Genomic DNA, 114177 nt, shown 5'->3' on the forward strand with positions numbered 1-114177 from the left:
CGAGAAACGCGTGCCAGCGTTTCGAGGCAGCGCGACGCGACCCGCTCTGCTGTACGCGCCCCGTCGCGAAGCCGACTGCGCTGAGCCGCGCGGGGAGCGGCTCAGAGATGAGCACAGCCGGAGCGCGTGAGCGAGAAGCGCGTGTCAGCGTTTCGAGGCAGCGCGACGCGACCCGCTCTGCGGAACGCACCACGTGAACGGGCCGACTGCGCTGAGCCGCGCAGGGAGCGGCTCAGAGATGAGCACAGCCGGAGCGCGTGAGCGAGAAACGCGTGCCAGCGTTTCGAGGCAGCGCGACGCGACCCGCTCTGCTGTACGCGCCCCGTCGCGAAGCCGACTGCGCTGAGCCGCGCGGGGAGCGGCTCAGGAGATCGACAGCAGCACGTGGCCCGAGGAGACCGTGGTGCCCGCCTCCGCGTTCAGGGAGCGGACGACGCCGTCCTTGTGGGCGGTGAGGGGCTGCTCCATCTTCATGGCCTCGAGGACGACGACGAGGTCGCCGGTGACGACGGTGTCGCCCTCGGCGACGGCGACCTTGACGATGGTGGCCTGCATCGGGGCGGTGACGGAGTCGCCGGTGACGGTGCTGACGGAGGCGGAGCCGCGGCGCTTGGGGGCGGCGGCAGCGGGACCGCGGGACGGGCCGGAGCCGACGAGGTCGCTGGGCAGGGTGACCTCGACGCGGCGGCCGTCGACCTCGACCACGACACTCTGGCGGGCGGCCGGTCCGTCGATCGCGCCGGGCTCGCCGCTCCACGCCTCGATGGTGTTGTCGAACTCGGTCTCGATCCAGCGGGTGTAGATCGAGAACGGCTCGTCGCCGGCGGGGGCGAAGGCCGGGTCCTCGACGATCGCGCGGTGGAACGGCAGCACGGTGGGCAGGCCGGTGACCTCGAACTCGGCGAGGGCGCGGCGCGAGCGCTCGAGCGCCTCGGCGCGGGTCGCGCCGGTGACGATCAGCTTGGCCAGCAGCGAGTCGAACGAGCCGGAGATCACGTCGCCGGCGACGACGCCGGAGTCGACGCGCACGCCCGGTCCGCCGGGCGCCTTGAAGACGTGCACCGGGCCGGGGGCGGGCAGGAAGCCGCGGCCGGCGTCCTCGCCGTTGATGCGGAACTCGAAGGAGTGGCCGCGGGGCTGCGGGTCGTCGTAGTCGAGCAGGCCGCCCTCGGCGAGGCGGAACTGCTCGCGGACGAGGTCGATGCCGGTGACCTCCTCGGAGACGGGGTGCTCGACCTGCAGGCGGGTGTTCACCTCGAGGAAGGAGACGGTGCCGTCCTTGCCGATCAGGAACTCGCAGGTGCCGGCGCCGACGTAGCCGACCTCGCGCAGGATCGCCTTCGAGGCGCGGTAGAGCTCGGTGTTCTGCTCGTCGGTGAGGAACGGCGCGGGCGCCTCCTCGACCAGCTTCTGGTGCCGGCGCTGCAGCGAGCAGTCGCGGGTGGAGACGACGACGACGTTCCCGTCGGCGTCGGCGAGGCACTGGGTCTCGACGTGCCGGGGCTGGTCGAGGTACTTCTCGACGAAGCACTCGCCGCGCCCGAAGGCGGCGATCGCCTCGCGGGTGGCGGAGGCGAACATCTCCTCGACCTCGTCGCGCTCGCGGGCGACCTTCAGGCCGCGGCCGCCGCCGCCGAAGGCCGCCTTGATGGCGACCGGGAGGCCGTGCTGGTCGACGAACTCGAGCACCTCGGCGGCGCCCGAGACGGGGTTCAGGGTGCCGGGCGCGAGCGGAGCGCCGACCTTCTCGGCGACGTGGCGGGCCGAGACCTTGTCGCCGAGGCGCTCGATGGCCTCCGGCGACGGGCCGATCCAGATCAGTCCGGCGTCGATGACGGCGCGGGCGAAGTCGGCGTTCTCGGCGAGGAAGCCGTAGCCGGGGTGCACGGCGTCGGCGCCGGAGCGGCGGGCGACCGAGAGCAGCTTCTCGATGACGAGGTACGTCTCGGCGCTGGTCGTGCCGCCGAGCGCGTACGCCTCGTCGGCGAGGCGGCTGTGCACGGCGTCGCGGTCCTGGTCGGCGTAGACGGCGACGGAGGCGATGCCGCTGTCGCGGGCGGCCCGGACGACGCGGACGGCGATCTCGCCTCGGTTGGCGATGAGCACCTTCGTGATACCTGGCATGGTCCCCAACCCTAGAGGGCGGCCCGCGGATGCCCGGCGCGGCTCACCACAAAGAAGGGCGAGCGCTTCGTCGGTTCCCGACAAGGGCGGCCGGGAGCGGGCGGTGTCAGCGATTGCCGGGCGTCAGCGGTTCCAGAGCGACGGCCAGGACACCCCGAGCTCGCGCACGAGCGAGCGCAGCGTCGGCACGGACATCCCGATCACCGTCGACGGGTCGCCCTCGATCGCCGTGATGAAGCCGGCGCCGCGCCCGTCGATCGTGAACGCGCCGGCCACCTCGAGCGGCTCCCCGGTCGCGACGTAGGCGTCGATCTCGTCGTCCTCGATGTCCGCGGCGAAGGTGACGGCGGCGGAGGTGACCGCTCCGGTCTCGGCGACGATCCGCCCGCCGCGGTGGTCGATCAGCCAGTGGCCGGAGTGCAGGCGGCCGGTGCGCCCGCGCTGCGCCCGCCAGCGCTCGCGGGCGCGCTCGGGCTCGTGCGGCTTGCCGTGCACGACGCCGTCGAGCACGAAGGCGGAGTCGCCGCCGAGGACCAGGCCGTCGATCTCCGGCCCGAGGACGGCTGTCGCCTTGGCGCGGGCGAGCAGCGCCACGGTCGCGTCGGCGTCCAGCGCGGCTCCGCGCTCCCGCTCGGCCCGGGCGACGGCGGCCGGCTCGTCGACCTCCGAGGGGACGACCACGGGCTCGATCCCGGCGGCGCGCAGCAGTGCCAGTCGGGCGGGGGAGGTGGAGGCGAGGTGGAGGCGCACGAGGGCTCCCTGCGATCGGGCCCACGCTGTGGGATGCTCGACGGATGGCACAGACCCCGCCCCGCGCGTCCGACCGAGCCGCGGGGACCGGCGAGGCACTCGGGACCGAGATCGAGCTCGACATTAGCAACGTCGCCCACGGCGGCGTCTTCGTCGCCCGGCACGAGGGCCGGGTCGTCTTCGTCCCCGATGTGCTGCCCGGCGAGCGGGTCCGCGTGCGGGTCAGCGAGATCCGCCACGACAGCTTCTGGCGCGGTGAGGCGCTCGAGGTGCTCGAGGCGTCGCCGCACCGCGTCGAGCACGTCTGGGCCCAGGCGGGCATCGACCGCCGCCCCGAGGAGCGCGTCGGCGGCGCCGAGTTCGGCCACGCCGCGCTCGAGTACCAGCGCGAGCTCAAGCGCGCCGTGCTGGTCGACTCCTTCTCCCGCTTCGCCCGGCGCGAGGTCGACGTCGTCGTCGCACCGGTCGCGGGCGACGACGAGACCGGCGGCCTCGGCTGGCGCACCCGCAACCGCCTGCACGTGGACGACTCCGGCCGTGTCGGGCCGTACGCCGCGCGCAGTCACCACGTCGTCGACGTCGAGGGCCTGCCGCTCGCGACCGCCGCCTCCTCGGCCGCGGCCCCGCTCGACCAGCGTCTGGCTCCGGGTTCCGTCGTCGACCTCGTCGACGCCGCCGGCTCGGACGGCGCGGCCGTGCTCGTGCACGACCCGTCCGACAAGCGCGCCAGGAGGGACCGGACGGTCGTCTCCGAGTTCGTCGCCGACCGCACCTTCCGCGTCGACCGCTCCGGCTTCTGGCAGGTGCACCGCGGCGCCGCGGCGACCCTCTTCGACGCGGTGCAGGCCGCCGTCGACGCCGGCGTCGCCGACGTCCGGGCCGCGAACCACGACCTCTACGGCGGAGTCGGGCTGCTCGCCGCCGCGCTGGCCGACCACCTCGGTGCCGGCGTCCGCGTCACGAGCGTCGAGAGCGACGCGCGGGCCACGGAGCACGCCCTGGAGAACCTCGCGGACCAGGTCGGTGCCCGCGCGGTGACCGCCCGGGTCGACCGCTACCTCCGCGACGCGCTCGCCCAGGCCGACGCCCGCGAGCGCGGGCGCTGGCGGGCCGCGACGGTCGTCCTCGATCCGCCCCGGGCCGGTGCCGGCCGCGCGGTGACCGACGCGCTGATCGAGCTGGCGCCCGCGCAGCTGGTCTACGTCGCCTGCGATCCGGTGGCGCTCGCCCGCGACGTCGGCGCGCTCTCCGCGGGCGGCTACGAGCTCGAGCGGCTCGACGGCTTCGACCTCTTCCCGCACACCTCGCACGTGGAGGCCGTCGCCCGCCTCGTGCGCCGAGACGCCTGAGCGCGGCGTCGCCAGCATGAGCCCGAGGGAGACCACCGATGACAGCTGAGTCCGCTGCCGCGCCGAGGGTGCGGGTCGCCATCGTGGACGACCACGAGTCCGTCCGCCTGGGTGTCGCCGCCGCCGTCGAGGCCGCGGGGATGCAGGTGGTGGCCGCGGCCGAGACGGTGCGCGCGCTCGAGGAGGTCCTCGACGGCTCGGAGATCGAGGTGCTCGTCCTCGACCTCTCCCTGAACGACGGATCGAGCATCACGGCGAACGTCAAGTGGGGTCAGGTGCGCGGCTCGGCCGTCCTGGTCCACAGCATCGCCGACCGCGTGGTCGCCGTTCGCGAGGCGCTCGCGGCGGGCGCCGCCGGAGTGATCCCGAAGTCCTCTCCGATGTCGACCGTGGTCGCCGCGATCCGCACCGTCGCGCGCGGCGAGGTCCTGAACAACCTCGAGTGGGCGTCGGCGATCGACGCGGACGACGACTTCGCCCGCGCGGTGCTCGGGCGCCGCGAGCGCGACGTGCTGCACCTCTACGCCTCCGGCCTGCCGCTCAAGCTCGTCGCCGACCGCCTGCAGATCTCGGTGTCGACGGCCAAGGAGTACCTCGACCGGATCCGCGACAAGTACGTCGAGATCGGGCGGCCGGCCCCGACGAAGGTCGATCTGCTGCGCCGCGCCGTCGAGGACGGCATCCTGCCGGGCATCGATCCGGACGACGGCGATGCCGGGCGCTGAGGTCGTCCCCGCGCGCGCTCCGGCGAACCGCGAGCGCATCGACCGGATCATCAGCACGGTCGTCTCGTTCTTCGGCTTCGGCTTCGCGCTGCAGACCGTGCCGCCCATCCTCGGTCAGCTCCCGGTCCTGCGGCCCGAGGTCGCCTGGCCCGTGCTGGTCGTCGTCTTCGGCGCGCTCGGCGCCTCGGTGGTCACCGCGGTCGCGCGGCGCGGGACGCAGGTCAGCGGCGCCGTCGTCGCCGCGTCGCTCCTGCTCGCGCTGCTCACCTGGCCGCTGACGATCCGCCCTGACGCCGTCCCCCAGGAGACGCCGTGGATCTGGTACCTGCTGACGATCGGCACGGCCTTCTGCACGATCGTCGCGCCGCTGCGGCTGGCGATCGTGTACGCCTCCGTCACCACGATCCTGTTCGGCGTCCTGCGCGTCCTCCCCTCGGGCGGCGGAGCGTCGCCCACCCGTGCCGCCCTCGACGCCGTCTACGTGGGCATCGTCGGCTTCGTCATGCTGGTGCTGATCACCGTGCTCCGGCAGTCGGCGGACCGGGTCGACCGTGCGCAGCGCACCGCGATGGAGCAGTACGAGGGGGCGATGCGCCAGCACGCCGGCGAGGTCGAGCGGGTCGAGGTCGACGCCCTCGTGCACGACAACGTGCTCGCGACCCTGCTCGCCGCGGCGACGGCCGAGTCGGGCGCCGAGCGCGCCCTCGTCTCCTCGATGGCGCGGAAGACGCTCTCGGTGCTGCTCCCGGACGAGGAGTCCGACCTCGACGCAGGAGAGGTGCCGCTGGAGCTGCTCGAGCGGCAGCTGTCTCACGCGGCTTCGACCTTCGTCGCGGAGTTCGGGGTCGTCCTCGACGGCGACGTCGACCCGCGGATGACGACGATGCCGCGGCCGGTCGCGGAGGCCGTCCTCGGCGCGGTCTGGCAGGCCCTGACCAACAGCGTCCAGCACGCCGGCCCGAGCGACGCCGTCCGGCGATCGGTGCGCGGGCAGCTCTCGGCGTGCTCCGTCGAGGTCGTCGTCGAGGACGACGGCCGCGGTTTCCTCCTCGCCGACGTCCCGCGCGAGCGGCTCGGCATCCGGCTCTCGATCCTCGACCGGGTGCACCAGGTGCAGGGCTCGGCGCGCGTCGACACCGTTCCCGGCGAGGGCACCCGGGTCGTCGTCCTCTGGCCCGCCGCGAAGGGCCGATCGTGATCGCCTACCCGCGCCCGCTGCTCTACGCGCTGGGCGGGGGCTTCTCGCTCTACCACGTCGTCCTCGCCTTCTTCTCCTACCGGCTGACACCCGCCACTCCCGCCGATCTGACGGCCGTCGCCGTCTACATCGCCGCCACCGTGATCGCCCTCCTGCCGAGCTCGACCACGCGGATGAACGCGGTGACCGCCTGGGCGATGGCGGGAGTGGCGGTGGGGCTGCCGCTGCTCGTCTCGCCGTCGCTGGACCCCGGTGCCTCCAACGGCTACTCCACCTGGTACATCGCGGCGGTCGGCACGCTCATGACGATCGTCTGCGCCCGTCGGCGCCCCCTGGCGGCGTGGACCGGGATGGCGTTCCTGATCGTGCACACGACGGTCTGGGCGGGTCCCGTCGCTCTGGCGACCCTCGGCGTCGTCGGCGGCATCGCCTGGGTCGGCATCGCGCAGCTCCTGATCATCGAGCTCGGCCGCGCCGGCTCCGAGGCGCGCGTGCTCGAGGCCGCCGAGCGGGCCGCCGCGTCGTGGCGCGCGGCGGAGGAGGCGCACCTCTCCGAGCGGGAGGTGCGGCTGGAGCAGACCCGCACCATCGCCTCCGAGATGCTGCTGCGCATCGCCACCAGCCCGGTGGGCCTCACCGATGAGGAGCGCCGCGAGTGCGCCCTGCTGGAGGCGTCCGTCCGGGACGAGATCCGGGGGAGGCGGCTGCTGGACGACGACGTCCGCCGCCTGGTGCTCGACGCGCGACGTCGGGGCGTCACGGTATCGGTGCTGGACGACGGCGGGCTGGACCGGACCACGGAGGAGGAGAGCCGGCGGGTGCTGCGCGAACTCGCCCGGGCGCTCGGCGGCATCGGCGAGGGGGTCGACCGCGTCGTCGTCCGCACGGCGTCGGCGGACTCGCCGTCGGCGGTGACGGTCGTGGGCCTGCGGACCGCGGGCGACGGCAGCGCGGGCGCCCTCGGCTCGGACGACGCGGGCGACGAGGTGGACGCCTGGGTCGAGATCCGGCGCGACGAGCAGGGCGTCCTCGAGGACTGAACCGAGCCGTCCGTGCCGCCCGGTGCGCTGCGGACCTCCGGTGCGCCGGGCGGCCGAGAAGACGTTGAACCGCAGGAGACGTTAAAAGAGTGCGGCGGGCTGTCCACTCCTCCGAAGAGGGGGCCCAGCCCGCCGTCAAACCCCGAGTGAGGGTGACAACCCGAATGTCACCCTCACTCGCCCCCAAAACACCCGCCTGCTTACCCTGGTCGGCGAGTGATTGGCGATGCCCCCTCCGTGGAGTGAGCACCTAACACGCATAACTATGCCGAGGACTGCGAGGGGCGGGTAGTCGGCACTTTAGGGGACTAATCGGGGTACAAAACCCGCGTACCGCGTCGTTCCGACCCGAGCAGGCCTCCCGCAGCGCTCAGCCGGAGAACGAGCGCCAGGCTCCGGGAGCCGGCTGCAGCGGTGCCCGGACGGCGGCGGCGCGGTCGCTCCAGCCGCCGCTGGGGACGACCGGCACCTCGGCGACCGGGTGCGACTGCGCGGCGAGCGCGGTCACGACCGCGGTCACGGCGGCGATCTCGCGCGCATCGAGGCCGGGAGTGGTGATGACGACGGTGGGGGCGGAGTCGGCTGCGCTCATCCCGCGACGGTACCGCATGCCGTTCACGGTCCCGCGTGCGGGCCGGTGACTATGCTGACGCCGGACGCCGCCGGAGCGACGCCCCTTCCGTCCGAACAGGAGTGTCACCGCATGCCGTCGTGGTCCCTGAAGCGCGGCCGCGCCTCCGCCCGTCGCGTCGCCGCGGTCCTCCGGTCCTCGCCCGCGGCCTTCGCGACGACGGCGGCGGTCCTGCTCGCCAGCGCGGCGGCCGGCACCCTTGTCGCCCCGGCGAGCGACGAGACCGGCGCCTGGTGGGCGGCCGGCGCCGGCACGATCCTCGGCGGCCGGCCCTGGGCCGCGGTGACCGGCCTGCTGATCGCGTCGGGCCCGCCCGCGCTGCTCCTCGTCGTCCTCCTGCTCCTGCCGCTGCTGATCGCGGCCGAGCGCCGTCTCGGAGCGCGCCGGCTGGTCCTCGCCTTCCTGCTCACCGGGGCGCTCGGAACGACGGTCGGAGCGGCCCTGCAGAGCGTCGGCGCCTCCGTCGGCGAGTGGTGGGCCGGGGACACGGTCGGCGACCACACCTTCGACCCGCTGATCGGCGGCGTCGGCGCGCTGCTGGCCGCGACGGCCTTCATGGGCGGCCTCTGGCGCCGGCGCCTGCGCGTCACCGTCTTCGCGGTGGTCCTGATGTTCGTGCTCTACGCCGGCGACTCCGCCGACGTGTACCGACTCCTCGCGGGCATCGCCGGCCTGGCGATCGGGGCCGTGATGGCGCACGGGGTGAGCGGACTGCGCCCGCAGCGCCCCGCGCCGAGCTCGCACCGGGAGTCGCGCGCCCTGCTCGCCGCGGTGGTCGCGGTCACCGCCCTCGGTCCGCTCGTCGCCGTGCTCTCCGACTCGGGCTACGGGCCGTTCTCGTTCCTCGGCCGGCTGCTGCAGAGCGCGTTCACCGGCGCCGCCGATCTCGAGGACCCCTGCGGCGCCACGGTCCGGCACTGCGCGCACCACGTGCGGCTGAACCTGATCTCGCCCGGGCCGATCCTGCTCACCTTCGTCCCGATGATCCTGCTGCTCGTCGCGGCGTACGGGATGCGCTCCGGGCGCCGTCTCGGTCTGCTGCTCGCGATCGGCGTCAACGCCGCCATCGCGATCCTCGACATCGTCCTTCTGCAGCGCGCGGCGCGGCACCCCGACTTCCAGTACTACGCCGAGTACCTGCTCTGGGTGGCCACCACCGTGGTCGTCCCGGTCGCGGTCATCGTCCTCCTGGCGGTCGGCAGCAGGCACTTCCGGATCCGGGCTCCGCGGGAGTCGGAGCGCCGCTGGTCACTGGTGGTCGGCATCGGCTTCGTCGTCTCGCTCGGCGGCTACCTCGCGCTCTCGGCCTCGACCCGGACCAGCTTCGAGCCGGTGCTCGGGATCGGCCGGCTCCTCCTCGACGGGCTGCTGCGCTTCGTGCCGTCGAGCTTCCTCGGTGGGCACGGCCTGCTGGCGGTGCCGCGGGAGCCGCTCGCCCGCCTCGGCTTCGAGTGGGTCGGGCCGGTCTTCTGGCTCCTCGTCGTCGTCGCGGTGATCGCGCTCCTGCGGGCCACCGACGTGCAGGGCGTGCGCGGCGACGAAGCGGTCTACCGCCGGCTGCTCGTGCGCCACGGCGCCGGCAGCCTCGGCCACCAGGGCACCTGGCAGGGCAACGAGCACTGGATCGCCCCCGACGGCGAGGGCGGAGTCGCCTACCGCGTCGTGGGCGGGGTCGCGATCACGCTCTCCGATCCGGCCTGCGCGCCCGAGCGGCGCGCGGAGGTGGTCGCCGGCTTCGTCGCCTTCTGCGACGAGCGGAGCTGGACGCCGGTCTTCTACAGCGTCCACGACGAGCTGCTGCCGGTCTTCGACGGCCTCGGCTGGTCGCGGATCTCGGTGGGCGAGGAGACGATCATCGAGCTCGGTGGCTTCGAGCTGACCGGGAAGCGCTGGCAGAAGGTGCGCTACCCGCTCACCCGCGCGATCAAGCTCGGCATCGAGCCGGTCTGGACGAGCTGGCCGGAGCTGTCGCTGGGGATGGCCAGCCAGATCGTCGACCTGTCCGAGAAGTGGGTGTCCGAGAAGGCGCTGCCGGAGATGGGGTTCACGCTCGGCGGGATCGACGAGGCGCGCGACCCGGACGTCGCGCTGCTGCTCGCCGTCGGCCCGGACGGGGTGCTGCAGGGGATCACCAGCTGGCTGCCCGTGCACCGCGACGGCCGGATCGTCGGCTGGACGCTCGACTTCATGCGCCGCTCGGACGAGGCGATGCCCGGGATCATGGAGTTCCTGATCGCGTCCGCCGCCCTCCGTGCGCAGGAGCAGGGCGCGGAGTTCGTCTCGCTGTCCGGCGCACCGCTCGCGACGGCGCCCGTGCCGGAGGGGGAGCAGCCGCCGGAGCCGACCGCGCTCTCGGGTCTGCTAGAGTTCCTGGCGCGGACCCTGGAGCCGGCCTACGGCTTCACCTCGCTGTTCCGCTTCAAGGCCAAGTTCCACCCGCGCTACGAGGGACTGTGGATGGCCTACCCCGACGCGCTGCAGCTGCCGCGGATCGGCGCGGCGATCGGGCGCGCCTACCTGCCGGACGTCTCCCCGCGCGAGGCGCTCGCCTTCGCCCGGGCGCTGGGAGCGCGCCCGGAGGAGAAGACGCCGCCCGCGGAGAAGCCGGGTGCGGAGAAGCCGGGTGCGGAGAAGCCCGGTGCCGAGAAGCCCGGTGCCGAGAAGCCCGCTGCCGAGAAGTCCGGCGGCGACACCCCGGCGCAGGGGAAGCCGACGGCGCCGGCGCCCGAGAAGGCGCCGACGGCCGGCTGACCGGGGCTCAGAGCGGGATGTTGCCGTGCTTCTTGGCCGGCAGGTTCGCGCGCTTGGTCCGGAGCGCGCGCAGCGCCTTGATCACCGACACCCGGGTCGCCGACGGCTCGATGACCCCGTCCAGCTCGCCGCGCTCGGCCGCGAGGAACGGGCTCGCCACGTTGTAGGTGTACTCGTTCGCCAGCCGGGTGCGGACGGCCGCGACGTCCTCGCCGGCCTCCTCGGCCTTGCGGATCTCGTTGCGGTAGAGGATGTTGACGGCGCCCTGGCCGCCCATCACCGCGATCTCGGCCGTCGGCCAGGCGAGGTTGATGTCGGCGCCGAGCTGCTTGGAGCCCATCACGATGTACGCGCCGCCGTAGGCCTTGCGCAGGATGACGGTGACCAGCGGCACGGTCGCCTCCGCGTAGGCGTAGAGCAGCTTCGCGCCGCGGCGGATGACGCCGGTCCACTCCTGGTCGGTGCCGGGCAAGTAGCCGGGGACGTCGACGAGCGTGAGGATCGGCAGCGAGAACGCGTCGCAGAACCGGACGAAGCGCGAGGCCTTCTCGCCGGCCTCGATGTTCAGGGTGCCGGCCATCGCGCTGGGCTGGTTGGCGATGATGCCGACCGAGCGGCCCTCGACCCGGCCGAAGCCGATCACGATGTTCGGCGCGAAGAGCGGCTGCACCTCGAGGAAGTCGCCCTCGTCGACGATGTGCTCGATCACGGCGCGCATGTCGTACGGCTGGTTCGGGCTGTCGGGGATGACGGTGTCGAGGAAGCGGTCGGAGTCCGTGGTCTCGAGGTCGACCTCGTTGTCGAACACCGGCGCGGGCGAGAGGTTGTTGTCGGGGAGGAAGGAGAGCAGGGTGCGCGCGTAGTCGAGCGCGTCGTTCTCGTCGCTGGCGAGGTAGTGCGAGACGCCCGAGATCTTGTTGTGGGTGAGCGCGCCGCCGAGCTCCTCCATGCCGACGTCCTCGCCGGTGACGGTCTTGATCACGTCAGGGCCGGTGACGAACATCTGGCTGGTCTTGTCGACCATGATCACGAAGTCGGTGAGGGCGGGGGAGTACACCGCGCCACCGGCCGCCGGGCCGCAGATGATCGAGATCTGCGGGATGACGCCGCTCGCCGCGGTGTTGCGGCGGAAGATCTCGCCGTACTTGCCCAGGGCGACGACGCCCTCCTGGATCCGCGCTCCGCCGGAGTCGAGGATGCCGATGATCGGGACGCCGGTCTTCAGCGCCAGATCCATCACCTTGATGATCTTCTCGCCGGCCACCTCGCCGAGCGAGCCGCCGAAGATCGTGAAGTCCTGCGAGTAGACGGCGACCTGGCGGCCGTGGATGGTGCCGGTGCCGGTCACGACGGCGTCGCCGTAGGGCCGCTTCTTCTCCATGCCGAACGCGTGGGTGCGGTGGCGGACGAACTCGTCGAGCTCGACGAACGAGCCGGGGTCGAGGAGGGTGTCGATCCGCTCGCGGGCGGTCATCTTGCCCTTGGCGTGCTGCTTCTCGATCGCGGCCTCACCGCTGGCGGTGACCGCCTCGTGGTAGCGGGCCTTCAGGTCCGCGATCTTCCCCGCGGTCGTGAAGAGATCGGGCGCGGGACGTTCGATGTTCGCGGTCACTCGCCCACCTTATCGGCGCGGATGGACCCCTCCGTTGTCGCACCCGCACAGGGAGCGGCGGGTCCGATGGGAGGGTCCGCACAAGCCACGGCGCCGGCGACCGGCTCCGGGGCTTCTCGCGGGGCCCGCCGGTAGCGTGGCCGCATGCAGCTCCCGCTCTCCCTCTCCGTGTCGCCGCAGGTCCTCTGGCTCGAGAGCGCGGGCTCGACCAACGACGAGCTCCGCGAGCGCGCGACGGCCGAGCCCGCGGCCTGGCCGCACCTCTCCGTCGTGGCGACCGACGACCAGCGCGCGGGCCGCGGACGCCTGGGCCGGGTCTGGCAGGCGCCCGCCGGGCGGACCCTCGCGGCTTCCACGCTGGTGGACGCGGCGGCCCTCCCCGCCGCGGCGGTCGGCTGGCTGCCGCTGCTGGCCGGCGCGGCCCTCGCGCGGGCGCTCGCCCCGCTGGTCGGCGGCGCGGTCGAGGTCAAGTGGCCCAACGACGTGCTGATCGACGGGCGGAAGACGGCGGGCGTCCTCGCCGAGCGCCTCGCCGACGGCCGCGTGATCGTCGGCACCGGGATCAACCTGCTGCTGAGCGAGGAGGAGCTGCCGGTGCCGACCGCGACCTCGCTCGCCCTGGCCGGTGCCGCGACCACCGGCGCCGACGCCGTGCTCGCCGCCTTCCTCACCGAGTTCTCGGCGCTGCTCGCGCCGCTCCTCGCGCTCGGCGACGCCGACGCCGCGGGCACGGCCGCCGTCGTGCGCGCGCACCTCGGCACCCTCGGCCGCTCCGTGAGGGTCGAGCTGCCGGACGGCTCCGTCGAGGAGGGCACCGCGGTCACGCTCGACGCCGACGGCTCGCTCGTGCTCGAGCAGGACGGCGCCCGGCGCTCGTTCTCCGCGGGCGACGTCACCCACCTGCGCCAGTGAGCGCCGGCGGCCGGGACCGGCTCACGGAGGGGGACCGGGAGCTCGCCCGGCTCACGCCGCGCGCCCGTCGCGCCGTCGCTCCCGTCGCCGGCTTCCTCCTGCTCACGTGGACCGGCTTCTACTTCGCCGCGCAGTTCGAGCTGGAGCTGCAGCGCTGGATCATCGCCCTCGGCGCGGCCGTGCTCGTGCTGCTGCTCTGCGTGCCCGGCATCGCCGGCTGGGCGAGCATCCGCTACCGGATCACGCAGCGCGGGCTGCACGCCCGCCGAGGCGTCCTGTCGGTGCGCCGCGCCGACCTCGACTTCGACCCGCGGATGGCGGTCGGCGTCTCGCGGAGCCTGAGCCAGCGCATCGCCCGCTGCGGTGACGTGCGGATCACCCGGGACGGCGCCGAGGCGTTCGTGCTGCGCGACGTGGAGGACCCCGAGCTCGTCGCCGAGCTGCTGCGGGACGCGATCGCGGCGGTCCCGATGCCGCTGCCCGACTGGCCCGCGCCCGACCCGCTCTGACCGCCGCGTCCGCGACGGAGCCCTCGCCGCGTCCGCGCCCCTCGCTACCATGGAGCCGCCCCGCGCCCGCGGGCGGAACCAGGAGGATCGTCATGCGCGTCGGTGTGATCGGAGGCGGCCAGCTCGCCCGGATGATGATCCCCGCGGCGGTCGAGCTCGGCCTCGAGATCGCGGTGCTCGCCGAGGCCGAGGGCGCTCCCGCGGGCCTCGCCGCGTCCCGCGTCGGCGACTACCGCGACGAGGAGACGGTGCTCGGATTCGCCCGCACCGTCGACGTCGTCACCTTCGACCACGAGCACGTGCCGCAGGCGATCCTGCGCCGGCTCGTCGCCGAGGGCGTGGCCGTGCACCCCGGCCCGGACGCCCTCCTCTACGCCCAGGACAAGCTGATGATGCGGCAGCGCCTCACCGAGCTCGGCGTCCCCGTGCCCGACTGGGCGGCGGTCTCCTCCGCCGACGAGCTGGCCGCGTTCCTCGACGAGCACGGCGGACGCGGTGTGGTGAAGACCGCGCGCGGCGGCTACGACGGCAAGGGCGTCCGCGTCGTCCGCGGCGCGCACGAGGCCGACGACTGGTTCGCGGCGCTCGCCGAGGACGGCCGCGGCGGCGCGCTGCTCGTCGAGGAGCTGGTCGGCTTCCGCCGAGAGCTCGCGCAGCTCGTCGCCCGGCGCCCCTCGGGCGAGAGCGTCCTCTGGCCGGTGGTGGAGTCGATCCAGCGCGACGGCGTCTGCGCCGAGGTCCTCGCTCCCGCGCCCGCCTCGGCCGGCCGCCTCGCGGACGCCGCCGCCGACATCGCCGAGACGATCGCCGAGAGCCTCGGCGTCACCGGCGTGCTGGCGGTCGAGCTGTTCGAGACGACGGACGACCGCCTGCTCGTCAACGAGCTGGCGATGCGCCCGCACAACAGCGGGCACTGGACGATGGACGGCTCGACCACCTCGCAGTTCGAGCAGCACCTGCGCGCGGTGCTCGACCTGCCGCTCGGCGCGACCGGCTGCCGCGATCCGTGGACCGTGATGGTGAACGTCCTCGGCGGTCCGGTGGGCGAGTCGCTGACCGACCGCTACCCGCTCGTGCTCGCCGCGCACCCTGCGGTCAAGGTGCACAACTACGGCAAGGAGCCGCGTCCGGGACGCAAGGTCGGGCACGTGAACGCCACCGGCGACGAGCTCGAGCTCGTCGTCTACGAGGCGCGTGCCGCGGCGGCCGTTCTCACCGACTGAGACGTACCATGGTGGCCGTGACCCGCCCCACGCCCTCCGCCACCCCCGCCGGTACCGCCCCGTGAGCGCCGACGCGCTCGTCAACGGTCCCTCTCCGCTCGTCGGCGTCGTGATGGGCTCGGACTCCGACTGGTCGGTCATGCAGGCCGCGTCGACGACCCTCTCGGAGTTCGGCGTGGCGCACGAGGTCCGCGTGGTCTCGGCCCACCGCACCCCGCAGGCGATGATCGACTACGGCCGCGGGGCGCGTGCACGGGGTCTGCGCGTCGTGATCGCGGGCGCCGGCGGAGCCGCCCACCTGCCCGGGATGCTGGCCGCGGTCACCTCCCTCCCCGTCGTCGGCGTCCCCGTGCCACTCGCGCGCCTCGACGGCCTCGACTCGCTGCTCTCGATCGTGCAGATGCCGGCCGGCGTCCCCGTCGCCACCGTGTCGATCGGCGGCGCCCGCAACGCGGGGCTGCTCGCGGTGAAGATGCTCGCGATCGGCGACGACGCGCTGTCCGAGCGCCTCGACGCCTTCGCGGCGGACCTGGAGGCGCAGGTCGCCGCCAAGAACGACGCTCTGGTGGCCGGCCTGTGACGGCGATGACGCTGCCGCTGCGGCATCCGGACGTCCGCTCGAGCTCGTTCATGACCCGGCGCGCCTGGTGGCTGCTGATCGGCAACCTGCTCGTTCCCGGCTCCGCGCAGGTGCTCGCGGGCAACCGGCGCCTCGGGCGGCTCGGCCTCGGCTTCACCCTGGCGCTCTGGACGGCGCTGCTGGTCGCCGTCCTCCTCTACTTCGTCTTCCCGACGGGCCTCTACACGCTCGCGACCTTCGATCTGTCGATGCTCGCTCTGCAGGCGGCCCTGGTCGTCTACGGCGTGGTCTGGCTCGTGCTCACCCTGGACACCCTCCGGCTGATCCGGCTGGTGCGGGCGCGGCCGCGGATGCGGGCCGTGCTCGCCTTCGCGACGATCGCTCTGATGGCCGTCTCGGTCGGCTCGACCGCCTACGGCACCTACCTGATCGGGATCACCCGCGGCACGCTGTCCTCGATCTTCGGCGGCGGGGCGATGGAGGCGCCGATCGACGGCCGCTACAACATCATGCTGCTGGGCGGCGACGCCGGCGAGGACCGCGACGGCCTGCGCCCGGACAGCATCTCGGTCGTCAGCATCGACGCGTCGACCGGCGCCGCGACCACGATCGGCGTCTCGCGCGAGTTCGTGAACATCCCGTTCCCCGAGGACAGCCCGATGCACGAGCTGTATCAGGACGGCTACACGACCGACAACTGCGCCGTCGACGTCTGCAAGCTCAACTCGATCTACACCGAGGTCGAGCTGAAGCACCCCGAGCTCTACCCGGATGCGGTCGCGGAGGGCAGCGAGCCCGGCATCGAGGCGACCCGCGACGCGGTCGAGGGCATGCTCGGCATCCCGATCCAGTACTACGCGCTGATCGACATGGAGGGCTTCGCCCAGCTGATCGACTCGCTCGGCGGCATCGACGTCGACTACCAGGGCACCGAGCCCCTGCCGCTCGGCGGGCTCCCCGACTCCGACGGCGTGATGCAGGGCGTGAACCAGTGGATCGACCCCGGTCCCTGGCACTTCAACGGCGAGCAGGCGCTCGCCTACGCCCGCTCGCGCTACACGACGAGCGACTACGACCGGATGGCACGGCAGCGCCAGGTGCAGACCGCGCTGCTCGAGCAGTTCGAGCCGGCCAATGTGCTCTCGAAGTTCCAGGACGTCGCCGCCGCCGGCTCCCAGGTGATCAAGACCGACGTCCCGCAGGGGATGCTCGGCTACTTCGTGCAGCTGGGCCTGAAGACGAAGTCCCAGCCGGTCGGCGTCGTCGAGCTCGTCCCGCCCGCGGTCGACGTCGACGGCGACCCCGACTACGACGTCGTCCGCTCCCTCGTGCACGAGGGCCTCTTCCCGGACGCCACGGCGCAGTAGCGTCGAAAGCCGCCCTGGTAGCGGGCGCGGTCTCGAGACGCCCCTGCGGGGCTACTCGACCAGCATGAGGGCGGCCCCCGCGGGGCAGCTCGATCGACCGAGGTGGCCGATCGCGTTCATGAGGAGGCTGATCGCATACATGCTGATCGAGTAGGCCGCGGAGCGGCCGTATCGAGATCCATCGGCACCAGGAGTCGGGTCTGCAGACCCCGCGTCTCAGAGGTCGGCGTGCAGGGCCCAGACGCGCTCGGCGGAGTCGCGCCAGCTGAAGGCGCGGGAGCGGTCGCGGCCGGCGACCGAGAGGCGCTCGCGGAGGCCGGTGTCGGAGAGCACGCTGCTCATCGCGAGCGCGAGCCGCTCCGGGTAGTGCTTGGCGTCGGCGCGCTCGACGGCGACACCCGCGTCGGCCGCGACCTCGAGCAGCGCCGGGTCGTCCGAGTGCACGACCGGCACGCCGAAGTGCATGGCCTCGAGCACCGGCAAGCCGAATCCCTCGGCGATGCTCGGGTAGACGAACAGGGTGGCCCGGCTGAGCACGAGCGCGAGGTCGGTGTCGCTGAGGACGCCGAGCGCCCGCACCCTCTCCTCGCCGAGGCCCTGCTCGTCCGCGACGGAGGCGATGTCGAGCTCGCCCCAGCCGGTCGGTCCGACGATCAGGAGCGGGAGCTCCGGGGCCGACGCCTCGCCGAACGCCGCGATCAGCGAGACCAGGCCCTTGCGCGGCTCGAGCGTGCCGACGCTGAGGACGTACTCGGCCGGCAGCCCGAGGGCCTCCGCGCGCTCGTCGGCGTCGTCAGGAAGGACGAGCCCGGAGCCGACGGCCCCGCCGATCACGCGGATCCGGTCGCCGAAGTCGAGGACCTGGGAGAGCTGCTGAGCGACCGCGTGCGTCGGGACGACGACGGCATCGGCGAACTTCTGCGCGCGCTTCGCCATCGCGCGGTGCCACTTGGCGCCGTGGGGGGTGAGCGTCTCGGGGTGCGTCCACGGCACCGTGTCGTGGATCGTGACGGCGATCTGCTCGCCCTCGCGGCCCTCGTGGCTGCGCAGCGGGGCGAACAGGCTCGGAGCGTGCATCATGCCGCCGCCCGAGGGGATGCCGATGCCGTACTGCCAGGCGCGGGACAGCTCGCGGCGGCCCAGGTGCAGGCGGTGCAGTCGGGCGAGGCCGGGCAGGCGCAGCCGCAGCTCCTCCTCCTTCTCCGGCGGATGCGCGGAGAAGACCGCCTCGACCTCGCAGTCGCGCGGGGCGGTGCGGATCAGCTCGCGGGTGAGCTCTTCGGTGTAGCGGCCGATGCCGCCGGGGACGCGGGCGAGCATCTGGTCGACGACCACCCGCAGCGTGGTCGTCACGGCGTGACCGCCTCGAGCGGAGCGGCGGCCAGCGCGTCCTGCCAGGAGCGCATCGGCTCGAGGCCGGCGTCGGCCCAGGCGTCGTGGCCGAGGACGGAGTAGGCGGGCCGCGGGGCCGGGCGGACGAAGCTGCCGCTGTCGGTCGGCCGGATCCGCTCCGGGTCGAGCCCGGCCTTCTCGAACACGGCGCGCGCGAAGCCGAACCAGGTCGTCTCGCCGGCGTTGGTGCCGTGGTAGATCCCGGCCGGAGCCGCGGCGTCGACGAGGGCGATCAGGCGGTCGGCGAGATCCCCGGTCCAGGTGGGCTGACCGCGCTGGTCGTCGACGACGGTGAGGGTGGGGTGCGCGCCGGCGAGGCGGACCATCGTCTTGGCGAAGTTGCCGCCGTGCGCGCCGTAGAGCCAGGCCGTCCGGACGACGTAGCCCCGTTCGGGGTTCGCGGCGAGCACGAGCTCCTCACCCTCGGCCTTCGTGCGGCCGTACGCCGAGATCGGGCCGCGGGGGTGGGACTCGGCGTAGGGGCTGGTGGCCGAGCCGTCGAAGACGTAGTCGGTCGAGACCTGGACGATCGCGGCGCCGATCTCGGCGGTGGCGATCGCGAGGTTCTGCGCGCCGAGGGCGTTGACGCGGCGGGCCTCCTCCTCGTCGCTCTCCGCGTCGTCGACCCGCGTGTACGCCGCGCAGTTCAGCACCGCGTCGTGGCCGGCGACCGCGGCGCGGACCGCGTCGAGGTCGGTCACGTCGAGGTCGGCGCGGCCGAGCGCCGTGACGGCGCGATCGCCGAGGGAGGAGCGGAGGTCGGTGCCGAGCATGCCGGAGGCGCCCGTGAGGAGGAAGGTCACCCGCTCATCATGCCGGAGGCCTCCGACGTGCGGACCCCCGGCGCACCGGCGACGACGGCCGACCGGGGCGTCGGCGGGCCGCCGAGCGCTCAGTACACTCGTGACCGTGCAGATCAGAGAGCTCGAGATCCCCGACGCCTACGAGGTCACACCGCGGCAGTTCCCCGACGACCGGGGGGTGTTCTACGAGTTCTACCGCTTCGACCGCCTCGCGGAGAAGGTCGGGCACCCGCTGTCGCTGCAGCAGGGCAACACCTCGGTCTCCAAGCGCGGCACCGTCCGCGGCATCCACTTCGCGCAGATCCCGCCGTCGCAGGCCAAGTACGTCTCCTGCTTCTCCGGGGCGGTGCTCGACTACATCATCGACGTGCGCGTCGGCTCGCCGACCTTCGGGCAGTGGGACTCGGTCCTGCTCGACGACGTCGACCGCCGCTCGGTCTATCTCGGCGAGGGCCTCGCCCACGCGTTCGTCGCGCTGACGGAGGGTGCGGTCGTCTCCTACCTCGTCTCCTCGACCTACGACCCGGTCCGCGAGAAGGGCATCGACCCGCTCGACGAGCGGATCGCCCTGCGCTTCCCCGAGGAGGCGGGCGAGCCGCTGCTCTCGCCGAAGGACACCGACGCGCCGACTCTGGCCGAGGCGGAGGCGCAGGGCATCCTGCCGACCTGGGCCGAGGCGAAGGCGCTCTACGCCCAGCTGGACGGAGCGCAGTCGTGAAGGGCATCATCCTCGCCGGCGGCTCCGGCTCGCGGCTCTGGCCGATCACCAAGGGCATCTCGAAGCAGCTGATGCCGATCTACGACAAGCCGATGGTCTACTACCCGCTGTCGACGCTGATGATGGCCGGGATCGACGAGGTCCTGATCATCACCACCCCGGAGTACAACGACCAGTTCCGCGCGCTGCTCGGCGACGGCTCGAGCCTGGGCATGACCCTCTCCTACGCGGTGCAGGAGTCGCCCGACGGGCTCGCGCAGGCGTTCCTGATCGGCGAGGACTTCATCGGCGACGACTCCGTCGCGCTGGTGCTCGGCGACAACATCTTCCACGGCACGGCGCTCGGCACGGCACTCGCGGCGAACACCGACATCGAGGGCGCGGTGATCTTCGCCTATCAGGTGGCGGATCCGCGGGCCTACGGCGTCGTCGAGTTCGACGACGCGTTCCACGCGCTCTCCATCGAGGAAAAGCCGGCGAAGCCCAAGAGCAACTACGCCGTGCCGGGTCTGTACTTCTACGACAACTCCGTCGTCGGCATCGCCAAGACGATCGAGCCCTCCGCCCGCGGCGAGCTCGAGATCTCGACGGTCAACGAGCGCTACCTCGAGGCCGGCACCCTGAACGTGCAGGTGCTGGACCGCGGCACCGCCTGGCTCGACACCGGGACGTTCGACTCGATGATCGAGGCCACGGAGTTCGTCCGGGTGATCGAGCAGCGCCAGGGCTTCAAGATCGGCTGCATCGAGGAGATCGCCTGGCGTCACGGCTGGATCGACGACGCGGCGCTGGCCGACCTCGCCGCCCCGCTGGTGAAGAGCGGCTACGGCGCGTACCTGCAGCGCCTGCTCGAGCTCGGTCGCTGACGCGGCGGGTCTCGATGCGCCGCTGCGCGGCTGCTCGACCAGCATGTGCTTCTTGCTGATCGAGTAGCCCGCGGAGCGGGCGTATCGAGATCCCGCCGTCAGCGGCTGGGCCGCAGGCGCATCAGCGCGACGCGCACGCCGAGGCCGAGGCGGACCGCCAGGCGGACGGGCGCCTGGTACCAGGCGTCGTACTTCTGCGCGAGGTAGAGGTAGGCGCTGCGGTGGTGCACCGCGAGCATCCGCGCCGAGGCCAGTCGCGTCGAGTGCCCGCCCAGATGCGACACGACCGCGTCGGCGAGGTAGACGTTCGACCAGCCGCGCTGCCCGAGCGAGTCGCCGAGCTGCACGTCCTCGAAGTACATGAAGTAGCGCTCGTCGAAGCCGCCGATCTGCTCGAACGCGGTGCGCCGCACCATCACGCAGGCGCCCGACAGCCAGCCGGCCGTCATGCTGCCGTGCTGCATCGTCTCGACCGCGCGCGAGCGGCGGTACCGGCGCGACCAGGGGTTGCCCGGCCAGACGTGCGCGAGCAGCGCATGGCCGACGCCCGTGCCGAGCGAGGGCAGTGCGCGGGCCGAGGGGTAGATCGTGCCGTCAGAGTCCAGGATGCGCGGGCCGATCGAGCCGATCCCGGGGTCGGCGGTCGCCGCCGCGTAGAGGGCGTCGATCGAGCCGGGGAGGAAGACCGTGTCCGGGTTCGTGACCAGGATCCACTCGATCTCCGGGCCGAGCCGGTCGACCGCGTAGTTGATCGCCCTGCCGTAGCCGAGGTTCTCGCCGGTCTCGTGGAAGAGCACCTCGGGGCGGCGCTCGACGACGCGGCGGACGGAGTCGTCGGTGGTCGCGTTGTCGACGACGACGACGCGCACGTCGTGTGCGGTCGCCTCCGGGATCGACTCCAGGCAGGCGCGGAGGACCTCACCCGAGAAGTGGGTGACGACGACGACCGCGATGGGCAACGTCGAGCGGGCGATGAGAGCCTCCGGGGGAGCGGCGTCGACGGGCGGGGGCACCGTCGGAAGAACTCGACGAGGCTAGCACGGGCCCCGAGCGGGCCTCCGGCGCTCAGCGCGCGGCGGACTCCACCTCGTCGACGACCTCGCCCAGCTCGGGGGCGACGGCCGCGGACGGCGCGCGGAACACGACGAACTTGTAGAGGCAGAAGTTCCAGACCAGGCCGACCATCACGGCGACGGCCTTCGCGACGTTGATCGCGAGGAAGGCCTTCTCGCCCGCGCTGGGAAGGAAGAGGAGCGAGGTGCCGAACCGGGTGTCGAAGAAGACCTCGAAGCCGTAGATGATCAGCGACTGGAGCACGAGCGAGCTGAAGCCGGTGACCAGGAAGAACTGGGCGAAGGTGCGCACGGTCGGCCGGTCGGGGTGCCGGAAGACGAAGAAGTGGTTGAGGAAGTACGAGATCGAGATGCCGACGGTCACCGAGGCGACGTTCGCGACCAGGGTCGGCAGGCCGACGAGCAGCGCGAGCGCGTTGAGGATGAGGAAGTCGAGGGCGGTGTTGAGCGAGCCGGCGACGAGGAATCGCACCTTCTGCGATTCCAGCAGGCGCGCCGCTCTCCCCGCAGACGGACTCGACTGACGCGACACGGTGCTCCTCGGGGTCCTCGCGACCCGGGCGGGAGCGATGAGGGCGAGAGTACGCGGCCGATCTGTACTGGAACCCTCCGTAGGGGGAACTGAACCTGAGAACCGCGACGCGACGTCCTGCTTCCTCTCACACAGGACGGCATGGTGCACGCTGATACTGTTCCACCGCCTCCGCCCCGGCGGACCGTCCACGTCCCCGCCCGAATCGGAACCAGATGCTCTCGCTCACCATCGTCACCCCCACGTACAACGAAGCGGACAACATCGCCGAGCTGCTGCGCCGGGTCGCCGCCGCTGTGGCCCGCGAGACCGACGTCGTCGTCCGCTCGGTCGTCGTCGACGACTCCTCGCCGGACGGGACGGCGGAGAAGGCGCGTGCCCTGGCGGCCGAGCTCGAGACCCCGTCGTACTCGGTGCAGGTGCTCGAGCGCGCGACCAAGGAGGGGCTCGGCGCGGCCTACCTCTGGGCGTTCGAGCGGATCCTCGAGGCCGACGACGCCCCGGACTGCATCCTGCAGATGGACGCCGACCTCTCGCACGACCCGAAGTACCTCGCCGACTTCCTCCGCGAGGTGCGCGCGGGCGCCGACCTCGTCGTCGCGTCCCGCTACATCCCCGGCGGCGGCACCCCGGACTGGACGCTCGACCGCAAGATCCTCAGCCGCGGCGGCAACATCTACGCCCGCGCGATCCTGGGCTCCCGCCTCACCGACTGGACCGGCGGCTTCAACCTCTTCAGCCGCGAGCTGCTCGAGCGGATCCACTTCGAGACCGTCGACGCCACCGGCTACGGCTTCCAGATCGCGCTCAAGCACCGCGCTCTCACCGCCGCGCGGCGGGTGCGCGAGATCCCCATCGTCTTCCTCGATCGCACGGAGGGGACCTCGAAGATCCCCGGCAACACCCTGCTCCGCAGCCTCCTGCTCGTCCTGCGCATCCGCCTCGGACGCGACGGGTCGCGATGACGGCGGTCGCCACCGCTCCCTCCCGTCGCTGGGCCGTCGTCCTCGAGGCGGCCGGCCTGCTCCTCGTCCTCGCGGCGACGCTGCTCGTGCTCGGCCGCCTGTCGTCGACTCCGTGGTGGGAGTACCTGCTGTCGGACGGCGACTCGCTGGCGCTCCCGCTCCTGGTGCGCTCGGTCGCCGAGGGCGAGCCGTTCCAGTGGGTGATGACGAGTCAGCTCCTGCTGTTCCCGGAGCTCCCGCTCTACCTGGTGAGCCTCGCGCTCTCCGGCGGATCGGTCGTCGGCGCGCTCGTGGTGAACGCCTTCGTCAACGCCGCCGCGCTCTACGGCTGCGTGCGCTGGCTGGCCGCGCGGGTGCTGGCCGGGCGCACCCGGCCGTGGCGGGTGAGCGCCGCCGCGCTGGCGACCGGGACCGTCGTCGTGCTCGCCGCCACCGAGGGCCGGGGGCTGATCAACTCGGGCGCCTTCGCGAGCGGGATCCTGCTGACCACCTACTACTCCGGGGTGGCGCTGGCCGCCGTGCTCGCCCTCGCCCTGATGGCCGAGGCGAGCGGCGGCTTCGATCCCGCGCGGCCGCCGTCGCGGGTCCGCACGGCGTGGGCGCTCGTCGGGGCGGTCCTGGTGTCCGCGGCGACGACGCTCTCCAATCCGCTCTTCGCCCTCCAGTTCACCGCGCCGGCCGTCGTCTCGCTGCTGGCGGTGCTCGTGCTCCGGCGGATGTCGTGGCGGCGCGCGCTGCTGATCTCCGCCGCGCTGGTCGCGGGCGCGGGGATCGGCTACGCGGCCCGGGACGCGGTCGCCCGGTTCGTCGCCGTCGACGCCGGGACCTACGTGCACCTCGAGCGCGCGGGTGCCGCGGTCGACGGGTTCCTCCTGCAGCTGCGCGACGTGGGGTCGGCTCCCACCGGGAAGCTCGAGATCCTGATCGTCGGCGTGCTGCTGCTGGCCGCGCTGGTCACCCTGGTCCTCGCCGTCGCGACCCAGGTGCGGCCCGAGACGCCGTGGGCGGTCGCGGACTCGAGCGTGGTCCTGGCGACCTTCGTGCTCGTCGCCTCCGCCTCCCTCGTCCTCGGGCAGATCGTCACCGGCAGCCTGGTCAGCCGCTATCTGCTGCCGCTCGCGGTCTTCCCCGCGCTGATGCTGCTGCCCGCCTCCCAGGACTGGATCCCGCGCCGTCTCGCCGCGCGCGTCCCGCTGCTCCGGCCGCGCAGCTTCTCCACCGGCGTGCGCGCGGCGCTCGCCGGTGCCGTGGCGCTCGTGGTCGTCGCAGCGGGCGTCGTCGCCGGGCCCGCGGTCCGGGCGGCGGCGGAGCAGGCCGGCAGCACGCCGGAGCGCGCCTGCCTCGAGCAGTGGCTCGACGGCCGCGAGCTCTCGGGCGTCGGCTCGTTCTGGAGCACGCGTCCGCTGGAGCTCTACGGGGACGCGTCGGTCGACGTGCAGCAGGTGAACTTCGACTTCACGGCGCAGCTCTGGATGAACAACGCCGCGTCCTACCGCGGCAAGGACTTCAGCTACGTCCTCGCCGACCGGGAGCCGGACTGGGCGGAGCTCGCGCTCGGCCACCTGGGCGAGCCCGCTGCCATCACCGCCTGCCCGACGTTCGACGTCTACGACTACGCGGGCACCCCCGGGGAGACCGCGCTGAACGCGATCGTCGGCGCCAGCATCGAGAAGGCGAGCGCCGAGCGTGGCTTCTGAGACGTGGGCCGCCCCCCGCCCCCGCCTGCGGCGGATCGGGCGCGAGCTCGGCTGGGCCGCCGCCGCCGCGCTGGTGAGCGTGCTGGCGGCGATGATCGCCCTCGGCGCGACCCCGGGCTCGCTCGCCGAGCGCTGGCGGGCGGGCGGCGACGACCAGATCCTGCACTACCTGCTGTTCCGCAGCGCCACCCAGGCCTTCCCATTCGCCGAGAACGGCGCGCTCGCCTTCCCCTCGGGCTACAACTCGTTCTACACGGCGCAGTTCGACGTCGCGTCCGCGCTGACCGCCTCGGCCCTCGCGCTGGTGATCCACGACGGCTTCCTGCTGCTGAACGTCTTCTACCTGCTCACCTTCGCCTTCGTCGCGCTGACCGGCTACGCCTTCTTCCGCTGCCTCCGTGTGCCGGCCTGGTCGAGCGCGCTCGTCGCCGTCGTCTTCAGCCTCGCGCCGTACCACTTCCAGCGGATCGGGGCGGGGCACGCCTTCCTCGCCAACTACTGGGCGATCCCGCTGCTGGGCGTCCTGATCCTGGTGGTGGCGGGGGAGCGCACCGATCCGTTCCGGGCCTGGCGGCTGCGCGGGGCGACGCGCCGAGCGCGGCTGCTGCGCGGCGCCGTCCCGGTGGTGGTGCTGCCGCTGCTCATCGCGACGACGGGCGGCTACTACTACGTCTTCAGCGTGCTGGTGCTCGGCGGCGTCTGGCTGCTCGGCGCACTGGCCGGGCTCGCGACCCGGGTGCCGCTGCGCGCGGTGCTGGCGCGCGTCCTGCCGCTGGGCGTGCTCGGCGTCCTGGTGGCGGTCGAGCTGGTGCTGCTGGGCGGCGACTGGGGGGAGCGCTACGCGCCGTACTTCGAGAGCCGCGGGGTGGGGGAGTCGGAGGACTTCGCCGGCAAGATCCTCTCGCTCTTCCTGCCGTGGCAGGGCACCGAGGTGCCCAAGATCGGCGCGCTGACGAACATCTACCAGGTGACCACGGCGGTCGCGGTCAACACCGAGCCGCCCGGGCTGCCGCTGATCGCGATCGCGGGGCTGTGCCTGATGCTGGTCAGCCTGCCGCTGCTCGGGCTGGTCGGCGGGCGAGCGCTCCGGGTCACCGCCTTCGGCCGCTTCGTCTCGGACGAGCACGTGCGGGTGCTCGCCGTGGCGGCGCTCTGGACGCTGCTGTTCTACGTGGTGACCGGCTTCGGGATGGCGGTCGCGCTGATCGCGGGGTCGACCATCCGGGCCTGGTCGCGGCTCTCGATCGTGCTGGCGCTGCTGGCGCTCGGCGTCGTGGCGATCGGACTCGCGCGGATCGGCCGGCGCTGGATCCGGATCGCGGTGGTCGCGCTCGTCGTGGTCGTCGGCGTGCTCGACCAGCTCGCCGGGGTCGCCCGGATGGTGCCGATCGCGCCGACCGAGGACGCCGAGATGACCGACTTCGTCGCGCAGGCCGATGCGGCGCTGCCGGACGGCTGCGGCGTCGTGCAGCTGCCGATCAAGAGCTTCCCCGACAGCGGGTCGGTCGGCCGGATGGCCGACTACGACGAGGCGCTGCCCTACCTCTACACGGAGGGCGCGAACCTGGAGTGGAGCTACGGCGCGGTCCGCGGCACCACCGGGTTCGACGTCTTCGGCGGGGCGAGCACGCCCGAGGACTTCGCCGCCGCGGTCGAGGCGAGCGGCGCGTGCGCCGTGTACGTCGACACGGCGGCCTACGTCGGCCGCGAGGGCGCCTGGTACGGCGACGTGCTCGCGGCGAGCGGCTCGCTCACCCCGATCGCGCAGTCCTCGTCCGGACGCTGGCTGGTCTTCCCCGTCGAGGGCTGACGGGCCGGGTCTCGATACGCCGCTTCGCGGCTACTCGACCAGCATGAAGGGGGCCCTGCGGGGCTGCGCTGCTTTCGGGGAGCGGGCGCGCTCCATGCTGATCGAGTAGCCCGCGGAGCGGGCGTATCGAGATCCACCGTCGTCCGGTGGGTGGGTCTCGATACACCGCTGCGCGGCTACTCGACCAGCATGAAGGCCCTGCGAGCCTCGACCGGCATGACCGGTCGCGTCAGTACAGGCCCCAGGGCTGCGAGGTGACGGCGAACGGCTCGTCGTAGAAGTAGACGGTGTAGCCGCCGCGGACGATCCGCTCGTGCGGGGGCAGCAGGGTGGAGGTCCGCAGCTCCTGGTCGTTGTAGTCGCCGGTCGTGACGACGATCACCGGCGGGCCGTCGGCCTGCGCCAGGGCGTCGTAGCCGGGGTAGCGGCGGGTGACGAGGGCGGCGACCGTGACCTCCTCGTTCGTGGACGCGGTCATCGCGTAGCTGAGCCAGTAGTCGCCCCAGACGTGCTCGGCGCCGCGGCGCTCGAGCATCTCGACCACCGCGCGGTAGCCGCCGTCGAAGCGGTTCGAGGTGTCGCTCCGGAACCCCTCCGAGCGGTCCCACACTCCCGAGACGGTCAGCGCCGCCGCGACGAGCACCGCGACCAGGGCGACCGGTCGCCAGCGCGCGAGCAGCCACGCGCCCGCCAGGGCGAACGCGGGCATCAGGAAGACGCTGTAGCGCACCGAGTCGTAGTCGAGGTCGAGCCCGGCGCCGAGGATCAGCACGGCGCAGAGCAGCAGCGTGCCGGTGCCGACCAGCACGGGGGCGAGACGCCGCCGGACCGCGCCGACGAGGACCAGCCCGGCCAGCAGGACGACTGCGGTCCAGCCGACGATCGAGTCGGCCGGCTCGCCCGGGGCGACGGTGAACGCGACGGGGAGCATGTCGTGGAAGAGCGCGGTGACGCTGTCGATCGTCGGCTCCCAGTCGCTGGTGCCGGCGCCGAGCGGCGCGGTCGCGCTCGAGCTGCGCAGCGCCTCGAGGAGCCACGGCGAGCCGGCGACGACCGCCGTGCCGATGCCCAGCAGCCAGTGCAGCGGGCGCCGGATGTCGCGGATCACCAGCGCGAGGACGGCCGGGGCCGCCAGCGCGACGCTCATCGGCGAGGTCCAGAGCGCGAGACCGCTGAGCGCGCCCGCGGCGATCCAGGAGAGCAGCGGTCGCCGCAGCGACGCGGTGGCGACCGCGATCACGCCGAGCGCGACCACGATGCTCGGCCCGTAGAAGCCCGGGTCCCTGGTCGACACCTGGAGCAGGACGACGCCGGGGAACCAGAACAGCAGGCCGGCTGTCGCGCCCGCCACCGGACCGGCGAGGCGCCGAGCGATCACGCGCAGCAGGACGGCCGCCCCCAGGAACCACAGCGAGGAGACGATCGCGAGCACCTCGATGTGCGCGCCGAAGACGAGCATCGCCAGCCCGGCCGTGGTCTGCAGCAGCGTGCCGCCGTAGGACTGGCCCCAGAAGAAGGCGGGGAGCTCGCCGTCCGCGACGTGCTTGGCCATCAGGTAGACGACCGCGTGATCGGCGTCGAAGGTGTGCGCGGGACTGACGATGAAGAGGACCCGCAGAGCCAGGCCGACGGCCGCGAGGATCCAGAACACGAGACCCGCGGAGTGGGCGCCGAGCCGGCGCAGCGTGCGTGTGCCGAGACCGGGAGCCGGCGCGTCCTCGGTCGTCATCGTCAGCTCCCTGGGCGCCCGGGCCGACGGATCGCAGCCGCAGAGAATCTAGTGCATGCGGGTGACCGGCACCGTCGACCGGCGCCCGCCTCCGGGCCCTGGACGTGCCCCGTGCTAATCTCTCCGATTGCCCGTCCGACGGGCGACCCCTCCTCCCCTCCATCGAAAGGCAGCCGTGACCGCATCGCGTCGCTTCCTCCTGGCCGGCGGGGCGGGCTTCCTCGGCTCGAACCTCGCCGCTGAGATCCTCCGCCGGGGGGACGAGGTCGTGGTGATCGACGACCTGATCACCGGCTCCACCCGCAACATCGGTCCGCTGCTGGCCCACCCGTGCTTCAGCTTCGTCCAGGACGACGCGGCGAACGCGCTCGCGGTGCCCGGTCCGTTCGACGTCGTGCTGCACTTCGCCTCGCCGGCGTCGCCGCCGCGATATCTGGCGCACCCGATCGAGACGCTGCACGCCGGCTCGACGGTGACCGAGGCGCTGCTCGAGGTCGCCAAGCGCGACGGCGCCCGCTTCGTCGTCTCCTCCACCTCCGAGGTCTACGGCGACCCGCACGTGCACCCGCAGCACGAGGAGTACTGGGGCAACGTCAACCCGAACGGGCCCCGCAGCGTCTACGACGAGGCCAAGCGCTACGCCGAGGCGATCACCTTCGCCTACCGCCGGTACTTCGACGTCGACACCGGCGTGGTGCGCATCTTCAACACCTACGGCCCGAACATGGACATCGACGACGGCCGCGCCGTCCCGGCGTTCGTGAAGGCGGCGCTGGCCGGCACCTCGATCCCGATGCACGGCGACGGCACCCAGACCCGCTCGCTGCTCTTCGTCGACGACCTCGTCGACGGGATCCTGCGGATGGCCGACTCGAAGGACGCGGGTCCGATCAACCTGGGCAGCGTCGACGAGCTGGAGCTGGGCGAGATCGCCCGCCGCATCGTCGCGCTCGTCGGCAGCGACTCGGAGATCCACTACGAGCCCCGCCCGATCGACGACCCGGAGCGCCGGAAGCCCGACATCACGAAGGCGCGCGAGATCCTCGGCTGGCAGCCGACGATCCCGCTCGAGGACGGACTGGCGCGGACCATCGCCTGGTTCCAGGCCACCGTCGTCACCGCGCCGTAGGCCGCCGCGCCCCGCCCTCCACCGCGCCCCGAACCCCTCGCGCCCCGAACCCCTCGCGCCCCGAACCCCTCGCGCCCTGACCCCACCGCGCGCCGCAGCCCGCCCGGCGCCGTACGAGAGAGAATCCCGACGTGAAGCTTTCCATCCTCATGCCCGTCTACAACGAGCAGGCGACCCTCCAGAAGGCCGTCGACCGCGTCCTCGCGATCCGGTTCCAGGACGGCGTCGAGATCGAGTTCGTCATCGTGAACGACGGCAGCCGCGACCGCACGAAGCAGATCCTCGACGCGCTCGACGATCCCCGCATCCGCGTCTTCCACCAGCCGATGAACCAGGGCAAGGGCGCGGCGATCAGCCGGGCCGTGCAGGAGGCGACCGGCGACTACGTCATCATCTGCGACGCCGACGAGGAGTACCGGCCCAGCGAGATCCCCTCGCTCCTGCAGCCCGTCCTCGACGGCGAGGCGCAGCTGGTCTACGGCAGCCGTACCTTCGGCAGCCACACCTCGTTCTCCTACTGGTACGTCATCGGCAACAAGGGCGTGAACCTGATCACGAACGTGCTCTTCAACGCCTACGTCTCCGACGTCGAGACCTGCTTCAAGCTGATGCCCCTGAGCCTGTACCGCTCGCTGGAGATCAAGGAGAAGGGCTTCGGCATGGAGGCTGAGGTCACCGCGAAGCTGCTCGCCCGCGGCTACCGCCCCTACGAGGTCGGGATCAGCTACAAGGCCCGCACCCGCGAGGAGGGCAAGAAGATCACCGTCAAGGACGGCTTCGAGGCGCTCTGGATCCTCCTCAAGATCCGCGTCCGCGAGGGCTCGCGCACCCGTCCGCCGCAGACCGCGGGGATCTGAGCCGATGGCCAGGAGGGGTCCCGTCGCGCTCGCGAAGGCGCTGTACAGCGGCCTGATCTCGTACGTGCTGAAGTTCGGCGTCGTCGGGATCCTCGGCCTCGTCGTCGACGTCACCGTCTTCAACCTGCTGCGAGTCGGCGGGATCGGCGGCGAGCACCTCCTCTCCGGGCCCATCGGTGCGAAGGTCGTCGCGGTGGCCGCAGCGACGGTCGTGACCTGGTTCGGCAACCGCTACTGGACCTTCCGCGAGCACCGCCGCGCCAACTACCTGCTCGAGCTCGCCGAGTTCAGCGTCGTCGCGGTCGCCGGCATGCTGGTGAACCTGCTGCCGCTCTACATCTCGCACTACGTGCTCGGCTTCGACAACCTCGTCGCCGACAACATCTCCGCGAACGTGATCGGCCTCCTGCTCGCGACCGCCTTCCGGTTCGTGCTCTACCGCTTCTGGGTCTTCGGCCACCACCGCTCCGGCGGCGTCGTCGAGAAGCGCGAGGCGCAGATGGCGGCGGCGGCGCTGTTCGAGGACGACGCCGCGGCGGCGAACGACACCGCGTCGATCAAGCTCCGCTGACGTGCCCGCCTACAATGGCGGGGTGCCTGAAGAGACGACTGCCCTCACGCCCGCCGGAGACGGCCCGGACGCCACGGCTCCGGACGCCTCGGTTCCGATGACCGCGGCCCCGACCGCCACGACTCCGGACGCTCCGACGTCCGAGTCGCGGACGCCGGAGACCGTCGAGGAGCTCCGCGCCCGCCTCGACGAGCTGCTGAACGATCCGCTCGACGAGTGGGCCGCGAACATGCACTTCGGCGGTGGCGCCCACTACGTCGCCGACTTCGAGAGCACGCTCTCGTGGCGGGTCACCCGCCCGCTCCGCGCGGCGCGCACCTTCCAGATCCGGGTGGGCCAGCTCGGTCTCCCGGGAGCGGTGCAGCACTCGATCCGCTACGCGCAGCGCCGCTTCGGCGGTCGCAGCCGGTGAACGCCGCCGACCTCGCGGGCCGTGACGCCCGCCGCGCCTTCGTGGTGCAGCGACTCGAGCAGATCGCCCCCTTCGTCCTCGACGACCCCGAGCAGGCCGCGGACCTCGCGCTCCGCGGTCCCGGCCCGTTCCTCGACGAGATCGCGCGCACCGTCCAGCGGCGCGACGCCGACGACCTGACCTGGCTGTCGCTCACCGCGTTCCTCGGCGTCTACCCGGTGCCGCACCTGTTCAGCTGGTTCAAGCGCTCGCTGCAGCTCGCGAAGCCGCACGAGGCGATGCGGGTCTTCCTCGTCGCCGGCACGCGCGCCTCGACCGGCTACCACGACCTCTCGACCACGCTCTCCGTCGTCACCGGCGCCGTCGTCGTGGACGTCGACTTCTGCGCGCGCAACTCCCACGCCACCGGCATCCAGCGCGTCGTCCGCCAGACGATGAAGCGCTGGCACCGCGACCACGACCCGATCCTCACCGCCTGGGAGCACGGCTCGATGGCCCTGCGCCGCCTCGGCGAGGGCGAGCTCGAGCGCGTCATCGACTTCGAGACGAGCAGTGCCCGGGAGTGGGATCCGGGTCGCCCCGAGCGCGTCGACTTCATCGTGCCGTTCCGCTCCACCCTCGTCCTGCCCGAGGTTCCGGTCATCGGGATCTGCGCCCCGCTCGCCGCGCTCGCGGAGTTCTCCGGCAACACGGTGAGCCTGATCGGCTACGACGCGATCCCGGTCGTGAGCGCCGACACCGTTCCGCCGCAGGAGAGCCTGCGCTTCGTCAACTACCTCACCGTCGTCAAGCACTCCAGCCGGGTGGCCGGCATCAGCGAGGCCGCGACCCAGGAGTTCGCGGGCTTCAACGCCGCGCTCCCCGCGCAGGGCCTCGAGGGCCCCGAGCTCTCCACGGTCTCCCTCCCGGTCGAGGCGCCGCCGCTGGACGGCGAGCACCTCGAGGAGGAGGACGACCTCCCGCTCGTGCTCTCGGTCGGCAGCCACGAGCCGCGGAAGAACCACCTCGCGATCCTGTTCGCCGCAGAGGTGCTCTGGCGCGAGGGCAAGCGGTTCCGCCTGCGCTTCATCGGCGGCGGCAACCCGTGGGCCACGCAGGTCTTCGACGTCCGGATCCGCGAGGCCCAGCGCCGCGGTCGCACCGTGGAGGTCGTCCGCGGGGCCGGCGACGACGTGCTGCTCTCGTCCTATCGCAACGCGCGCTTCTTCGTCTTCCCCTCCACCCACGAGGGCTACGGGCTCCCGGTCGCCGAGGCGCTCGCGCTCGGCATCCCCGCGATCACCTCGGACCGCGGCTCGCTCGCCGAGATCGCGGCCGACGGCGGCTGCATCACGGTCGACCCGTACGACGACGACCAGCTCACCGCCGCGATGCGCGAGCTGCTCGACTCCGACGAGCGGGTCGCCGAGCTCACCGCCGAGGCGCACGCGCGCCCGAAGCGGACCTGGAACGACTACTCCGCCGAGCTGTGGGCGGCCCTCGTGCCCTCCGCCTCGAGCGAGCAGGAGGAGAACGATGCGTGAGTCCACCGCCCTCGAGCGCCTGACGCTGCTGCTCGAGACCCTCGAGCCCACCATCGCGCCCTCGCGCGAGGTGCCGGCGCTCGTCCAGCAGGTCGCCGACGCGGTCGGCGAGCCGAGCTTCGAGCAGACCTGGCTCATGCTCGCGGTGGTGAACGCCGAGCTGCCCGTGCGCGAGCAGGTCGTCGAGTCGCGCCGCAGCGCCCGTCTCGACGGCGTCGCCGCACTGCTGACCGGGCTGCTCCGGCCGACCCCGGCCTCCCGCGTGCTCGACGCCGTCCGCGCGCCGAGCACCGTCGTGATCGCCCGGCACGCCGTCCTGGTCGACGTGCACCACACCGCGCGCACGGGCCTCGCGACCGGGATCCAGCGGGTCGTCCGCACCACGATCGTCGAGTGGAACAGCCGGCACGACATCGGCCTCATCGTCTGGGACGACGCGATGACGGGCTTCCGCGAGGTCGGCAACGAGCTGCGGACGAACGCGCTCTACGGCTCCGCGCCGGACGCCAAGCTCGACGCGCACGCGCCCGTGGTCGTCCCGTGGGAGTCGCTCTACGTGCTCCCCGAGCTCGCGATCGAGGACGAGCGCAGCGGACGCCTCGCCGCCTTCACCGAGTTCAGCGGCAACGCGACGACGATGATCGGCCACGACTGCGTGCCGCTGACGACCGCGGAGACCGCGCACGGCGGGATCAGCGGCCAGTTCCCGCGGACGCTCGTCGCCGTCTCGCACATGGACCGGGTGACCACGGTCTCCCGTGCCTCCGAGACCGAGTACCGCGGCTGGCGCGGCATGCTCGAGGGCGAGAAGGGGCCGGAGATCGACGCGATCCCGCTGCCCGCCTCCGCCGGCGGCGACGACGACTTCGACGAGGCCGCGACCCGGCTGACCCTCGGCGCCGTGGGCGACGAGCCGCTGGTGGTCTGCATCGGCAGCCACGAGCCGCGCAAGAACCACCTCGCGGTGCTGCACGCGGCCGAGCTGGCCTGGCGCTCCGGCGTCGAGTTCACGCTGGCCTTCATCGGCGGCAACGCCTGGAGCAGCGAGGAGTTCCAGGGGCGGATGCACGCGCTCCAGGACGAGGGCCGTCACGTCGACTCCTTCTCGGCGATCACCGACGAGCTGCTCTGGAGTGCCTACCGCAGCGCGACCTGCACGATCTTCCCCTCGCTGAACGAGGGCTTCGGGCTGCCCGTGGCCGAGTCGCTCGCGGTCGGCACGCCGGTGATCACCTCGGGCTTCGGCAGCATGAGGGACATCGCGGAGCAGGGCGGCGCGCTGCTCGTCGATCCGCGCGACGACCACTCGATCCGCGACGCGCTCGTGACGCTGCTGACCGACGACGAGGTGCACGCCCGGCTCACCGCCGAGGCGCGCGCCCGGGTCAACCGCACCTGGACCGAGTACGCCGACGAGGTCTGGACCTACGTCACGGCCGTCGCACCGGCGGGCGTCTCGACGCTCTGAGCGCGGGCTCGCGGGCGCTTGCCGTCCGCGGGCTCAGCGGCCCGCGAGCTCCCGCGCGGCCCGCACGAGCGCCTCGGCGGCCTCGTTCCACGGGGCGATCCGGCCGGGCTCGACCCGCCGGGGGCGTGCGAGAGCGGTCTCGATCGCGCTCCGCAGCGCGTCCTCGTCGCCGACCGGGACGAACGTCGCCGCCGCCTCGTGCCCGCGGAGCGCGTCGTGGATCCCCGGGATGTCGGAGACGATGACGGGCGTGCCGGTGGCGACCGCCTCCAGGGCGGGCAGGCCGAAGCCCTCGTGCAGCGAGACGAGCGCGAGCGCGTCGGCACCGGTCATCAGGGCGGGCATCTCCGCGTCCTCGACGAAGACCGGCGAGAGCCGGACGTCGGCGCCCGCGTCGGCGGCCCGGGCGACGGCCTCGCGGACGTCCTCGTCGTCCCAGGCAGTCGCGCCGACGATCAGCAGGGTGCAGCCGGCCGGGCGGTCGGCGGCCGCGAAGGCGCGGACGAGCGCCGCGACGTTCTTCCGCGGCTCGACGGCGCCCACGTAGAGCAGGTAGCGCTCGACGCCGACGCGCGCGGTGACGGCGGCGACCTCGTCGGCCTGTCGGGGACGGAAGTCCGCCGCGTCGACCGTCGTCGGCAGGATCCGCAGCCGCTCGCCCGCGACGCCGAGGTGCCGCTCGATCTCGCCGGCCGCGGACGCGGTGCCGGTGGCGACCAGGTCGGAGCGGGCCAGCCAGCCGGGCATCCGGGCCTGCAGGAGGGCGCGGCGGGCCGCCGGGACGAGCTCGGGCGCGACGGCGAAGCAGGCGTCGTGCACGAAGGTGATCGCTCGCGAGCGGCGGCTGAGCGCCCAGTTGCGGTAGTTGGGGAAGAAGTAGACCCCGCGGCCGACCAGCGGGTCGATCGGCACCGGCGTCCGGGTCAGCAGGCCGACCAGGCGCCGGGGGAGCGGGATGCCGCGCACGCGGAAGCCGAGCCCGTGCCGGGTGATCGCGGCGGTCTCGGACGCGGGGGCGAAGAGGACCACCTCGACCTCGCGGCGGAAGCGCTCCTCGCCGAGGGCGCGCAGCGTCTCCAGCAGCACGTGCCCGACCCCGGTGAGCCGCTCGGCCGCGAGGGGGCTCGCGTCGACGAGCAGCCGCACCGGGCGTGCGGTCACGCCCGGGTGACGCCGTCGACGGTGGCCGAGGCGGCCACGCTCACGAGGCCGACGCGCTTGTCGCTGCGCTCGACGGTGAAGCGGGCGCCGACCGGCACGCGGACGAACTCGCCGTTGCCGAGCGTGGAGGCCGACGCGTGCACGGCGTAGGTGCCGCCGCCGAAGCGGATGTCCGGGAGGGAGAACGTGATGGTCGTCTGCTCCGTGAGCGGCGGGTGCTCGAAGCCGAGGCGCATGGTGTTGGTGCCGAAGACCACCTGGCCGAGCGGGGTGTCCACGCCCATGCCGACGAACCAGTTCTCGACCGGGGCACCGCTGAGCGGGCGCAGGGTCACCGACACCGTCAGGTCGTCGCCGGGGCGCAGGGTGCGGTTGCCCTCCTCGACCGTGCCGCCCTCGAGCTCGACGCTGACGATCTCGGCGGCGGGCAGCGGCTCGGGCTCCTCGCCGGCCTCCTCCGCCTCGACGATCGCCTCGGCGGTCTCGCGCTCGACGCGCTCCTGGCGGGAGTTCTCGAAGCCGTTGCGCAGGACCTCGAGGCCGCGGGCGGTCTCACCGTCGTAGATGACGTTGCCGTGCTGCAGGACGACGGTGCGGTCGCAGAGCTCGCCGACCTGCTCGAGCGAGTGGGTGACCAGCACGATGGTCTTGCCCGCGCGCTGGAAGGCGCGGATGCGGTCCATGCACTTGCGCTGGAACGGCTCGTCGCCGACCGCGAGGACCTCGTCGACCAGCAGGAGGTCGGGGTCGGTGTGGATGGCGATCGCGAAGGCGAGCCGCACGTACATGCCGGAGGAGTAGAACTTCACCTGCGTGTCGATGAAGTCGACGATCTCGGAGAACTCGACGATCGAGTCGAACTTCTCCTCGAGCTCGCGGCGGGAGAGCCCGAGGATCGCGCCGTTGAGGAAGACGTTCTCGCGGCCGGTGAGGTCGGGGTGGAAGCCCGCGCCGAGCTCGAGCAGTGCCGCGAGGCGCCCGCGGCGCTCGACGGTCCCGGTGGTGGGCTGGATGATGCCGCCGATGAGCTTGAGCAGCGTGCTCTTGCCGGAGCCGTTCGCGCCGATCAGGCCGACCGTGGAGCCGAGCGGGATCTCGAGGTCGATGTCGCGCAGCGCCCAGAAGTCGTCGCGGTGCTGCTTGCCGCGGCCGAAGTTGACGATGCGCTCCTTGACGCTCTTGTCCTTGCGGATCACGAAGCGCTTGGAGGCGTTCTGGACGCGGATGATGGTCGGCATCTCGGTCGACTCGGGAAGGGCGACCTCGGACTCGAGCGTCATGGGATCAGATCTCCTGTGCGAAGTTGCCCTCGAGGCGGCGGAAGACGCGGTGGGCGAGCCACACGAGCACGACCCCGACCAGGAAGACGATGAAGAGGTGGAGGGCCATGTCGGCCGGCCACGGCTGACCGGCGACGGTGTTGAAGCTGCCGTCGGCCTGCTCGACCTGGGTCTCCCGCGAGCCGGGACCCCAGATCGCCCGCTGGAAGGCGAGCATCGCGTTGGTCATCGGGTTGAGCAGGTAGATCTGCTCGAGCCAGCCCGGCACGGTCTGGACGACGAAGGACCACGCGTAGGTGATCGGCGAGAGCCAGAAGAAGATCAGCAGGCCGACCTCGACGAGGAACTGGATGTCGCGGAGGTAGACGTTGAGCGCCGAGAGCGCGAGCGCGAGGGCCAGGCCGTAGACCAGGGTGACCGCGAGCGCCGGGATGATGAAGAGCAGCTGCCAGCTGACGTTGAGCGCCCCGAGCGCGATCGCGCCCACGATCAGCACCAGGAACTGCACGGCGAAGTTGAACAGCGCGGCGCCGATGGTGGCGACCGGGAAGATCTCGCGCGGCAGGTAGACCTTCTTGATCAGTCCCGCGTTCGCGAGGATCGAGGTCGTGCCGGTGGCGACGATCTCGCTGAACAGGTTCCACAGCGTCAGGCCGCAGAAGACGAAGATCGCGAAGACCGGGATGCCGCGGGCGGCGCCGAGGAACTGGCCGATCGCCACGTAGTAGATCATCAGCATCACGAGCGGGCGGATGAGCGTCCAGACGAAGCCGAGGCTCGAGTCCTTGTAGCGCGCCTTCAGCTCGCGGTTGACGAGCAGCTTGAGCAGCTCGCGGTGCCGGAAGATGTCGATCAGCGACGAGACGAAGCCGCCCGAGCGCTGACCCGGCTGGGTCCCGCTCTGATGGAACGGCTCCTGTGCGATCGCGTCGACGCGGTCGGCCGCGCGCGTGATCGTCGTTTTCCTGCTGCTCATCGGACTCCCAGCCCTAGCACTGCCGGGGCGGCAGCCAGATCATTGTACGTAACGCCTGCGCCGCCGCACGGCGACGGGCGCTGGACGGCGGCGGGTGCTCAGCCCGCGGCGCGGGCGAGCTCGAGGTCGTGCTCGACCATGCGGGCGACGATCTCCTCGAAGGCGACCGTCGGGGCCCAGCCGAGCTCGGCCCGGGCCTTCGACGCGTCGCCGCGCATCTCCGGGGCGTCGACCGGGCGGGCGAAGCGCGGATCGATCCGGATCCGGTCCTCCCAGGCGTCGATGCCGGCGGCGGCGAAGGCCGCGCCGACGAACTCGCGGACGGAGTGCGCGACACCGGTCGCGACGACGTAGTCGCCGGCCGACCCGGCGCGCGAGGCGCGGACGAGAGCGTCCACGTAGTCGGGCGCCCACCCCCAGTCGCGGCGGGCGTCGAGGTTGCCGAGCGAGAGCTCGGACTCGGTGCCCGCGGCGATCGCGGCGACGCCGGCCGTGATCTTCCGGGTGACGAAGCTCTCGGGGCGGCGGGGCGACTCGTGGTTGTAGAGGATCGCGGAGGACGCGTGCAGGCCGCGGCCGCGGTAGACCCCGACGAGGTGGTGCGCGAAGGCCTTCGCCGCGCCGTAGGGCGAGACGGGGCGGATCGGCGTCGACTCGGTCTGCGGGTTCTCGGTCGCCGCGCCGAAGATCTCCGAGGAGGAGGCCTGCACGAAGCGCACTTCGCGGCCCGCCGACTCCTGCAGGGCCAGCGCGGCCTCGAGCAGCGCGGCGACGGCCGTGCCGGTCACCTCGGCGGTCAGCACCGGCTCCTGCCAGGACTGCGCCACCGAGGAGATCCCGGCGAGGTGGAAGACCGTGTCGGGCCGCGCCTCGGCGATCACGCGGCCGAGGCCGGCGGCGTCGCGGAGGTCGCCCTGGAAGGGGCGGACGGACGCGGGCAGGGAGGCGTCCTCGTCGCGCACGAGCGCGGAGACCTCCCAGCCGTCGGCGAGCAGACGCTCGACGAGGTAGCCCCCGTCCTGTCCGCTCGCCCCGGTGACGAACGCTGCGGGCACGGCGGCTACTTGATCAGCGCGGACTGCTCGGCGAGGTCGTTCTCGACCATCATCGAGACGAGCTCCGGGAAGGAGACCTTCGGCTGCCAGTCGAGCACGTCGCGCGCCTTCGCCGGGTCGCCGATGAGCAGGTCGACCTCGGCCGGGCGCATGAACGCGGGGTTCTGCGTGACGTAGGGGGTCCAGTCCTCGATGCCGACGTGGTTGAAGGCGATGTCGAGGTACTCGCGGATCTCGTGGGTCTCGCCGGTGGCGACCACGTAGTCGTCGCCCTCGGGCTGCTGCAGCATCCGCCACATCGCGTCGACGTAGTCGCCGGCGAAGCCCCAGTCGCGCTTGGCGTCGAGGTTGCCGAGCTCCAGCGTCTCCTGGAGGCCGAGCTTGATGCGGGCCACCGCGAGGCTGATCTTGCGGGTGACGAACTCCGGGCCGCGGCGGGGCGACTCGTGGTTGAAGAGGATGCCCGACGAGGCGTGCATGCCGTAGGACTCGCGGTAGTTGATGGTCATGTAGTGACCGAAGACCTTGGCGACGCCGTAGGGCGAGCGCGGCCAGAGGAGGGTCTCCTCGCTCTGGGGGACCTGCTGGACCTTGCCGAACATCTCGGACGAGGACGCCTGGTAGAACTTCACGCGCGACATGTCGTCGCCGGCGTAGAGGCGCACGGCCTCGAGGATGTTGAGCACGCCCTTGCCGGTCACGTCGGTCGTGAGCGACGCGTTCTCCCACGAGTAGGCGACGAACGAGATCGCGCCGAGGTTGTAGACCTCGTCGGGCTGCGAGGCGGCGAGCACGCGCACGAGGCTCGACACGTCGGTCAGGTCACCGGTGAGCAGCGTCACCTCGGGGACGGTGCGGCGGACGAGCTCGTACTTGGGGTTGTTCTGCCCACGGACGAGCCCGAAGACCTCGTAGCCCTTCTCGAGCAGCAGCTCGGCGAGGTAGAGGCCGTCCTGGCCGGTGATTCCGGTGATCAAAGCGCGGGGCACGTGGTGGTCCGTTTCGTCGGGGTCGGTGACAGCGGGCTACATACTACCCACCGGCCTCCGCCGCGCCGGGGAGCACCCGCCGGAGGCGCTCCGCGGCGCGGGGGTCGGGCGCGGGTAGTCTGACCCGGCCCTCACCGCGAGGGAGCCTCGATCCGATCGGACGCCATGCCGGAACGCCTCGCCGTCACGCTCGCCGTGCTCACCGTCGACCCCGGCGGAATGGGCGGCGGCGAGACCTACGCCCGTGCGCTGACCCGGTTGCTCGTGACGCGGCCGGGGGAGGAGGGGCTGCGCGTGCAGGCGCTCGTGCCCGAGAACGCCCGCGGCTTCAGCGAGGGCGTGCCCGAGATCGTGGCCGAGGGCGTCGTCAGCGGGGCCGGCCACCGCCGCCGGGCGACGGGGATGCTCCAGGCGCTCGTGCGCACGCTCCGGCTCCGGCGCCTGCTCGGGCCGGACGAGATCCTCTACTTCCCCTTCACCGTCCCGCTGCCCTGGCCCTCGCGGCGCCAGGGGCACGTGCAGATGGTCTTCGACCTCCAGCACCGCGATCTGCCGCAGCTCTTCCCGCGCGTCGAGCGCGTCTTCCGGCGGATCGCCTACGAGGCCACCGCGCGCCGCGCCGACGCGATCATCACCATCAGCGCCTTCACCAAGGGGCGCATCGTCGAGCTGCTCGGCATCCCGGAGGAGCGGATCTACGTGTCGCATCTCGGCGTGGACACCGAGCGCTTCCGCCCGCACCTGGGCGCGCGCGAGGACTTCGTCTTCTACCCGGCGCGCGCCTGGCCGCACAAGAACCACGCACGGCTGTTCGAGGCGATGCGCCTGCTCCGTGCCGAGGGCCACGACCTGCGGCTGGTGCTCACCGGAGGCGACCTGGAGAAGCTCGGCCCGCTGCCCGACTTCGTCGAGTGGCGCGGGCACGTGGGCGCCGAGGAGCTGGCGGAGATCTACCGGCGCGCGGCCGTCCTCGCCTTCCCGAGCCTCTACGAGGGCTTCGGCTTCCCGCCGATCGAGGCCATGGCCTCCGGCTGCCCCGTGGCGGCCGCGGACTCCGGATCGCTGCCCGAGATCTGCGGCGACGCCGCGGTGCTCGTCGATCCGCTCGAGCCGCGCTCGATCGCCGACGGGATCCTCGAGGCGATCGAGCGCTCCGCCGAGCTCGGTGCGAAGGGCGTCGAGCGCGCGGCCCGGTTCAGCTGGGAGCGCTGCCGGGAGGAGCACCTGGCGGTGCTGCGGGCTGTCGCGGCAGCCCGCCGGGCCGGTCGCCGGGGTGCAGGAGCCGCCGCCAGCTGAGCCCCTGCGCGGCGCGCATCGCGCAGATCACCAGCAGCAGCCAGCCGGCGTCGACCAGGAGCGAGCTCTCCGCGAGCGAGGTGACGACGAGGACGCTGAGCACCAGCACCGGCCAGACGTGCACGACCGCCTTCCGCTCGGAGGCGATGAGCCACGAGCGCCAGAGGGCGAGGCCGACCAGCACGAGGAAGAGCGCGACCCCGACGACGCCCACCTGCAGCGCCAGGTCGAACACCGCGTGCAGGCTGGAGGAGTGCGGCCGGCCGGAGAGGAAGTCGATCGCGTTGAACGGGTAGAGGTCGGTGCGCCAGTAGCCCACCCAGCCCCAGCCGATGATCGGCGCCAGGTCGGTGAAGCGCCAGACCTGCTGCCAGAGGGTGACCCGGAACTCGAACTCGCTGCCCGCGTTGAGCAGGTCGACGATCCGGAAGCGGAAGAGCCCTGCGGTGAGCGCGGACGCCACGAGCACCGCGAGCGTCGTGTACTGCCGCCGCCGACGCTGCTCGCCGGTGGCGCGGCGCACCCAGCGCAGGATCAGCGCGACGACCGCGGCGACGACGAGCACGCCGGCGCTGACCGCCGAGCGGGTGAGCACCAGGGTGACCACGGCGAGCGCGAGCGAGGCGAGGGCCGGGCCGCGCGCCACGGACCGGGTCATCAGCTCGACCGAGAAGGTGACGACCGCCAGCAGGCAGACCAGCCCCAGCTGGTTGCGGGTGCCGACCAGCCCCTGGATCGGGCCGCCGACGGCCAGGAGGCCCTCGACGCCGAGGAAGCGCAGCGGCCGGTCGATCAGGGCGCCGGAGAGTACCTCGACGGCCAGCGAGCCGATCAGCACGAACCGCATCACGTCGCCGACCGCGCGGATCACCTGGATGATGTCGCGGGTGAGGCCGATCGCGATCGCGAGGAAGGCGAGGGCGAGCTGGTAGAGCACGCTCGAGGCGGTGGCCCACTGGTAGCCGCTCCAGAGCGTGCTGAGGGCGATCCAGCCGAGGAAGACCAGGATGCTGGTCGGCAGCAGCCCCTCCCAGTCGAGCAGCTCGCGCCGCAGCACGAGCATGACGGCCGCGAGGGCGGTGAGCGTCGCGATCGCCGCGATGTAGCCGGGCCAGCCGATCATCCCGCGCACCGCCGGCGCGCAGAGCACGACGACGAGGGAGGTCTGCGCGAGGGCCGCCGCGAACTGCGGGGACGCCAGGGCGTCCGCGAGGGCGGCCGGCAGAGCCGACGGCCGACCGCCCCTCATCGGACGGCGCGCTGGCCGGCGAGGGGGATCGGCTCGGCGGTGAGCGCGTCCTCCTCCTCGTTCGCGGGCTGCTTGGTCAGGACCGCCAGGGCGGCCAGCAGGAGCCAGCCGCTCTCGATCAGGAGCCGGCTCTCGAACAGCGCCTGCGCGAGGAGGGCGGCGAGCAGCAGCAGCGGCGCGAGCGACACGGCCGAGTAGGGCAGCGCCGTCGTCGCACTGCGGCGCGGGCGGTCGACGGCGCGGAACCAGGCGCGCCAGAGGGTCGAGACCACGAGGGCGGTGAAGAGCACCAGCCCGATGATGCCGAGCTGGAACCAGACATCGAGCCAGGCGTCGTGCGCCTGCAGGTAGAGGACGCCCTTGCGCTCGGCGAGGGTGTCGAACGGGGCGGCCCAGGGCGCCCAGTAGCTGACCCAGCCCCAGCCGAGGACGGGCCGCTCGGCGGCGAGTGCCCAGACCGAGCGCCAGATGTCGAGCCGGCCGGTCGCGTCCTCGCTCTTGCCGAGGAGGCCGAGCAGGGTGCCCCAGCCCGCGATCGCGCTGCCCGCGAGCACGACGGCGGTCGCGGCGGCCGTGACGTAGACGGGCCGCCGCTCCGACTCGCCACGGCGTCGCGCCCAGAGCGCGAAGGCCGCGGCCGCCGCGACGGCGACGACGCAGAGCAGCACGGTGGCGGAGCGGGTGAGCAGGAGCGTCGCGGCGAACAGGACGATCCAGACGGCGCCCCAGCGGGGACGGAGGCTGCGCGCGGCCAGCTCGATCAGCACGACGATCAGGCCGAGCAGGGCGAGGAAGCCGAGCAGGTTGCGGTTGCCGACGAGCCCCTGGATCGGCTCGCCGGTGAACAGCGCGGCCTGCGACCAGTAGAAGGCGTCCGGGATGCGGCCGGCCGGCAGGTCGATGACGAACGGCAGCACGGGCGCGCGGACGACGACCGCCACGACGAGCTCGAACACGAGCGAGGCGCCGACGGTGATCCGGAGCGCGCGGCCGAGGGCGGTGACGAACTGCGCCGTGCTGAGCGTCAGGGCGAGGGCGACCGCCCCGAGCGAGGTGGCGAGCTGCGCGACGACGCCGATCGCGCTCGCCCCGGGGTACGCCGACCAGAGCAGCGAGAGCACGGCGAGGGCGAGGAAGGCGACGAGCGCCTTGGGCGTCCGGCTCCAGCGCAGCCGAGGCCGCACCCGGACCAGCAGCACGACGACGCCGACCAGCAGCGCCGCGACGACGACCCCCCAGCCCCACCAGCCCGCGAGGTTCCGCAGCGCCTGGCCACCCAGCATCACCGTGAGCACGGCCACCGCGAGCGCTCGGGGAGCGGCGGGCGCGGCGCGTCGGATCATGGCGAACAGTCTAGGGAGCGGGCGGCCGGCGAGCGGGCGGGCTGCGCCTCAGACGAACGCGGCGCTGCCCGTGATCGCGCGTCCGACGATGAGCGTGTTCATCTCCCGGGTGCCCTCGTAGGAGTAGAGGGCCTCGGCATCGGCGAAGAACCGGGCGACCCCGTAGTCGAGGACGATGCCGTTGCCGCCCATCACCTCGCGGCACCAGGCGACCGTCTCGCGCATCCGCGCCGTCGTGTAGGCCTTCGCGAGTGCGGAGTGCTCGTCGCGCTGCTCGCCCGCGTCGAGCATCTCGGAGACCCGGGTGGCCAGGGCGATGCTCGCGGTGATGTTGCCGATGCTCTTCACCAGCAGGTCCTGCACCAGCTGGTGCCCGACCAGAGGCTTGCCGAACTGGACGCGCTCGCGGGCATAGCGCAGGGCGGCGTCGTAGGCGCCGATCGCGACGCCGATCGCCTGCCAGGCGACCTCGGCGCGGGTCAGCCGGAGGACCTTCGCCGTGCCGCGGAACGAGTTCGCGCCCTGCAGTCGCAGCGACTCCGGCACGCGGACGCCCTCGAGCACGATGTCGGCGTTCTGCACGGTGCGCAGGCTCTGCTTGCGGGCGATGGCCGTGGCGCGGTAGCCCGGGGTCGCGGTCGGGACGAGGAAGCCCTTCACCTGGCCGTCGGCGACGTCCTTCGCCCAGATCACGGTGACGTCGCTGAAGGTCGCGTTGCCGATCCAGCGCTTCTCGCCGTCGAGGATCCAGGTGTCGCCCTCGCGGCGGGCGGTGGTGCGCAGGCCCTGCGCGGAGTCGGAGCCGGAGTGCGGCTCCGTCAGGCCGAAGGCGCCGATCACCTCGCCCGAGGCGAGCTTCGGCAGCCACTCGGCCCGCTGCTCCTCGGAGCCGGCGACGCCGACCGTCCCCATCACCAGGCCGTTCTGCACGCCGACGTAGGTGGCGATGCTCGCGTCGACCCGGCCGAACTCGAGGGCGACCCAGCCGCGGAACACCGACGAGTTCTCGATCGTGCGCGTCTCGGGCCAGGAGAGGCCGATCACACCGGTGGCGTGGATCCCGGGGATGAGCTGGCGCGGGAACTCGGCGCGCTCCCAGTACTCGTCGGCGATCGGGCGGACCTGCTCCTCGAGGAACGCGCGGACGCCCACGAGGAGCTCCTTCTCGGCGGGGGTGAGCCGCGACTCGAAGCCGTAGAAGTCGGCGTTGAGCAGTTCGAAGGTCGTGCTGTCCATGGTTCATCGCTCCATCGCTCGGGCGCGCAGCGACTCGGCCCGCAGGAGCGGCGGCGGTGCGGCTCCCACCAGCGTACGAAGGGGGTGCCCGGGCGGCGCGGACGCTGGCGATCGGCGCCAAGCGGCGGCCGCTCCTCCGGGGCCGCTCTTGTAGATCCTGCTAGCGTCGGGCCCGGCCCGCCCCGGCAGGATCCGGACGGTGCCGTCTCGCACACCGCTCCCGGAACGGAAGGCCCTCGCCGTGTTCATCCCGATCGGCAACACCCCCCGCGACTACGCCTGGGGCTCGCTCACCGGCATCTCGGACGCCCTCGGCACCGCGCCGTCCGGCCGACCCGAGGCGGAGCTGTGGCTGGGGGCGCACCCGGGCTCGCCGGCCCGCATCCTCGACCCCGCCTCCGTCGGCGCGTCGACCCTCGCCGAGTGGATCGCCCGCGAGCCCGAGACGGCGCTCGCCGGAGTCGCCGGCTCGGTCGACCCCGTGTCCGGTGCGCCGCGGCTGCCGTTCCTGCTGAAGATCCTCGCGGCGGGCGCACCGCTCTCGCTCCAGGCCCACCCGTCGTCAGCGACGGCGCAGCGCCGGTTCGTCGAGGAGGACGAGGCCGGCGTCCCGCGCGACGCGGCGGAGCGCAACTACAAGGACCCGTTCCACAAGCCGGAGCTGATCTACGCGCTCACCGGGAGCTTCGACGCGCTCTGCGGCTTCCGCGAGCTCGACGGCACCCGGGCGCTGCTGGCCGAGCTGGCCGGTCGCGCCGCGGGGGAGGAAGCGGCGGCGATCACGCGCTTCGCCGCGGAGCTCGAGGGCGAGCCGACGGTCGTGCTCCGCCGGGCGGTCTCCTGGCTGCTCGCGGACGGCGACCGCGCGGAGGTCGCGGCGCTGATCGCCGCGGTGGTGGGAGCGTCGGAGGGCGAGGACCGCCTCGAGACGGCGACGGTGCGCTCGCTCGCCGAGGCCTACCCGGGCGACCCGGGCGTCGTGCTCTCGCTGCTGCTCAACCGCGTGCGGCTCGCCCGCGGCGAGGTGCTCTACCTGCCCGCCGGCAACATCCACGCGTATCTCGCGGGCACCGGGGTCGAGCTGATGGCCGCCTCCGACAACGTGCTGCGCGGCGGGCTCACGCCCAAGCACATCGACGTGCCCGAGCTGGTCAGCGTGCTCGAGTTCTCGCCGCTGCCGGTGCCGTACCTGCCGGCCGAGGAGCCCGCGCCCGGGCTGCGGGTCTACCGGCCGGACGTGCCGGACTTCCTGCTCGCCGTCGTCGAGCCGACCTCGGACGAGCCGGTGCGCGTCGAGCTCGACGGACCGGCCATCGCGATCGCCACCGACGGCGCGTTCACCGTGCACGGCGCCCAGGGCTCGGTCGAGGTCGAGCGCGGCGGCAGCATGTACGTGACGCCGTCGGAGCGCGCCCTCTCTGTCACCGGCCGCGGCACCCTCTTCGTCGCCACCGTCTGACCGAGGGCCCTTCGCTCCGTCGTTCTTGCGGGGGGTGGATCTCGATACGCCCGCTGCGCGGGCTACTCGATCAGCATGGACGGCCGTCCTGCCCATGCTGGTCGAGCAGCCCGCAGGGCGCACCATGCCGGTCGAGCAGCGCGCAGCGCGTCTCGGGACCCACCGCCATCGGGTCGGCGGGTCCCGGCGCGGCTCAGGAGGCGGCCGCGGCCGCCGACGCGAAGGTGCGGCGGTAGGCCGCCGGCGTCGTCTGCAGCACGCGGGCGAAGTGGTGGCGGAGGACGGCAGCGGTGCCGAAGCCGACGCGGGTGGCGATCGCCTCGAGGGTCAGGTCGGACTCCTCCAGCAGCTGCTGGGCGCGCAGGAGCCGCTGACGGTTGAGCCAGGCCAGCGGCGTGGTGCCCAGGTCGGCGCGGAAGCGGCGGGCGAAGGTGCGCGGCGACATCAGCGCTCGCCGGGCGAGCAGGTCGACGCTGAGCTCCTCGTCGAGGTGGCGCAGCATCCACTCGGTGACGTCGGCGAGCGAGTCCGCGCGTGCCTCCGGGATCGGCGTCGGGATGAACTGCGCCTGGCCGCCGTGGCGCTGCGGCGGCACCACCATGCGGCGCGCGACGACGTTCGCGGCCGCGGCGCCGAGCTCCTCGCGGACGACGTGCAGGCACGCGTCGATCCCGGCCGCGGTCCCGGCGCCCGTGACGATCCGGCCCTCCTGCACGAACAGGACGTCCGGGTCGACCTCGACCGCCGGGTGGCGCCGGGCGAGCTCGTCGGCGTGCATCCAGTGCGTCGTCGCCCGTCGCCCGTCGAGCAGTCCCGCCTCGGCCAGCACGAAGGCGCCGCTGCAGACGCTCACGATCCACGCCCCGCGCTCGTGGGCGCGGCGCAGCAGGGCGAGCACGCGATCGTCGGCGGGGCCGATCGGGTGCGCCGGCACGGCGATCAGGTCGGCGTCCTCGGCCGCCTCGAGGCCGTCGGCGACCATCAGCTCGAAGCCGAGCGAGGTGCGCACCGGCCCCGGATCCGCGGTCGCGATGCGGAAGTCGAACACCGGCCCGCCGTGGTCGCGCCGGTCGATCCCGAACACCTCGCAGACCACGCCGAACTCGAACGGGGCGACCCCGGGCAGGGCGAGGACGGCGACGGAGTGGAGCACGGCGGCAGGATATCGCGACACCACGAGATCCCGCCACCGGGCCCGCGCCACCCCGCCGCTAGGGTTGCGTCGGTGCGCGCGCGGCGCCCGTCATCGAGGAGGATCCACATGGCATGGCTGGTCACCGGGGGAGCCGGGTACATCGGAGCGCACGTGGTGCGCGCGTTCGCCGAGCAGGGCATCGACCCCGTCGTCCTCGACGATCTGTCGTCCGGCCACGAGGGCTTCGTCCCCGAGGGCGTGCCGTTCCACCGCGGCTCGATCCTCGACGAGGCGCTGCTGGACGAGGTCTTCGCGCAGCACGACATCGAGGGCGTCGTGCACGTCGCCGGCTTCAAGTACGCGGGAGTCTCGGTGCAGCGCCCGCTGCACACCTACGAGCAGAACGTCACCGGCACGATGCGCGTGCTCGCCGCGATGGAGCGCGCCGGCGTCCGCTCGATCGTCTTCTCCTCCAGCGCCGCGGTGTACGGCGCGGTCGACGTCGAGCTCGTCACCGAGAGCACCCCCAAGAGCCCCGAGTCGCCCTACGGCGAGTCGAAGCTGATCGGCGAGTGGCTGCTGGCCGACGCCGGCCGCGCGCACGGGGTGCGCCACGCCTCGCTCCGCTACTTCAACGTGGTCGGCTCCGGCTACCCGGACGTCTACGACACCAGCCCGCACAACCTCTTCCCGCTGGTGTTCGAGGCGCTGCTGGCCGGCCGGACGCCGCGCATCAACGGCGACGACTACCCCACTCCGGACGGCACCTGCGTCCGCGACTACATCCACGTCGCCGATCTCGCGCTCGCGCACGTCGCGGCGGCGCAGCGCCTGGCCGCCGGCGAGCCGATCGAGCCCGTCTACAACCTCGGCAGCGGGTCCGGCGCCTCGGTCGGCGAGATCATGACCGCGATCGCCGACAGCACCGGCATCGACTTCACCCCGGAGGTCGCCCCGCGCCGCCCGGGCGACCCGCCCCGCATCGTCGCGTCGGGCGAGACGGCGGCCCGCGACCTCGGCTGGGAGATGCGCCACACCGTCGCCGAGATGGTGGAGAGCGCCTGGCGCGCCCGGAGCACCGCGGGGTCCTGACGCCGGCCGGGAGCTTCGACACGGTCGCGACACGCCGGTGTGTCGTGAACCCTCCACGGCGGGTTGAGGGTTTATGGTCCGCGACTTGACCTCAGCGAATGACACCGGTGTAATTACTGAGGCGGCCCACCCTCCGGGAGGAGCCGGTCGCCGATCATGTTCGCGGGCGGGGTAGGAGACGGTATGGCGATTCCCGACAGCGTCTCTGGCAGCGACAGAGGCTTCGGAAACGACAGAGGCTTCGGAAACGACGCGGGCCCCGGCAGCGACCGGGCCTCCGGCATGAGCGCGGTCCCCGAGGACTGGTTCGTCGATCCCGTCCGCCTCGGCGTCCCCGGCGTCCGCCAGGGCATCGACTCGGGCAGCGAGGCGCCCGGCGGCGCCCTCTCCTGGCAGGTCGACTCGCTCTGCGCGCAGACCGACCCGGAGGCGTTCTTCCCCGAGAAGGGCGGATCCACGCGCGACGCGAAGAAGATCTGCACCTCCTGCGAGGTCCGGGCGCAGTGCCTCGAGTACGCGCTCGAGAACGACGAGCGCTTCGGCATCTGGGGCGGCCTCTCCGAGCGCGAGCGCCGCAAGCTGCGCCGCCGGGCGTGACGACCGCCGCTCACCGGAGGCGGCGAGCCGCCGCGGGGCGCCCCGCGCCCATCGCTTAGGGTGGTCCGCGATGTATCCCCGAGTAACCGCCGTCCTGGTCGCCCACAACGGCGCGGCCTACCTGGAACGCACCCTCGCGGCGCTGCGGGCCCAGACCCGACAGCCCGATGCGACCGTGTTCGTCGACGGCGGATCGAAGGACGCGACCGGGCAGCTCCTCTCCGGCTGGGGTCCGACCCAGTTCGTCCAGGTCGCCGAGAACCTCCCGTTCGGCCAGGCCGTCGCCCGCGCCGTGCGCGTCATGCAGGCGCCGACGGGGGAGGACGAGTGGCTGTGGCTGCTCGCCGCCGACTCCGCTCCTGAGCCGGGTGCGCTCGCCGCGCTCCTCGGCGCGGTCGAGGTCGCGCCCTCCGTCGCGGTCGCCGGACCGAAGGTCATGGACTGGACCCGCTCCGGCTACATCCGCAGCTACGGCGAGTCGATCACCAACTACGGCACCACCGTCCACCTCGTCGAGGACGAGCTCGACCAGGGCCAGCACGACGCCACGCCCGACGTGCTGGCCGTCGCCGCCGGCGGCATGCTCGTGCGGCACGCGCTCTGGGAGGAGCTGGGCGGCTTCGACCCCGGGCTGCCCGTGGTCGACGACGCCCTCGACTTCTCGATCCGCACCCGCCTCGCCGGACACCGGGTCAGCCGCGTCCCCGACGCGCGGGTCACCACCGCGCGCATCGGCCTCCAGCGCCCCGACGGCCGCCGGATCGACAGCGGGGAGCGCCGCCGCGCCCGCCAGCACCGCACCGCGCAGCTGCACCGCCGCCTCGCCTACGCCCCGGTGGCGCTGCTCGTCCTGCACTGGCTCTCGCTCGTGCCGCTCGCCGTCGGCCGTGCGGCCGTCCGGCTCCTGCGCAAGCAGCCCGGCCTCGTCGGCGGCGAGCTGCTCGCGGCCTTCGTCGTCGCGTTCGGCGGCACCAAGGTCTTCCACGCCAGGCGCGTCCTCCGCTCGTCGAAGAACGTCGGCTGGAAGGCCATCGCGCCGCTGCGCATCCCGCTCGACGTGGTCCGCCAGCTCCGCTCGGTCCGGCACGACGCCGTCCGGGTGCAGGCCAGCCGCGAGCGGCACCCGCTGCACTTCTTCCAGGCCGGCGGAGTCTGGATCGTCCTGGTCGCCGCGATCGCCGGGCTGATCGTCTACGCGCGCCTGCTCGCCGCCACCGCCATGGGCGGCGGCGGTCTGCTCACCCTCTCGCCGTCGGTCGGCGAGCTGTGGCGGAACGCCGCGTACGGCTGGCGCGACCTCGGCTCCGGCTTCATCGGCGCGGCGGACCCGTTCGCCGCGGTGCTCGCCGTCCTCGGCTCGCTCACCTTCTGGGCGCCGAGCTTCTCGATCGTCCTCCTCTACCTCACGGCTCTGCCGCTCGCGACGATGGGCGCGTGGATGATGATTGCCCGCCTCACCGCGCGGCCGATCGCCCGCGGCGCCGGAGCCTTCGTCTACCTGCTCGCGCCGGCCTTCTTCGCCGCCCAGTCCGAGGGCCGCCCGGCCGCGATCCTGGTGCACGTCCTGCTGCCCTGGCTCTTCTTCGCCGGCTTCGGCGCCTACCGCTCCTGGTCGTCCTCGGCGACCGCGTCGATCCTCGCGGCGGCGGTCGTCGCCTGCGCGCCGGTGCTCGCCGTGCCGCTCGCGCTGATCTGGATCGTCGTGCTGGCCACCTCGGGGCGCCGGATCGGGCGCTTCGCCGGACTGCCGATCCCGGCCCTCGCCCTGCTCTTCCCGATCATCGTCGCGCACGCCCAGCGCGGCGACTGGTTCGCGATCCTCGCCGACCCCGGTGTGCCGCTGCCCTCCGCCAGGGCGGACTTCTTCTCGCTCCTCGCAGGGTTCCCGTCCGGCGTCACGACCGGGTGGCTCGAGTTCCTCGGCGGTCTCGGCATCCCCGCGTCGGCGGCGGGTCTCGCGACCGCGGTGCTCGTGCTGCCCCTGGTGATCTCCGCACTCGCGGCGCTGCTGCTCCCGAACAACCTGTCCGCCCTGGGCGGGGTGGGCGTGGCCGCCGCCGGCCTGCTGACCGCGGCACTCGCACAGGGCATCCAGGTCGTGACCACCGGGTCCGAGGCGGTCGCCGTCTGGAGCGGCACGGGCCTCAGCCTGTACTGGCTCGGCCTGGTCGTCGGCTTCTCGCTCTCGGTCGCCGCGCTGCCGTCCTACCGGGTCGTCCCCGCGCTGGTCGTGACCGCCGCCGCCGTCGTGGCGGTCGCTCCGCTGGCGGTGCTGTTCCCGACGGGCGGCGGGACCGTGACGACCGCCGGCTCCGACCGCTCGCTGCCGGCCTACGTCGCCGCCGAGGCGCAGAACGAGCCGCGGGTGGGCACGATCGTGCTCGTCCCGCAGTCGGACGGCGGGATCCTCGCGCGCCTCGAGCGCGGCGCGGGAGCGACCCTCGACCAGCAGTCGACCCTCGCCGCGACCGGCACCGAGCAGACCGACGCCATCGACGAGCTGGCCGGCAACCTCGTCTCGCGCACCGGCTACGACATCGGCGCGGCCCTGCAGGACCTCGGCGTCCGCTTCGTCGTGCTCGCCCCGCCGACCAGCACCGACGCCGGTGACGCGGCCTCGGCCGTCAGCGCCCGCGCCGCGGTCTCGCTCGACGGCAACGCCGCGTTCTCCGCCGTCGGCGACACCCAGTACGGCCTGCTCTGGACCGCGGTCGACACCGAGGGCACCCGGATCGACGCGGCGCCGCAGGGCGTCGTCGGCCCCTTCGGCGTGGCTTACACGATCGCGCTGCTGATCGTGTTCCTGGTCGCCTTCCTGCTGGCCGTCCCGACCGGCCTCTCGCTCGAGCGCTCCCGCTCGGGAGCCGCCGTCGCGGGGATCGACGACGAGCCCGGCGAGGCCACCGGCCAGTTCGACGACGGGACCGACGATGCCTGACCGGTCGAACCCCGGATCCGCGACACCTGACCCCGCCGACCAGGAGAAGCGCATGTCGCAGTCCCCGTCCCGCCCCTCCCGCGCCGACCGGCGTGCCGAGCGCGGCGCCTCGAAGTCCGCTCCGGCGAAGCCGACGGGCGCCCGCGACCGGACCGTCTCGGCCGCCCGCCACCGCCGGACCGTGCTCCGCAGTGCCGCCGGCGCCGCGGGACTGGCCCTGGCCGTCGCCGCGGTCGTGCTGCCGCAGATCCTGCCGACACCGCTGGCGACCGTCGCCGCCGACGGCGTGGTCGTCACGCCGGTGGCGGCGGACGGCACCCTCGTCTGCGCGGGCAGCCTGATCGACGCGAGCGACCCCGAGGAACTCCGCGCCCTCGACGACTCGGGCACCTCGCTCTGGCCGCGGGACGCGACCGGCGACCAGTCGGTCCTGGACGAGGCCGACGTGGCCGCCCCGGGCACCGGCATCACCCGGCTCGCCGTCCCCGCCGAGTCCGACCCGACGCCCGGCGGCGTGACGACGCAGTCGATCGCCACCGAGCAGCTCTCCGGCCTCTCGGCGCTCGGCTGCGCGGAGCCCTCGGCCGACAGCTGGCTCGTCGCCGGATCGACCGACGTCGGCCGGACCTCGGTGCTCGTCCTCGCCAACGCCAGCGAGGTCGCGGCCACCGTGGACCTCTCGCTCTACGGCGAGAACGGCGTCGTCCCGGCGACCGGCGCCACCGGCATCGTCGTCCCGGCCGGCACCGTCCGCGCACTCCCGCTCGCCGGGCTCGCTCCCGACGTGGTCCAGCCGGTCGTGCGGATGACCGCACGCGGCGGCGAGATCGCGGCGAGCATCCAGAGCAGCGCCATCTCCGGCCTGACGCCGCAGGGCGTCGAGACGACCGGCCCCGCGGCGACGCCGGCCACACTCACCGTGATCTCCGGCTTCACCGTCGCGACGCCCCCGGCGGACACGGCGGGCGACGACGGCACGGGCGGCGAGGGCACTCCCGTCCTGCGGATCCTCGCGCCCGGCGAGGCGGACAGCACCGTCTCGATCGAGGTCGCCAACGAGGACCCGAGCGGCATCGGCACCTCGACGCAGGTGGTGGTCCCGGCCGGCCGCGTCGGCGAGGTCCCCCTCTCCGGCCTGGCGGACGGCTCCTACCGCGTCACGCTCACCTCGGACCAGCCCGTCGTGGCGGCCGGGCGCACGACGTCGACCGGCGCCGCCGGGACGGACTTCGCCTGGTTCGTCTCCGGGACCGCGACCGACGTTCCCTTCGGCGTCGGCAACACCGGTGAGGCGGGGGCCGTGCTGCACCTCGCGAACGGCAGCGACACCTCGGCGTCGGTGCAGCTCGAGTCGGAGGCCGGCAGCCGCACGCTCGACATCGGTCCGTTCGCCTCGGTGTCGGCCGAGCTCGGCGTCGACGCCGTCGTCGTCACCAGCGATCAGCCGGTGCAGGCGTCGGTCTCGATCGCGAGCGAGGGGCGGATCGCGGGCTACGCGATCGTGCCGCCCGGGCCGCTGTCCTCGCCGGTCACCGTCTACTCGCACTGAGCGGTCGGCGTCTCGGAGGCGCCGCTCGGCTCAGTGGTGCCGGAAGCTCAGTGGTGCCGGACGCTCAGTGGTGCCGGAACCGGTCCGGGGAGATGTCCCACGGGTCGCGGCCGAGGAGCTCGGCGACCGCGCGGAAGACGTAGCTCTCGATCATCATCCGCTGGTGCCACTCGTCGCGGCGGTGCAGCTTCGCCAGCCGCTCGATCGGCACGCGGTACAGCGTGATGCGCCGCGCGGCGTGGTCGACCCGCCAGCGCGCGATACCCGTGCCCTCGAGCCGGGCCGGGTCGACGTCGGGCGTGGAGGCGAGCTCCACCCGGATCCCCGCCAGCTCGTCCGGCCAGGCGTCGCGGAGATAGTCGAAGGCCGACCCGATGGTCGTCTCGAAGAAGTCCGCCCGGGTCTGCAGCGGCGGCAGGTGCGGGCCGGTGACGGCACCGCGGATGCCCCGGCCGTGCCGGTCGCGCGAGCCGCCGCGCACCGAGCTCGACTGACGAGCGGTGGAACGGCGTGCGCGGGGCATTGGACCAGCTTATGGCCCCGCGGCCTCTTGCTACTGTGGCGCGATGGACCGACGGCAGTGCTCGCGCACCGGGTGCAGCCTCCCCGCGGTCGTGACCCTCACCTACGACTACCGGGACTCGCTCGTCGCGGTCGGGCCGCTCAGCCCGCAGCCCGATCCGCACGGCTACGACCTGTGCGCCGAGCACGACCGGCGGCTGCTGGTGCCCCGGGGCTGGGAGACCGTGCGCTACCTCGAGCCGCCGTCGGCCTGAGCGTCCGGGGGAGCCGGAGCGCTCGGTGCAGCCCGAGTTCCCCGCCGAGCCCGTGGGGCCTCGCGCACCGGGAAGCCGCGCGGCGCGTCCGCGAGCACCGGTGCGAGCCGGCTCATCCGCCGGTCGACGAGCTCCAGCGCCCGCTCCTCGCGGCGTCGGCGCAGCGCGGCGACGGCGAGCAGGAAGTCCTCGGCGGGTGCGGCCGGGAGCGGTGAGACGAACGCGGCGGCCTCCTGCGCCAGCGACCGGGCGAGCTGCGAGCGCGAGGGCTCGGTCATCCCGGAGCGCTGGCGGAGGAACTGCGCGAGCCGGCGCGCCAGGGCGTCGGGCAGCCGGGCCACGTCGGCGGTCGCCGCCCAGCCGGTGAGCGGCGCCGGGATCTCGACGACGAGCGGGGGCGCGGCCGGTACCCGCTCGAGCTGGCTGTGCGTGCCGGCGAGCACGTCGCCGAGCCGGCGCGAGCGGCGCGAGAGCAGGCCCACCACCGCGGCCAGCCCACCTGCTGTCATCACGATCTCGAGCACGCCGGTGAGACCCCGGACGAGGGCGTGGCGGAAGCCGATCGCGCCTCCGTCGTCGCGGACGACCCGGGCGCCGACGGCGAGCTTGCCGAGCGAGCGCCCCCGCGTCGCGGTCTCGACGGCGACGGGCACCAGCACGATCGAGACCACCAGGGCGGCGATCGCGACGGCGGCCGAGGCGGCGGCGTCGAGCCCGCCGTCGCTCGCGAGGACGGCGACGAGGTAGAACAGACCGAAGGCGAGCAGGAACTCCGCGACGAGGTCGATGATCGCGCCGGCGGCCCGCAGGACGAACGAGGTGACGGGGATCTCGAGGGCGATCGCCTCGCCGGTGACCAGGCCCGCCGTGTCGAAGCCGGCGCTGTCGAGGCGGGCGTCGTCGCGGTCGTCGGACATGCAGCAGCTCCCTCGATCGTCGGCCCCGGCTATCATCTCAGCAGATGGACATCGATGCTCTCTCGGCCGCGCGCGGCGGCCAGTGGACCCGCCTGGACGAGCTCGCGCGCAAGCGCCGGCTGACCGGCGGCGAGGCCGACGAGCTCGTGGAGCGCTACCAGTCCGCCTCCGCCGATCTCGCCGCGATCTCCTCGACCGCGGGGTCGACCGCTGTCGGCACGCGCCTCGCCGTCTCGCTCTCGCGGGCGCGGGGCCGCCTGACCGGGACGCGCGAGGATCCGCTCGCCGCGGTCGCCCGCTTCGCCGTCGTCTCGTTCCCCGCCGCGCTGTACCGGATCCGCTGGCTGACCCTGGCCGTCGCGCTGGCGACCGTGCTGGTCGCCGGCCTCTTCGCGGTCTGGATCCTCGGCGACCCGCGCCTGCTCGCCGCGCTCGGCGACGACGAGCAGCTGCGCCGCTTCGCGCAGGAGGACTTCGTCGACTACTACTCGGAGAACCCGGCCGCGTCCTTCGCCGGTCAGGTGTGGACCAACAACGCCTGGATCGCGGCGCAGTGCGTCGCCTTCGGCATCGTCGGCGTCTACGTGCCGTACATCCTGCTGCAGAACGCGCAGAACCTCGGCACCTCGGTCGCCGTGATGTTCCACGTCGGCGAGGGCGACACCTTCTTCCTCTACATCCTCCCGCACGGCCTGCTCGAGCTGACGGCGGTCTTCGTCGCCGCGGCGGCCGGGCTGCGGATCTTCTGGGCCTGGATCGCGCCCGGGCCGCGCACCCGGGGGCAGGCGCTCGCGGAGGACGCGCGGAGCCTGTTCACGGTCGCGATCGGGCTGGTCTTCGTGCTGCTCGTCTCGGGCGTGATCGAGGGCTTCGTGACGCCGGCGCCGTGGCCGTGGTGGCTGAAGATCGGCATCGGCGCGCTCGCGCTCGGCGGCTTCATCGCCTACTTCCTGGTGCTCGGCGGCCGGGCCGTGCGCGCGGGGGAGACGGGCGACCTCGGCCGCTTCGACGCCGGTTCGCGGAGCATCAGCGAGGGCTGAGCGCGAGGTCCGGGCTCAGAGCCGGCCGGTGGCCTTCAGCGCGAGGTAGCGGTCGGCGAGGGCGGGCGGCAGCTTCTCCGGCGAGGCGAGCACCACGTCGCCGCCGAGCCGCCGCACGGCGGCCGCCAGCCGGTCCGCGTCGGCGAGCGAGCGCTCCGCCGCCGCGGCCGCGTAGACCGCACCGCGGTCGCCGCGGTCCGCGGCCATCCGGGCCAGCTCGGGGTCGATCGCGCAGGCGACGACCACGGTGTGCTGCCTCGTGAGCTGGGGGAGCACCGCGAGCAGCCCCTCCGATGCGCCGACGGAGTCGAGCGCCGTGAGCAGCACGACGAGCGAGCGCTGCGAGACCAGGGTGCGAACCTGGCCCGGCACGGCCGACCAGTCGGTCTCGATCAGCTGCGGCTGCACTGGGGCGAGCGCGTCGACGACGCGGCTCAGCACCTCCGTGCCGGTCGCGCCGTGCACGCGGGCGCGCCGGGCGCGGTCGAAGGCGAGGACGTCGATGCGGTCGCCGGCCGAGGCGGCCAGCGCCGACAGCAGCAGCGACGCCTCGATCGCCGTGTCCAGGCGCGGCTCGTCGTCGATGCGGGCGGCGGAGGTGCGGCCGGTGTCGAGCACGAGCACCACCCGCCGGTCGCGCTCGGGTCGCCAGGTGCGGACGACGGGCTCGCGGCGCCGGGCGGTGGCCCGCCAGTCGAGCGAGCGGACGTCGTCGCCGCGGACGTACTCGCGCAGGCTGTCGAACTCGGTGCCCTGACCGCGGATCATCACGCTGGTGCGCCCCTCCAGCTCGCGCAGGCGGGCGAGGCGCGAGGGCAGGTGGCGGCGGGAGCGGAACGGCGGCAGCACCCGGACGACAGCGGGCGCCGCGAGGGTCGCCTGCCGGCCGGCCAGCCCGAGGACGCCGTTCGAGCGGATCGTCGCGTGCAGCGCCCGGCGCTCTCCGCGGCGGCGCGGCTCGAGGACCGTGCGGACCGCGCGGCGCTCGCCCGGCGGCAGCCGCAGCGGCGAGCGGGTCGCGAGAGCCCCGGCGGAGGGCTCCCAGGCGTCGCGGACCACGCCGGTGATCCGGCGCCGTCCCGTGTTCGTGATCAGCAGCGTCGCCTCCGCGCGCTCGCCGAGGCGCACCCGGTCGGGGGTCCGCCGCTCGAGCACGACCGCGCGCGCGGAGCCGGCCACCGCGAGGTCGACGCCCACCAGGATCAGCCAGACCAGCAGCCAGAGCCCGAGCACGGCGAAGGCGACCTCGGCCCGGCGTCCGAGCAGGACGACCGGCACGAGGCCGACGAGGAGGACGAGGACGGAGCGTCCGGTGAGGTGCACGGCTCAGACCGGGACGCGGACCTGCTGCAGAATGCCGCCGAGGACGGCCTCCGTGCGCACGCCCTCGAGCTCCGCCTCGGGCTGGAGCTGCATCCGGTGCCGCAGCACGGGCAGGACCATCGCCTGGACGTGGTCCGGGGTGATCGAGCCGTAGCCGTTCAGCCAGGCCCAGGCGCGGCTCGCCGCGAGCAGCGCCGTCGATCCGCGGGGGCTGACGCCGAGCTTCACACTCGGGCTCTCGCGGGTCGCGCGGGCGAGGTCGACGATGTAGCCGAGCACGTCCGGGCCGGCGCCGACGCGGCGGACGGAGGCCTGGGCCGCCCGCAGCCGCCCCGCGTCCAGCACCGGGTGGACCCCCGCGGCGGCGAGGTCGCGCGGGTCGAAGCCGGCCGCATGCCGCGAGAGCACCTCGACCTCGACGTCCCGTGGCGGCACGTCGAGCACCAGCTTGAGCAGGAAGCGGTCGAGCTGCGCCTCGGGGAGCAGGTACGTCCCCTCGTACTCGACCGGGTTCTGCGTCGCCGCGACGAGGAACGGGTCGGGGAGGCGGAGCGTGCGGCCGTCGACGCTGACCTGGCGCTCCTCCATCGCCTCGAGCAGGGCGGCCTGCGTCTTCGGCGGCGTGCGGTTGATCTCGTCCGCGAGCAGCAGGTTCGTGAAGACCGGGCCCTCGCGGAAGGCGAAGCCCGAGGTGGAGGCGTCGTAGACGAGCGAGCCGGTGATGTCACCGGGCATCAGATCGGGGGTGAACTGCACGCGCCGGGTGTCCAGGCCCAGCGAGACCGAGAGCGCGCGCACGAGCAGCGTCTTCGCGACGCCCGGCACGCCCTCGAGCAGCACGTGCCCGCCGGCGAGCAGGGCGATCAGCAGCCCGGAGACGGCGCCGTCCTGGCCGACGACGGCGCGGCCAACCTCGGAGCGGACGCGGTCGAGCTCGCGGCGGAGCTCGTCGTCCGCGATCGGGGGGGGGGAGGAGTCGCTCATCGGAGGGGGCCTTCCGGTCGTTCGTGGTCGGGCTGATCGTGGTCGAGGCGGTCGCGCGCGGGGCGCCCGGTGCCGGCTCCTGCGGTGCCCGGTCCTGCGGTGCCGGCCGCGGCGGTGCCCGTGCGGGGTGCGCGGGCGGCGCGGAGCGCGCTCTCGAAGCGCAGGAGCTCGTCGGAGGCGGCCACGAGTGCGGTGTCGTCGGCCGGCTCGTCGTCGACGAGGAGCCGGCGCACGGCGCGCGGATCGTGCTCGAGCAGGGCCGCGGCCGCCGCGACGACCTCGTCCACTCCGCTCGACGGGGGCAGGCCGAGCAGGGCGGCGGAGCGGTGCAGCGTGCCGATCCGCAGGGCGTCCAGCGCGCGCACCCGGGTGGCGCCGTGGGCGTAGAGGCGGGCCCGGCCGCGGGCGGTCTCGCTCGCGTGCACGACGACGGGCAGCGGCTCGACGGCGAGCGGGCCGAAGCGCCGCCCGCGCCAGACGGCGGAGGCGACGAACACCCCGACGAGCAGCAGCAGCGCCGGCGTGACCCAGCCCGGCGCGAGATCGGCCGGGTCGACGGCGGCGGAGGTCGCGTCGGCCGCGCCGGCGCGGTACCAGACCAGGCGGTCCTCGCCGCCGAGGAGGCCCAGCGCGAGGGCGGCGCGTCCCTCCTCGGCGACGGTGCCGTTGCGCAGGAGGTCGGCGTCGCCGACGGCGATCACGTCGGGGCCGCCGGCCGGGGAGTCGGCGACGAGCGCGAAGGCGTCGTCACCGGACGGGAAGCAGCCCGCGGCGCCGCCCTCGAGGACGCGGAAGGTGCTGCCGCCCGCGGGGATCCCCGCGGCGCGCTCCGCGGCGGGCAGCGCGCAGGAGGCGGCGAGGACGCCGTCCTCCTGCGGCGCGCCGGCGAAGGCGACGCCGGGCAGCAGCGCGTCGAGGGCCGCACCGGACGGCTCGACGAGGACGACCGCGGCGGGGTCCTCGGCGAGCCGGGCGTACTGCTCCTCGTCCAGGGCCGAGCCCGGATCGTCGATCAGCAGCGTGCTGCCCGGGCCGACCGCGCGCAGGGCCTCGTCGAGCGAGTCGGCGCGGACGACGTCGACGCCCTGCTCGCGCAGGACCTGGGCGACCGCGCGGGCGCCGTCCGGTGCCGCGCTGTCGACGTCGAGGTCGGCGGCGGGCACCGGGGAGCCGGTCGCCACGGTCAGCAGGACCGTGCCGACGACGACGATCGCCGCCAGGAGCGCCCAGATGCGTCCCCGGCGCAGCAGCGCGCCGAGCGTGGGGGAGGAGACGGTGTCGACGGGAGCGTCCGACGCCGGCGGAGCAGCGGGCGCGGTCATCGCAGCGCCTCGAGCGGGACCGGCGCGGCCGCGAGCGCGCGGTCGAGCTCGGCGACCCGCTCGCAGTCCTCGCGCCCGCAGGGCAGGCCGAGGTAGCGGACCCGGTCGAAGGCGTCCGCCGAGCGCCGGAGGGCGTCGGCCGAGGCGGGGAAGACGGCGGCGGCCCGGCGGGAGAAGCCGTGAGCGGTGGTGCCGGGCGAGACGGTGAGGATCGTGCGCTCGTCCAGGGCGCGCACCAGGGCGCGGAACCGCTCCACCAGCGCCTCGTCCCAGTCGCCCCGGGCGGCCGCCGCCTCGGCGAGGGCGCGCAGCTCCGCGGCCGAGCGGCCGTCGTCGTCGGCGAGGACCGCCCCGGTCACGCGACTGCGCTGCCGCAGTCGCGGCCGTCCCGCGAGGACGAGGGCGACCACGACGAGCACCACCAGCACGAGCACGCCGATCAGCGCCGCGAGCGGCACGCCGACGCCGTCGCCCGGCAGGGTGAGCGAGGTGAACCAGTCGCGCACGGCCTGCACCAGGCGGTCGAACCAGTTCGGCTCGGCGGCGCGGTAGCGCGGGTCGGCGAGCTCCTCGAGGAGCAGGCGGCGGGCCTCCTGCGCATCGGGGTCGAGCGGCGCCGTGGCGAGCGCGAGGCGGATCACGGCGCGGTCCGCTCCGGAGCGGGGAAGGGATCGAGGGACTCGCGCCCGGCCGCGCGCTCCTCGACGTGCCGCATCAGCACGAGGTCGAAGCCCTCGCGCCGGATCCGGCGATCGAGGTAGACGAGCCCGGTGACCGCCGACTGCAGCACCGTGCCCACCGCGCCGACGACGAGGCCGACGGCGACCGAGAGCAGCGCGACGACGATCGACGCGACCACCTGCGCGTTCGGATCGGTCGGCGCGACCAGCGCCCCGCCGATCGGGATCAGCAGGCTGAACGGCGTCGAGACGACCTGCCCGGCCGCCTGGATGATCACCGCCATCAGCGCGAGCGCGCCGAACGTCCGCCAGAACCCGCCGGTGACGAGCCGCCAGGAGCGCGCGACCGCCCGGCGCAGCGGGAGCCGCTCGAGCACCAGAAGGCTCGGCACCAGCGCGAGCTTCGTCGCGAGCCAGACGCCCACCGCGGTCGCGGCGAGGCCGGCCAGCACGAGCACCAGGATCCCGCCGACGACCGCACTGGCCCCCGCGTCCTGGGCGCCGAGGAGGAAGAGCGGCACCGAGAGCGCCGCCGCGGCGAGGACCAGCACCAGGACGCCGACGCCCTGCAGCACGGTCCAGCCCACCAGCGCCCAGAAGCGGCCGCGGAGCCGCCGGAGCAGCGCGCGCAGCGTCGGCCGCTCGCCGAGGACGGCGCGCGACACCTCGAGCACGACGACGCCCTGCACGAGCGCGCCGGTGGCCAGGGTGACGGCGAGCGGGATCAGCGCCGCGAGCACGACGATCGCCAGCGACCCCGACGCGACGGCGTCCCGATCGGCGACCTCGGCCTGGGTGATCCGGCCGACCGCGAGAAGGGCGACGGCGCCGTAGAGCACGAGGGCGAGCAGCGAGCCGAGGCCCTGCACGAGCAGCGCGACGCCGAGGGTGGTGCGCGGGCTGCGGCGGAGGACCGCGAAGGGCGCGCCGAGCAGGGTGCCGAAGCCGAGCGGCCGCAGCGGGATCAGTCCGGGCTTGGGCGGGGGAGTCCAGCCCTGCGGCGGGAACGGGCCGGCGGGACCCGCGGTCGGAGACCAGGACACGGGCGCGACCGGTGCGACAGGGGCGACGCGCGGCCGCGCGTGGTCGCCCTCCGGAGCCCCGGCGGGCGGTGGCCACTGAGCTGCGTCGGTCATCCCTCCCATGCTGTCACAGCCGCGCTCGGCCCTCGCGGTCGGGCGCGGCCGTGCTCCCACTCGCGTCGGTTAGCCTGACCCCATGAGCGCGCGAATCCTGGTGGTCGACGACGATGCGGCCCTGGCCGAGATGATCGGCATCGTCCTGCGCGCGGAGGACTGGGACGTCTCCTTCTGCGCCGACGGCACGGGCGCCCTCGAGGCCTTCCGGCGGGCCCGGCCGGACCTCGTCCTGCTCGACCTGATGCTGCCCGGGATCGACGGCATCGAGGTCTGCCGCCGGATCCGCGCCGAGTCCGGCGTCCCGATCATCATGCTGACCGCCAAGTCCGACACCTCCGACGTCGTGCAGGGCCTCGAGTCCGGCGCGGACGACTACATGGTCAAGCCGTTCGACCCGAAGGAGCTGGTCGCGCGGATCAAGACGCGCCTGCGCCCCTCCCAGGTCGCCGCCAACGCCGTCCTGCAGGTCGGCGACCTCAGCCTCGACGTCGCCGGGCACGAGGTCCGCCGCGGTGAGACCCGCATCGGCCTGACACCGCTCGAGTTCGACCTCCTCCTCGCCCTCGCCTCGAAGCCGCAGCAGGTGTTCACCCGCGAGATGCTGCTGGAGCAGGTCTGGGGCTACCACTACAAGGCCGACACCCGGCTCGTGAACGTCCACGTGCAGCGCCTGCGCGCGAAGGTCGAGAAGGACCCGGACGATCCGCGCATCGTGATGACCGTGCGCGGCGTCGGCTACCGCGCCGGCTCCGTGCTGCCGAGCTGACGTGAGCCTCGCGCGCCGCTTCCGGGCGCCGGCGCTGCGGCGCTGGCCGCGGAGGGTGCTCCGGGCCTGGCGGAGCTCGCTGCAGTTCCGCGCCGTCGCCATCACCGTGCTGCTCAGCGGCATCGCGATCGGCTCGACGGGCGCCTACCTCTCCTACAGCATCAGCGACAACCTGTTCCAGTCGCGGCTCGACCAGGTCACCGGCGACACCTCGCGCGCCACCCGCGCCGCGCAGGGCTACCTCGACGCGGCGACGGTCTCGACCCGGCAGGACATGGAGGAGGTCATGAACTCGGTGCGCACCGCGGTGCGCGACGCCTCCTCCTCCGCCCTGATCGCGGTCGTGCGCGCGCCCGATCAGGAGGCGTCCTCGCTCGCCCCGCAGGACAGCTACAACCGCGAGCTGCAGAACGGCGTCATCAGCGACGACCTGCGCGCGCGGGTGCAGGCCGGCGCCGACGGCCAGTACTGGCAGTCGGTGAGCCTCGGCGCCTCGGGCCAGCAGCTCCCGGGCATCGTCGTCGGCTCGACGATCGAGCTGCCGAGCTCCGCGGGGCGCTACGAGCTCTACATCGGCTACTCGCTCGCGGACGCGGAGCGCACGCTGCAGTTCGTGCAGCAGGTCCTCAACATCGCCGGCATCCTGCTGATCCTCCTGATCGGCGCGGTCAGCTGGGTCGTCGTCCGGATCGTGGTCGCGCCCGTGCGGGTGGCGGCGGAGACCAGCCAGCGCCTCGCCGCGGGCGACTTCGACGTGCGCATCCCGGAGAGGGGACAGGACGTGATCGCCACCCTCGCCCGCTCGTTCAACGGGATGGCCGACAGCCTCCAGGAGCAGATCAGCGAGCTCGCCACGCTCAGCCGGGTGCAGCAGCGCTTCGTCTCCGACGTCTCGCACGAGCTGCGCACCCCGCTGACCACGATGAAGCTCGCCGGCGACGTGCTCTACGACCAGCGCGAGGGCTTCCCGCCGGTCGCCGAGCGCACCGTCGAGCTGCTGCACGGCCAGATCGGCCGCTTCGAGAGCCTCCTCGCCGATCTGCTGGAGATCTCCCGCCACGACGCCGGCTCGGCCGAGCTGGAGCTGGAGCCGGTGAACCTGGTGCGGCTGGCCGGCGAGGAGATCGAGGGGATGCGCGGGATCGCCGAGGCGAACGGCTCGCGGCTCACGCTCTCCGCCCCCGGCGGCTACTTCGACGCCGAGATGGACGCCCGCCGCATCCGCCGCATCGTGCGCAACCTGCTCGGCAACGCCGTCGAGCACGGCGACGGCCGCGAGATCGTGGTCACGGTCGACAGCAACGCCACCGCGGTGGCGCTCGCCGTCCGCGACTACGGTCACGGCATGAGCTCCGAGGAGGTGGTCCGCGTCTTCGACCGCTTCTGGCGCGCCGATCCGTCCCGCCGCCGCACCCTCGGCGGCACCGGCCTCGGCCTCTCCATCGCGCAGGAGGACACCGCGCTGCACCACGGCTGGCTGCAGGTCTGGTCGATGCCCGGCCGCGGCGCGTGCTTCCGGCTCACGGTCCCGCGTCGGCGCGGCGAGCGGATCGACGCCTCCCCGCTGCCGCTGCCGCCCGTGGACGCGGGCGAGCAGGCCTACTCCGGCCCCATCGTCCTGCCGCCGCTGCCGCTCGGCGGCGTGCCCGAGCACGGGGTCGTCCAGTGAGGCGCGTGCGCTCCGCGGTCGCCGCGGTGCTGCTGCTGGCCGCCCTCGCCGGCTGCGCGGGCATCCCGCGCGGCGGCGATGTCGGCGTCGGCCGCCCGGACACGGCGCCGCAGGACCTGCAGTACGACTTCCTCCCCTCCGGCCCCGCCGAGGGCGCCGACCAGTTCGAGATCCTCACCGGCTTCATCGACGCGGCGTCGAGCCCGCAGAACAACTACAAGATCGCCCGCGAGTTCCTCTCCACCGGAGCCGACTGGACGCCGGGCGAGCACGTCACCGTCGACGAGGGCCAGCGCTCCTCGACCCAGCCCGGCGCGTCGACGCTCTCGCTCACCATCACCCCCGTGGCCGAGGTCGACGCCACCGGCGTCTACTCCGAGGTCGCGACGACCACCGCGCTGGAGCTGGACTACGGCTTCGTCCAGGAGAACGGCGAATGGCGGATCAGCTCTCCGCCCAGCGGCGTCGTCATCGACCGGACCACCTTCGAGCAGGTCTTCTCCACCTACGCGCTCTACTTCTTCGACCCGAGCTACTCCTACCTGGTGCCGGATCTGCGCTGGTTCGCCTCGCGCGCGGACAGCTCGACCAGCACCACGATCGTCACCGAGCTGCTGCGCGGGCCGACGCCGTGGCTCCGCGACTCGTCCGCCGTCGTCTCGGCCTTCCCGACCGGGACGGCGCTCGCCGCCGAGACGGTGCCGGTCGAGGCGCAGCGGGCCGTCGTCGACCTGAACTCGGCGGCGCTCGAGGCCGACGAGCGGCAGTGGCGCCGGATGGCGCTGCAGCTCGGCAGGAGCCTGGCCAACGTCTCGAACGTCACCGGGGTCTCGCTCTCGGTGCAGCAGAACCCGATCGAGATCCCGACCGAGGTGACCGGGCTGCCGACCTCGCCGCGGGTGGACACCCGGCCGCTGGTGCTGACCGACGGCGACTTCGGCTTCCTCGGCTCCTCGGGACTCGCCGAGACGGCCGTCTCGGACCGGATCGCGGCGCTCTCGCCGCGGGCCGCGGTGCTGGGCGAGCAGCGGGGCGCCGACTCGAGCGCCTCGGCGGCCGTCCTCACCTCGGCCGGCGTCTCGCTGCTCACCCCCGGCGTCGACGACGTGCTGCTCGACGCCCGGAGCGGCCTCGCAGCCCCCGGCATGGACCCCTTCGGCTACGTCTGGTCGGTGCCCACGGCGGCGCCGGGCCAGCTGGTCGCCTACTCCTCCGACGGCTCCCGGTCGCTGCAGGTCGCGACCGCCTGGCCGGAGATCGAGTCGATCGCCTCGTTCGCGCTGTCTCGGGACGGCACGCGGATGCTCGCCTTCGCGCAGGACGGGCAGCAGGCGACCGTGCTCGTCGCCGGGGTCACCCGCTCGGTCAACGGCGATCCGATCGCGATCGGCGAGCCGGTCGTGCTGCGCTCGACCCTCGGCACGGCGGTCGCCGCCGCCTGGACGGACGAGCTCGACGTCGTCTCGGTCGTCCGCGGCTCCACCGGCGAGGACACGGTGACGATGAACCAGCTCGGCGGAGGGGACACCCCGCTGGGGACGACCACCGGGACCGTGCAGATCGCGGCCGGCAACGCCTCGACGCAGATCCGCATCCTCGCCGAGGGCGGCGAGCTGCGCCAGCAGCGCGGCTCGGCGTGGCAGACGGTCGCGACAGGCATCGAGCTCCTCGCGACGCAGACCGGCATGGGGTCCTGAACCCGGGCACACTCGCCCGATGCTGCGCGATCATCTCCTCGACGCCCTCGCCGTTCTGCTGCCGGTCGACTGCCCGGCCTGCGGGCGGCCGGCGACCCGGGTGCCCTGCCCGGACTGCGCAGCGGAGCTCGCCGCGCAGGCGCGACCGGACGTCCGCCGCCTGGGGTCCGACGACGACCCGCTCGAGGTGCGCGTCGGCGCGGAGTACGCCGGGACGGTGCGGCGGCTCGTCCTCGCGCTGAAGGCGGAGGGGCGGGTGGCCGCAGCGCGACCGCTCGGCGCGCTGCTGCGACCCGTGCTGCTCCAGGCGCTCGACGGCGCTCCGGCGCTGCTGGTCGCACCGCCCGGCTCGCGCCTGCGGCACCTGCGGCGCGGCTTCGACCCCGTCGACCTGCTGGTGCGCGCGGCGGGCGGGCGCCTCGCCCGGCCGCTCACGAGGACCCGGCTCGCGCTCGACCAGGTCGGCCTCGCCCGGGCGGAGCGGCGTGCGAACCTCGACGGCGCGTTCCGCGCCAGGCGTCCGCTCGACGGCGAACGGATCCTGCTGGTGGACGACGTGGTCACCTCGGGGGCGACCCTGCTCGAGCTGCGCCGGGCCGTCCGCGCGGGCGGGGGAGACGTGGCGGGGGCGGCCGCGCTCGCCGGGACCCCCGGCGGCCGCAGCGCGACTTCCTGATGAACTCCCGAGGACGATCCGGTGACCGCGGGTCTACGCTCGGGGGACGGCGTGAACGGTCCGCCCGGAGAAAGGCGGCACGCCGTACTCGACTGGGAGGTTGTCATGGACATCGACATCACAGGCCGCAACATGGGCATCACCGATCGCTTCCGCGCCTACGCGACGGAGAAGTCGGAGAAGATCGCCCATCTCGCCGACCGGGCGCTCGCGCTCGAGATCAAGGCGAGCCGTCACAGCGAGGGCAAGGGCGCCGCCGGCGGCGACCGGGTCGAGCTCACGCTCATCGGCAAGGGGCCCGTGGTGCGGGCCGAGGCGAGCGGAGCCGACAAGTACGCGGCCTTCGACGTCGCCCTCGGGCGCCTGCTCGAACGGGTGCGTCGAGCCAAGGACCGCAAGAAGGTGCATCGCGGTCAGCATCGGCCGACCTCGCTGCGCGACGCGGCGGCCGACGACTTCAGCGTCGTCGCGATCCAGCCGGCGGACGCCGAGGTGCTCGAGCGCCTGAGCACGGGCGTGATCCCCGTTCAGGAGGAGCCGGCCCCGGAGCCGGTCGCCGCGGACGAGGACGACGCGGAGGAGCCGTACTGCCCCGTCGTCATCCGCAAGAAGGTCTTCCCCTCCGTCTCGATGAGCGTCGACGACGCCGTCGACTACATGGAGCTGGTCGGCCACGACTTCTACCTCTTCATCGACGCGGACACCGACCGCCCGAGCGTCGTCTACCGACGCAAGGGCTGGGACTACGGCGTGATCGGCCTCGGCGACGAGGCGGACGCGCAGCCCGAGGCCGCCGCGGTCTGACCCGGGAGCCCCCCGGAGGTCCGCCTCCGGGGGGTTCTTCGCGCCCTGTCGGACCGCGCACAGCCCGCCCCGGCTAGTGTGGTTCCGTCCGCGCCGTGCCGTCGGGCACCTGTCTTCTACGTTTTGGAGTACCCCGTGGCCTCAGTTCTCGAAAAGGTCCTTCGCGTCGGGGAGGGCCGGGTCCTCCGCCGCCTCGAGAACTACGCGAAAGCCGTCAACGCCCTCGAAGAGGACTTCACGCACCTCAGCGACGAGGAGCTGAAGAACGAGACCGTCGAGCTGCGCGAGCGCTACTCGAACGGCGAATCGCTCGACGACCTGCTGCCGGAGGCCTTCGCGGCCGTCCGCGAGGCCTCGCGCCGCACGCTCGGCCTGCGCCACTTCGACGTCCAGCTGATGGGCGGCGCCGCACTGCACCTCGGCAACATCGCCGAGATGAAGACCGGAGAGGGCAAGACCCTCGTCGCGACCCTGCCGGCGTACCTCAACGCCATCGCGAGCCGCGGCGTGCACATCGTCACGGTGAACGACTTCCTCGCGAACTATCAGTCCGAGCTGATGGGGCGCGTGTTCCGCGCCCTCGGCATGACGACCGGCGTGATCCTCTCCGGCCAGACGCCCGAGCAGCGCCGCGAGCAGTACGCGGCCGACATCACCTACGGCACGAACAACGAGTTCGGCTTCGACTACCTCCGCGACAACATGGCCTGGCAGGCGCAGGACATGGTCCAGCGCGGCCACTTCTTCGCAGTGGTCGACGAGGTCGACTCGATCCTCATCGACGAGGCGCGCACCCCGCTGATCATCTCCGGCCCCGCCTCGGGCGAGGCGAACCGCTGGTTCGCCGAGTTCGCCGGCCTCGCCACGCGCCTGATCGAGGGCGAGGACTACGAGGTCGACGAGAAGAAGCGCACCGTCGGCGTGCTCGAGCCCGGCATCGAGAAGGTCGAGGACTACCTCGGCATCGACAACCTCTACGAGTCCGCGAACACCCCGCTGATCTCGTTCCTCAACAACTCGATCAAGGCCCGCGCCCTGTTCAAGAAGGACAAGGACTACGTCGTCCTCAACGGCGAGGTGATGATCGTCGACGAGCACACCGGCCGCATCCTGGCCGGCCGCCGCTACAACGAGGGCATCCACCAGGCGATCGAGGCGAAGGAGGGCGTGCAGGTCAAGGCCGAGAACCAGACCCTCGCCACCGTCACGCTGCAGAACTACTTCCGCCTCTACGGCAAGCTCTCCGGCATGACCGGAACGGCCGAGACCGAGGCCGCCGAGTTCATGTCGACCTACAAGCTCGGCGTGGTCTCCATCCCGACCAACCGCAAGATGCAGCGCATCGACAACGCCGACCTCGTCTACAAGAACGAGCAGGTCAAGTTCGAGCAGGTCGTCGAGGACATCGTCGAGCGCCACGCGGCGGGCCAGCCCGTGCTGGTCGGCACGACGAGCGTCGAGAAGAGCGAGTACCTCTCCCGCCTGCTCGCCAAGAAGGGCGTGCGGCACGAGGTGCTGAACGCCAAGAACCACGCGCGCGAGGCCGCGATCGTCGCCCAGGCCGGCCGCCTCGGCGCCGTCACCGTCGCGACCAACATGGCCGGCCGCGGCACCGACATCATGCTCGGCGGCAACGCCGAGTTCCTCGCGGTCACCGAGATGTCGACCAAGGGCCTCAGCCCCGTCGACACCCCAGAGGAGTACGAGTCCGCGTGGGACGACGTCTTCGCGGGCGTCAAGGCCAAGGTCGCCGAGGAGGCCGAGAAGGTCCAGGCCGCCGGCGGTCTCTACGTGCTCGGCACCGAGCGCCACGAGTCGCGCCGCATCGACAACCAGCTCCGCGGCCGCTCCGGCCGCCAGGGCGACCCGGGCGAGAGCCGCTTCTACCTCTCGCTCACCGACGACCTGATGCGCCTGTTCAACTCCGGCGCGGCCGAGGCCCTGATGGGCCGCGGCAACGTGCCGGACGACATGGCGATCGAGTCGAAGGTCGTCTCGCGCGCCATCCGCAGCGCGCAGTCGCAGGTCGAGGCGCGCAACGCCGAGATCCGCAAGAACGTCCTCAAGTACGACGACGTCCTCAACCGCCAGCGCGAGGCGATCTACTCCGACCGCCGCCACATCCTCGAGGGCGACGACCTGCACGAGCGCACCCAGAAGTTCCTCGTCGACGTGATCGACGAGATCCTCGAGGTGCACACCGGCGAGGGCAACGGCGACGACTGGGACTTCGACGCGCTCTGGACCGAGCTGAAGACCCTCTACCCGGTCAGCCTGTCGATCGACGAGGTCGTCCAGGAGGCCGGCAGCCGCGGCCGGATCAACAAGGAGTTCATGCGCCGCGAAATCCTCTCGGACGCGAAGCTCGCCTACCAGGGCCGCGAGGAGCAGCTCGGCGCCCCCGCCATGCGCGAGCTCGAGCGCCGCGTCGTGCTCTCGGTGATCGACCGCCGCTGGCGCGACCACCTCTACGAGATGGACTACCTCAAGGACGGCATCGGCCTGCGCGCGATGGCCCAGCGCGACCCGCTGGTCGAGTACCAGCGCGAGGGCTTCACCCTGTTCCAGCAGATGATGGGCCAGATCCGCGAGGAGACCGTCGGCTTCCTCTTCAACCTCGAGGTCGAGGTCACCCAGAAGCAGGGCGAGGTCGCCGGCGTCGCCGCGAAGGGCCTCTCCGAGCCGGTCGCCCCGGTCGAGAAGCTCAGCTACTCCGCGCCGAGCGACTCGGGCGGTGTCGAGGTCCGCGATCAGCGCGGCCGGGTGCAGCAGGCGGCGACGGCGAAGGCCAGCGCCGCGGCGGCTCGCGAGGCGCGCCCGGACGACGCGGAGGACGCCGCGACCACCGGCGCCTTCGGCCAGCAGACCGGCGGCTCCGACGAGACGCCGAACAACCGCCAGGAGCGCCGCGCGCAGACCAAGCGCCGCTGATCCCGGCTCTGCCGACCGGCACGACGAAGGTCCCGGTCCCGACTCCGCTCGAGCGGAGCGCGGGATGCGGGGCCTTCGTCGTCGACAGCGCGGGCGCGTGATCGGCGGCGTCAGACGCGGTGCCGCACCAGCGCCGAGACGAAGCCGCCGGCGAAGGTGTCGCCGAGGCCGATCGTGGTGGGGCGGTCGGTCTCGAGCACGAGGCCGGGCGTGCAGACGGCCTGCAGCCGAGCCGTGACCGCGGTGCAGACCGCGACTCCGCCGGGCTGCGCCGGCAGCTGTGCGACGCGGTCGTAGTCCGCGGCGGTGATGCCGTCGCCGAGCAGGTAGCGGGTGCTCGCCATCGTCACTCCGCCGAGGAGCGCCGCGCGGTAGCGCTCGGCCTCCGCTCCGACGGCCGCCGACCAGTGCCGGGTGTGCACGACGAGCACCGGGCCGGGGAGGAGCGCCGCGGCCGCGCCCAGCGCCTCGACCACTGCATCCGGGTCGAGCAGGTCGAGCCGGTGCCCGAGCAGCGCCTGCAGCTCGTCCTCGTTCATGCTGACGACGTCGACGCAGCCGAGCAGGGCGGAGCGGGCCCGGTCCTGCAGAGCGGGCAGGTGGAAGCCCGCGTCCTCGTAGATCACATCCGCGGAGGCGGGCAGCGCCGCGAGGTGGCGCTGCAGCGTCTCCAGCCGGTCCGTCAGCACCGCCCCGTCCTGGATGCTGTTGAAGCCGGAGACCAGGAAGACGCCCGCGTCGGCCAGCATGCCGCCGAGTCCCTCCGCCAGCAGCAGCTCGCGGTTGGGCGGGTCGTTCGCGAAGATCACCCGGTTCGGATGCGGCGCCACCAGCACGCGGTCGCCGAGGAGCACCCGGGCGCCGCGCGGGAACTGCACGATCAGGTGCGGGTCGGTGCTGTCGGCGGTCGCGCTCGAGACGTACTCGGTGCCGACGGGCAGGAGGCGGCGGACGTGGTCGTCGATGCTCACCAGGTGCTGCACCGCGGCGAGGCCGTGCACGGCGAGCGCGTAGCCCGCCCGCACGCCCGTGCCGCCGAGGGTGATGCGCCGGGGGAAGCGCTGCGCGAACTCCTCGACGATGCGGGAGGAGGAGGCGAATCTCTCCCCTCCCGCACCGTCGGCGAGGAACGCGAGGAGCGCCACGACGAGGTCGCGCTCGGTGGTGACCGGCGCCGTCCTCGTCAGCTCGTCCGCGCGGATCCCGTACTCGTCCGCGAGCGTCTGGACGACGTGGTCGTCCCAGTCGATCTCGTAGTCGACGGTCCCGCCCAGTCCGAGCACGATCCTCTCGTTCACCGCGCTGCTCTCCTGCGTCTCGCCGGGCCTAGTAGAGCTCGGCCTTGCCGGCGGAGCCGAACAGGTCGATCTTCTCGGCGGCCGTCTCCTTCATCGCGGCGATGGAGGGCGGCTGGATCGTGTTGGGCTCGCGGACGGAGGGGTCGGCCAGCACCTCGCGCATCTTCTTGTGGTACGCGGCCTTGATGTCGCTGGAGATGTTGATCTTGTTGACCCCGCGCTTCACCGACTCCGCGATCTCCGCGTCGGGGTTGTTCGAGCCGCCGTGCAGGACGAGCGGCACGGCGACGCGCTTCTTGATCTCGGCGAGCAGGTCGAGCTTGAGGGCGGGCTTCATCGACGCCGGGTAGAGGCCGTGGCTGGTGCCGATGGCGATCGCCAGGCTGTCGACCCCGGTGGAGGCGACGAAGTCGACCGCCTCGTCGGGCTCGGTGTAGATGATGTTCGCGGCGCCGTCCTCGGCCTCGTTGTCGGTCTTGCCGATCGTGCCCAGCTCGCCCTCGACCGAGACGCCGACGGCGTGCGCCGCGTCGACGACGCGCTTGGTGATCGCGACGTTCTCGTCGTAGGGGAGCATCGAGCCGTCGATCATCACCGAGGTGAAGCCGGACTTGATCGCGAGCAGGACCTGCTCGTAGGTGGCGCCGTGGTCGAGGTGGATGGTCACCGGGACGCTGGAGCGGTGGGCGCGGGCGATGATCGCGTGCAGGATGTCCACTCCGGTGTGGCTCAGCTCGTCGGGGTGGATCGCGATGAGCAGCGGGGAGTCCTTCTCCTCGCTGATCTCGAAGAGGCCGTTCATCATGGCGTAGTCGCTGACGTTGAACGCCGGGACGGCGAAGCCGTTCGCGTTGGCGACGTCCAGCAGGTCTTTTCCGGAAACAAGCATTCTCTGACTGTCCTTCTCGTGGTGGTGGTGGTGTTCCGGACGCGCGGACGCGCGCCTCAGCTCTTGACGGCCCCGGCGGTCATGCCGCCGATGAAGTACCGCTGGAAGAAGAGGAAGAGGAGGAGGACGGGAACGCATCCGAGGATGCTCATCGCCATCATCTCGTTCCACTCGTAGGAGTTCTGGCCCATGAGCAGCTGGATGCCGATCGGCACCGTGCGCATGTCGTCGGTGCGGGTCAGGGTGAGCGCGAAGAGGTACTCGTTCCACGCGATCATGAAGGTGTAGACGCCGACCGAGACGATCCCGGGGATCGCGATCGGCACCAGGATCCGCCAGAGCACCGTCATCGGGCCGGCCCCGTCCATCCGCGCCGCCTCGTCGAGATCGCGGGGGAGGGTGTTGAAGTAGCCGGTCAGCATGATGATCGCGTAGGGCAGCGTGAAGACCAGATAGGTGAGGATCAGGCCCTGATAGGTGTTGTAGAGCCGCAGCGTCACCATCAGCCCGAAGAACGGGATCAGCAGGGTGATCGGCGGCACCGCCTGCACGCTGACGATGATGATGTTGATCGGCCGCTTGAAGCGGAATTCGTAGCGGCTGAACGCATAGGACGCGAGGATCGCGACGACCAGCGTCAGCGCGACGACCGCGAGCGCGACGACGTAGCTGTTGATGAAGAAGCGGACCTTCGTCGGGTCGCCCAGGATGCCGGCGTAGGCCGAGAACGAGAACGTGTCGGTGATCAGCCGGGGCGGGTACTCGAAGATCTCGGTGTTCGACTTGAACGAGCTGGCGGCCATCCAGACGATCGGCAGGCCTGCGAAGGCGGCGCCGATCAGGAGGAGGACCCAGACCCCGGCCTTCGCGGCGAGGAGCCGCGGCGTGCGGACGGCCGGGCGGGTGGCGGTGGCGGTCACGTCAGTCCCTGGCTTTCTGGTTCCGCACGTAGAAGAACGCGAGGACCATGGTGAGGAGGAGGATCAGGACGGCGCTCGCCGAGGCCACCGAGAACTCGTAGCGGCTGAACGCGAGCTTGTAGGTGTAGGTGCTGAGCATCTCGGTCGCGTCGATCGGGCCGCCGCCGGTCGTCATCCAGATCAGCGCGAACTGCTGCGAGGTCCAGATGATGTCGAGCACCGACATGCTGATGATGATCGGCTTGAGCTGCGGGATCGTGACGTTCCAGAACCGCTGCCAGGCGCTCGCCCCGTCGACCTTCGCCGCCTCGTAGAGGTCGTGCGGGATGCCCTGCAGACCCGCCAGCAGCGTGATCATGTAGAACGAGTAGCCCGCCCAGATGTTGATGAAGGTCACCGAGAGCAGCGCGGTCGCGGGGGAGGCGAGCCACTCGATGCCCTTGTCGGTCAGCCCGAGCGAGATCAGCGCGTAGTTGATCACGCCGTTCGGGTTCAGCAGCAGCCGCCAGAGCACCGCGATGATCGCGACGGTGAACAGCCACGGCAGGACGTAGACCACGCGGAAGAGCGACTTGGCGACGGTCGGCACGAGCGGCGAGTTCAACAGCATCGCGAAGCCGAGGCCGAGCACCAGGTGCGCCGCGACGCTGACGCCGACGAAGACGATCGTGTTGCCGGTGGCCGTGCGGAACTTCGGGTCGCCGAGGACCTCGAGGTAGTTGGCGAGTCCGACGAAGGCGGGCTTCGGGTTCGTGATGACGTTGTCGAAGAACGAGTACCCGATCACCAGCAGCACCGGCACGAGCATCAGGACGAGCATCACGATCGCCGTGGGGGAGAGGTAGAGGTAGGGCGCGAGGTCGCGGCGCCTCCGGCGGCCCGCGGGGGCGGGGGCGGGCGTCCCGGAGGCGGGACGCTGGGGGGCGCTCAGCAGGGAGACCACGGCGCTCCTCCTTCGATCGGGGACGGGGTGAGGGGGGACCGCGCCGCGGGAGAGGACTCCCGCGGCGCGATCGGGGACGGACGGGTCACGGCTCAGAACTCGCCGAGCCAGGCTTCCTGGGACTTCTCCAGCGCCTCGTCGACGCTCTGGTCGCCGTTGAGGGCGGCCTGCAGCTGCTCGTCGAAGTCGCGCATCAGCTGCTCCGCGACGGGCAGGCCGACGAACTCGTTCGCCGGGTAGCCGGCCGAGTAGATGTCGAAGGCCTCCTGGTACAGCGGGTCGCTGTCCGAGAAGTCCGGCGTGGAGGCGGTGTTGCCGGGGAAGGCGTTCGCCAGCGTGGACAGCGTCGAGTTCGTGTCGGCGCTCATCAGGAACGACACGAGCTTCGCGGCCTCGGCCGGGTGCTCGCTGCTGGCCGAGACCCCGATGCCCCAGGAGGCGAAGGGGATGCCGCGCTCGCCGCTGAAGCCGTCCTCGGCCGGGATGGCCGAGATGCTGAACTTCAGGTCGGGGTTGGACTCGCGGATGGTGGCGATGTGCGAGAGGGAGTCGATCATCATGCCGACGCGGCCGTTGGTGAACTCCTCGACCTTGTCCTGCTCCTTCATCGTCGCGGCGCCGGGGGCGATCACGCCGTCGGCGTCGAGCTGCGCGATGTAGTCGACCGCGCTGGTGACGGCGTCGTTGGTGAGGTCGGGCTTGCCGTCGTCGAGCATGCTGCCGCCGGAGGCCCAGACCCAGGACATGACGTCGTTCTGGATCCCGTTGGGCGCGTCGCTCGAGAGCGGGAGCACCCAGCCGCTGGTGTTGTCGCCGAGCGCCGTGATCGCCTTGGCCGCGGACTCGAACTCGCTGCGGGTCGAGGGCGGAGCGCTGACGCCCGCCTCGGAGAGCAGGGCGTCGTTGGTGAAGAGCGGGTAGACGAAGTTGACGACGGGGACCATCGCGGTCTTGCCGTCGACGACGACGGTCGAGGAGAGCTGGCTCTCGTCGAAGCCCGCGTCCGAGAGCAGGGGACCGAGGTCGGCCAGCGCGCCCTGCTTGGCGAAGTCGCTGATCCAGGCGCCGTCGAGTCCGACGACGTCGGACATCGTGCCGGCCGCGGCGCCGGCGAAGAGCTGCTCCTTGGTCGAGGCGTACGGACCGCTGAGGAGGTCGACCGTGATGCCGGGGTTGGCGGCCTCGAAGTCGTCCATCAGGCCGCGGAGGGCGCCGTCCGAGAGCTCGGGCTCCCACCACTGCGCGAATTCGAGGGTGACGTCTCCGCCTGCCGCGGAGTCGCCGCCACCCTGGCTGCAGCCGGTCAGCATCGTCGCGGCGAACGCCGCGCTGACGGTGAAGACGACGGCTCTCTTGATGCGAGCACCTTTGCTCATGTCACTCCCTGCAACTCTGCAGTTATCTGCTGTTGTGTGCGCATTCTTGCGCTTGTGTTCTGCGAATGTACCTGGCGATGCGTGGTCATGCAAGAACCGGCAGGAAATTGCCGAGATGTGCGACAAACGAGGACCAGACCGCAGGATTCGCCGCGATCCGAGTGCGACAACTTGCAGGATCCGACACGGCGGTGTTAGACAACGCACATGCCCGACACCGACGACGCCCCCGCCGCGAACGACGTCCCGCTCCGTCTGCCGGCCGGCCGGAAGGCCGATCTGGCCGCCTACGTCGCCGAGGCGGGCGAGGTCACGGTCACCACGCTCGCCCGCCGCTTCGCCGTCTCGGCCGACACCGTGCGCCGCGATCTCGACCAGCTCGACGCGGACGGCTACCTCGTCCGCACGCACGGCGGCGCGGTGAGCCTCTCGGTGATGCCCGCGACGGAGAAGCGCCTGGACGTGCGCCTCGGCATCCAGCGCGGCGCGAAGGAGAAGATCGGCGCGCTCGCCGCCGGCCTCGTCGAGAACGGGGCGGTGGTGATGCTGAACGCGGGCACCACCTCGCTGGCGGTCGTCCGGCACCTCAACGACCACCGCGAGCTGACCATCGCGACGAACAACCTGCGCGTCCCTGCCGAGATCGGCTCGAAGACCTGCCGCGACCTCTTCGTCTTCGGCGGCGCCGTCCGCCTCGGCGGCCAGTCGACGGTCGGGCCGGTGGGCTTCGCCGCCGCGGAGCCGGGCGGCGCCGTCGACCTGCACTGCGACATCGGCCTGATCTCCGTCGGCGCCGTGTCCGCCGAGAACGGCTACTCGACCAGCAATCTGGCGGAGGGCGTGATGATGAGCGAGATGATCGCCCGCTGCGAGCGCGTGGCGATCCTGGCCGACCAGACCAAGTTCGGCCGCACCCTCTTCGCCCAGGTGGCGGAGCTCGGCCGGGCCGACTACCTCGTCACCGACGCGCCGCCGCCGCCGGAGCTCGAGGAGGCGCTGCGCGAGAAGGGCGTCCAGGTGGTGCTGCCGCCGGTGGCTCCCGTCCGCGAGCGCTGACCCGGGCGTGCCGGCGTGCGAGCGCCGAGCCGCGGGCGCTGACCGGTCTCAGAGCACGTTGATCGCGGTCGCGCGCCAGCGGGCGTCCGTGCCCTCCAGCCGGATGGCGACCGCTCGGGTGCGGACCCGGTTGTGCACGAGGACGACCGCCTCGACGATCCCGTCCCGCGGCTCCGTGACGACGACCCGGCCGACCGTGGACGGGAGGCGCTGCGTCGACCGGCCCTTGAGGCTGCGGGCACGGGCGGCCATCACCACCCGCTTCTGCAGATGCCGGTAGACGTCGTCGCTCAGCCAGCGGGCCAGCTGGTCGATCTCGCGGGAGCCGGCCAGGACCTCGACCACCTGCAGCGTCAGGCAGGCGAGGATCGGCTCGGGATCGGGCAGCTCCGCCCGCGTCGCCGGCTGCGGGGCGAAGAACGCGGCGGCCGACGTCGCGGAGGCCGCCGCGTCCGCGTCGAGCGGCAGGGTGCGGTAGTCGAACGCGTTGGTGGGGTGGATCATGCGGCGTGCTCCAAAGGCAGGACGAGCGACTCACGGTTCGGATCTCCTCTCGGCTCGGGCGGTGCGTGCCGCAGCAGGACGAGCGCGACGGGGTGACCTCATCGAAGCAGCCGAGCGATGCTCACGTCGGGCTCAGCGCCGGACTGTGGATAACCGGGCGCGGGGCACCGCAGGTGCGGTGCGCGCGATGACGGGACCTAGGCTTGTCGGGTGTCGACCCTCAGTGATCTCGTCCTCTCCCACGGCCGCTCCACGGACGCGGACGTCGAATGGCTGCACCTCCTCGTCGGCGACCTCCAGCTCCTCGCCGACCTCGCCTTCGCGGACATCGTGCTCTGGGTGCCGACCGCCGAGGGCGGCTTCGTCGCGGTCGCGCACGCCCGGCCCTCGAGTGCGGCGACGCTCTTCTACCGCGACTTCGTCGGGCAGAAGATCAAGGCGGAGTGGCGCGCCCAGGTCGCCGAGGCCTTCGAGAGCGCTCGCATCGTCGACACCTCGGCCCCGGACTGGTTCGAGGAGACGCCCACCCGGGTTCGCGCCGTGCCGGTCATCCGGCGCCTCGGCGGCTCCGACAGCGCGACCACCGATCAGCCGATCGCGGTCGTCACCCGCCACACCAACCTCAGCGAGACGCGCACGCCCAGCCGCCAGGAGCTGACCTTCAACGACTGCGCGAACGACCTCTTCTCGATGATCGCCTCGGGCGACTTCCCCGACCTCGGCGCGCCGACCGGGCCGCGTCGCGGCGCCCCGCGCGCCTCCGACGGCCTGATCCGCCTCGACGTGGACGGGATCACGACCTTCGCCAGCCCGAACGCGCTGTCGGCGTTCAACCGCATCGGCTTCGCGGACGAGCTCGAGGGCGAGTCGCTCGCCGAGGTCACCACGGGCCTGGTCGCCGGCAAGGTCGTCATCGACGAGTCGCTGCCGCTGGTCGTGACCGGCCGCGCGCCCTGGCGCACCGACATCGAGGCGCGCGGGGTCACCGTCTCGCTGCGCGCCATCCCGATCCGCGACCGCGGGGAGCGCGTCGGCGCCGTCGTGCTCTGCCGCGACGTGACCGAGCTGCGCCACCAGGAGCGGGAGCTGATCACCAAGGACGCGACGATCCGCGAGATCCACCACCGGGTGAAGAACAACCTGCAGACCGTCGCGTCGCTGCTGCGGATCCAGGCCCGGCGCACCCACTCCGATCTCGCCCGCGAGGCGCTGACGCAGGCCATGCGCCGCGTCGCGGCGATCGCGGTCGTGCACGACACCCTCTCCGAGGGGCTCGCGCAGAACGTCGACTTCGACGCGGTGTTCGACCGGGTTCTGCTGCTGATCGCCGAGGTCGCCTCGACGCACAACACCACCGTGCACCCCACCTTCACCGGCAGCTTCGGCGACCTGCCGAGCGAGTACGCCACTCCGCTCGCCCTCGCGCTGACCGAGCTGGTCACCAACGCGGTCGAGCACGGGCTCGCCGGCCGGGAGGGCGACGTCGAGATCGTCGCGACCCGCGGCGACGACGAGCTCACCGTCAAGGTGCGCGACACCGGAGTCGGACTGCCGGAGGGCAAGGTCGGCTCGGGTCTGGGCACGCAGATCGTGCGCACCCTGATCCAGGGCGAGCTCGGCGGGACGATCGACTGGCACACGCTGGTCGGCCGCGGCACCGAGGTGACCATCGAGGTGCCGCTGCGCTGGCTGAAGGGCCCGCGGGTCTGAGCCGCACCGGTCCGCGCCGCGCGGGCTCGGTCCCCGCCCGGAGTCCCCGGGAACGACGCGACCCCCGCTGCCGGAGGGCGAGCGGGGGTCGGGGTCGTGCGGTGCCGGGTGGTCCCGGTGCCGGCGCTACGAGGCGCGGCGGGCGCGGGCGGCGCGGCGCTTGAGGGCGCGGCGCTCGTCCTCGCTGAGGCCGCCCCAGACGCCCGAGTCCTGACCGGTCTCGAGGGCGTACTGCAGGCAGACCTCGGTGACGGTGCAGCGACCGCAGACGGTCTTCGCCTTCTCGATCTGGTCGACCGCGGGTCCGGTGTTGCCGACCGGGAAGAAAAGCTCGGGGTCAGCGGTGAGGCAAGCGGCCTTGTCGCGCCAGTCCATGCGGGTGCTCCTTGTGTGACAGCGTGCGTGGAGGAACCACGCAGTGTTCGGGTGGGATGATCGAGTCACACCGACGGCCTGGACCATCGGTATGCACCGGGCGCCCGAACCGGCGCACGCCACGAGACCCTGCGCAGCTGCGCAAGGCGGTTCGGGTGCGGGACCGGACGGTGCTCGGTTCTTCCCGATAGATCGCCCCGCTCGCACGCATGCCTCTCGGCACGGCAGGATCGGGGTGTTCACATCGGCGGTAACCCACGACCCTGTGAGCGGTGAAACGAACTGCACTAGCCTGTCACGGAGGCAGGCTCGAATCAAGAGTGCTGGATGGGATGCAGCTGTGATCATGGACGGGAACCGGCCTCCGACCAGGCCGGGAAGCGGCCGGCGGCCCCTCGGCCTGCTCCTCCTGGTCGCCGTTCTGGCGCTGGAGACCGCTGCCGTGGCGTGCATCACGGGGTGGCTCGTGATCGAGCTCCTCACCACCCGGGCCGGCTCGATCGGCGGCGGGATCGCGATCGTCGTGCTCTCCGTCATCGCCCTGGCCTGGGTCGCCGCGACGACAGTCGGAACCGCCCGGTGCCGCAGCTGGATCCGCGCCTCCGCCCTGACGATCCAGCTGGTGATGATGGCCGTCGCCCTCGGCGCGTTCCAGGGGCAGTACGCCGTGCCGGACATCGGCTGGGCGCTGCTGGCGCCGGCCCTGCTGGCCGTGGTGCTGCTCTTCCTGCCGAGCACGGTCGCCGCCACCCGCCGCGACCCCGGGCTGGGCTAGCGTCACCGAGCCGGCCGCCCCGCGCCGGCGCCACTGGGCTAGCGTCGGAGGATGGACTCCACCCGACTCGGCCTCAGCGGCCTCCAGGTCTCCCCGATCATCCTCGGCTGCATGAGCTTCGGCGCGCCCGACCGCGGTGCGCACGGCTGGAGCATGGGGGAGGAGGAGTCGCGGCCCTTCCTCCGCCGGGCGCTCGAGCTCGGCATCACCACGTTCGACACCGCCGACGTCTACTCCGACGGCACGAGCGAGGAGTTCGTCGGCCGCGCTCTCGCGGACTTCGCCGTGCGTGAGGAGGTCGTCATCGCGACCAAGGTGCACGGCACGATGCGCCCGGGCGCGAACGGTGGCGGGCTCTCGCGCCGGCACATCCTCAGCGCGATCGACGACAGCCTCCGCCGCCTCGGCACCGACTACGTCGACCTCTACCAGATCCACCGCTGGGACCCGCAGGTCCCGATCGAGGAGACGATGGAGACCCTGCACGACGTCGTCCGCTCCGGCAAGGCGCGCTACATCGGCGCGTCGAGCATGTGGGCGTGGCAGTTCGCGAAGGCGCAGTACACGGCCGACCTCGGCGGCTGGACCCGCTTCGTCTCGATGCAGGACCAGTACAACCTGATCCAGCGCGAGGACGAGCGCGAGCTGCACCCGTTCTGCCTCGACCAGGGCGTCGGCGTGATCCCGTGGTCGCCGCTGGCCCGCGGGCGCCTCACCCGCGACTGGGACGCGACCACGTCGCGCACCGAGACCGATCTCTACGGCAAGACGCTCTACCACCAGCAGGAGGAGGCCGACCGCCGCACGGCGGGCACCGTCGAGCGCATCGCTGCCGAGCGCGGCGTCCCGCGCGCGCAGGTCGCCCTCGCCTGGGTGCGCCAGCAGGAGGCGGTCACCGCGCCGATCGTCGGCGCGACGAAGATGCAGCACCTCGAGGACGCGGTCGCCTCCGTCGACGTCGAGCTGACGGCCGACGAGCTCGACGCCCTCGGCGCCGACTACGCCCCTCGCTTCAACGAGGGCTTCTAGCCCTCGGCGGATCTCGAGACGCCCGCTGCGCGGGCTCCTCGATCAGCATGGGCGATCCGCGGCCCCGGCCGATTGGTCGAAGCGCGGCGTAGAGAGGCGCGGCGGGTCAGGCCAGCTTGAGCTTCTTGCGCAGCGCCTGCACGTGGCCGGTGGCGCGCACGTTGTACTGGGCGAACTCGAGGGCGCCCTCGGGGCCGACGACGAAGGTCGACCGGAGCACGCCGACGACCGTCTTGCCGTAGCTGTTCTTCTCGCCCCAGACGCCGTAGGCGCGGTGCACGCTCATGTCCGGGTCGCTCAGCAGCGGGTACGCGAGGCCGTGCTCGTCGGCCCAGCGGCGCAGCGCCTCAGGGGTGTCGCGCGAGACGCCGAGCACCTCGTAGCCGGCCGCCTGCAGGGCCGCGGTGCTGTCGCGGAAGTCGCACGCCTCGGTGGTGCAGCCGGGGGTGTCGGCCTGCGGGTAGAAGAAGAGGATGACGCGGCGGCCGCGCAGGCCCTCGAGGGCGACCGGGGAGCCGTCCTGGTCCGGCAGCGTGAAGTCGGGGGCGGTGTCGCCCGCGGCGAGGCGCTCGTCGGCGGGGATCGGGGGGAGAGCGGTGTCGGTCATCGTCTGCTTCCGTCGGTGGTGGCGAAGGTGGTCAGGAGGCGCTGGAGCGAGTCGAGGCGCTCCGGCCCGCTCGCGCCGAGCAGCCCGCCCTCGACGGCCTCGATGATCGCGCAGTCGGGGGAGTCGGGGAGGTGCGTGCAGCCGCGCGGGCAGTCCTCGGCGAGCACGGCGAGCGTCGTGAAGGCGCCGAGGATGTTGTCGGTGTTCACGTGGCCGAGGCCGAAGGAGCGCACGCCCGGGGTGTCGATCACCCAGCCGTGCCGGTCGCCGCGCTCGACGCGCAGCGAGACGGTGGAGGAGGAGGTGTGCCGGCCGCGCCCGGTCACCGTGTTCACCCGGCCGATCGCCCGGTGCGCGTCGGGGACGAGCTTGTTCACGAGCGTCGACTTGCCGACTCCGGAGTGGCCCACCACGACGGTCTCGTGGCCGAGCAGCGCCTCGGCGATCTCGTCGACGGGCGGCTCGTCCTGGCTGGAGAGGAAGACGCGGAGGTCGAGGCCCTCGAAGTTGCGCAGGAACGGCGCCGGGTCCGCCAGGTCGGTCTTGGTGATGCAGAGCATCGGGGTGATCCCGGCGTCGAAGGCGGCGACCAGGTAGCGGTCGACCAGCCGGGTTCGCGGCTCCGGATCGGCGGCGGCCACCACGCACACCATCTGGTCGGCGTTGGCGACGATCACCCGCTCGATCGCGTCGGTGTCGTCGGCGCTGCGGCGCAGCAGCGTCGATCGCTCGCGGATCCGGACGATGCGGGCGAGGGTGCCCTCGTCGCCGCTGGAGTCGCCGACCACGTCGACGCGGTCACCGGGGACGATCGCCTGCTTGCGCAGCTCGCGGGCCCGCGCCGCCGTGAACTCGTGCTCCTCCGGGGTGCCGTCGCCGATCATCACGGTGTAGCGGCCGCGGTCGACACCGAGGACCATCGCGATCTCGGCGTCCTCGTAGGCCGGCCGGTTCTTCGTCCGCGGCTTGGTGCCCTTGGGGTTCGGCCGCACTCGCGCGTCCGACTCGTCGTAGCCGTCGAAGTCGTCGAGCACTCCGTCGGCGTCGAGGCCGCTGTCCGTCCACCACGACACGGGTCAGACCCCGCCCGCGAGTGTGGTCCAGAGCTCGGGGAACTGCGGCAGGGTCTTCGAGGTCGTCGCGATGTCCTCGATCGCGACGCCGGGGACGACCAGGCCGATCAGCGCACCGGCGTGGGCCATGCGGTGATCGGAGTAGGTGCGCCAGCGGCCGCCGTGCAGCGGCGCGGGCTCGATCCGCAGTCCGTCCTCCAGCTCGGTGACGGAGCCGCCGAGGCCGTTGATCTCGGCGGCGAGGGCGGCGAGGCGGTCGGTCTCGTGGTGGCGGATGTGACCGATGCCGGTCAGCGTGCTCGGGCCGCTCGCAAGCGCGGCGAGGGCCGCGAGCGCGGGGGCGAGCTCGCCGCCCTCCGAGAGGTCGAGCTCGACGCCGAGGATCTCGTTCCCGCCGCGGACGACGAGGTCCTCGCCGTCGCGCTCGACGCTCGCGCCGAACATCGGCAGGATCCGCTCGAGGTGCGCGCCGACCTGGGTGGTCTCGGCCGGCCAGTGCCGGAGGCGGACGGTGCCGCCGGTGACGAGTGCGGCGGCCAGGAACGGCGCGGCGTTGGAGAGGTCGGGCTCGATCAGGACCTCGGCACCGGCGATCCGCTGCGGCGCGATCGTCCAGGTGCCGGGTGTCGAGGCGTCGACGCTCACGCCGCGGGCCGCGAGGGCGGCGATCGTCATGTCGATGTGCGGCTGGCTCGGCAGCGCGCCGCCCTCGTGCGTCAGGCGCAGGCCCTCGTCGAACCGGGCCCCGGCGAGGAGCAGGGCCGAGACGAACTGGCTCGAGCGGGTTGCGTCGACCACGGCGTCGCCGCCGCGGATCGAGCCGGAGCCGTGCACGGTGAAGGGGAGCGAGCCGCGCCCGTCGTCCGCCACGTCGACGCCGAGCGAGCGGAGGGAGGCGATGGTCGCGCCCATCGGCCGCTTGTAGGCGTAGGCGTCGCCGTCGAAGGTGGTGGGCCCGAGCGCCAGCCCGGCCAGGGGCGGCAGGAAGCGCATCACGGTGCCGGCCAGGCCGCAGTCGATCGTCGTGGAGCCGAAGAGCTCCTCGGCCGGCCCGACGACGAGATCGGCGCCGAAGGAGCCGGTTCCCCCCTCCTCGCGGATCGTCGTGCCGAGCGAGCGCAGGCCCTCGATCATCAGGGCGCTGTCACGCGAGTGCAGCGGCGCCCGCAGCACGGACGGAGCGTCGGCCAGAGCGGCGAGGACGAGCTCGCGGTTCGTCAGCGACTTGGAGCCGGGCAGCTCGACCACGGCGTCGAGGGCGCCGACGGCGGACGGCGCGGACCAGTCCTCCTCGCCGGGGAGCGCGCGGGCGTCGCCGTACGGATCGAACTCGGGAGCGGAATAACGCGAGAAGACCATCGGTTGTCAGAGTAGTCGGCGAACGGACCGACGGCAGGATCAGGCGGGAGGCGAGGCATGACGGCGACGATCGACCTCGTGCGACCCCGGCCGGCCCGGCAGGCCGCCTCCCGGCGCCGCGGCCTAGAATCGCGTGTGATGACTCGCGACGACAGCACACGCCCCAGCACCGCCGACGAGGCGCAGGCGACCGAGGAGACCGAGACGATCGAGGAGACCGTCGAGGAGGCTCTCGACGACGCCGCTCCCGACGCTCCGGTCGACCTCCGCGCGCTGTTCGAGCAGCAGGCGCTGCCCTTCATCGACCAGCTCTACGCGGCCGGCCTGCGGATGACCAAGAACCCCTCCGACGCCCAGGACCTCGTCCAGGAGACGTTCGCGAAGGCGTTCGGCGCGTTCAAGCAGTTCGAGCAGGGCACGAACCTCAAAGCGTGGCTCTACCGCATCCTCACCAACACGTTCATCAACTCGTACCGCAAGAAGCAGCGCGAGCCGTACCAGAGCGCGATCGACGAGCTCGAGGACTGGCAGCTGGGCGGCGCCGAGTCGACCACCGCCACCTCGAGCCGCTCGGCCGAGGCCGAGGCGATCGACCACCTCCCCGACACCGCCGTCAAGGAGGCCCTGCAGGCGATCCCGGAGGACTTCCGGCTCGCCGTCTACTTCGCCGATGTCGAAGGGTTCTCGTACCAGGAGATCGCCGACATCATGAAGACCCCCGTCGGGACCGTGATGAGCCGGCTGCACCGCGGCCGGCGCATGCTGCGCGAACGACTCACCGACTACGCACGCGAGCGCGGGATCCGCGCCGCTTTCACCACCGGGAGCACGAAATGACCGACTGCGGCTGCACGAAGGCGAAGGCCGAGCTCGAGGAGTACCTCCACAACGAGCTGTGCAAGGAGGACGCCGCCGACATCCGCGAGCACATGGCGAACTGCCCCGACTGCTCCGGTGAGGCGAAGGTCGGCGTCGTGCTGACCGTCGCCGTGCAGCGCGCGTGCAAGGAGACGGCGCCGGAGGACCTCCGCGCCCAGGTGCTCGGCATGCTGCGCGATGCGCAGGCGAGCCACGCGGCGGCTCCGGCGCGGGTCTAGCGCTCCGCACTCCCTGCTCGACGACCTCCGGCTCGTCGGAACGCGCGCGGCTCGCAGGAGCCATCCGTTCCGGCGAGCCGGAGGTCTTTCCGCGAGCCGGACTCTCGTGAGGCGAGAGGTCGCCGAAATCCGGCTCGCAGAACGACGTCCGGCGCGCCGGATCCGAGGATTCCGACGAGCCGGACTCGATGCGGCGAGCCGGAGCCGCCGCCGAGGGGGCGGCTCCGGTCGGGCGGTCAGCGCTGCAGCGCCCGGCCCAGCAGGTCGGCCTGCTCGGAGGCGTGCCGCTTCGCCGAGCCCGCGGCGGGGGAGGCCGCGGCCGGGCGCGAGACGACGCGGATCGGCCGGTCCAGCTGCGGAGCGACGTTCAGCGCGATGAACGGCCAGGCGCCCTGGTTCTCGGGCTCGTCCTGCACCCAGACGAACTCCGCGTCCGGGTAGCGCGCGGCGATCGCGCGCAGCTCCTCGATCGGCGCCGGGTAGTACTGCTCGACGCGCACCAGCGCGATGCCGTCGTCCGGCTTCTTCTCCAGCTCGGCCTTGAGGTCGTAGTGCACCTTGCCGGCGTGCAGGAGCACCCGGGTCACGGCCGACGCGTCCTGGACGCGAGCGTCGTCGATCACGGGCTCGAAGCGGCCCGAGGTGAAGTCCTCGACCGGGCTCGACGCCCCGCGCAGGCGCAGCATGGCCTTCGGCGTGAAGACCACCAGCGGGCGGCGCGGCCGCGAGTACGCCTGGCGGCGCAGCAGGTGGAAGTACGACGCCGGGGTCGACGGACGCGCGACGGTCATGTTCCGCTCCGCGCACATCTGCAGGTAGCGCTCGATGCGGGCGGAGGAGTGGTCCGGGCCCTGGCCCTCGTAGCCGTGCGGGAGCAGGAGCACGAGCGACGAGCGCTGGCCCCACTTCTGCTCGGCGGAGGAGATGAACTCGTCGATGACGATCTGGGCGCCGTTCGCGAAGTCGCCGAACTGCGCCTCCCAGAGCACGAGCGAGTCGGGGCGCTCGACCGAGTAGCCGTACTCGAACGCCATCGCGGCGTACTCCGAGAGCAGCGAGTCGTAGATCCACAGACGGGCCTGCGAGTCCGACAGGTTCATCAGCGGCAGCCACTCCTGGCCGTTCTCGCGGTCGTGCAGCACCGCGTGGCGCTGGACGAACGTCCCGCGGCGGGTGTCCTGGCCGACGAGGCGCACCGGGGTGTCCTCGAGCAGCAGCGAGCCCAGCGCGAGCAGCTCGCCGAAGGCCCAGTCGATCGAGCCGGAGCGGCTCATCTCCTGGCGCTTGGTGAGGAGCTGCTGCAGCTTCGGGTGCACGGTGAAGCCCTCGGGCGGCGAGGTGAACGCGTCGCCGATGCGGGTGACCACCTCGGCCTTGACGCCGGTCACCTCGGGCTCGCCCGGGTAGTCCTCGCCCTGCTGGGCGTCCGGCAGCTCGAGGTCGGCCACGGAGTCGCCGTCGGCGCTGATCACCGGGATCGCACCGGTCTGCGCGGCGTGCGTCTCGGCGAAGGCGCGCTCGAGGCGGTCCTGGAAGTCCTGGTGCGCCCGGTCGTACTCCTCCTCGGTGATGTCGCCGCGACCGACGAGCGCCTCGGTGTACAGCTTGCGCACCGAGCGCTTGGCCTCGATCAGGCTGTACATCAGCGGCTGGGTCATCGAGGGGTCGTCGCCCTCGTTGTGGCCGCGGCGGCGGTAGCAGATCAGGTCGATGACCACGTCGCGGTTGAACCGCTGGCGGTACTCGAACGCGAGCTGGCCGACGTGCACGACGGCCTCGGGGTCGTCGCCGTTCACGTGGAAGATCGGCGCCTGGATCGTCTTCGCCATGTCGGTCGAGTAGATCGAGGTGCGCGCCTCGTGCGGCGGGGTCGTGAAGCCGACCTGGTTGTTGATGTTGATGTGGATCGTGCCGCCGGTGCGGTACGCCCGCAGCTGGGACATCTGGAGCCCCTCGACGACCACGCCCTGGCCCGCCATCGCGGCGTCGCCGTGGACGAGGATCGGCAGGGTGGTGAAGGTGCCGATCGGCTTGCGGTCCTGCTTGGCGCGGACGATGCCCTCGAGCACGCCGTTGACGGCCTCGAGGTGCGAGGGGTTCGCCGCCAGGTAGACGGGGATCTCCTCGCCGCCGGCGCCGCGGAAGGTGCCCTCGGTGCCGAGGTGGTACTTCACGTCGCCCGAGCCCTGGACCGTCTTCGGGTCCTGGGTGCCCTCGAACTCGCGGAAGATCTGGCCGTAGGTCTTGCCGGCGATGTTGGTCAGCACGTTGAGGCGGCCGCGGTGGGCCATGCCGATGGCGACCTCGTCGAGGTCCGCGTCCGCCGCGCCCTGCAGGACGGCGTCCAGCAGCGCGATCAGCGACTCGCCGCCCTCGAGCGAGAAGCGCTTCTGGCCGACGTACTTGGTCTGCAGGAAGGTCTCGAACGCCTCGGCCTCGTTGAGGCGGCCGAGGATCCGCAGCTGCTCGTCGTGGCCCGGCTTCTCGTAGCCGCGCTCGAGCTTCTGCTGCATCCAGGCGCGCTGCTCCGGGTCCTGGATGTGCATGTACTCGACGCCGACGGTGCGGCAGTAGGAGTCGCGCAGGATGCCGAGGATGTCGCGGAGCTTCAGCTGGCGGGAGCCGCCGAAGCCGTCGGTGACGAACTCGCGGTCGAGGTCCCAGAAGGTGAGGCCGTGGCTCTCGATGGCGAGGTCCGGGTGCGAGCGCTGGACGTACTCCAGCGGGTCGACGTCGGCCATCAGGTGGCCGCGGACGCGGAAGGAGTTGATGAGCTCCTGCACCCGCGAGGTCTTCGAGACCCGCTCGGCGAGGTCGACGGCGATGTCGGTCGACCAGTGGATCGGGTCGTAGGGGATGCGCAGCGCGGAGAAGATGTCCTCGTAGAAGCCGCGCTTGCCGAGCAGCAGCTCGTGCACGATCTTGAGGAACTCGCCCGAGCCGGCGCCCTGGATGACGCGGTGGTCGTAGGTCGAGGTCAGCGTGATCGTCTTGCCGATGCCGAGCTCGACGAGCGTCTTCTCGGACGCGCCCTGGAACTCCGCCGGGTACTCGAGGGCGCCGGCGCCGATGATGCAGCCCTGGCCCTTCATCAGGCGGGGCACGGAGTGCACGGTGCCGATGCCGCCCGGGTTGGTCAGCGAGAGGGTGGTCCCGGCGAAGTCGCCGGCCGCGAGCTTGTTGCCGCGGGCGCGCTTGACGAGGTCCTCGTAGGCGGCGAGGTAGGCGGTGAAGCTCAGCGTGTCGGCGCGCTTGATGCTCGGGACGAGCAGGGCGCGGGTGCCGTCGGGCTTGGGCATGTCGATCGCGATGCCGAGGTTGATGTGCGCGGGGGCGACCACCGAGGGCTTGCCGTCCGGCTCGTCGTAGTAGACGTTCTGGCTCGGGAAGTCCTTGAGCGCGCGGATCAGCGCCCAGCCGATCAGGTGGGTGAACGACACCTTGCCGCCGCGGGTGCGGCGCAGGTGGTTGTTGATGACGATGCGGTTGTCGATCATCAGCTTCGCCGGGATGGTGCGCACGCTGGTGGCCGTCGGGATCGACAGGCTCGCGTCCATGTTCGTGGCGAGGCTCTTGGCCATGCCGCGCAGGGGGGAGACGACGTCCTCCTCCACGGCGGCGGCGGGCTCGGCCGGCTTGCTCACGGGCGCGTCGGCCGGGATGGGCTGCGCCTTCGGCTGCTTCGAGGTGGTCTTCGCCGTGCTGGTCGCCGAGGTGGCCGGATGGCTCACCGCTCCGCCCGCGCTCGTCGACACGCGCTCGGCGACGGGCGCCTTCGCCGGGGCGGCGGGGGCGGCGGCCGCGGGGGCCTCCGCGCCGGCGGGTGCGGCACCGCCGAGCTGCTTGCCGTAGCGCTCGAGGATCGGCCACCAGGACTCGTCCACCGAGGCCTTGTCGGCGCTGTACTGCTCGTACAGCTCCTCCACCAGCCACTCGTTGGCCCCGAAGTCCTCCGAGCCCTGATCTGTTCCCGCTCCGGTCAACTGGCTCGACACAGCCGATCGCCCACTCTCTCCGTTGATTCGTTCTCGATCATCCGGACGGCACCGTCGCATCCGACACGCATCTGGGCGTCGTCGCCCGGTCCCGTCCCGGTCGTCAAGCCTAGCCCGGATCCTCCGGCGAAGGTCCCCAGCCGGGCCGGAGTAGCGTCGTCTCCATGCGCTTCTACGGTGGAACACCCTCCGGCGACCTCACCTACTCGGACGTCTTCCTCGTTCCCGGCCGGTCCTCCGTGACCAGCCGGCTCGACGTGTCGCTCGCCCCCGGTGACGGCACCGGAGCCAGCATCCCGATCGTCTCCTCGAACATGAACTCGGTCACCGGGCCCCGGCTCGCGGCGACGCTCGCCCGGCGCGGCGGGCTCGGCGTCCTCCCGCAGGACATGCCGCTGCAGCAGCTCGACGCGGCGATCCGCTGGGTGAAGGACCAGCCGGTCGCCTTCTCGGGCGCGCTCACCGCCTCGCCGTCGACGACCGTCGAGGAGGCGCTCGCGATCCTCCCGGCCGTCGCGGGCCACGGCTTCGTGGTGCAGGAGGAGGACGGCACGATCCTCGGCTGCGTCCCCGCCGCGCGGCTCGCCACGGCCCTGGAGGACGCCCGGCTCGGCGACCTCGTGCACGGCGCCTCCGCCTCGATCGACGCCGACGACGTCACCACCGCGCGCGCCGCCTTCGACCTGATGGTCGCGGCCGACCTCGACTTCGCCCCGGTGCTGCACCACGGCGCGCTCGTCGGCACGCTCTCGCGCACCGGCGCGCTGCGCTCGACCATCTACGACCCCGCGCTGGACGCCGACGGGCGGCTCCGCATCGCCGCGGCGGTCGGCATCAACGGCGACGTCGCCGCCAAGGCGCGCGCCCTCGTCGCCGCGGGCGTCGACGTGCTCGTGCTCGACACGGCGCACGGCCACCAGGAGGGGATGCTGCGCGCGCTGCGCACCGTCTCCGCGCTGAAGCTCGGCGTGCCGATCGCGGCCGGCAACATCGTCACCGCCGACGCGGTGCACGACCTCGTCGACGCGGGCGCGGACATCCTCAAGGTCGGCGTCGGCCCGGGCGCGATGTGCACCACGCGGATGATGACCGCTGTCGGGCGGCCGCAGTTCTCCGCGGTGCTGGAGACGGCGGAGCGGGCCCGCGAGCTCGGCGCGCACGTCTGGGCCGACGGCGGCGTGCGCTACCCGCGCGACGTGGCACTCGCGCTCGCGGCCGGTGCGGCCTCGGTGATGATCGGCTCCTGGTTCGCCGGCACGATCGAGGCGCCGGGCGAGCTGCGCAGCGACGCGGCCGGCCGGATCTACAAGGAGAGCTGGGGCATGGCCTCGGCCAGGGCCGTGCAGGAGCGCTTCGACCGCCTCGACGCCTACGAGCTCGCCCGCAAGCGGCTCTTCGCGGAGGGCATCTCCTCGTCGATGATCTACCTCGACCCGCTGCGCCCGTCGCTCGAGGACCTGCTCGACATGATCACCTCGGGCGTGCGCTCCTCCTTCACCTACGCCGGGGCACGCAGCGTCGCCGAGTTCCACGAGCGCGCGCTGGTCGGCCTGCAGTCGGCGGCGGGCTACGAGGAGGGCAAGGCGCTGCCGGTCAGCTGGTGACCGCTCGCCGGTGACCGTCAGCCGGTGCCCGGCGCGCGCGTGCTAGAACCGAGCCCATGACGATCGTCGACAACGCCGTGTACGTCGGCGGTCACCGCATCCGGAACCCCGACTCGCTCGAGGACACCTTCGAGCTGATGCGCGACGAGCACGGCATGGCCTGGATCGGGCTGTACCGCCCGAGCCGTGAGGAGGTCGAGGCGGTCGCCCAGGAGTTCGGGCTGCACCCGCTCGCCGTCGAGGACGCGCTGAGCGGCCACCAGCGGGCGAAGCTCGAGCGCTACGACGACGGGCTCTTCGTGGTGCTCCGACCGGCGCGCTACGTGGACTCCGCCGAGACGGTCGTCTTCGGCGAGCTGCACGTGTTCGTGGGCCCCGACTTCGTGGTCACCATCCGGCACGCGGACTCGCCGGATCTCGCGGCGGTGCGCAAGCGGCTCGAGGGGGACCCGTCGCTGCTCTCCCGCGGACCGGAGGCGGTGCTCTACGCGATCCTCGACCAGGTCGTCGACGAGTACGCGCCGGTGGTGCACGGCGTCCAGGGCGACGTCGACGAGATCGAGGACCAGCTCTTCGGCGACGGCTCGGACGACGGGCTCTCGGAGCGCATCTACCGGCTCTCCCGCGAGGTCATCCACTTCCAGCGCTCGGTGCAGCCGCTGACGGCGCTGCTGCGCGAGCTCGCCGAGGCGCCGGACGCGGCCCCGGGCGCCGACGCGACGCTCGACCACGTCGAGCTGCACCGCTCGCTCCGCGACGTGCTCGACCACACCATCCGGGTGACGGAGGCCGTCGACGCGCTGCGGGCGATCCTGGACAAGGCGCTGACCGTGCACTCGACGCTGGTCTCGCGGCGGCAGACCGAGACCGGGCTGGCCCAGAACGACGTGGTGCGGAAGATATCGTCCTGGGCCGCGATCCTGTTCGCGCCGACGCTCGTCGCGGGCATCTACGGCATGAACTTCGACGACATGCCGGAGCTGCACTGGCGGCTCGGCTACCCGTGGGCGATCGGGCTGATGCTGGTCTTCGGCTTCGCGCTCTACGCCGTGTTCAAGCGCAAGAAGTGGCTCTGAGAGCGGCCCTGCCGGCGCCGGGCTGCCGCTAGACTCGACGCCACAATGGACGACCCCCCTTCTGCGCATCCGCCCTCGCACCGGCTCGTCCGGATCTCCCCGATCCCCTCGGGCTCGATCCTGCAGCCGCTCCCGCTTCCGCTGACCGGGGGTGATCCCCGTGGGCACTGAGTGGCTCCTGCTCGGCGTCGGCCTGCTGCTGACACTCGGCACCGGCGTGTTCGTCGCCAGCGAGTTCGCGCTGGTCAACCTCGACCGCGCCGATCTCGAGGCCCGCCGCGACCGCGGCGAGACCCGCCTCGGCATGACGATCGCCGCCCTCCGCGTCACCTCGACGCACCTCTCCAGCGCGCAGCTCGGCATCACGCTGACGACGCTGCTGACCGGCTACACGATGGAGCCGGCGCTCTCGACCCTGCTGCGGGTGCCGTTCGGCGGTCTCGGGATCCCGGACGAGGTGCTGACGCCGATCATGACGGTGCTCGCGATCGTCATCGCGACGCTGCTGTCGATGATCCTCGGCGAGCTGGTGCCGAAGAACTTCGCGCTGGCGCTGCCGCGGGCGACGGCGAAGCTGGTCGTGCCGATCCAGACCGCGTTCACGACCGTCTTCCGCCCCGCCGTCGCACTGCTCAACGGCAGCGCCAACGCCCTGCTCCGCCTGGCCGGCATCGAGCCGAAGGAGGAGCTCTCGGGCGCCCGCAGCGCCGAGGAGCTCTCGAGCCTGGTGCGCCACTCCGCGAGCGCCGGACTGCTCGAGGAGGACACGGCCGACCTGCTCGGGCGCACCCTCCGCTTCTCCGCGCTCTCCGCGGGCGACGTGATGACGCCGCGGCTGCGGCTGTCCACGCTCGAGCGCTCCAGCACCGCCCAGGACGTCCTCGACCTCGCCCGGACCACCGGCCTCTCGCGCTTCCCGATCACGGACGACGACATCGACGACATCGTCGGCGTCGTGCACGTCAAGCAGGCGGTCGCGGTACCGCGCGGCAAGCGCTCCGAGGTGCCCGTCACCGCCCTGCGCTCGGAGCCGCTCCGCGTGCCCGAGACGATGAAGCTCGACGTGCTGCTCACCGAGCTGCGCGGTCGCGGCTTCCAGCTCGCGGTCGTCGTCGACGAGTACGGCGGAACGGCGGGCGTCGCGACGCTCGAGGACCTCGTCGAGGAGCTCGTCGGCGAGGTGGCGGACGAGCACGACCGCTCGCGCCCCGACGTCGTGAAGCTGCCCGGCTCGACCACCTTCCCCGGCATGCTGCGGCCCGACGAGGTGCGCGACCGCGCCGGCGTCGTCATCCCCGAGGAGGGGCCGTACGAGACGGTCGCCGGGTTCGTGATGAGCGAGCTCGGCCGTCTGCCCGCCGTCGGCGACGAGGTGCCCGTCGAGGGCGGCTCGCTCCGCGTGGAGCGGCTCGACGGCCGGCGCATCGACCGGCTCCGCTTCACCCCGGACCCCGACGCGGCGGGCGAGGGCATCCCCGACCCGCTCGCCGACGTGGGCCGGCCGCACCGAGGACGCCAGGAGGCCGACCATGAGTGACTGGGCAGGAATCGCCTGGCTCGTGGTGCTGCTCGCCGCGAACGCCTTCTTCGTCGGAGCGGAGTTCGCGGTCATCTCCGCGCGCCGCTCCCAGATCGAGCCCCTCGCCGAGAGCGGACGCCGCAGCGCGATCACCGCGCTCGCCGCGATGGAGCACGCCACCCTGATGCTGGCGACGACGCAGCTGGGCATCACCGTCTGCTCGCTGCTGATCCTCAACGTCAGCGAGCCGGCGATCCACCACCTGCTCGAGGTGCCGCTGCACGCGGTCGGCATCCCGGACGAGTTCTCGGGCACGGTCGCCTTCGTCATCACCCTGGTGATCGTCTCGTTCCTGCACGTGGTGCTCGGCGAGATGGTGCCGAAGAACATCTCCTTCTCGATGCCCGATCGCGCCGTGCTGCTGCTCGCGCCGCCGCTCGTCGCGATCGCCCGCGTGATCAGCCCGATCATCGTCGCGCTCAACGCGATCTCGAACGGGGTGCTGCGGCTCTTCCGCGTCGAGCCGAAGGACGAGGCGAACAGCACCTTCACGCTCGAGGAGGTGCAGACGATCGTCGACCAGTCGACCCGCGAGGGCACCCTGCGCAGCAACGGCACCCTCCTCGCCGCGTTCGAGTTCACCGAGAAGAAGGTGCACGACGTGGCGCTGCCGCTCGACGGCATCGTCAGCCTCCCCGCCGGAGCCTCGCCCGCCGACGTCGAGCGCGCCGTCGCGAAGCACGGCTTCTCGCGCTACGTCGTGCTCGGCGAGGACGGGCAGCCCGAGGGCTACATCCACCTCAAGGACGTCCTCGACCTCGACGGCGACACCGAGGGTCCCAAGTTCCGCCTGCCCATCCCGGCCAAGCGGATCCGACAGCTCGCCTCGATCTTCGAGGCCACCGACCTCGAGGACGCCCTCGCGATCATGCGCCGCACCGGCGCCCACCTCGCGCGCGCCTTCGACGAGCAGGGCCGCGCCACCGGCGTCCTCTTCCTCGAGGACATCATCGAGGAGTTGGTCGGCGAAGTCGACGACGCCACCCGCCGCTGAGGCGCGGGCCGGGGAGGCGGCGCTCGCGGCGTTGTCGTCGGTCGCGATACCGCCGGTATCGCTCCCTCCTCCGCCTTGCGATCACCACCTCCCCGGCCCGCGCCTCGACTCGAGGCGGGGTGGCAGCGGCTTCGCCGGCTGCGGTGGGTGACAGCGGCTTCGCCGGCTGTGCGTGGGGCAGCGGCTTCGCCGGCTGCGATGGGCAGCGGCTTCGCCGGCTGGGCTTCACGGCGGAAGCGTCGCCGGCTGCGGGTGCGGCAGCGGCGGCCCTTCATGCTGGTCGAGTAGCCCCGCAGGGGCGTATCGAGACCCACCGTCTCCAGCAGGGCGGGACTGCAGACTCAGGTGCTGACGGTGGTGGATCTCGATACGCCCGCTTCGCGAGCTACTCGATCAACATGGTGCCCGGTCCCACCACACATGTGAGGTGGTGATGATCATGCTGGTCGAGTAGCCCGCAGGGGCGTATCGAGACCCGCGTCATCAGGCGTGCGGCTGCCGGAGTTCTGCTGCGGGCGGATCTCGCAGGGGGCGGCGTCAGGGGTGCGACCTAGGCTGGCGGGATGACGGATGGGCAGAAGGAGTTCGGGCTCGCGGAGGCGGCGTCGGCCGTACGGGTGCCGCGTGCCGAGGACGACAAGTACAGCCGCGGGGTGCTGGGGATCGCGACCGGGTCGGAGCACTACCCGGGGGCGGCGGTGCTCGGGGTCGAGGCGGCGGTGCGCACCGGGCTCGGCATGGTGCGCTACCTCGGGCCGGAGCGGCCGTCCGCCCTCGTGCTGGCGCGTCGCCCCGAGGTCGTCACCTCGGCCGGGCGGGTGCAGGCCTGGCTCCTCGGCTCCGGGACGAGCGCGGACGACCGCTCGGAGGACGAGCGCGCCGCCCTGCTCGAGCAGCTGCACTCGGGGATCCCCGTGGTGCTCGACGCGGGCGCGCTCGACCTGATCGGCGAGGCCCGCGGTCCGGTGGTCATCACTCCGCACTACCGCGAGCTCGCCGGCCTGCTCGCGCGCGCCGGGGTGGACGTCGACGCGGCCGCGATCGCCGCCGACGCGAGCGGCTGGGCGCGGCGCACCGCCGAGCGCTTCGGGGTCTGCGTGCTGCTCAAGGGCAGCACCACGCACGTGGTCTCCGGGAGCACCGCCCACGAGGTCAGCGGCTCGACGCCCTGGCTCGCCACGGCGGGCAGCGGGGACGTCCTCGGCGGAGTGCTCGGCGCGCTGCTGGCCGGCCGAGCCGCGGATGCGGAGAGCCGGGGGACGACGCTCGGGGACGAGGATCTCGCGGCGGTCGCCGCCGCCGCGGCCGTCCTGCACGCGCAGGCCGGCGCGGCGGCGTCCGGAGGCGGGCCGATCGCGGCCCTCGACATCGCCGAGCAGCTCCCCGGCGTCGTCGCACGGCTGCTGAACTGAAACGCCGCCATCGCCTGCCGCACTGAACCGATCGCGTCCCCGGCCCGTTGACACAGGAGAGACGGCCTCCCCCCGCGACCCGCACATCGGAGCCGCACAGCCGCCTCATCGGAACCCCCGAGCTCCCGGCCCTAGCGTCGGGGACGACAGCCGCGTCCGCCCCCCACCCAGGAGAACAGACATGACCGCGAAGACCACGACTCCCGTCCGCTACGCCCTCACCCTCCTCGCCGGAGCCGGCACCCTCGCGGCCCTCGCCGCCTGCTCGAGCACCGCCACCGCCGGGACCGAGGACGCCGGCTCGAGCGCCGCCGCGACCAGCGCGCCCGCCGCGACCTCCAGCGCCGCCCCCGAGTCGACCGGTTCCGCGTCGACCGGCTCCACCGCGACCGGCGCCTACGCCGACGGCACCTACGAGGCCGACGGCTCCTACACCTCGCCCGGCGGCAACGAGTCGGTCGGCGTCGAGCTGACCCTCGAGTCGGGCGTCGTCACCGCCGTCACGGTGACCCCCGAGTCCGAGAACCCGACCGGCCAGGAGTACCAGACCCGCTTCGCCAGCGGCATCTCGGGCGAGGTCGTCGGCAAGAGCCTCGACGAGCTCGACGTGACCAAGGTCTCCGGCTCCTCGCTCACCTCCGGCGGCTTCAACGACGCCGTCGAGACGATCAAGGCCGATGCCGCGGCCTGAACCTCTGCACCCTGACGCCGCGCCGACCGCGACCCGGCGCGTCCTCGAGAGCGCGTGGCGCTTCGAAGCGATCGGCACCACCTGGCAGATCGACACGGACGCGCCGCTGGACGCGCTCGTGCGCGAGCGGGTCCGCGCGCGCATCGAGGCCTACGACCGCACCTGGTCGCGGTTCCGCGACGACTCCGCCGCTTCGCGCCTTCGGACCGAGCCCGGCGAGCACGTCTTCCCGGCGGAGGCGGTCGAGCTGTTCGCCCTCTACGACGAGCTCTTCGCGCTGACCGGGGGCGGCGTCACGCCGTTCGTCGGCGACGCCCTCGAGCAGCTCGGCTACGACCCGGCCTACTCCCTGGTTCCGCGCGGCCCCGTCGCGCCGGCTCCGTCCTGGGCCGCGGCCCGCGTCGGCGGGGGAGCGACGCTCCGCACAGCGGCCGGAGTCGTGCTCGACGTCGGCGCGGCCGGCAAGGGTCAGCTCGTCGACCTCGTCCTGGACGAGCTCGCGAGCGCGGGCGTCGAGCGCGCCGTCGTCGACGCGAGCGGCGACCTGCGCGCCCGCGGGGTCGGCGCCTACCGCGTCGGCCTCGAGCACCCCTTCGACGCGAGTCGCGCGATCGGCGTCGCCGAGCCGGGCGAGCGCGCGCTCTGCGCCTCGGCCGGCAACCGCCGGGCCTGGGGCGACGGGCTGCACCACGTCCTCGACGGCCGCACCGGCCGCCCGGTCGACACCGTCATCGCCACCTGGGTCGTCGCCGACAGCACCCTCGTCGCCGACGGTCTCGCGACCGCCCTCTTCGTCTGCCCGCCCGAGGTGCTCGCCGAGCACTTCGACTTCGAGTTCGTCCGCGTGCTCAGCGCCGGCGGCCTGCACTACTCGCCCCGCTTCCCCGGAGAGGTCTTCTGATGATCGGCACCCTCGATCGCGCCCTCGGTCGCATCACCATGTACCGGCTGGTCTGGCTGACGCTCGCCGCGCTCCTCGTGGTCGCGCTCGGCTACTCCGCCGCCGGGCTGATCTTCTTCACACCGATCGAGATCGCGGCGACCGCGGTCGTGGCGATCGTCTCGACGACCGGGGCGACCTGGCTGATCGCCCGGCTGGTCGGGTCGCCCGCCCACCTCGAGTCCTCGCTGGTGACCGGACTGCTGATCGCGTTCCTCCTCTTCCCGACCTCGGAGCCGCGCGCGCTGCTCGTCGTGGCGCTGATCGGCCTGATCGCCGCCGCCTCGAAGTACGTGCTGGTCTGGCGCGGGCGCCACCTCTTCAACCCGGCCGCCGTCGCGGTGCTGATCGTCGGCATCGCGCAGGGCCTGCTGCAGGACACCCCGTTCGCGGGCTCGCTGACCGCCGCGGCCTGGGCGCTGCCCACCGGCGCGCTCTGGCCGTGGGTGCTGCTCGGCGCGCTCGTCGTCGTCGCACGGGTGCGCCGCTGGGCGATCGTCGTCGTCTTCATCGCGGTCGCCGGAACCGTCTCCGTGCTCAACTCGGTGATGAACGGACAGGAGCCCGGAGCCGCGCTGTCGCTGGTCCTGACCGCGTACCCGTTCGTCTTCGCCGGCGCCTTCATGCTGACCGAGCCGCTGACCCTCGCCCCGCGCCGCTCCCAGCAGCTGATCGTGGCCGTCGTCGCGGCTCTGCTCACGACGGTCCCGTTCTCGCTCGGACCGCTGCACGCCAGCCCGGAGCTCGGCCTCGTCGCGGGCAACGCGATCGCGTTCTTCTTCGGCCAGCGCCGGCGGCTGTCGCTGGAGCTGCGCTCCTCGAGCGTCATCGCTCCGGGCATCACGGAGTACCGCTTCGCCTCGCGGACGCCGGTGCGCTTCGAGGCGGGCCAGTGGCTCGAGCTCGACGTGCCGCACCGCTCCGACGGCCGGGGGAGCCGTCGCACCTTCTCCATCGCCTCCGCTCCCGCCGACGGCGAGATCGCCGTGGCCATGCGGCTGCCCGAGAAGGCGAGCAGCTTCAAGCGGGCGCTCGCCGGTCTCGAGCCCGGTGCCGTGGTCCGCGCCACGAGCGTCGGCGGCGACTTCGTGCTGCCGGCCGACCCGGCGACACCGCTGCTCCTGGTCGCGGGCGGCATCGGCTTCACGCCGTTCGCGAGCCAGCTGAGGGCGATCGCGGCCGGACCGGAGCGCGACGTGGTCGTCGTCTACGCGGCCGCCCGGCTGGAGGACGTGGCGTACCGCGAACTCCTCCGCGCCTCCGGGGCCCGCGTCGTGCTGGTCTCGCCCGAAGCGCCGGATCGGCTGCCCGAGGGCTGGTCGCACGTCGTCGGACGGATCACGGCGGAGCGCCTCGCGGACGCCGTGCCCGACGCGCCGCGCCGGGTCGGGTTCGTCTCCGGCTCGCCCGCGTTCGTCGACTCCGTCCGCGGCGCCCTCCGCTCGGCCGGTGCGAAGAAGGTCCGCACCGACGCCTTCGCCGGGTACTGATGCGGCCGGTGGCCGCTCAGGAAGGAGTTCCCAGGGCCGTTCAGGGGTCCGATGAGGGCGCCGTCTACACTGACGCGGTGCCGACCCCTGCCGCCCCAGAGACCGCCGCCACCCGCGCCTCCCTCCGCCCGTCCGCCCGCCCGATCGCGTGGCTGCGCGAGAACCGCGACTCCGCCGCCGTGCTGTGGGGCGGCTTCGCCCTCGTGCACGTCCTGCTCTCCCTGCTCGCGCTCTACGCCCCAGGACTGCCGATGGGGGACGTCAGCATCGTCTACAAGGGCTGGATGCGGACCGCCGTCGAGGGCGGCGGGCTCGTCGGCTTCGACACCGGCTGGGTCTACCCGATCCTCGCCCTGGTGCCGATCAGCGCCGCCTGGCTCTTCGGCGAGGCGGGCTACGACCTGACCTGGCTCGTCGGCGTGATCGCCGTCGATGCGGCGGCCTTCGCCCTGCTCCTGCACCGCGGGATCCCCGCCCGGCTCGCTGCGGCGCGCTGGTGGCTGCTCTTCCTGGTGCTCCTCGGTCCGATCGCCGTCGGCCGGATCGACGCCTTCACCGTTCCGCTCGCCATCGCCGGGCTGCTCTGGGCCTCCAGCCGACCGGTCGTCGCCGCGCTCGCGCTGACCGTCGCGACGTGGATCAAGGTCTGGCCCGCCGCCCTGCTCGGTGCCGCCGTCCTGGTGCTGCGCGGCCGCTGGCGGCTCGTCGCCGTCGGCGCCGGGCTCTCGGTCGTGATCATCGCCGGCGTGTATGCGCTCGGCGGCGGCGAGTACGTCTTCAGCTTCGTCACCGACCAGACCACGCGCGGTCTGCAGATCGAGGCGCCCGTCAGCACGCTCTGGATGTGGCTCTCCATCGGCGGCTGGGCCGGCAGCTACGTCTGGTACGCCGCCGACATCAACACCTTCGAGATGCACGGCCCGTTCACCGATGTCGCCGCCGAGCTGATGAACCCGGCGCTCGCGCTCGCGGTGGTCGGCACGGTGCTGCTCGGTCTCCGGGCGCTGCGCGCGAAGGCGTCGCCGGTGCGGCTGCTGCCGCTGCTGAGCCTCGGACTCGTCCTGGTGCTGATCGACATCAACAAGGTGCTCTCGCCGCAGTACATCGTCTGGCTGGCGCCGCCGGTGATCGTCGGGCTCGTCGTGGCCGGTCGCGACTTCGCGACGCCGGCGAAGCTGACCCTCGCGATCGCGGTGTTCACGCAGATCGTCTACCCGTACCTCTATCTCTTCCTGCTGTACTCGAACGCGGGCATGGTGCTGGCGCTGACCGTGCGCAACGTCCTGCTGCTCGTGCTGCTCGGCTGGGTGCTCCGCGAGCTGTGGCGGACGGGGAGCCGCGCGCCCGCTGCCGAGGGCGTGCGCGCCTAGGCTGGACGGCGGGTCCGGTGGTCGGGTCCGCTGGGAGGTCCCTCGTGCTGGTCGCATTCTCCGTCGCTCCGTCCGGCGGTGAGGGCCCCGACGCCTCCGTCCACGACGCCGTCGCCGCCGCCGTCCGCATCGTCCGCGACTCCGGCCTGCCGAATCGCACGACCTCGATGTTCACCGAGATCGAGGGCGAGTGGGACGAGGTCTTCGACGTGATCAAGCGCGCCACCGAAGCGGTCGGTGCCTACGGGTCGCGGGTCTCGCTGGTGCTGAAGGCCGACATCCGGCCCGGCTACTCGGGCGAGATCGACGCCAAGATCGAGCGGCTCGGCCGCGCGCTCGAGGAGTGAGGCGCGCGGGAGCGCTCTCCGACTCGAATCGTTTCGATCCGCTTCCGATCCTCGCTATCGTGGTCCGGTGACCCTCTCCCCGGCCCGGACCCGCCTCGCCCTGCTCGCCCTCGCGATGGGGGGCTTCGCCATCGGCTCGACCGAGTTCGTCGCGATGGGGCTGCTGCCGCAGCTCGCCGCCGACCTGCTCCCGGACGTCTACGCCGCGAGCTCCGAGCAGGCGAACTCGCAGGCCGGACTGCTGATCTCCGCCTACGCGCTCGGCGTCGTCGTCGGTGCTCCGACGATCGCCGCGGCCGCCGCGCGCTGGCCGCGCAAGCGCCTGCTGCTGATCCTGCTGGCCGCGTTCACGATCGGGACCGTCGCCTCGGCCCTGCTGCCGACCTTCCCGCTCGTGCTGGCCGCCCGCTTCGTCGCGGCGCTGCCGCACGGCGCGTACTTCGGCATCGCCTCGCTCGTCGCCGCGGACCTGATGGGGCCGGGCAAGCGCGGCAAGGGCGTCGCCTTCGTGCTGTCGGGACTGACCATCGCGAACGTCGTCGGGGTGCCCGCCATCACCTGGGTGGGGCAGAACGCGGGCTGGCGCAGCGCGTACCTCGTCGTCGCGGCGATCTTCGCGGCGACCGTGGTGGCCGTGTGGCTGCTCGTGCCGTTCCAGCGGGGGAACCCGGGCGCGACCATGCGCAACGAGCTGAAGGCCTTCGCCCGGCTGCAGGTCTGGATGACCCTGCTGATCGGCGCGATCGGCTTCGGCGGGCTCTTCGCGATGTACAGCTACATCACGCCGCTGTCGACCGAGGTGACCGGGCTGCCGCTGGGCGCCGTGCCGTGGATCCTGGTGGTGATCGGCCTGGGCATGACGGTCGGCAATCTGGCGGGCGGCTGGGCGGCCGACCGGAACGTGCGGCTCGCACTCGTGGTGCTGTTCCTCGGGGTGCTCGTGTCGCTGATCGGCCTGGCGCTGACCGCGACCTCGGTGGTGGGCCTGGTCGTGTTCACGTTCCTTGCGGCGGGCTTCTCCGCGGGAGCGTCGCCGGCCATCCAGACCCGGCTGATGGACGTCGCCCGCGACAGCCAGACCATCGCCGCGGCGCTCAACCACTCCGCGCTCAACATCGGCAACTCCGTCGGCGCCGCTCTCGGCGGGGTGACCATCGCCGCCGGCCTCGGCTACCTGTCGCCGATCTGGGTCGGCGTGGTCCTCACCGCGGCCGGCATCCTGCTCGCCTTCGCCAGCATCGCCATCGACCGCGCCCGCGGCACCGTCGACGCGCCGCGCGACCCGTCCCGCCCCGCCACAGGCAGCGTCCCGGTCAACGCCCTGTAGGGGCGCCGCGGCGCATGCTGATCGAGTAGCCCGCGCGAGCGGGCGTATCGAGATCCACCGGCACCGGACGGGGGTCTGCAGGCCGCCCTGCTGACGCCGGTGGGTCTCGATACGCCCCTGCGGGGCTACTCGACCAGCATGGAATGGGCACCACACGGTACGCCTCGCCTGCAGACCAGCCGACCACGGAGCGGCGCAGACGGAAATCCGCGTGCCAGCGGATTCTCCGCAGCCGCCGTGAGACGCTCTGCGAAATGCGCCCACCTCGTGCAGCCGACTGCGGCGCGGCGGGCGGGGACCGCCGCGCAGCACGAGCACGGGTTCCGCGCCGGACGGCGCGGAACCCTCAATCCGTTTCGATGAGGATCCCGTCGTGGATGGCGCGCTTGCGCAGTGCGACCTTGGTGCCGACGTCGATGCCGACCACGCGGTACTTCTCGCGGATGCGCTTGAGGTAGGACTTCGCGGTCTCCTCGGAGATGCCGAGCTCGAAGGCCACGGACTTGACAGGCTCGCCGCCGCCGTAGAGCGCCATCACGCGGCGCTCCTGCGCGCTGAGCTTGGGGGCGCCGTCGGAGTCGCCGGTGGAGAGCGCCATGTCGAGCTCGTGCGAGATGTAGGAGTGGCCGTCCTTGGCCGCGCGGATCGCCTCGACGATCATGTCGGCGTCCTCCGTCTTGACGAGGTAGCCGAGCGCGCCCGAGGCGAGCGCCTCGCGGACCACGGCCGGCTCGGAGTAGGTGCTCATCAGCACCGTCTTCACGCCGGTGGTCTTCAGGGTGGAGAGCTTGACCGAGATCGGGATGTTGTCCTTGAGGTCCAGGTCGAGCAGCACGACGTCGACGGGGAACTCGGGGTGGGTGAGCAGCTCCGGCCAGGAGGCGACCGCGGCGACCAGCTGGATGTCCGACGCGGCGCCGCGGATCCACTCCGTGAGGGCACCGAGGAGCATCTTGTGATCGTCGACCACGGCGAGCGTGATCTTCGGTTCTGCGGTGGAGGTCATCGGTGTCCTTCGGCTCGGCGGGAGGGCGGGGCGGTCGTCTCTGCTCAGCGATCGGCCGGATTCTCGACGTAGCAGTCGATCTCGATCCGGAGCGCGTCGTCGTGCGACGTGTCGCGGAACGCACCGACCTGTGCGATAGCCTCCCACGTCGCGGGATCGACTCCGCGCACGGGCACGCCCTCGGACTGCAGAGTGAGCGGCACCAGCAGGGAGCGCGGCGGGGCGTCGGCCTCCGGTTCGCGCGGTGCTCCGGCTTCGACGTGCAGCACGACGGTGAGCCCGGAGGCGCCGTCGAGGATGAGCCAGATGGCGGAGAGCAGGCCGTCGCGCTGCTGGTGGCCGAGGAGGCCGGCGGTGCCGTCGGGGTCGTGCAGATCGACGAGCGGGGCCAGCAGCTCGGACTCCTGGATCGCGTGGTGCAGCCAGGTCTCGCGACGCCCCTCGATGAGGTGGAGGCGGAGGCTGGTCGCGAGCGCGGCGGCGTGCGCGGCGCGGTGCGGATCGAGCGGCAGGACGGTCGTGCCGTCGCCGACCTCGGCGAGCAGGCGCTCGGCCGCGAGGTCGAGGCGGGCGAGCTCCTCCGAGGCGAGCATGCCGACCGCGTAGCGCGGTCCGAGGGTGGTGCTCTGCACGAGGGCGCGGTCGATCTCGAGCTGGACCATTCGGCGGAAGCCGCGCATCATCACGACCGCCACGACGGCGGGAGCGAGGGTCACGGCCATCGCGCTGATCCGCACCGAGAACGAGGTCTCGTCGCCCGAGCCCATGGCGCTGTAGGCGACGAGCTCGGCGACCGCGATGGCGAAGGCGACGGCGAGGACCTCGATGCTGCGGCGGTGCACGATCATCGCGGCGTGGGCGACCGCGGCGGCCACCGCGGCGGTCGGGACGGCGGCGGAAGGACCGTGACCGGCGACGGCGATCAGGTCCAGTGCCACGGCCCCGGTGATCCCGACGAGCAGGCCGACGTAGGCGGCGGTGGGCAGCCGCTGCCCGCAGACGTGGATGGCGACGACGGTCGCCGTGAAGGAGGCGACGAGGAGGAGCCAGGCGACGACGACCAGCCCCGGCCGCGCGTAGTCGTCGACGGTGGCGAGGAAGACCAGGAGCTCGTAGGCAATCAGCGCCGCCGCGATGCCGGTGAGGCCGCTGCCGAGGTAGCTGGTGCCCAGGGTCTCCTGCTGTCCCTTCCGCGCGCGGGCGGAGCGGGGCGAGCCGTCGGGCCGGCGAGGAGCGGCACCGGGTCCGCCGAGGAGGGGGGAGGCCCGCTCGGTGCCGGCGCTCACTTGGGCACCTCCAGCACCACAGTGGTGCCGGAGCCGGGCGAGCTGAAGAGCCGGGTGCGGCCGCCGACGTCCGCGAGCCTCGCGACGACCGACTCCTTGAAGCCGAGCTTCGTCGCGGGCACCGTGGCGATGTCGAAGCCGGCACCGGCGTCCGTCACCATCGCGCGGACGGTCTGCTCGTCCTCGGTGATGGTGACGTCGGCGGACTCGACACCGGAGTGCCGCCGCACGTTCTCGAGGCACTCGGCGAGGGCGAGCAGGAAGGAGTCGAGCGCGGCGCCCTCGAGGACGACCTCGCCCGAGCCGTGCAGGACGACCTCGAGGCCCAGCCGGCCGAACCGGTCCCGGACGTCCTCGAGCGAGGTCGCGGCGGGCGACGCCGTGACGCTGGTCAGCTGGTACGAGCCGGACGCGCTCGGCGTCGGCGTCCCGCCGAGGCGCAGCTGGCGCAGGAGCTGCGCGTCCTGCGCGGCCTGGCGGCGGAGCGCGTCCTCGGAGACGCCGCGGCCGGAGTGGGCGAGCAGGGTGAGCGTCGCGAGCACCGTGTCGTGCAGGAGCCGCGCTCCCTGGCGGCGCTGCGCCTCCGTCTCGCTCGCCTGCCGCTCGACGCGGTGCGCGTTGCCGATGCTGTCGATCCGCCGGACGACCCGGGGGACGGCCGTGCTGATCCAGAGCGCGAAGCCGGCGAGCGTGCCCCACGGCAGCAGGCTCTGCACGAGCGCGTTCGACAGCATCGCCTCCTCGGCGACCAGCACGGAGACGATCACGCTCGGCACCAGGACGGGCAGGAGCAGCAGCAGCCGGCGGACGGAGGTGGTGACGACGACGGCGACGGTGCTGGTGACGGCGTTGGCGGTGCCGACGAGCACGTATCCCTCGAAGCCGCTGCTCACGCCGATGGCGCTCGCGAGCCCGATGCTCAGCGCGAGGCCGCCGACGGCGAGCAGGAGCACCCAGAGCGTGCGTCCGCTGCGGCCGAGCTGCAGGTGGAGGACGGCGAGTCCGAGGAGCAGCGCCACCGCGAACGGCACGGCGTCGGCCGCCAGCGCCCCGGGGCCGAGGACCAGGGCGATGGCCGTGGCGTCGATCAGGAGGCCGATGCCGCACGCGGACTGGCGGAGGAGGCGGTCGCGCTCGCGAGCGCTGCGGACCAACGGCACGGGCACGCTCCTTCCGGTGGGCGGCGCGGGGCGGACCCCCGTCTCACGATAGTCACAGACCGGCGGTCGGCCCGCGGGACGGCCGGGATCGGGTCAGACCGCGAGGAGCCTCGCGAGGTGGCCGCCGACCGCGTCGTCCTCGATGAGGAAGGCGTCGTGCCCGAACGTCGAGCTGATCACCGCGACCTCGTCGCCGTCGATGTTGCCGCGGGCGTGGGCGGCGATGATCCGCTGCCCGTCCACCGGGAACAGCCGGTCGCTGTCGATCCCGAGCACGAGCGTCGGGCTGGTGATCCGCTCGAGCGCCTCGGCCTCGCCGCCCCGGCCGCGCCCCACGTCGTGGGAGTTCATCGCCTCGACGAGGGTGATGTAGCTGTTCGCGTCGAAGCGGCGGGTGAACTTGTTGCCGTGGAAGTCGAGGTACGACTCGACCGCGAACCGGCCGCCGCCGCCCAGCGGGCTGAGCCCGGACTGCCAGCTCCGCTCGAAGCGGTCGTTCAGCTCGGAGGGGCTGCGGTAGTTGAGCAGGGCCATCCGGCGGGCCAGCGCCAGGCCGTGGTACGGGCCCTTGCCGTCGCCGGCGTCGTAGTAGGCGCCGCCCGCGAACGCGGCGTCGTTGCGGATCGCCTCGAGCTGGACGAAGTTGAGCGCGATCTGGTCGGAGGTGGCGCGCGGGGGAGCGGCCAGCACCGCGAGCCGGGCGACCCGCTCCGGGTGGTCGATGCCCCACTCCAGCGCCTGCATCCCGCCCATTGAGCCGCCGATGACGGTGTGCCAGCGGTCGATGCCGAGCCGGTCGGCGAAGAGGGTCTGCGCGCCGACCTGGTCGCGGATGGTCGTGTAGGGGAAGCGCGCGCCCCACTCGTGCCCGTCGGGAGCGAGCGAGGCGGGGCCGGTCGAGCCCTGGCAGCCGCCCAGCATGTTGGGGGCGACGACGAAGTAGCGGTCGGTGTCGATGACGAGGCCGGGGCCGACGAGCCCGGACCACCAGCCGTCGGTCGCGTGACCGGGGTCGCCGCGGCCGATCAGGTGCGAGTCGCCGGTCAGCGCGTGCAGGACGAGGATCGCGTTGTCGCGTGCGGGGGAGAGCTCGCCCCAGCTCTCGTAGGCCACCCGGACGTGGGGGAGGCGACCGCCCGCCTCGAAGGCGAACGGGCCGATCTCGACGAAGCGCCGGCCGCCGGGATGGTCGCCCTCGCGCCAGGCCCCGGTGGCGGGCGGCTTGCCGATCACCGAGCGGAGCTGGCGCTCGGTGACGAACGCCGAAGGGACGGTGTCCTCGAGTGTCTGCTGCCAGTCCATAGCGGTGTCCATCGTGGCAGAGCGCGGCGGGCGCACGGCCTTTGTTACGCGGGGGTGACGCCCGCCTTGCTGATCGAGTAGGCCGCGGAGCGGCCGCCCACCCGTGCTGATCGAGGAGGCCGCGGAGCGGCCGTATCGAGATCCGCCGTTGTCAGCACGGTGGGTCTCGATACGCCGCTGCGCGGCTACTCGACCAGCATGGAGCGCGGTCGCTCGATCGGGTCGGCGTCAGGCGTTCGCGCGGGAGGCCTCGACGACGCTGCGGGCGGCCTGCAGGGCCTGGGCGAGGTCGGCCCGGAGGTCGTCGATGTTCTCGAGGCCGACGGAGAGGCGGACGAGCCCGGGGGTGACGCCGGCGGTGAGCTGCTGCTCCGGGGTGAGCTGCGAGTGCGTGGTCGACGCCGGGTGGATCACCAGCGAGCGGACGTCGCCGATGTTCGCCAGGTGCGAGAACAGCACGAGCGAGTCGACGAAGGCGCGTCCCGCGTCCACCCCGCCCTTGAGCTCGAACGAGAGCACCGCGCCCACGCCCTTCGGCGCGTAGTGGTTCGCCGCCGCGTACCAGGGCGAGGTGGGCAGTCCCGAGTAGTTGACCGTCGCGATGTCGGAGTGGTTCTCCAGGTACTCCGCGATCTCCTGCGCGTTCTGCACGTGGCGCTCGATCCGCAGCGACAGCGTCTCGATGCCCTGGATCAGCTGCCAGGCGCTCGCCGGGGCGATCGAGGCGCCGAGGTCGCGGAGCAGCTGCACGCGGGCCTTGATGATGTAGGCGAGGGAGTCGCCGACCGCGTCCGTGTACACGGCGCCGTGGTACGAGTGGTCGGGCGTGGTCAGCCCGGGGAACTTCGCCGCGTTCGCGGTCCAGGAGAAGGTGCCGCCGTCGACGATCGCGCCGCCGATCACCGTGCCGTGACCACCGAGGAACTTCGTCGCCGAGTGCACGATGATGTCCGCGCCGTGCTCGAACGGGCGGATCAGGTACGGCGTCGCGATGGTGTTGTCGACGATCAGCGGGACGCCCGCCGCGTGCGCGACATCGGCCACGGCGCGGATGTCGAGGATGTTGATCTTCGGGTTGCCGATGGTCTCGGCGAAGAAGAGCTTGGTGTTCGGGCGGACCGCGCGGCGCCACTCCTCCTGGTCGTCCTGGTTCTCGACGAAGGTCGTCTCGATGCCGAGCTTGGCCAGCGTGTACTTGAAGAGGTTGTAGGTGCCGCCGTAGATCGACGACGACGAGACGAGGTGGTCGCCCGCCTGCGCGATGTTGAGCACCGCCGCGGTCTCGGCCGCCTGGCCGGACGCGAGCAGCAGCGCCCCGGAGCCGCCCTCGAGCGCGGTGAGGCGCTCCTCGACGACGGCCTGCGTCGGGTTCTGGATGCGGGTGTAGATGTTGCCGAACTCCGCGAGCGAGAAGAGGTTCTTCGCGTGCTCGGCGTTGTCGAAGACGTAGGAGGTGGTCTGGTAGATCGGGGTCGCGCGCGCCTTGGTGACGGGATCGGGCGCGGCTCCGGAGTGGATCTGCTTGGTCTCGAACTGCCACTTCTCGGAGTCGGTCATGGTGCATCCCATCGCATCGTCGGTTCGGAACGGAAGGCCGTTCCCCGTCGCGACGAGCCTAGGTGCGGGTCCCCGGCGCGGCCAGGGCGCCCGACACACGGGGTAACCGCGACGGATCAGCGGCCGGTGCGGATCCCGGACGTCGGATGCGGGTCGCGCTTGGACCCGGTCGGGTCGGCCCGGTTCGCTCGCTCGGGCCGCTCGTCGACGACCGGCGCGAAGAGCCAGGTCGCCCTCGGCTCGACGATCTTGTGGAAGACGGTGCGCGTCCAGCCCAGCGAGAGCGCGATGGCGACCGCGATGCAGAAGACGATCATCAGGATCAGCGCGACCGTGCTCTCGGTGGCGGACAGCAGCCCGGACTCGCGCAGCGGGTAGAGGACGAAGCTGTGCAGCAGGTAGACGTACATCGTCGACTGCCCCCAGGCCGTCATCGCGGTGCGTCGGCGCGGGATCAGGCTGAACAGCGCGAGCGAGAGCACGACCGCGGTCGCCATCAGCGCCAGGCGGACGAGCCCCGCCCACCAGGCGGTCTCGCCGAGCGCGTCGTACGGCCGGTCGTAGAAGAACCAGTAGCGCAGATCCGCCGCGCGGAAGGCGTCGATGTTGACGGTCATCACGATGACCGTCGCCGCGAAGAGCACGACGGCGATGACCCGGGAGAGCAGGATCTGCCGCGGCGTCAGGTCGAGCCAGCGGTCCACCAGCAGCCGCGAGCCGGCCTTCCAGCCGCGCAGCCGCCAGCCGAAGACGAAGAACGGCAGGATCCCGATCGCCCGCGCCAGCGAGAAGGTCGAGTCGATGTTGTCGTAGTAGCTGACGCCGACGGCGAGGACCACGCTGATCAGCAGCGGCCAGCGCAGCAGCGCGAGGTAGGGGAGGACCAGCCGGAAGATCCCGAGCGCGAGCAGGAACCACAGCGTCCAGCTCGGCTTGGTCGGGTTGAACTCCTGCTTGCCCTCGACCGCGAACTGCACCAGCGTCCAGATCGTCTCCATGATCAGGTAGGGCAGCAGGATGTCGGTGAGCACCCGGCGCATCGCGCGGGCGTTCGGCGCGCCGCCCTTGGAGAAGTAGCCGGAGATGATCGCGAAGGCCGGCATGTGGAAGGCGTAGATCGTCAGGTAGACGACGAGCGACGTGTCCGAGTTGGCGGTCAGCCGCTGGATGCCGTGGCCGATCACCACGAGCGCGACGCAGACGAAGCGGGCGTTGTCCCAGAGGGGCACGCGGCGCTTGGGGGCGGTGGGCGACCCGGCGGTGGCGGGAGCCGGGTCGGCGGGCTGCATGCGGCCAGGCTAGCGTTGGCTCCGACGACGGAGTCGATGGTGTCCGAGGCTTGACGGAAAGAGGACGAGCGTGGTTCGACGCGTCGTGGTGACAGGAGCGAGTTCGGGGATCGGTGCGGCGACGGTCCGCCTGTTCCGCGAGCACGGCTGGGACGTGGTGGCGGTCGCCCGCCGCCGGGAGCGGCTGGAGGCGCTCGCCGCGGAGACCGGGGCGAGCCTGTTCGTCGCCGATCTCACCGACGCGGCGCAGGTCGACGCGCTGCGCGATCACCTCGCGGAGACCGGCCCCGTGCACGCCCTCGTCAACAACGCCGGCGGCGCGCTCGGCCTCGACTCGGTCGAGGCGTCCGACCCCGCCGACTGGATCCGGATGTTCGAGATCAACGTGCTCTCGGTCAAGCTCGTCACGAGCGCGCTGCTCCCGCTGCTGCGTTCGGGCATCGCCGACGAGGGCTCCGAGGGCTCGGCCGACATCGTCACCGTCACCTCGATCGCCGGCCACGTCGCCTACGAGGGCGGCGGCGGCTACAACGCCGCGAAGTTCGCCGCGCACGCGCTCGTCGCGGTCCTCCGCCTCGAGCTCGCCGGTGAGCCGATCCGCGTGATCGAGATCGCGCCCGGCATGGTGCACACCGAGGAGTTCTCCCTGGTCCGCTTCGGCGGCGACAAGGAGCGCGCCGACAAGGTCTACGCCGAGGTCCCCGCCCCGCTGGTGGCCGAGGACGTCGCCGCGGCGATCGTCTCCTCCGTCGAGCTGCCGCCTCACGTCAACCTCGATCTGGTGACGATCAAGCCGGTGGCGCAGGCCGCCCCGCACAAGGTGATCAAGGGCGCGCTCACCCCGAAGGCGTGACAGGCGCCGTTCGCGAGGCCCCGTGATGTGACGCGGGGCCTCGCGACGCTCTAGCCTGTCCCTCATGGTTTCCGACGCCGACGACTCCGCCGCCCTCCTCGCCGCCACGGAGAAGGAGGTCCTCGGCTGGCTCGAGTTCGGTGACGCCGCTCGCCATCTCGCCGACGACGTCGTCGCCTCCGGCTACCGCCCGGAGCTGGTCGTGGCCATCGCGCGCGGCGGTCTGCTGCTCGCGGGCGCCGTCGCCTACGCGCTGGGCATCAAGAGCTGCGGTGCGTTGAACGTCGAGTTCTACACCGGCGTCGAGGCGCGGCTCGCGGCCCCGGTCGTGCTGCCGCCGCTGCTGGACGAGGCGTCGGTGCGCGGGAAGCGCATCCTCCTGGTCGACGACGTCTCCGACTCCGGCCACACCCTCGCCCTCTCGGTCGACCTGATCCGCGCGATGGGCGCCGAGGTGCAGACCGTCACGCTCTACACGAAGCCCCGCACGGTGCTCGAGCCCGACTTCTTCTGGCGGCGCACGCCGCGCTGGATCGTCTTCCCCTGGTCGGCGCTGCCCCCGGTGGCGGGCGCCCTCGCGGAGGACGACGAGTGAGCGTCCACCTGATCGGCGGCGGCGGCGGAGCCGAGCACGACCCGCAGCTCTACGGAGCATTCCTGGCGGAGGCGCACGACCGCGCCGTCGACGCCGGCCGCATCGAGGGCCCGCGGATCGCGATCGTCGTCGTGCACGACGGCCTCGGCCCCGAGGTCTACGCGGGCTGGGCCGCGACGCTCGCCACGGTCGGCAAGCTCCTCCCGTTCGCGGTGATGAAGCCCGAGGGCGGCCGGATCGACCCCGCGGTCTTCGACGACGTCGACGGGATCTTCGTCGGCGGCGGCCTCACCCCCGCTTACCGCGACGCGCTCGAGGCGTCCTTCCCGCGCCTGCGCGACCTCGTCTCCTCCGGAGTGCCGTACGCCGGCTACTCGGCGGGCGCCGCGGTCGCGGCCGACCGCGCGATCGTCGGCGGCGATCGCATCGGCGGAGTCGCCGTGGCGCCGGAGCACGCGGCCGAGGAGCTGGACGAGGTGACGGTGCTCGAGGGCATCGGCCTGGTCGACGTCTCGATCGACGTGCACGCCGCGCAGTGGGGCACGCTCGGCCGCCTGGTCGCGGCCGTCGAGGCCGGACTGGTCGACGGCGGCGTCGCGATCGACGAGTCGACGGTCCTCACCGTCGGCACGGGGGCCCTGCGCGTCCGCGGCGCCGGCTCGGTCTGGCGCGCGAGCGCGGGCGAGGCCGGAGTGTCGGTCGCCACCCTCGCCGCGAGCTGAGCGTGGACCTGCAGGAGCTGGCGGGTGCCGGCCTGATCGACCGCGGCTGGGCCGAGGCGCTCGCCCCGGTCGCCGGCGACATCGCGGCGATGGGCGACTTCCTCCGCGCGGAGACCGCGGCCGGGCGCCCCTACCTCCCGGCCGGCGCGCAGGTGCTTCGCGCGTTCGCCGCGCCGCTGGAGGACGTCCGCGTCCTGATCGTCGGGCAGGACCCGTATCCGACGCCCGGGCATCCGATCGGGCTGTCCTTCGCCGTGGACCGGCACGTCCGGCCGCTGCCGCGCAGTCTGCAGAACATCTATCGCGAGCTCCGCGACGACCTCGGTGTCTCCCCGCCCGAGCACGGCGACCTCAGCGGCTGGACGCGCAGCGGCGTGCTGCTGCTCAACCGCGTCCTCACCGTCGCGCCGGGCGCACCCGCCTCGCACCGCGGCAAGGGCTGGGAGCGGGTCACCGAGCACGCGATCCGCACACTCGTCGCCCGCGAGCAGCCGCTCGTCGCGATCCTCTGGGGACGCGACGCGGCGAACCTCCGGCCGCTGCTGGGCGACTCCGGGATCGTCGAGAGCGTCCACCCCAGCCCGCTGTCCGCCTCCCGCGGCTTCTTCGGCTCGCGCCCGTTCAGCCGCGCGAACGAGCTGCTCGCCGAGCGCGGGGCCGAGCCCGTCGACTGGGCGCTCCTGCCCTGAGCCCCGGGGCCCGACACCGCGGCCCGCCGCGCGTGCGGTGCTCCGCCACCCCGGCTACGCTGGCCCGGATCGCGGCCGCCGCCCGGGATCAGCGACGCCGACCACCACCGCCGAGAAGGAGCGAGATGCTCGAGGAAGAGTACGAGCAGCGCCGGGTCCTCCCGCCGCACCTGCGCCGGGCGCCCGCCCCCGAGCCGGAGTTCTCCTTCGAGATCCGCGAGGCGCGCAGCGCGGACCTGCCGGACATCCAGGAGATCTACAACCACTACGTCCGGAACACCGTGGTGACCTTCGACGAGGACGACTCGACGCTGAAGGAGTGGCGCTCGAAGTTCGCGCGCAACCAGAAGCTCGGGCTGCCGTTCATCGTGGCCGTCTCGCCGTCGGGGCAGATCCTGGGCTACGCGATGGTGTCGCCGTGGTCGTCCAAGCGCGCCTACCGCTTCACCGTCGAGAACTCGATCTACCTGCGCGCCGCCTCGACCGGCAAGGGCCTCGGCAAGGCGCTGATGACCGAGCTGCTCGAGCGCGCGAAGGCCGTCGGCATCCGCCAGGTCATGGCCGTCATCGCGGACAAGGGGGCGGAGGCGTCGCTGACGATGCACGCGAAGTACGGCTTCGTCGAGGTCGGCCGGATGGGCCGTGTCGGCTTCAAGTTCGAGCGCTGGCTGAGCACCGTGCTGATGCAGAAGACGCTCAAGTAGCGCCATCGGCGTCTCTGCGAATGCGCCGGACTGCGGAGAACCGAGCGGGGTCCTTCCCTACACTTGTCGGCATGGAATGGCTCGTCCCGCTCATCGTCGTCGTCGTGCTCGTCGTGATCCTCGGGATCTACCTCTGGGCCACCTACAACTCCCTCGTCACGCTGAACGTCCGCGTCGACGAGGCCTGGAGCGACATCACCGTCCAGCTGAAGCGGCGGGCGGATCTGATCCCGAACGTCATCGACTCGGTGAAGGGCTACGCCTCGCACGAGCGGCAGGTGTTCGACTCGGTGACCCGCGCCCGCGCCGAGACGCTCTCCGCGCAGGGGCCGGCCGAGGCGTCGGCCGCCGAGGACCACATGCAGAAGGCGCTGAAGTCGATCTTCGCCGTCGCCGAGGCGTACCCGCAGCTGCAGGCCAGCCAGAACTTCCTGCAGCTGCAGGGCGAGCTGGTCGACTCGGAGGACAGGATCCAGTCGGCCCGCCGCTTCTACAACGGCGGTGTCCGCGAGATGAACACCAAGGTCACCGTCTTCCCCAACACGCTCTTCTCCCGCCGCCTCGGCTTCTCCGAGCGCGAGTTCTTCGAGGTCGGCGACCTCGCCGCCATCTCGGAGCCGCCCCGCGTCCAGTTCTGACGCCACGGAGGAAGCGGCCCTGGCGGCGCCCCCCCTGCTGCCGGTCGAGTAGCCCCGCAGGGGCGTATCGAGACCCACCGTCATCGACACGCCTGGTCTGCAGACTCGACTTCCGACGGTGGTGGATCTCGATACGCCCGCTGCG

At 72.8% G+C, this 114177-nt stretch carries 100 protein-coding genes; 58 read left to right on the forward strand and 42 right to left on the reverse strand.

Features of this window, described 5'->3' with window-relative positions:
• Positions 1 to 363: 363 nt before the first annotated feature.
• On the reverse strand, positions 364 to 2124 hold the full coding sequence (locus MT350_RS03400) for a biotin carboxylase N-terminal domain-containing protein (protein ID WP_243598833.1): 1761 nt from the start codon (positions 2122 to 2124) through the stop codon (positions 364 to 366).
• Positions 2125 to 2247: 123 nt separating this feature from the next.
• Positions 2248 to 2874, reverse strand: coding sequence for a nucleoside triphosphate pyrophosphatase (locus MT350_RS03405; RefSeq protein ID WP_123445306.1), 627 nt, complete (start codon positions 2872 to 2874; stop codon positions 2248 to 2250).
• Between the two features lie 44 nt (positions 2875 to 2918).
• Here MT350_RS03405 and MT350_RS03410 point away from each other — a divergent pair, with 44 nt between their 5' ends.
• The 4 genes from MT350_RS03410 to MT350_RS03425 are packed head-to-tail and all read left to right on the forward strand — an operon-like array spanning position 2919 to position 7186.
• On the forward strand, positions 2919 to 4223 hold the full coding sequence (locus tag MT350_RS03410; RefSeq protein ID WP_243598834.1) for a class I SAM-dependent RNA methyltransferase: 1305 nt from the start codon (positions 2919 to 2921) through the stop codon (positions 4221 to 4223).
• Positions 4224 to 4261: 38 nt separating this feature from the next.
• Positions 4262 to 4948 carry a response regulator gene (locus tag MT350_RS03415; RefSeq protein WP_243615387.1) on the forward strand — a complete coding sequence of 229 codons (687 nt, stop codon included), beginning with the start codon at positions 4262 to 4264 and terminating at the stop codon, positions 4946 to 4948.
• Positions 4935 to 6146: a sensor histidine kinase gene (locus MT350_RS03420; protein ID WP_243615388.1), complete on the forward strand. Its 1212-nt coding sequence runs from the start codon at positions 4935 to 4937 to the stop codon at positions 6144 to 6146. Before MT350_RS03415 ends, MT350_RS03420 begins: the two co-directional genes overlap by 14 nt.
• Positions 6143 to 7186, forward strand: a complete 1044-nt coding sequence (locus MT350_RS03425) for a hypothetical protein (protein WP_123735215.1) — start codon at positions 6143 to 6145, stop codon at positions 7184 to 7186. The genes MT350_RS03420 and MT350_RS03425 overlap by 4 nt, the downstream gene beginning before the upstream one ends.
• 370 nt (positions 7187 to 7556) lie before the next feature.
• On the opposite strand, the gene MT350_RS03430 is transcribed toward MT350_RS03425, so the two are convergent.
• Positions 7557 to 7778, reverse strand: a complete 222-nt coding sequence (locus tag MT350_RS03430; RefSeq protein WP_123445310.1) for an acyl-CoA carboxylase subunit epsilon — start codon at positions 7776 to 7778, stop codon at positions 7557 to 7559.
• A gap of 111 nt (positions 7779 to 7889) precedes the next feature.
• Between MT350_RS03430 and MT350_RS03435 the strand changes: the two genes are divergently transcribed.
• On the forward strand, positions 7890 to 10568 hold the full coding sequence (locus MT350_RS03435) for a DUF2156 domain-containing protein (RefSeq protein ID WP_243615389.1): 2679 nt from the start codon (positions 7890 to 7892) through the stop codon (positions 10566 to 10568).
• 7 nt (positions 10569 to 10575) lie between these two features.
• On the opposite strand, the gene MT350_RS03440 is transcribed toward MT350_RS03435, so the two are convergent.
• On the reverse strand, positions 10576 to 12180 hold the full coding sequence (locus tag MT350_RS03440; protein ID WP_243582397.1) for an acyl-CoA carboxylase subunit beta: 1605 nt from the start codon (positions 12178 to 12180) through the stop codon (positions 10576 to 10578).
• Positions 12181 to 12324: 144 nt separating this feature from the next.
• On the opposite strand from MT350_RS03440, the gene MT350_RS03445 reads away from it, so the two are divergent.
• The 5 genes from MT350_RS03445 (at position 12325) to MT350_RS03465 (ending at position 16771) form a co-directional block, all read left to right on the forward strand.
• Positions 12325 to 13092 carry a biotin--[acetyl-CoA-carboxylase] ligase gene (locus MT350_RS03445; RefSeq protein WP_243615390.1) on the forward strand — a complete coding sequence of 256 codons (768 nt, stop codon included), beginning with the start codon at positions 12325 to 12327 and terminating at the stop codon, positions 13090 to 13092.
• Positions 13089 to 13601: a PH domain-containing protein gene (locus tag MT350_RS20355; RefSeq protein WP_243615391.1), complete on the forward strand. Its 513-nt coding sequence runs from the start codon at positions 13089 to 13091 to the stop codon at positions 13599 to 13601. Before MT350_RS03445 ends, MT350_RS20355 begins: the two co-directional genes overlap by 4 nt.
• 92 nt (positions 13602 to 13693) lie before the next feature.
• On the forward strand, positions 13694 to 14824 hold the full coding sequence (locus tag MT350_RS03455; RefSeq protein WP_279392134.1) for a 5-(carboxyamino)imidazole ribonucleotide synthase: 1131 nt from the start codon (positions 13694 to 13696) through the stop codon (positions 14822 to 14824).
• A 112-nt stretch (positions 14825 to 14936) separates the two neighbouring features.
• On the forward strand, positions 14937 to 15404 hold the full coding sequence (gene purE / locus MT350_RS03460) for a 5-(carboxyamino)imidazole ribonucleotide mutase (protein WP_123445392.1): 468 nt from the start codon (positions 14937 to 14939) through the stop codon (positions 15402 to 15404).
• A gap of 5 nt (positions 15405 to 15409) precedes the next feature.
• Entirely contained in the window at positions 15410 to 16771 is a 1362-nt protein-coding gene (locus tag MT350_RS03465) for an LCP family protein (RefSeq protein WP_243615631.1), read from the forward strand.
• A 216-nt stretch (positions 16772 to 16987) separates the two neighbouring features.
• On the opposite strand, the gene MT350_RS03470 is transcribed toward MT350_RS03465, so the two are convergent.
• On the reverse strand, positions 16988 to 18124 hold the full coding sequence (locus MT350_RS03470; protein ID WP_243598840.1) for a glycosyltransferase family 1 protein: 1137 nt from the start codon (positions 18122 to 18124) through the stop codon (positions 16988 to 16990).
• Positions 18121 to 18966 carry a dTDP-4-dehydrorhamnose reductase gene (gene rfbD, locus MT350_RS03475; RefSeq protein WP_308197305.1) on the reverse strand — a complete coding sequence of 282 codons (846 nt, stop codon included), beginning with the start codon at positions 18964 to 18966 and terminating at the stop codon, positions 18121 to 18123. Before rfbD ends, MT350_RS03470 begins: the two co-directional genes overlap by 4 nt.
• A 106-nt stretch (positions 18967 to 19072) precedes the next feature.
• On the opposite strand from rfbD, the gene MT350_RS03480 reads away from it, so the two are divergent.
• Together MT350_RS03480 and rfbA are read left to right on the forward strand one after the other, a co-directional pair.
• A complete protein-coding gene (locus MT350_RS03480) occupies positions 19073 to 19684 on the forward strand; it encodes a dTDP-4-dehydrorhamnose 3,5-epimerase family protein (RefSeq protein WP_243598841.1) in 612 nt (203 codons plus the stop codon).
• Positions 19681 to 20550: a glucose-1-phosphate thymidylyltransferase RfbA gene (gene rfbA / locus MT350_RS03485; RefSeq protein ID WP_132435862.1), complete on the forward strand. Its 870-nt coding sequence runs from the start codon at positions 19681 to 19683 to the stop codon at positions 20548 to 20550. The genes MT350_RS03480 and rfbA overlap by 4 nt, the downstream gene beginning before the upstream one ends.
• A 98-nt stretch (positions 20551 to 20648) precedes the next feature.
• Here rfbA and MT350_RS03490 read toward each other — a convergent pair whose 3' ends face one another.
• The gene (locus tag MT350_RS03490) at positions 20649 to 21563 is read right to left on the reverse strand and encodes a glycosyltransferase family 2 protein (RefSeq protein ID WP_243615392.1); all 915 of its coding nucleotides are present in this window, start codon (positions 21561 to 21563) and stop codon (positions 20649 to 20651) included.
• A 52-nt stretch (positions 21564 to 21615) separates the two neighbouring features.
• A complete protein-coding gene (locus MT350_RS03495; protein ID WP_243582402.1) occupies positions 21616 to 22095 on the reverse strand; it encodes a GtrA family protein in 480 nt (159 codons plus the stop codon).
• Positions 22096 to 22370: 275 nt separating this feature from the next.
• Here MT350_RS03495 and MT350_RS03500 point away from each other — a divergent pair, with 275 nt between their 5' ends.
• Genes MT350_RS03500 through MT350_RS03510 form a run of 3 tightly spaced genes read left to right on the forward strand, consistent with a single transcriptional unit; the run spans position 22371 to position 26627 of the window.
• The gene (locus MT350_RS03500) at positions 22371 to 23120 is read left to right on the forward strand and encodes a polyprenol monophosphomannose synthase (RefSeq protein WP_123735223.1); all 750 of its coding nucleotides are present in this window, start codon (positions 22371 to 22373) and stop codon (positions 23118 to 23120) included.
• On the forward strand, positions 23117 to 24817 hold the full coding sequence (locus tag MT350_RS03505; RefSeq protein ID WP_243615393.1) for a hypothetical protein: 1701 nt from the start codon (positions 23117 to 23119) through the stop codon (positions 24815 to 24817). Before MT350_RS03500 ends, MT350_RS03505 begins: the two co-directional genes overlap by 4 nt.
• Positions 24807 to 26627, forward strand: coding sequence for a hypothetical protein (locus MT350_RS03510; RefSeq protein ID WP_243615394.1), 1821 nt, complete (start codon positions 24807 to 24809; stop codon positions 26625 to 26627). The genes MT350_RS03505 and MT350_RS03510 overlap by 11 nt, the downstream gene beginning before the upstream one ends.
• A 229-nt stretch (positions 26628 to 26856) precedes the next feature.
• Here MT350_RS03510 and MT350_RS03515 read toward each other — a convergent pair whose 3' ends face one another.
• Positions 26857 to 28356, reverse strand: a complete 1500-nt coding sequence (locus MT350_RS03515) for a glycosyltransferase family 39 protein (protein ID WP_243615395.1) — start codon at positions 28354 to 28356, stop codon at positions 26857 to 26859.
• A gap of 175 nt (positions 28357 to 28531) precedes the next feature.
• Between MT350_RS03515 and MT350_RS03520 the strand changes: the two genes are divergently transcribed.
• From MT350_RS03520 to MT350_RS03545, 6 genes are all read left to right on the forward strand, one after another.
• Positions 28532 to 29485, forward strand: coding sequence for an NAD-dependent epimerase/dehydratase family protein (locus MT350_RS03520; RefSeq protein ID WP_243615396.1), 954 nt, complete (start codon positions 28532 to 28534; stop codon positions 29483 to 29485).
• 131 nt (positions 29486 to 29616) lie between these two features.
• Entirely contained in the window at positions 29617 to 30342 is a 726-nt protein-coding gene (locus MT350_RS03525) for a glycosyltransferase family 2 protein (RefSeq protein WP_243615397.1), read from the forward strand.
• Positions 30343 to 30346: 4 nt separating this feature from the next.
• Positions 30347 to 30913, forward strand: coding sequence for a GtrA family protein (locus MT350_RS03530; protein ID WP_123735229.1), 567 nt, complete (start codon positions 30347 to 30349; stop codon positions 30911 to 30913).
• Between the two features lie 22 nt (positions 30914 to 30935).
• Positions 30936 to 31325, forward strand: coding sequence for a hypothetical protein (locus tag MT350_RS03535; protein ID WP_132435855.1), 390 nt, complete (start codon positions 30936 to 30938; stop codon positions 31323 to 31325).
• Positions 31322 to 32848 carry a glycosyltransferase family 1 protein gene (locus tag MT350_RS03540; RefSeq protein ID WP_243615398.1) on the forward strand — a complete coding sequence of 509 codons (1527 nt, stop codon included), beginning with the start codon at positions 31322 to 31324 and terminating at the stop codon, positions 32846 to 32848. Before MT350_RS03535 ends, MT350_RS03540 begins: the two co-directional genes overlap by 4 nt.
• Positions 32841 to 34316: a glycosyltransferase family 1 protein gene (locus MT350_RS03545; RefSeq protein ID WP_243615399.1), complete on the forward strand. Its 1476-nt coding sequence runs from the start codon at positions 32841 to 32843 to the stop codon at positions 34314 to 34316. The genes MT350_RS03540 and MT350_RS03545 overlap by 8 nt, the downstream gene beginning before the upstream one ends.
• 33 nt (positions 34317 to 34349) lie before the next feature.
• Here the strand turns inward: MT350_RS03545 and MT350_RS20360 are convergent, their stop codons facing one another.
• The 5 genes from MT350_RS20360 to MT350_RS03570 form a co-directional block, all read right to left on the reverse strand.
• On the reverse strand, positions 34350 to 35477 hold the full coding sequence (locus tag MT350_RS20360; RefSeq protein ID WP_243615400.1) for a glycosyltransferase family 1 protein: 1128 nt from the start codon (positions 35475 to 35477) through the stop codon (positions 34350 to 34352).
• A complete protein-coding gene (locus tag MT350_RS03555) occupies positions 35474 to 36757 on the reverse strand; it encodes an ABC transporter ATP-binding protein (RefSeq protein ID WP_243598852.1) in 1284 nt (427 codons plus the stop codon). Before MT350_RS03555 ends, MT350_RS20360 begins: the two co-directional genes overlap by 4 nt.
• A 4-nt stretch (positions 36758 to 36761) precedes the next feature.
• Positions 36762 to 37733 carry an ABC transporter permease gene (locus MT350_RS03560; protein WP_123735234.1) on the reverse strand — a complete coding sequence of 324 codons (972 nt, stop codon included), beginning with the start codon at positions 37731 to 37733 and terminating at the stop codon, positions 36762 to 36764.
• Between the two features lie 98 nt (positions 37734 to 37831).
• Positions 37832 to 38788: a GDP-mannose 4,6-dehydratase gene (locus MT350_RS03565; RefSeq protein WP_243615401.1), complete on the reverse strand. Its 957-nt coding sequence runs from the start codon at positions 38786 to 38788 to the stop codon at positions 37832 to 37834.
• 5 nt (positions 38789 to 38793) lie between these two features.
• A complete protein-coding gene (locus tag MT350_RS03570; RefSeq protein WP_123444375.1) occupies positions 38794 to 39777 on the reverse strand; it encodes a GDP-mannose 4,6-dehydratase in 984 nt (327 codons plus the stop codon).
• Between the two features lie 165 nt (positions 39778 to 39942).
• Here MT350_RS03570 and MT350_RS03575 point away from each other — a divergent pair, with 165 nt between their 5' ends.
• Complete coding sequence (locus tag MT350_RS03575; RefSeq protein ID WP_243615402.1) at positions 39943 to 41073, forward strand: glycosyltransferase family 1 protein; 1131 nt, start codon at positions 39943 to 39945, stop codon at positions 41071 to 41073.
• On the opposite strand, the gene MT350_RS03580 is transcribed toward MT350_RS03575, so the two are convergent.
• From MT350_RS03580 to MT350_RS03590, 3 genes are read right to left on the reverse strand one after another with little or no spacing between them, the layout of a single operon-like run.
• The gene (locus MT350_RS03580) at positions 40973 to 42322 is read right to left on the reverse strand and encodes an O-antigen ligase (protein WP_243615403.1); all 1350 of its coding nucleotides are present in this window, start codon (positions 42320 to 42322) and stop codon (positions 40973 to 40975) included. The genes MT350_RS03575 and MT350_RS03580 overlap by 101 nt on opposite strands.
• On the reverse strand, positions 42319 to 43665 hold the full coding sequence (locus MT350_RS03585) for an O-antigen ligase (RefSeq protein ID WP_243598855.1): 1347 nt from the start codon (positions 43663 to 43665) through the stop codon (positions 42319 to 42321). Before MT350_RS03585 ends, MT350_RS03580 begins: the two co-directional genes overlap by 4 nt.
• Positions 43666 to 43713: 48 nt before the next feature.
• The gene (locus MT350_RS03590; protein ID WP_243598856.1) at positions 43714 to 44901 is read right to left on the reverse strand and encodes an acyl-CoA dehydrogenase family protein; all 1188 of its coding nucleotides are present in this window, start codon (positions 44899 to 44901) and stop codon (positions 43714 to 43716) included.
• Between the two features lie 199 nt (positions 44902 to 45100).
• On the opposite strand from MT350_RS03590, the gene manA reads away from it, so the two are divergent.
• A complete protein-coding gene (gene manA / locus MT350_RS03595) occupies positions 45101 to 46360 on the forward strand; it encodes a mannose-6-phosphate isomerase, class I (RefSeq protein WP_243598857.1) in 1260 nt (419 codons plus the stop codon).
• A 193-nt stretch (positions 46361 to 46553) separates the two neighbouring features.
• Here manA and MT350_RS03600 read toward each other — a convergent pair whose 3' ends face one another.
• Complete coding sequence (locus MT350_RS03600; RefSeq protein WP_243598858.1) at positions 46554 to 47513, reverse strand: GlxA family transcriptional regulator; 960 nt, start codon at positions 47511 to 47513, stop codon at positions 46554 to 46556.
• A gap of 108 nt (positions 47514 to 47621) precedes the next feature.
• Between MT350_RS03600 and galE the strand changes: the two genes are divergently transcribed.
• From galE to MT350_RS03620, 4 genes are all read left to right on the forward strand, one after another.
• Positions 47622 to 48587, forward strand: a complete 966-nt coding sequence (gene galE, locus MT350_RS03605) for a UDP-glucose 4-epimerase GalE (protein WP_243598859.1) — start codon at positions 47622 to 47624, stop codon at positions 48585 to 48587.
• Between the two features lie 282 nt (positions 48588 to 48869).
• Positions 48870 to 49184 (forward strand): WhiB family transcriptional regulator, encoded by a 315-nt coding sequence (locus tag MT350_RS03610; RefSeq protein ID WP_123444423.1) that lies wholly within the window; start codon positions 48870 to 48872, stop codon positions 49182 to 49184.
• 70 nt (positions 49185 to 49254) lie between these two features.
• Positions 49255 to 52122: a glycosyltransferase family 2 protein gene (locus MT350_RS03615; RefSeq protein ID WP_243598860.1), complete on the forward strand. Its 2868-nt coding sequence runs from the start codon at positions 49255 to 49257 to the stop codon at positions 52120 to 52122.
• Positions 52123 to 52174: 52 nt separating this feature from the next.
• Positions 52175 to 53671 (forward strand): DUF5719 family protein, encoded by a 1497-nt coding sequence (locus MT350_RS03620; protein WP_243598861.1) that lies wholly within the window; start codon positions 52175 to 52177, stop codon positions 53669 to 53671.
• Between the two features lie 64 nt (positions 53672 to 53735).
• On the opposite strand, the gene MT350_RS03625 is transcribed toward MT350_RS03620, so the two are convergent.
• Positions 53736 to 54194, reverse strand: coding sequence for a metallopeptidase family protein (locus tag MT350_RS03625; RefSeq protein WP_123734335.1), 459 nt, complete (start codon positions 54192 to 54194; stop codon positions 53736 to 53738).
• A 43-nt stretch (positions 54195 to 54237) separates the two neighbouring features.
• On the opposite strand from MT350_RS03625, the gene MT350_RS03630 reads away from it, so the two are divergent.
• Positions 54238 to 54447 carry a DUF3499 family protein gene (locus MT350_RS03630; protein WP_123444386.1) on the forward strand — a complete coding sequence of 70 codons (210 nt, stop codon included), beginning with the start codon at positions 54238 to 54240 and terminating at the stop codon, positions 54445 to 54447.
• Here the strand turns inward: MT350_RS03630 and MT350_RS03635 are convergent.
• The gene (locus MT350_RS03635; RefSeq protein ID WP_243598862.1) at positions 54423 to 55364 is read right to left on the reverse strand and encodes an RDD family protein; all 942 of its coding nucleotides are present in this window, start codon (positions 55362 to 55364) and stop codon (positions 54423 to 54425) included. The genes MT350_RS03630 and MT350_RS03635 overlap by 25 nt on opposite strands.
• A 44-nt stretch (positions 55365 to 55408) precedes the next feature.
• Here MT350_RS03635 and MT350_RS03640 point away from each other — a divergent pair, with 44 nt between their 5' ends.
• Positions 55409 to 56404 carry a stage II sporulation protein M gene (locus MT350_RS03640; protein WP_133963414.1) on the forward strand — a complete coding sequence of 332 codons (996 nt, stop codon included), beginning with the start codon at positions 55409 to 55411 and terminating at the stop codon, positions 56402 to 56404.
• 15 nt (positions 56405 to 56419) lie between these two features.
• Here the strand turns inward: MT350_RS03640 and MT350_RS03645 are convergent, their stop codons facing one another.
• Genes MT350_RS03645 through MT350_RS03665 form a run of 5 tightly spaced genes read right to left on the reverse strand, consistent with a single transcriptional unit; the run spans position 56420 to position 61849 of the window.
• Complete coding sequence (locus MT350_RS03645) at positions 56420 to 57727, reverse strand: DUF58 domain-containing protein (RefSeq protein ID WP_123735247.1); 1308 nt, start codon at positions 57725 to 57727, stop codon at positions 56420 to 56422.
• Positions 57728 to 57730: 3 nt separating this feature from the next.
• Complete coding sequence (locus MT350_RS03650; protein ID WP_243615404.1) at positions 57731 to 58711, reverse strand: MoxR family ATPase; 981 nt, start codon at positions 58709 to 58711, stop codon at positions 57731 to 57733.
• Positions 58708 to 60033, reverse strand: coding sequence for a DUF4350 domain-containing protein (locus tag MT350_RS03655; protein WP_243598863.1), 1326 nt, complete (start codon positions 60031 to 60033; stop codon positions 58708 to 58710). The genes MT350_RS03650 and MT350_RS03655 overlap by 4 nt, the downstream gene beginning before the upstream one ends.
• Positions 60030 to 60674: a DUF4129 domain-containing protein gene (locus MT350_RS03660; protein ID WP_243598864.1), complete on the reverse strand. Its 645-nt coding sequence runs from the start codon at positions 60672 to 60674 to the stop codon at positions 60030 to 60032. Before MT350_RS03660 ends, MT350_RS03655 begins: the two co-directional genes overlap by 4 nt.
• Positions 60671 to 61849 carry a hypothetical protein gene (locus tag MT350_RS03665; protein WP_243598865.1) on the reverse strand — a complete coding sequence of 393 codons (1179 nt, stop codon included), beginning with the start codon at positions 61847 to 61849 and terminating at the stop codon, positions 60671 to 60673. Before MT350_RS03665 ends, MT350_RS03660 begins: the two co-directional genes overlap by 4 nt.
• An 82-nt stretch (positions 61850 to 61931) precedes the next feature.
• On the opposite strand from MT350_RS03665, the gene mtrA reads away from it, so the two are divergent.
• From mtrA to secA, 6 genes are all read left to right on the forward strand, one after another.
• Positions 61932 to 62618, forward strand: a complete 687-nt coding sequence (gene mtrA / locus MT350_RS03670) for an MtrAB system response regulator MtrA (protein WP_123444394.1) — start codon at positions 61932 to 61934, stop codon at positions 62616 to 62618.
• A gap of 1 nt (position 62619) precedes the next feature.
• Positions 62620 to 64287 (forward strand): MtrAB system histidine kinase MtrB, encoded by a 1668-nt coding sequence (gene mtrB / locus MT350_RS03675; RefSeq protein ID WP_132435837.1) that lies wholly within the window; start codon positions 62620 to 62622, stop codon positions 64285 to 64287.
• A gap of 5 nt (positions 64288 to 64292) precedes the next feature.
• Positions 64293 to 65984, forward strand: a complete 1692-nt coding sequence (locus MT350_RS03680; RefSeq protein WP_243598866.1) for a GerMN domain-containing protein — start codon at positions 64293 to 64295, stop codon at positions 65982 to 65984.
• A 19-nt stretch (positions 65985 to 66003) separates the two neighbouring features.
• Entirely contained in the window at positions 66004 to 66660 is a 657-nt protein-coding gene (locus tag MT350_RS03685) for a ComF family protein (RefSeq protein ID WP_243598867.1), read from the forward strand.
• A 105-nt stretch (positions 66661 to 66765) separates the two neighbouring features.
• A complete protein-coding gene (gene hpf / locus MT350_RS03690) occupies positions 66766 to 67464 on the forward strand; it encodes a ribosome hibernation-promoting factor, HPF/YfiA family (protein ID WP_123444397.1) in 699 nt (232 codons plus the stop codon).
• Positions 67465 to 67599: 135 nt separating this feature from the next.
• Positions 67600 to 70395 carry a preprotein translocase subunit SecA gene (gene secA, locus MT350_RS03695; protein WP_127886111.1) on the forward strand — a complete coding sequence of 932 codons (2796 nt, stop codon included), beginning with the start codon at positions 67600 to 67602 and terminating at the stop codon, positions 70393 to 70395.
• Between the two features lie 110 nt (positions 70396 to 70505).
• Here secA and MT350_RS03700 read toward each other — a convergent pair whose 3' ends face one another.
• The 5 genes from MT350_RS03700 to MT350_RS03720 form a co-directional block, all read right to left on the reverse strand.
• Entirely contained in the window at positions 70506 to 71693 is a 1188-nt protein-coding gene (locus tag MT350_RS03700) for an ADP-dependent glucokinase/phosphofructokinase (protein ID WP_243598868.1), read from the reverse strand.
• 28 nt (positions 71694 to 71721) lie between these two features.
• Positions 71722 to 72582, reverse strand: a complete 861-nt coding sequence (locus MT350_RS03705) for a ketose-bisphosphate aldolase (protein WP_159423237.1) — start codon at positions 72580 to 72582, stop codon at positions 71722 to 71724.
• A gap of 56 nt (positions 72583 to 72638) precedes the next feature.
• On the reverse strand, positions 72639 to 73502 hold the full coding sequence (locus tag MT350_RS03710; RefSeq protein ID WP_207901631.1) for a carbohydrate ABC transporter permease: 864 nt from the start codon (positions 73500 to 73502) through the stop codon (positions 72639 to 72641).
• A gap of 1 nt (position 73503) precedes the next feature.
• Positions 73504 to 74445, reverse strand: a complete 942-nt coding sequence (locus MT350_RS03715) for a carbohydrate ABC transporter permease (protein ID WP_243586430.1) — start codon at positions 74443 to 74445, stop codon at positions 73504 to 73506.
• A gap of 92 nt (positions 74446 to 74537) precedes the next feature.
• The gene (locus MT350_RS03720; protein WP_123735256.1) at positions 74538 to 75821 is read right to left on the reverse strand and encodes a sugar ABC transporter substrate-binding protein; all 1284 of its coding nucleotides are present in this window, start codon (positions 75819 to 75821) and stop codon (positions 74538 to 74540) included.
• 207 nt (positions 75822 to 76028) lie between these two features.
• Here MT350_RS03720 and MT350_RS03725 point away from each other — a divergent pair, with 207 nt between their 5' ends.
• Positions 76029 to 76877, forward strand: a complete 849-nt coding sequence (locus MT350_RS03725; RefSeq protein WP_123444402.1) for a DeoR/GlpR family DNA-binding transcription regulator — start codon at positions 76029 to 76031, stop codon at positions 76875 to 76877.
• A 48-nt stretch (positions 76878 to 76925) separates the two neighbouring features.
• On the opposite strand, the gene MT350_RS03730 is transcribed toward MT350_RS03725, so the two are convergent.
• Positions 76926 to 77381: an Rv3235 family protein gene (locus MT350_RS03730; RefSeq protein WP_221181084.1), complete on the reverse strand. Its 456-nt coding sequence runs from the start codon at positions 77379 to 77381 to the stop codon at positions 76926 to 76928.
• Between the two features lie 210 nt (positions 77382 to 77591).
• Here MT350_RS03730 and MT350_RS03735 point away from each other — a divergent pair, with 210 nt between their 5' ends.
• Positions 77592 to 79091, forward strand: coding sequence for a sensor histidine kinase (locus MT350_RS03735; protein WP_123702681.1), 1500 nt, complete (start codon positions 77592 to 77594; stop codon positions 79089 to 79091).
• A gap of 126 nt (positions 79092 to 79217) precedes the next feature.
• Here MT350_RS03735 and MT350_RS03740 read toward each other — a convergent pair whose 3' ends face one another.
• Positions 79218 to 79466, reverse strand: a complete 249-nt coding sequence (locus tag MT350_RS03740) for a WhiB family transcriptional regulator (protein ID WP_056045195.1) — start codon at positions 79464 to 79466, stop codon at positions 79218 to 79220.
• 466 nt (positions 79467 to 79932) lie between these two features.
• Between MT350_RS03740 and MT350_RS03745 the strand changes: the two genes are divergently transcribed.
• Positions 79933 to 80241, forward strand: coding sequence for a hypothetical protein (locus MT350_RS03745; protein ID WP_243598870.1), 309 nt, complete (start codon positions 79933 to 79935; stop codon positions 80239 to 80241).
• A gap of 51 nt (positions 80242 to 80292) precedes the next feature.
• Positions 80293 to 81270 carry an aldo/keto reductase gene (locus MT350_RS03750; RefSeq protein WP_132435829.1) on the forward strand — a complete coding sequence of 326 codons (978 nt, stop codon included), beginning with the start codon at positions 80293 to 80295 and terminating at the stop codon, positions 81268 to 81270.
• 106 nt (positions 81271 to 81376) lie between these two features.
• Here MT350_RS03750 and bcp read toward each other — a convergent pair whose 3' ends face one another.
• The 3 genes from bcp to aroA are packed head-to-tail and all read right to left on the reverse strand — an operon-like array spanning position 81377 to position 84309.
• Positions 81377 to 81877 carry a thioredoxin-dependent thiol peroxidase gene (gene bcp / locus MT350_RS03755; RefSeq protein ID WP_243598871.1) on the reverse strand — a complete coding sequence of 167 codons (501 nt, stop codon included), beginning with the start codon at positions 81875 to 81877 and terminating at the stop codon, positions 81377 to 81379.
• Entirely contained in the window at positions 81874 to 82950 is a 1077-nt protein-coding gene (gene rsgA, locus MT350_RS03760) for a ribosome small subunit-dependent GTPase A (RefSeq protein ID WP_173250401.1), read from the reverse strand. Before rsgA ends, bcp begins: the two co-directional genes overlap by 4 nt.
• 3 nt (positions 82951 to 82953) lie before the next feature.
• Positions 82954 to 84309 (reverse strand): 3-phosphoshikimate 1-carboxyvinyltransferase, encoded by a 1356-nt coding sequence (aroA, locus tag MT350_RS03765; RefSeq protein WP_243598872.1) that lies wholly within the window; start codon positions 84307 to 84309, stop codon positions 82954 to 82956.
• A 138-nt stretch (positions 84310 to 84447) separates the two neighbouring features.
• Here aroA and MT350_RS03770 point away from each other — a divergent pair, with 138 nt between their 5' ends.
• Both MT350_RS03770 and MT350_RS03775 read left to right on the forward strand, forming a co-directional pair.
• A complete protein-coding gene (locus MT350_RS03770) occupies positions 84448 to 85146 on the forward strand; it encodes a sigma-70 family RNA polymerase sigma factor (RefSeq protein ID WP_123444430.1) in 699 nt (232 codons plus the stop codon).
• On the forward strand, positions 85143 to 85406 hold the full coding sequence (locus tag MT350_RS03775) for a zf-HC2 domain-containing protein (protein ID WP_123444408.1): 264 nt from the start codon (positions 85143 to 85145) through the stop codon (positions 85404 to 85406). The genes MT350_RS03770 and MT350_RS03775 overlap by 4 nt, the downstream gene beginning before the upstream one ends.
• A 236-nt stretch (positions 85407 to 85642) precedes the next feature.
• Here the strand turns inward: MT350_RS03775 and MT350_RS03780 are convergent, their stop codons facing one another.
• Complete coding sequence (locus tag MT350_RS03780; protein ID WP_185019933.1) at positions 85643 to 89401, reverse strand: multifunctional oxoglutarate decarboxylase/oxoglutarate dehydrogenase thiamine pyrophosphate-binding subunit/dihydrolipoyllysine-residue succinyltransferase subunit; 3759 nt, start codon at positions 89399 to 89401, stop codon at positions 85643 to 85645.
• 164 nt (positions 89402 to 89565) lie between these two features.
• Here MT350_RS03780 and MT350_RS03785 point away from each other — a divergent pair, with 164 nt between their 5' ends.
• From MT350_RS03785 to MT350_RS03835, 11 genes are all read left to right on the forward strand, one after another.
• A complete protein-coding gene (locus tag MT350_RS03785; RefSeq protein ID WP_243615405.1) occupies positions 89566 to 91005 on the forward strand; it encodes a GuaB1 family IMP dehydrogenase-related protein in 1440 nt (479 codons plus the stop codon).
• 56 nt (positions 91006 to 91061) lie between these two features.
• A complete protein-coding gene (gene corA, locus MT350_RS03790; protein WP_243615406.1) occupies positions 91062 to 92081 on the forward strand; it encodes a magnesium/cobalt transporter CorA in 1020 nt (339 codons plus the stop codon).
• Between the two features lie 160 nt (positions 92082 to 92241).
• Positions 92242 to 93618 (forward strand): hemolysin family protein, encoded by a 1377-nt coding sequence (locus MT350_RS03795; RefSeq protein WP_243582421.1) that lies wholly within the window; start codon positions 92242 to 92244, stop codon positions 93616 to 93618.
• Positions 93611 to 94654 (forward strand): hemolysin family protein, encoded by a 1044-nt coding sequence (locus tag MT350_RS03800; RefSeq protein WP_123444413.1) that lies wholly within the window; start codon positions 93611 to 93613, stop codon positions 94652 to 94654. The genes MT350_RS03795 and MT350_RS03800 overlap by 8 nt, the downstream gene beginning before the upstream one ends.
• Positions 94655 to 95217: 563 nt before the next feature.
• Positions 95218 to 96066: an ADP/ATP-dependent (S)-NAD(P)H-hydrate dehydratase gene (locus MT350_RS03805; protein WP_243598875.1), complete on the forward strand. Its 849-nt coding sequence runs from the start codon at positions 95218 to 95220 to the stop codon at positions 96064 to 96066.
• 181 nt (positions 96067 to 96247) lie between these two features.
• Positions 96248 to 96757, forward strand: a complete 510-nt coding sequence (locus MT350_RS03810; RefSeq protein WP_132435822.1) for an FMN-binding protein — start codon at positions 96248 to 96250, stop codon at positions 96755 to 96757.
• Positions 96744 to 97658, forward strand: coding sequence for an FAD:protein FMN transferase (locus MT350_RS03815; protein ID WP_243598876.1), 915 nt, complete (start codon positions 96744 to 96746; stop codon positions 97656 to 97658). The genes MT350_RS03810 and MT350_RS03815 overlap by 14 nt, the downstream gene beginning before the upstream one ends.
• The gene (locus MT350_RS03820; protein WP_243598877.1) at positions 97658 to 99187 is read left to right on the forward strand and encodes an oxidoreductase; all 1530 of its coding nucleotides are present in this window, start codon (positions 97658 to 97660) and stop codon (positions 99185 to 99187) included. The genes MT350_RS03815 and MT350_RS03820 overlap by 1 nt, the downstream gene beginning before the upstream one ends.
• Positions 99188 to 99264: 77 nt before the next feature.
• The gene (locus tag MT350_RS03825) at positions 99265 to 100557 is read left to right on the forward strand and encodes a glycosyltransferase family 87 protein (protein WP_243598878.1); all 1293 of its coding nucleotides are present in this window, start codon (positions 99265 to 99267) and stop codon (positions 100555 to 100557) included.
• A gap of 44 nt (positions 100558 to 100601) precedes the next feature.
• A complete protein-coding gene (locus tag MT350_RS03830) occupies positions 100602 to 100904 on the forward strand; it encodes a thiamine-binding protein (protein WP_123702710.1) in 303 nt (100 codons plus the stop codon).
• Between the two features lie 115 nt (positions 100905 to 101019).
• Positions 101020 to 102231, forward strand: a complete 1212-nt coding sequence (locus tag MT350_RS03835) for an MFS transporter (protein ID WP_243599277.1) — start codon at positions 101020 to 101022, stop codon at positions 102229 to 102231.
• 346 nt (positions 102232 to 102577) lie between these two features.
• On the opposite strand, the gene MT350_RS03840 is transcribed toward MT350_RS03835, so the two are convergent.
• The 6 genes from MT350_RS03840 to MT350_RS03865 form a co-directional block, all read right to left on the reverse strand.
• Positions 102578 to 103237, reverse strand: a complete 660-nt coding sequence (locus MT350_RS03840; protein WP_123445394.1) for a response regulator — start codon at positions 103235 to 103237, stop codon at positions 102578 to 102580.
• 44 nt (positions 103238 to 103281) lie between these two features.
• Positions 103282 to 104523 (reverse strand): hypothetical protein, encoded by a 1242-nt coding sequence (locus MT350_RS03845; RefSeq protein ID WP_243598879.1) that lies wholly within the window; start codon positions 104521 to 104523, stop codon positions 103282 to 103284.
• Positions 104520 to 105683 (reverse strand): sensor histidine kinase, encoded by a 1164-nt coding sequence (locus MT350_RS03850; protein ID WP_243598880.1) that lies wholly within the window; start codon positions 105681 to 105683, stop codon positions 104520 to 104522. The genes MT350_RS03845 and MT350_RS03850 overlap by 4 nt, the downstream gene beginning before the upstream one ends.
• 93 nt (positions 105684 to 105776) lie before the next feature.
• Positions 105777 to 106985, reverse strand: a complete 1209-nt coding sequence (locus MT350_RS03855; protein WP_243598881.1) for a homoserine O-acetyltransferase — start codon at positions 106983 to 106985, stop codon at positions 105777 to 105779.
• Positions 106986 to 107213: 228 nt separating this feature from the next.
• The gene (locus tag MT350_RS03860) at positions 107214 to 108542 is read right to left on the reverse strand and encodes a bifunctional o-acetylhomoserine/o-acetylserine sulfhydrylase (RefSeq protein ID WP_123445398.1); all 1329 of its coding nucleotides are present in this window, start codon (positions 108540 to 108542) and stop codon (positions 107214 to 107216) included.
• A 116-nt stretch (positions 108543 to 108658) separates the two neighbouring features.
• Positions 108659 to 109831, reverse strand: a complete 1173-nt coding sequence (locus MT350_RS03865; RefSeq protein ID WP_243598882.1) for an acyltransferase family protein — start codon at positions 109829 to 109831, stop codon at positions 108659 to 108661.
• Between the two features lie 70 nt (positions 109832 to 109901).
• Between MT350_RS03865 and MT350_RS03870 the strand changes: the two genes are divergently transcribed.
• The 6 genes from MT350_RS03870 to MT350_RS03895 all read left to right on the forward strand — a co-directional run bounded on the left by MT350_RS03870 (position 109902) and on the right by MT350_RS03895 (position 114032).
• Positions 109902 to 110684 carry an SDR family NAD(P)-dependent oxidoreductase gene (locus MT350_RS03870; RefSeq protein ID WP_243598883.1) on the forward strand — a complete coding sequence of 261 codons (783 nt, stop codon included), beginning with the start codon at positions 109902 to 109904 and terminating at the stop codon, positions 110682 to 110684.
• 64 nt (positions 110685 to 110748) lie between these two features.
• Positions 110749 to 111279, forward strand: a complete 531-nt coding sequence (locus MT350_RS03875; protein WP_123445400.1) for a phosphoribosyltransferase — start codon at positions 110749 to 110751, stop codon at positions 111277 to 111279.
• Positions 111276 to 112001 (forward strand): Type 1 glutamine amidotransferase-like domain-containing protein, encoded by a 726-nt coding sequence (locus tag MT350_RS03880; protein WP_123445401.1) that lies wholly within the window; start codon positions 111276 to 111278, stop codon positions 111999 to 112001. The genes MT350_RS03875 and MT350_RS03880 overlap by 4 nt, the downstream gene beginning before the upstream one ends.
• 2 nt (positions 112002 to 112003) lie before the next feature.
• Positions 112004 to 112690, forward strand: a complete 687-nt coding sequence (locus MT350_RS03885) for a uracil-DNA glycosylase (RefSeq protein ID WP_374204641.1) — start codon at positions 112004 to 112006, stop codon at positions 112688 to 112690.
• Between the two features lie 125 nt (positions 112691 to 112815).
• A complete protein-coding gene (locus tag MT350_RS03890) occupies positions 112816 to 113394 on the forward strand; it encodes a GNAT family N-acetyltransferase (protein ID WP_123702722.1) in 579 nt (192 codons plus the stop codon).
• 71 nt (positions 113395 to 113465) lie between these two features.
• Positions 113466 to 114032 carry a LemA family protein gene (locus MT350_RS03895; protein ID WP_123445403.1) on the forward strand — a complete coding sequence of 189 codons (567 nt, stop codon included), beginning with the start codon at positions 113466 to 113468 and terminating at the stop codon, positions 114030 to 114032.
• Positions 114033 to 114177 lie beyond the last annotated feature (145 nt).

The organism is Rathayibacter sp. VKM Ac-2928, assembly GCF_022815545.1.
Classification (GTDB): Bacteria; Actinomycetota; Actinomycetes; order Actinomycetales; family Microbacteriaceae; genus Rathayibacter; species Rathayibacter festucae.

Bases quoted from the DNA above. Each gene is read 5' to 3' on its own strand.
- MT350_RS03400 (WP_243598833.1), bottom strand. From the start codon at position 2,124: ATGCCAGGTATCACGAAGGTGCTCATCGCCAACCGAGGCGAGATCGCC.
- MT350_RS03665 (WP_243598865.1), bottom strand. From the start codon at position 61,849: ATGACCGACGCAGCTCAGTGGCCACCGCCCGCCGGGGCTCCGGAGGGC.
- MT350_RS03750 (WP_132435829.1), top strand. From the start codon at position 80,293: ATGGACTCCACCCGACTCGGCCTCAGCGGCCTCCAGGTCTCCCCGATC.
- MT350_RS03740 (WP_056045195.1), bottom strand. From the start codon at position 79,466: ATGGACTGGCGCGACAAGGCCGCTTGCCTCACCGCTGACCCCGAGCTT.
- galE (WP_243598859.1), top strand. From the start codon at position 47,622: ATGGCATGGCTGGTCACCGGGGGAGCCGGGTACATCGGAGCGCACGTG.
- MT350_RS03725 (WP_123444402.1), top strand. From the start codon at position 76,029: ATGCCCGACACCGACGACGCCCCCGCCGCGAACGACGTCCCGCTCCGT.
- MT350_RS03865 (WP_243598882.1), bottom strand. From the start codon at position 109,831: ATGCAGCCCGCCGACCCGGCTCCCGCCACCGCCGGGTCGCCCACCGCC.
- purE (WP_123445392.1), top strand. From the start codon at position 14,937: ATGGGCTCGGACTCCGACTGGTCGGTCATGCAGGCCGCGTCGACGACC.
- MT350_RS03840 (WP_123445394.1), bottom strand. From the start codon at position 103,237: ATGACCTCCACCGCAGAACCGAAGATCACGCTCGCCGTGGTCGACGAT.
- MT350_RS03625 (WP_123734335.1), bottom strand. From the start codon at position 54,194: ATGCCCCGCGCACGCCGTTCCACCGCTCGTCAGTCGAGCTCGGTGCGC.
- MT350_RS03590 (WP_243598856.1), bottom strand. From the start codon at position 44,901: ATGGACAGCACGACCTTCGAACTGCTCAACGCCGACTTCTACGGCTTC.
- MT350_RS03635 (WP_243598862.1), bottom strand. From the start codon at position 55,364: ATGTCCGACGACCGCGACGACGCCCGCCTCGACAGCGCCGGCTTCGAC.
- MT350_RS03685 (WP_243598867.1), top strand. From the start codon at position 66,004: ATGCTGCGCGATCATCTCCTCGACGCCCTCGCCGTTCTGCTGCCGGTC.
- MT350_RS03530 (WP_123735229.1), top strand. From the start codon at position 30,347: ATGGCCAGGAGGGGTCCCGTCGCGCTCGCGAAGGCGCTGTACAGCGGC.
- MT350_RS03505 (WP_243615393.1), top strand. From the start codon at position 23,117: ATGACGGCGGTCGCCACCGCTCCCTCCCGTCGCTGGGCCGTCGTCCTC.
- MT350_RS03435 (WP_243615389.1), top strand. From the start codon at position 7,890: ATGCCGTCGTGGTCCCTGAAGCGCGGCCGCGCCTCCGCCCGTCGCGTC.
- MT350_RS03855 (WP_243598881.1), bottom strand. From the start codon at position 106,985: ATGGACTGGCAGCAGACACTCGAGGACACCGTCCCTTCGGCGTTCGTC.
- MT350_RS03610 (WP_123444423.1), top strand. From the start codon at position 48,870: ATGAGCGCGGTCCCCGAGGACTGGTTCGTCGATCCCGTCCGCCTCGGC.
- MT350_RS03575 (WP_243615402.1), top strand. From the start codon at position 39,943: ATGCCGGAACGCCTCGCCGTCACGCTCGCCGTGCTCACCGTCGACCCC.
- MT350_RS03650 (WP_243615404.1), bottom strand. From the start codon at position 58,711: ATGAGCGACTCCTCCCCCCCCCCGATCGCGGACGACGAGCTCCGCCGC.
- MT350_RS03445 (WP_243615390.1), top strand. From the start codon at position 12,325: ATGCAGCTCCCGCTCTCCCTCTCCGTGTCGCCGCAGGTCCTCTGGCTC.
- MT350_RS03770 (WP_123444430.1), top strand. From the start codon at position 84,448: ATGACTCGCGACGACAGCACACGCCCCAGCACCGCCGACGAGGCGCAG.
- MT350_RS03820 (WP_243598877.1), top strand. From the start codon at position 97,658: ATGATCGGCACCCTCGATCGCGCCCTCGGTCGCATCACCATGTACCGG.
- MT350_RS03545 (WP_243615399.1), top strand. From the start codon at position 32,841: ATGCGTGAGTCCACCGCCCTCGAGCGCCTGACGCTGCTGCTCGAGACC.
- MT350_RS03860 (WP_123445398.1), bottom strand. From the start codon at position 108,542: ATGACCGACTCCGAGAAGTGGCAGTTCGAGACCAAGCAGATCCACTCC.
- MT350_RS03835 (WP_243599277.1), top strand. From the start codon at position 101,020: ATGGGGGGCTTCGCCATCGGCTCGACCGAGTTCGTCGCGATGGGGCTG.
- MT350_RS03555 (WP_243598852.1), bottom strand. From the start codon at position 36,757: ATGACGCTCGAGTCCGAGGTCGCCCTTCCCGAGTCGACCGAGATGCCG.
- MT350_RS03580 (WP_243615403.1), bottom strand. From the start codon at position 42,322: ATGAGGGGCGGTCGGCCGTCGGCTCTGCCGGCCGCCCTCGCGGACGCC.
- mtrA (WP_123444394.1), top strand. From the start codon at position 61,932: ATGAGCGCGCGAATCCTGGTGGTCGACGACGATGCGGCCCTGGCCGAG.
- MT350_RS03730 (WP_221181084.1), bottom strand. From the start codon at position 77,381: ATGATCCACCCCACCAACGCGTTCGACTACCGCACCCTGCCGCTCGAC.
- hpf (WP_123444397.1), top strand. From the start codon at position 66,766: ATGGACATCGACATCACAGGCCGCAACATGGGCATCACCGATCGCTTC.
- MT350_RS03430 (WP_123445310.1), bottom strand. From the start codon at position 7,778: ATGAGCGCAGCCGACTCCGCCCCCACCGTCGTCATCACCACTCCCGGC.
- MT350_RS03875 (WP_123445400.1), top strand. From the start codon at position 110,749: ATGGTTTCCGACGCCGACGACTCCGCCGCCCTCCTCGCCGCCACGGAG.
- MT350_RS03640 (WP_133963414.1), top strand. From the start codon at position 55,409: ATGGACATCGATGCTCTCTCGGCCGCGCGCGGCGGCCAGTGGACCCGC.
- MT350_RS03810 (WP_132435822.1), top strand. From the start codon at position 96,248: ATGACCGCGAAGACCACGACTCCCGTCCGCTACGCCCTCACCCTCCTC.
- MT350_RS03415 (WP_243615387.1), top strand. From the start codon at position 4,262: ATGACAGCTGAGTCCGCTGCCGCGCCGAGGGTGCGGGTCGCCATCGTG.
- MT350_RS03800 (WP_123444413.1), top strand. From the start codon at position 93,611: ATGAGTGACTGGGCAGGAATCGCCTGGCTCGTGGTGCTGCTCGCCGCG.
- MT350_RS03785 (WP_243615405.1), top strand. From the start codon at position 89,566: ATGCGCTTCTACGGTGGAACACCCTCCGGCGACCTCACCTACTCGGAC.
- MT350_RS03775 (WP_123444408.1), top strand. From the start codon at position 85,143: ATGACCGACTGCGGCTGCACGAAGGCGAAGGCCGAGCTCGAGGAGTAC.
- MT350_RS03890 (WP_123702722.1), top strand. From the start codon at position 112,816: ATGCTCGAGGAAGAGTACGAGCAGCGCCGGGTCCTCCCGCCGCACCTG.
- corA (WP_243615406.1), top strand. From the start codon at position 91,062: ATGACGATCGTCGACAACGCCGTGTACGTCGGCGGTCACCGCATCCGG.
- bcp (WP_243598871.1), bottom strand. From the start codon at position 81,877: ATGACCGACACCGCTCTCCCCCCGATCCCCGCCGACGAGCGCCTCGCC.
- MT350_RS03705 (WP_159423237.1), bottom strand. From the start codon at position 72,582: ATGCTTGTTTCCGGAAAAGACCTGCTGGACGTCGCCAACGCGAACGGC.
- MT350_RS03420 (WP_243615388.1), top strand. From the start codon at position 4,935: ATGCCGGGCGCTGAGGTCGTCCCCGCGCGCGCTCCGGCGAACCGCGAG.
- MT350_RS03410 (WP_243598834.1), top strand. From the start codon at position 2,919: ATGGCACAGACCCCGCCCCGCGCGTCCGACCGAGCCGCGGGGACCGGC.
- MT350_RS03655 (WP_243598863.1), bottom strand. From the start codon at position 60,033: ATGACCGCGCCCGCTGCTCCGCCGGCGTCGGACGCTCCCGTCGACACC.
- MT350_RS03720 (WP_123735256.1), bottom strand. From the start codon at position 75,821: ATGAGCAAAGGTGCTCGCATCAAGAGAGCCGTCGTCTTCACCGTCAGC.
- MT350_RS03560 (WP_123735234.1), bottom strand. From the start codon at position 37,733: ATGAGCAGCAGGAAAACGACGATCACGCGCGCGGCCGACCGCGTCGAC.
- MT350_RS03515 (WP_243615395.1), bottom strand. From the start codon at position 28,356: ATGACGACCGAGGACGCGCCGGCTCCCGGTCTCGGCACACGCACGCTG.
- MT350_RS03815 (WP_243598876.1), top strand. From the start codon at position 96,744: ATGCCGCGGCCTGAACCTCTGCACCCTGACGCCGCGCCGACCGCGACC.
- MT350_RS03805 (WP_243598875.1), top strand. From the start codon at position 95,218: ATGACGGATGGGCAGAAGGAGTTCGGGCTCGCGGAGGCGGCGTCGGCC.
- MT350_RS03895 (WP_123445403.1), top strand. From the start codon at position 113,466: ATGGAATGGCTCGTCCCGCTCATCGTCGTCGTCGTGCTCGTCGTGATC.
- MT350_RS03465 (WP_243615631.1), top strand. From the start codon at position 15,410: ATGACGCTGCCGCTGCGGCATCCGGACGTCCGCTCGAGCTCGTTCATG.
- aroA (WP_243598872.1), bottom strand. From the start codon at position 84,309: ATGGTCTTCTCGCGTTATTCCGCTCCCGAGTTCGATCCGTACGGCGAC.
- MT350_RS03620 (WP_243598861.1), top strand. From the start codon at position 52,175: ATGTCGCAGTCCCCGTCCCGCCCCTCCCGCGCCGACCGGCGTGCCGAG.
- MT350_RS03585 (WP_243598855.1), bottom strand. From the start codon at position 43,665: ATGATCCGACGCGCCGCGCCCGCCGCTCCCCGAGCGCTCGCGGTGGCC.
- MT350_RS03630 (WP_123444386.1), top strand. From the start codon at position 54,238: ATGGACCGACGGCAGTGCTCGCGCACCGGGTGCAGCCTCCCCGCGGTC.
- MT350_RS03500 (WP_123735223.1), top strand. From the start codon at position 22,371: ATGCTCTCGCTCACCATCGTCACCCCCACGTACAACGAAGCGGACAAC.
- MT350_RS03615 (WP_243598860.1), top strand. From the start codon at position 49,255: ATGTATCCCCGAGTAACCGCCGTCCTGGTCGCCCACAACGGCGCGGCC.
- MT350_RS03455 (WP_279392134.1), top strand. From the start codon at position 13,694: ATGCGCGTCGGTGTGATCGGAGGCGGCCAGCTCGCCCGGATGATGATC.